Below are 115,343 nucleotides of genomic sequence, written 5' to 3' on the forward strand. Positions count from 1 at the left end.
ATAGGAATGGAGAAAAATGATTTTCGTTTTTAAATATTTTCTACATTCGCCCACATTTATGAAACATTGAACGCCTATCATAGCTTGGAGGATTGGTTATCCTGGATGGATGACATCTCCAATAAGGATTATGTGATTATCGACCATTTTTTGCAGGACGAATTGTATGCCGAGATCAAATGTTTTTTTCTTGGTAAGCTCCCCAATTTCAAGGAAGCGGGTATAGGCGCCCATTCCGATAATCAAATCGATACCAGAATACGTGGAGATTTTACGTACTGGTTGGACAGGGAAAGAGATGCCCAATTGCAAACGTATTGGAATCTATTGGATGAGACCATGCATATCTTTAACAGGTACTGCTATCTCAGCTTGTCGGGTTATGAGTTTCATTTGGCCCATTATCCATCGGGCGGCCATTACGATAAACATTTAGATCAGTTCGAAAACAGGAACAACCGTATGATTTCCATGATCATTTATTTAAATGATGATTGGAAACCTGGCGATGGTGGCGAATTGGAAATTTTTGAAAAAGACGGAACAAGTTTCTTGGTAGAGCCCTTGGCTGCTCGTTGTGTACTATTCAAAAGTGCTGAAGTTCCGCATGCAGTGCTCCAAGCCCATAAAAACCGGTTCAGTTTAACTGGTTGGTTATTGTACCAGCCTAGATCCGTGGGAAAATTATTGGGGTAATCAATCCCTTTTGAACGGAATCTGTTTAATGAGCGCCTCGTTTTGTCCATGTGACGCGCTATACGACATGACCAAGGTGCCTTTGGTGCCATCTGTGGCCTCAATGGTAAATACAGTGGATTGATCGCCTGGATTCGTAATGCCTTCGAAACGGTAGGAATCGATGATTTTTAAATCGTCAGGTTTGTATTCCTTTTTGGAATATAATGCTTTAATGCAATTTTCTATTGCTTCAAAATCTTCTTTGTACCCTTCTTGGGTCAATGTGTTTACCGCCTCGGAAAGCGTGTCGAAACTATGTTTGTCCATGTGTGTAGATTATGTTTTAAACTTTTTATTCTTTTTAGCCATATTGTATTTGCTGATATGGATGAGCTATCAATAAATACAATCTCAAAATTCTTTGGATATGGAGAGCCTTCAACAATATTTGTCATGACCATTTGGTGATTTTCTTTTTGAAGAACGTTTTCCATAAACCTCGATATTTTTCGGGTCTAGTCTTCTATTGTGCCATAAATTATCAAAATTTTTATGTCTTTAGGATGAATGTTATACTACCCTGAACACACATATTAGTTTTGATAAACTACATAATTTTGGTCAATTATACCCGATTTTGAATCATAATTTACCTCCCACTACAGGTAATGTAAATTCAGTTCCATCCAAATCCACTGTGAGCTCTGTACCCGGTTCGGGCCAAAGTGTGAACTCTTTATCGCTTGAAAAAATCATCAAACCAATTTGTTGACCTTTGGGAATGATTTGGTCATCAGGCATCAATTCAAATTCCATTTCGTAAAATTTATTGGGAACCAAAGGCTTACTTTTCGTTAATGAACTATGGTTTTGAGGGTCGGCCCATCCCCGTGTAATAATGTTATCCGTAATTTTGGTATTGAAGCTATCATTCCAAGGTAAGGATACCAACCAGATTGATAAATTGGCAGCGGGTTTGTTGCTGGCCAATTTAATCTTGATTTTGGGCACTCCGGAAATATGTACATCATCCGTTAAAGGTGCTGTAACATAGAGCAATCGATGCTTGGTGGTTTCCGCTTGCGCCAAACTGGAACCAGAAAAAGAGTAATTGTCAACCAAGGTTTCAGTTCCTTGCCTTTTGGGTTTGTTGGTGGCTAGTTGTCCTTTTTCAGGAGCTCCCTTGGTCAAGAACAGTTGTACGTCCTTAGCCTCTGGGTTGGGATAATCCTTGTATGGGGTTGGGTTATCTTTTTTATCATTTTCGCGAACGATCCATGCCTTGGGTTCCTCTTCCACACCATTTTCAATGCCATACAGGTAACGTGTGAACCATCGGTTCATCATGGAAATTGGAGGTGGTCCACCATGCCCATTTTGGTGGTAATAAATCTGTACGGGCAATCCCATTTCTTTAGCTTTCTTATAGATTCGATAGCTATGCTCTGGCATTACGTTCCAATCATTGAATCCATGTGACATCAAAAGCGCTGCTTTCATGGGTTTCATTTCGTTCAAATAGTCCCGTTCGGCCCAAAATTCGTTGTAATCTCCCGTAACACGGTCCTGTCCGTTTTTCATCTCGGTATCGCGTATCACTTTGTTGTTTCTTGCTCTTTTGGACTCATCACCGCTATGGATAAAATCGTATAGCACATCAATATCCTCCCCTAAATAGCCACCGGGAGAACGTACCAATCCATTGGAGCGGTAATAATGATAATACGAAGTATTGGGGGCAATGGGGATAATGGCTTCCAACCCATCAACTCCTGTTGTCGCCGCAGCAAGTGGGATGGTTCCGTTGTAAGAGGTTCCCGTCATGCCCACTTTTCCCGTGGACCAATAGGCCTTTACTTCTTTATCGCCGTCACGTTCAGTATAGCCTTTGGCTCTTCCATTGAGCCAATCTATCACCGCTTTGGGGGCTAGGGATTCATTGTTGCCTCCTACGGTTGGGGCTCCATCGGAAAGCCCGGTGCCCGGGGAAGAGGAGTGGACCACAATATAGCCTCTTGGTACCCATGTCCTTACTTGGGAGTTCGAAATTATGGGACGCTCTCCTATACGTGTTACGTTCGGGTGTTTACGAGGCTCCCCAGACTCACCGAGTTCATGCTTCACATCCCAAAAAATTCCTTTATCCATACCAGCGGTTCCTGCATAGTACGGGCTGGATTCGTAAATAACAGGAAGTTTCAGGTTTTCGGAGTCCGTTTGTTCTGGGCGTGTCACATCCACATGCATACGATCTAGTTTACCGTCACCATCCGAATCAAAAGTCGTTTCTACCCAAAGATCATGGCGTATCCATGTACTTGGGTCAGAAAAAGCTTCTACTACTTGGGCTTCTCCATTTTCAAAAATAGGGGATGCTTTTTTTGCTATTTGGCCTTGGCCAACCAGCATAAAGGCCATTAAAAATACTCCCAGTATCCCAATTTTATTTGATACTCTTTTCATCATACAATCCATATTTTAAAAATATTCCCTGTTATTGTGGAATGTGCTTCTAAGATAATAAATCTTAAATAGGGATTTGAATTTCTGATTCACCTAAACTTTGTTTTTATTATCCAATTAATGGTAGGGAGCGAGGAGCGAGTGGCAAGAAATCTTACTTTATCAAAAACAATGGATTTTAAATCAGCAGTGGTTTATTATCTTTAACAGCTATTTTAATAGAATGCCTTGATTTCAAAAACTACCATAGACCAAGTATATGAAACCGCCCGATTGGAGGAGGTAATCGGCGATTTTGTGCAATTGAAGAAATCCGGTTCCAATTTTAAGGGGCTTAGCCCATTTACCGATGAGCGTACCCCCAGCTTCATGGTTTCGCCCGTTAAGCAAATCTGGAAGGATTTTAGTAGCGGAAAAGGAGGGAATGTGGTGGCTTTTTTAATGGAGCACGAGCACTTTACCTATCCCGAGGCCATTAAGTACTTGGCTAAAAAATACAATATTGAGGTAGAGGAGACCGAGCAGACAGATGAGCAAAAGGAGCAGGCCAATGAGCGGGAAAGCATGTATTTGGTCTCTGAATACGCCCAAAAGTATTTTGCGGAAACGCTATGGAACAGTGAACCCGGCAAAGCCATTGGTCTTACCTATTTTAAGGAACGTGGATTTACCGACGAGACCATAAAACGGTTTGGACTGGGGTATAGTTTGGACGAGTGGGAGGCCTTTACAAAAGAGGCATTGGATAAAGGATATCAGTTGGAGTTTTTGGAGAAAACCGGTCTTACCATTGTTAAGGAGAAAGCTGGTGGAGAAAACCGAACGTTCGATAGATTTAAGGGTAGGGTAATGTTTCCCATACATTCCATGAGTGGGCGGGTACTTGGATTTGGTGGACGAATATTGACCAACGACAAAAAGGCGGCCAAATATTTAAACTCGCCCGAAAGCGAGATTTACCATAAGAGCAAGGTGCTTTATGGTATCTATTATGCCAAGCAGGCCATTGCCAAGGAAGGCAATTGTTTTTTGGTAGAAGGTTATACCGATGTCATCCAAATGTACCAACGGGGAGTGGAAAATGTGGTGTCATCCAGTGGAACGGCATTGACCCCCGAGCAGATTCGTTTGATCAATAGGCTCACCAAAAATATTACGGTCCTGTTCGATGGGGATGCGGCCGGATTGCGTGCATCGCTCCGCGGTATCGACCTCATTTTGGAACAGGGCATGAATGTGAAGGTATGTACCTTTCCCGAAGGTGAAGACCCGGACAGTTTTGCCAAAAACAATACCTACGAGGATGTAGTGCTTTATCTTCAAGAGAATTCCAAAGACTTTATCCAGTTCAAGACCTCTTTGTTGGCAAAAGAGGCAGCTAATGATCCTATAAAAAGAGCTGATACGGTTAGGGATATCGTAAATAGTATCAGTAAGATTCCCGATCGTATCCGTCAGGAAATATATGTTCAGGAATGTGCAAAGATCATGCAGATTTCTGAAGATGTACTCTACAATACCTTGGCTCAGATTGATAAAAAGCATCAGACGGAAGCCTCTAAAAAAGTAAGGAAAGAACAAAAGGCCTTCGAAGTTGTCAAGAACGATGCCGTTGTGGAAAAGGTGGACGTTCAGTATGAGTTGGAACGCAAGATCATTGAAGTTCTTTTGCTATATGGAGACCAAAAACAAGAGTTTGAGGATTTGGTATTAAAGGAAAATGACGAAGGTGAACTGGTGCTTGAACCAGAGATTGTAGAGGCCAAAGTATATGAAAAAGTATATTTGGATCTTCAGGATGATGAAATCGAGCTGACCAACGGGCAATTTAAAACCATTTATTATAAGTTGATCGAAAAACTTAACGAAGATGCTGATTTTTCGGTAAGTACATTTTTATCCGATTTGGACCAAGAAACCGTCTCGCAAGTATCTTCAATTTTGATGGAAGAAGAGCAGTATGTGTTGCATGATTGGGAACGACGGGACATCTATCCAAAAGAGAAGCAGATAGGCGTTGCCCAATTGGTAGGGGAAACCATTCTTACCCTACGTTGCAACTTGATTAAAAACCGAATCGAAAAGCTAAAGGAGAGAACCCAAGACAGCCAGGGCGACAATACGGAAGTTTTGGAAGAGATAATGAATTATCTTCAACTAAATAAATTGTTGAACGCCAAATTGAACCGCGTACTTTCCTAAAAATATAAAACCCCTTTCAATTTAAATTGAAAGGGGTTTCCACAATAGTTGGTTTGGTTGGGTATTCCTAATAGAGTTCCAGGGCTTTTGCCTGTTGTAGCAAGTCCACCAAATTATCCACGTTCAACTTCTTCATCAAGCGGGCTTTGTATGTACTTACTGTTTTTTCGTTCAAGTTTAATCCTTCGGCAACTTCTTTGTTCCTTTTTCCACTGGCCAAAAGTTTGAGTACCTCGACCTCTCTGGAAGAAAGTTTTCTGAAGAATCTTCTAGGTTTTTGGGTGCCTTCGTCAAAAGCAAGGCGTTGCGCCAGTTCGTTTGTGATAAACATATTTCCTTCGCTGACTTTTTTAACTGCGGAAATAATGTATTCCAAATCAGCGGTTTTGGATAAGTAACCAAATGCACCGGCGCGAATGGTGCTGAGCGCGTAAACATCTTCTGACTGTCCACTGTACATTAAAGTTTTAATGTCCGGAAAGTCCACTTTCATTTTTCTAAGGGTAGCAATTCCATTTATTTCTGGAATGTCCATCTCTAAAATAACTACATCGGGGGCTACGGTTTTCAATGTATTAAAAAGCTCCTTGGTAGTTGAAACATCAGCAATAACTTCAATATCTGAACTTGATTCAAGTACCTGTCTAATACCAAGCCTAACAATAGGATGGTTGTCAGCTATCAATACTTTTATCATTTTTTTAGGTTTAATTTAATAAATGGTTAGTGGCTAAATACTTACAACACATAGCGGGCAAGATAAGAATTTAATAATGTAAAATTGTACTTTTTTTCTTAAAACCATAGTTTTTTTGAGGTTTTTTCGTTTTTAACTGGGGTTTTATAGGTGAACGGTTATTTTAACTCGCTGGGAATCTCACAAATAGGTATGGGTACCATCTTATGTTTGTTGGCGATATTGTACTTTTTATAGATAGCAAACACTTCTTTTTCCCTACCTGAAAAATCATTGGCTATTTTACCTTGGTCATCCATTTGCATGGCCCATTCCAGTTCCGGATAAGAAGCCCCGATTTGGTCTTCATCAGTTCGGCTATCGCCCCAAAGCCCATCGGTTGGCGCAGCTTCCATAATATCTTGATTTACACCGAGCGCCCTTCCAAGTTCGTAAACCTCTGTTTTGACCAAGTCGGCAATTGGGCTAAGGTCAACACCGCCATCACCATATTTAGTGTAAAAACCAACACCGAAATCCTCCACCTTGTTTCCTGTACCAGCAACCAAATACCCTTCGAGGGCCGCAAAATAATAGAGAGTGGTCATACGCAACCTGGCCCTTGTATTGGCAAGGGACATAAAACGATCTTCTTCTTTCTCCACTTTTGGGAATGCGTCCACTAGGCTATCAAATACAGGCGTTAGGTTAACGGCCTGTCTGGAGACGTTTGGGAAGTTTTTGATCAACCAATCAATATGTTTGTCCGCACGGGTTACTTGGTTTTCGCCTTGGTGAATAGGCATTTCCAAACATAAAAGGTCCAATCCTGTTTTGGCACAGAGTGTTGAGGTTACTGCGGAATCAATTCCGCCAGAGACTCCAATTACAAAACCTTTACATTTTGCGTTTTCGGCATACTCTTTTAGCCAATCAACAATATGGGTTATAACCTTTTCTGTTTGCATATCTTACTATTTAGATTCAATAAATTACCTTTGTGCCCTGTAAATTTAAACCCTGTACCCTTAAAAATGAAGTGGTTGTTAAAATACTTTGCGATTCCGGTATTTAGAAGTTTTGTTTTGGTGATGATTCTACTTTTTTCATCATGTGGAGAAACGGATAAGACCAAGGAAGAAATCGATAAGGTCGCCATTGATTTACAGATTTCAAGGTTTGATCAAGAATTTGCCAAGGCAACTGCGAACGATATTCCCAAATTAAAGGCCAAGTACCCTTATTTGTTCCCGGAACAGTTCCCGGATAGCGTCTGGGTGGCCAAACTAACGGATACCCTTCAAGTGGAGCTTTCAAATGAGGTAGCCAAAGCTTTTGGCAATTTTGAACAGGAATCCAAGGATTTGGAATCGCTTTTTAAGCATATTGAATATTATTTTCCGGAAACCGAAACACCCCATGTGGTAACACTTACTTCGGATGTTAGATACGATAGTCGGGTTATTTTGGCGGATTCCCTTTTGTTGATCGGTCTCGATAACTATTTGGGGGAGGACCATCATTTTTATGAGGGGATTCAAAGGTATATCGCGGCATCTTTGGACAAAAAGTTTTTAACCTCCGATGTGGTAAGTGCTTTCTCCAAAAAAGTACTTGCTTACCCAAGAAACCGAACCTTGCTTTCTCGAATGGTATATTATGGTAAAGAACTTTACCTAAAAGATAAATTGATACCCTTGGCCACTGATGCCCAAAAAATTGGATATTCCGAAGAGGAAATGGAATGGGCAAAAGCCAATGAAGAACAAATGTGGAAGTATTTTGTAGAGCGCGAACTGATGTATAGTACCGATACGGGGTTGGATAGAAAATTCTTGGATCCAGCACCCTTCACCAAATTTGGATTGGAGCTGGACAATGAATCGCCCCCACGCTTGGGACGATATATGGGGTGGCAAATTGTAAGGGCCTTTATGGAGAAGACGGACACAGACTTAAAGCAAATGTTGAATTTGCCCGCGGATGAAATTTTAAAAAAATCAAATTACAAACCAAAATAATAAATGGCAGTAGAACATACTTCGGAGATAACCTTGACAGTTGGATTGGATGAGAACCGAGTGCCCGAGGAATTGAAATGGTCGGCGCAAGATGGCGGGATTAATGAGGAAGAGGCCAAGGCCATGATGCTGTCCGTGTGGGATAGCAAAAATCAGGAATCCTTAAAAATCGACCTTTGGACCAAAGATATGCCAGTGGACGAAATGAAGGTATTTTTCCATCAAACCTTGGTGACCATGGCCGATACCTTTTTCAAGGCCACCCAAGATGAAAAAATGACGGCTACCATGAAGGATTTCTGTGATTATTTTGCAGAAAAGCTGGAATTGAAAAAATAAGATTAGAGCCTGTTTGGGAATTTGTGATTGGAATTGGTATAGGTCATTTTTGATGCAGTTTGAGGCGTAATTTTTAAGCATAGCCATGGCTACGGTTCAAAATTATAACGAAAAAATGCCCAAAAAGGGGCATACGAAAACAATTGGCAAATTCCTAAACAGGCACTTAATCCAAAGGGTCGTTTGTACGGTCAAATTTTGCCTTATCTGCTCCCTTAAGGTTCAACGCACGTTCAATCTTTTGTTTTGTGGGCCGTTGGAGGAACAGATAGCATATTAGAAATACACCTATAATTAGATAGGTGAGGTTTTGGGAGTTGGCAAAAACAACGATGCAAAAAAGAGCGCCACCCTCCATCAATCCATATTTTATAATGGATGCGGTTTGGAATTTTGCCAACTTATTCTTTAATGTAGCGTTTTCGGGCAAGGACTTTAGGTTTTTCTTGAAGATAAGGTCTCCCAAAAAAATACTGGCTAATGCAACAACGGGTACTATGGCCAAAAATATGTCGCTGGAGTTGGAAAAATTTAACGCTGCGTCCCCAGTTTTAAAATAAAAAAAAGCGCCAAGTACCACAGGGGCAGCTGCAATTCCCATATGTAAAATGGACATGGTTTTTAGAAATCCTCCAGGAGTATAGTTATTGATTGTATTCTTCATGGTAGTAGGTGTTTAGTAATCCTAAAATACCAATATTCCCATAAAAATTTATTTTGATGGATGTTTTTTTATGAAGACCTTAAAATGAAGAGGCTGTCCAAAAAGCAAATTGTCCGTTAATTTGAGCGTCCCGATAGCTTTCGGAAAGAACCTAAAGTGTGTTGATGGTCAATAGGTTTCAATTGTGCCCAACCTGACAAAGTTGAAAATTTATTGTTTTTTGGACAACCTCAATCATTTATGTTGGGTCAAAGTTTTAACGACCAGTTTGAGAAAGGCTCATCGGAACTTCCATGAGCAATACCCTACTGTTGGTATTTGATTTAAAGTCAAAGGAATCTGTTTCCCAAAGACCAAATCCATCCCTTTTTTCAAGTTTTTGCCTATTGATCTCAACTTCGCCCTCCAATACAAAGGCATATACCCCGTTTCCTTCCTTTTTTATTTGATAGGTATCGGTTGCGCCTGCTTGAAAATTTCCCAAATGGAACCAAGCATCTTGATGCACCCAAACACCTTCATCATCAGGGTTAGGGGAAAGCACTTGATAGAAAGCATTCTCTTTCTCAATCTCTCTAATGGAAATTTGGTCGTATCGGGGCTCCACATTTCGTTTGTTCGGGAAAACCCATATCTGTAAAAACTTAACCTCTTGGTCGGCGTTTTTGTTGTACTCACTATGTTGAATGCCAGCACCGGCACTCATCACCTGGACATCACCTTCCTTTATTGTGGTGGTGTTGCCCATGCTGTCCTTGTGTTCCAAATCGCCTTCCAAAGGAATGGAGATAATTTCCATATTATCGTGCGGATGTGTTCCAAAACCTCTGCCTGGGGCTACCTGGTCATCATTAAGAACACGCAAAACCCCAAAGTGCATACGCTCAGGGTCGTTGTAGCCCGCAAAACTAAAAGTATGATGAGAGTTTAGCCAACCATGGTCAGCATGGCCACGAGTTGTTGCTTTGTGCAATACAGATTTCATAGTATCAATCTTTTATTTTAAAATTGCTGTTTTTAGATGTAGGATTAGTCGTAAAACACAACATAATCTTACCGCTGGGTGGATTCTGGAAATGGACTTATAAGCTATTTGTTGCTCTGGAAAAACTCTTGGTTAATGCCATCAATAAATTCCAAAAGTTCTTCCTTGCCCATCCGGTTTGTGGACGAAGTGGTAAAATGTGGAGGAACCTCTTCCCAAGCACACTCCAATAATTTTTGAAGGTAGGTATTGGCCTGTTTTTCAATAACGGAGGGTTTTAGTTTGTCAGCCTTGGTAAAAATAATGGCAAACGGAATCTGATTGGTGCCCAGCCATTCCATGAACTCTAGGTCCACAGGTTGGGGTTCGTGTCGAATATCGACCAAAACAAAACCACAGACCAGCTGTTTTCTTTTTTGAAAATACTCAGTGATGTACTTCTGAAATGTTCTTTTGTCCTTTTTAGAAACCTTGGCGTAGCCGTAACCGGGCAAATCTACCAAAAACCAATTGTTATTGATCTTAAAATGATTGATGAGCTGTGTTTTACCTGGTCGACCCGATGTTTTGGCCAACGCTTTGCGCTCCACCAACATATTGATCAACGAAGACTTCCCTACATTGGACCTGCCGATAAAGGCGTATTCCGGTAAAGGCTCGTTGGGGCATTTGGCAACATTGGAGTTGCTCATTACAAATTCTGCAGAGGTAATTTTCATGCCTAGAAGTTACGCTTTTTCAGCCAAGCTTCCAGAATGTGGTTAAAATCGTTGGGGTGTTCCATCATGGGGGCATGGCCACATTTTTCTATCCAATACAGGTCGGAATCGGGTAACAGTTCATGGAATTCTTTGGCTACATTTGGTGGTGTCACCGTATCATTTTCTCCCCAAATAATACAAGTTGGCGTGTTCATGTGGGGTAGATCTTTGGACATGTTGTGTCGGATGGCACTTTTAGCAATGGCCAATGTCTTTACCAACTTCATTCGATTATTTACTGTGGCAAAAACCTCGTCCACAATTTCCTTGGTGGCCACTTTGGGGTCGTAAAATACGTCCTCGGCCTTCTTTTTAATGAACTCGTAGTCGCCGCGTTTAGGGTATCCATCACCCATGGCACTCTCGTAAAGTCCAGAACTACCTGTAATAACCAGAGCTTTGACCATTTCCGGGAACATTTTGGTGTGCAATAGCCCAATATGTCCACCAAGGGAATTGCCCAGCAAAATTACATCCTTCAATCCTTTGTGCTCAATAAACCCTTCCAAAAATGTAGCAAAGTTCTTTACCGTGGTTTTTAGGAGCGGCATATCGTAAATAGGCAGCTCGGGAATAAGCACCTGATATCCTTTAGGCGGGAAATATTCGGATACGCCCTGGAAGTTGCTCAAACCTCCCATCAAACCGTGCAATATAATCATGGGAGTCCCTTCTCCCTTTTCTATATATCGGTACTTGCCATCCTCGATTAAATGCTCTTCCATCTATAGTTAGTTGGTAGTAAGAGGCGCAAATATAGGAATTTCATATCACAAAGATTTTAGGTTTTAATCAGAACTGCGATAAGTTTTTTAATCGAGCCAATTCTATTCTCGAATGAGTTTGCCGATCCCAAGATTGATTCAGGGTCGAATCAGGAGTTTTTCATCGAAAAGTGGATAATTTATTAACAAAAGTGGTGTTTAGTGGAGAAATGTGGAAATAAAATCTATATATTTGAGTTGTATTAAGTAACCAATTGATTTCTAGTGACCCATATCATAGGACAACATGATTGTAAAGCTGATTCCAAAGGAAGGGTATTGTTACCTATTTCTTTGAAAAATCAGTTGTTGCCTGTTTTAAAGGAAGGGTTTGTTATTAAAAGATCGGTTTTTCAGCAATGTTTGGAATTGTACCCCAAGCAAGAGTTCGATGTCCTCATGCAGAAAGTCATGAAGAAAAGCAAAATCAACCGAAAGTACGATGCTTTCGTGAGAAACTTTGTGGCAGGTATGAAGGAAGTGAGCATTGATGGGGATTCCGGAAGATTGCAGATTCCAAAAAACTTGGTGGAGTTCGCTGGAATTGAGAAAGAAGTGGTTTTGAATGCGGTTTTTGATAAAATCGAGATTTGGAACAAGGATATGTACGAGAAGGTCTTGGCGGAAGGCGAGAAAGATTATGCCGATCTGGCCGAGGAGATTTTTGACGACGATGAGTAGTGCATACCACAATCCGGTGTTGCTGAAGGAGTCAGTGGACGGATTGAACATAAAGGAAAATGGGGTGTATGTGGATGTCACCTTTGGCGGCGGCGGACACTCCAGAGAAATTTTGAAAAGATTGGGTGATGGTGGAAAGTTGTTCGCGTTTGATCAAGATGAGGATGCCCTGCAAAATGCATTGGATGATGATAGGTTTCAATTGATCAACCAAAACTTTCGCTACCTCAAACAATATTTAAAGTTCTATGGAATTCGGAAAGTTGATGGAATCTTGGCGGATTTTGGGGTTTCCTCCCATCAGTTCGATGAGGCTGACCGCGGTTTCTCCATTCGGTTCAATGCAGATTTGGACATGCGAATGGACAGAAGCAATCAATTGACGGCCTTTCAGGTGGTGAACACCTATTCCCAAGAAGATTTAGCGTCGGTACTTTTTCAGTATGGCGAGCTGCGAAATACAAATGCCATGGCCAAGACCATTGTTTTGGCACGGTCTGATGAGCCCATCAAAACAACTGATGATTTGAAAAAGGTTTTGAGTAGGTTTTTGCCAAAAATGAAAGAGAACAAAATCTTGGCTCAAATCTATCAGGCTATCAGGATAGAGGTAAACCAAGAAATAGCCGTGCTCAAAGAATTTTTGGAACAAGTGCCGGAGATGTTGAACAAAGGGGGTAGGTTGAGTTTGATCAGTTACCATTCCTTGGAAGATAGATTGGCAAAGCGCTTTATCCGTGCAGGGAAGTTCGACGGCGAACCGGAGAAGGATTTTTATGGGAACATCAATGTTCCTTTAAAAAAAGTTGGGAAGTTGATTACGCCATCAGCAGAAGAAATAGCCAATAACAATAGAGCAAGAAGTGCAAAGCTCCGCATTGCGGAAAAAATATAAAGAGGAGGTTGAAATGTCATCTTGAGCTGTCACCCTGAGCGCAGACGAAGGGCCAGTCGAAAGATGGAGTGTGGATGGATTCCCGTCTGCACGGGAATGACAAAAGGAACACAAAATGAGAAAAGGATTACTGGACATATTAAAAGGAAGGTTTTTGATAAGCGGTGACGCTCCCAAAAACTGGATGTTTTTATTGTTTGCCTCTTTCTTGGCGGCTTTAATGATTTCCAGCAGCCATAATGCCGATAGAAAAGTATTGGAGATTGCGGAGTTGAACGAGGAAGTGCGAAAACTTAAGAGTGAGTTTTTTGAAGCCCGGTCCAGTGTGCAGCAACTTAAATTGGAATCAACCTTACGGGAGGTGGTGGCTGAAAAAGGATTGGTGCCATCGGAAAACCCTCCAAGAAAAATAAAAGTTAAATCAGCGGAATAGTGGCCATTACCGAAAAAAATATCATGAACAGACTGTACCTCGTTGCTGGGGGGCTACTTGTGTTGGCCATTGCCGTTGTGGTGAAGTTGGTGGATATTCAAATGGTGGAAGGCGAAAAATACAAGGAGTTGGCCTTGAGCCAAACCGAGAAGATGTTTACCATTGAGCCCAATCGTGGCAATCTTTATTCAGAGGATGGTAGTTTATTGGCTGCATCCGTACCTAAATATGAAATCAGGTTTGACGCCCAGACTGTTTCACAAGAAAACTTTCAGGATAATGTGGCCGCCTTGTCGGATTCCTTGGGCGTACTCTTCAATAGGCCATCTTCTTACTACAGACAGTTGTTCCGAAAGGCGAGGGCGAACGGTAATCGTTACAAATTGGTAGCCCGCAATGTAGGGTATCTGGACTATGTACGCATCAAGCAGTTTCCATTGTTCAACCTTGGGCCATACAAGGGTGGATTTATCGAAACCCATCGAGTGGTTCGTGAATACCCATTGGGTAAAATGGCTGCAAGAAGCATTGGTTACGAGCGCGTGGACGAAAACGGATACTATACTAGAGTTGGATTGGATGGTGCTTTTGGAGAATCCTATTTGCGCGGTAAGGAAGGAAAGCGATTAAAGCAAAAAATAGCCAAGGGACAATGGAAGCCTGTTGGTTTGGATAATATTGTTGAGCCCCAAGATGGGTTGGACGTGGTTTCGACCATCGACATCAATATTCAAGATATAGCCCACCATGAATTGTTGAGGCAATTGGAAAAATACAAGGCCGATCATGGATGTGTGGTGGTGATGGAAACCAAAACCGGTGAGATTAAGGCCATTTCCAATCTGGGAAGGACGTCCGAGGGCAAATATTACGAGAAATTAAACTATGCCGTGGGTGAATCCCATGAACCAGGTTCCACTTTTAAATTGATGTCCTTAGTGGCCGCTCTGGAAGATAAAGTGGTCGATACCAGCACTGTGATTGACACCGAAAAAGGGAGATACCGGATTTATGATGGGGTTGTAAAGGATACAAAATGGGGAGGGTACGGAAAGATTACTTTATCCAAAGCTTTTGCGGTATCATCAAACACGGCTTTTGCTAGAATCATCAATAAAAATTACAAGGAGCAACCAGAAAAATTCGTGAACCGTCTCATGAACATGGGACTTCATAAAAAATTGGATTTACCGATTATAGGTGAGGGCGACCCGGTAATCCGTTACCCCGGTGACAAAGGTTGGTCGGGAATTTCCCTAGGTTGGATGTCGCACGGTTACGAAGTGTCGTTGACTCCGATTCAGACCTTGGCTTTCTACAATGCCATTGCCAATGATGGCGAGTATGTAAAACCCCGTTTGATCCAAGAAGTGCGTGAAGGCAACAAGGTGTTGAAGCGATTCGATAAGGAAGTGTTGAACTCTTCCATCTGTTCCAAAGAAACCGTAAAAAAGGCGCAACAATTATTAAAGGATGTAGTTGAGAAAGATTATGGAACTGGACACAGGATGTATTCCAAAAACTTTTCCATGGCAGGAAAGACGGGTACCACACAAAAGAACTATGTGGAAAAGAATCCCGATAAGTTGGCATATATCTCATCATTTGCAGGGTACTTTCCAGCAGACAATCCAAAATATTCGTGCATCGTGGTGATTCATGAACCTGATAAGGAAGAAGGATATTACGGAGCCGATGTTTCCGGTCCGGTATTCAAATCCATGGCACAAAAAATTCATGCTATTTCACCTATGGTGGATGAAGTGGACATCAAAACTATTGAAGATAAGGACTTGGAGAAACAGTACCAACAATACTATGCACAAGTTCAAAAAAAATACAATACCGTGCCCAACGTAAAGGGCATGAGCGGTATGGATGCCGTTTCCCTATTGGAAAATCTGGGAATTGAAGTAGAAGTGCACGGCAATGGAAAAGTGAAGAATCAGTCGGTAAACCAAGGGACCAATATAAAACAGGTCAAGAAAATAGTATTGCAACTTTCATGAAGTTATTGAAGGACATATTATATGGTGTAAGCCTTTCCGCGGTGAGCGGAGATACCAATGTGATGGTGAACAATGTTCATTTCGATTCCAGAAAAGTGGAGATGGACGATGTGTTTGTTGCCGTTCGTGGTACCGTTACCGATGGACACAAATACATTCAAAAGGCCGTAGATTCCGGGGCAAGAGCCATAGTGTGCGAAGAACTTCCTGAGCTGATGGTCAATGGAGTTACCTATTTGCAGGTGGTCAATTGCAACAGCGCTCTGGCTATTATTGCTTCCAATTTTTATGATAACCCATCCAAGAATCTAAAATTGGTCGGGGTCACGGGCACCAATGGTAAGACCACCGTGACCACACTTTTGTACCATCTGTTTAAAAAAGCAGGTTTTAAGGTAGGCTTGATTTCTACCATTAAAGTATTGGTGGATGAGAAAGAATACAAAACAAGCCATACGACTCCCGATGTGCTCACCATCAACGATTATTTGTCCAAGATGAATGCAGCAGGTGTGGAGTTCTGTTTTATGGAAGTGAGTTCCCATGGAATTCATCAAAAAAGGGCAGAAGGTCTTTATTTTGAAGGTGCCATCTTCACCAATTTGTCCCACGACCATCTGGATTACCATAAAACATTTGCGGACTACAGGGACACCAAGAAGAAATTGTTCGATGGTTTGCCAAAAACTGCATTTGCCTTGGTCAATATCGATGATAAAAACGGCTTGGTGATGTTACAGAACACCAAAGCCAAAAAATATACCTATGCCTTAAAATCCTTTGCCAATTACAGGGGGCAGATTTTGGAAAAGCAGTTCAACGGTCAACTATTAAAGGTAGATGATAACGAATTGTGGTCCAAACTCATTGGGGACTTTAATGCGTACAACTTACTTGCCATATATGCCGCGGCCGACATTTTAGGGCTCGAAAAGATGGAGACCCTTAGGTTGATGAGCGAACTGGATAATGTGGATGGCAGGTTCCAATATTACATATCAAAAGGTAAGATAACGGCTATTGTTGATTATGCCCATACTCCGGACGCACTAAAAAATGTATTGATTACAATCAATGCATTGAGGACTGGAAATGAAAACGTCATCACCGTAGTGGGGTGTGGTGGTGACCGTGACAAGTCTAAGCGTCCGGTTATGGGACATATCGCTTCAGAAATGAGCAATCAGGTCATTTTCACATCCGATAATCCCAGGACGGAATCACCTACTGTCATAATTGAAGAAATGGAAGCTGGAGTAGAACCCCAGAACACAAGAAAGGTGCTGTCTATTGAAAACAGGAAGCAGGCCATAAAAACAGCATGTAAACTGGCATTGGCCAACGATATAATCCTAGTGGCGGGAAAAGGCCACGAGACCTATCAGGAAACCAACGGGGTCCGGGTAGATTTCGATGATTTTAAAGAAGTGAAAGAAGCTTTGTCCAGTTTGGGCAAATAAATTGAAATAGAAAATTCAAAGAAAAAGTCTAACGTCTAGATTCTAATATCTAACGTCTAAAATATGTTATACTACTTGTTCGAATTTTTAGAGAAACAATACCAACTGCCGGGCGCGGGACTTTTTCAGTTCCTTACGTTCAGGGCTGCCATGTCCGTATTGTTATCTCTATTGATTGCCATGGTCTACGGAAAGCGAATCATATTGTTCCTTCAGAAAAAGCAGATTGGGGAAAGCATCCGCGACCTTGGTTTGGAAGGACAGAAGCAAAAAGCGGGAACACCTACCATGGGAGGACTTATCATTATAATATCCACCTTATTACCGGTGATTTTGTTCGCTGATATCAAAAATATTTATGTCATCCTGTTGATTGTGACCACAATATGGATGGGTATCATCGGATTTATAGACGACTACATCAAAACCTTTAAAAAAGATAAGCAAGGTTTAAAGGGAAGGTTTAAAGTGATGGGGCAAGTTGGATTGGGTTTGATTGTTGGATTGACACTCTATTTTCACCCAGCGGTCACCATTAAAGAAAAGGATTCGACCACCATAACCGAAAATTTTAAAGTAGAAAGAGTATTTGGCGATGAGACCAAAGCGGTACGTACCAATGTTCCCTTTTTTAAGGACAACGAACTGGATTACGCAGATTTTATCTCATGGATTGGTGACGGGGCCGAAGATTATGCATGGCTCATTTTTATACCTGTGGTGATTTTGATTGTGACCGCAGTTTCCAACGGGGCCAATCTTACAGATGGAATTGATGGTCTTGCAGCTGGGTCGTCGGCCATAATAGTGCTGACTTTGGGAATTTTTGCATGGGTCTCGGGCAATATCCAGTTTTCCGACTATTTGGACATTTTCTATTTGCCGCGTGTGGGTGAGCTGGTTGTTTTTATAGCTGCCTTTGCTGGTGCCCTGGTCGGTTTTTTATGGTACAACACTTACCCGGCCCAAGTATTTATGGGAGATACCGGTAGTTTGACCATTGGTGGTGTTATTGCAGTTATTGCCATTATCGTAAGGAAAGAATTGTTGATTCCCATTCTATGCGGAATCTTCTTTGCGGAATCGCTGTCCGTAATGTTGCAGGTGGGCTATTTTAAGCACACGAAGAAGAAATATGGGGAAGGAAAGCGGATATTTTTGATGGCACCCCTACATCATCACTATCAGAAAAAATCGTATCACGAGAGCAAAATAGTGACCCGTTTTTGGATTATTGGAATTATGCTGGCAATCATCAGTATTGTCACTCTAAAGATTCGATAAATGGGTCGATTGGTGATACTCGGAGGAGGAGAAAGTGGCGTTGGAACCGCCATTTTGGGGGAACAAAAAGGATTTGAAGTCTTTGTTTCGGACAAGGGCGACATAAAAGAAGAATACAAAAAAGTTCTTGAACATTTTGAGATTGAATGGGAGTCTGGCGAGCATACCGAAGCTAAAATTCTGAATGCTGACCTAGTGATGAAGAGTCCTGGGATTCCGGATACGGTTCCATTGGTAAAAAAACTTGTGGAAAAGGGTGTTTCGGTGATTTCGGAAATAGAGTTTGCATCAAAATATACAGATGCCACCCTAATCGGAATCACGGGAAGCAACGGAAAAACAACGACCACGATGTTAACGAACCATCTTTTAAAAGGTGGTGACTTGAACGTCGGAATGGCAGGAAACATTGGTGATAGCTATGCTAAAATGGTGGCAGAGCAAGATTTTGATCACTATGTGTTGGAAATAAGCAGCTTTCAGTTAGATGGTATTGTGGATTTTAAACCACATATCGCTGTGATTACCAACATAACACCAGATCATTTGGATAGATATGATTACAAGTTTGAGAATTATATCGCATCCAAATTCAGAATAGCCATAAATCAAGATGAAAACGATTACCTGATTTATGATGCCGATGATGAAGTAATCGGGGATTGGTTAAAAAAACATCCTGTTCAATCCAAATTAATTCCTTTTTCTGTAAAAAGAAAACTGGAAGAAGGGGCTTGGCTGGAAAACAAAACGATAAAAATAAAATTAGAACATAAAACCTTGGAAATGAGTGAAGATATTTTGGCCTTAAAAGGGCAGCACAACGTAAAGAACACAATGGCAGCTAGTATGGCAGCCATGCTGGTTAAGGTCAGAAAAGAGACAATCCGCCAGAGTATCCAATCTTTTCAGGGGGTACCCCACAGATTGGAAAATGTATTGAAGATCAACCATGTGGAATACATCAACGACTCTAAGGCAACCAACGTAAATGCCACTTTTTATGCTTTGGATGGCATTAAAAAGCCCATTGTTTGGATTGCAGGAGGGGTGGATAAAGGAAATGATTATTCCGAGTTGATGCCATTGGTAAGGGAAAAGGTAAAAGCCATTATTTGCTTGGGAGCGGATAATTCCAAGTTGAAGGATGCTTTCGGAAACGTCATCAACCTTATGGTCGAGACCTATTCCATGGAAGAAGCTGTAAAAGTGGCCTATAAGATTGCCGAGCGGGGAGACGCCGTTTTGTTGTCGCCCGCCTGTGCCAGTTTTGACCTTTTTAAAAGTTATGAGGATAGGGGAGATCAATTTAAAAACGCAATAAAAAATTTGTAAAACGTGTTGGCAATATTCAAAAATCTGAAAGGTGATAAAGCTATTTGGGGCGTAGTGGCCCTCTTGGCCCTTTTCTCATTTTTGCCAGTATACAGTGCCAGTACCAATTTGGTCTACGTGAATGATGATGGGACCACTTTGGGCCATTTGGTAAAACATGCTGTGCTCTTGTTCTTGGGCTTCGGTATTATTTATGCCGTGCACAAGATACCTACACATTATTTTAAAGGGCTGTCCATAATTGCCATGCCCATTGTGATATTGCTGTTGATTTACACACTGACCGTAGAAACACGTATTGGTGGAGTGACCGCAAACCGTTGGATTAAAATTCCTTTGGTTGGGGTAAACTTCCAAACATCAACTTTGGCAGCTGTGGTCTTGATGATTTGGATTGCCAGATATCTCACGAAGATCAAGGATACAAAAATCACGTTCAAGGAAAGTATTTTGCCACTTTGGTTACCTGTTGCCCTTGTAGTTCTGTTGATTTTGCCCGAAAACTTTTCAACTGCCGCCATCATTTGTTTTATGGTGTTGGTGCTGTGTTTTTTGGGGGGATACCCTTTAAAATATTTGTTCGCCATGGTGGCAACAGGAATTGTATTTGCAGGCATGTTTCTGTTTGTGCTCTTCAAGGCCCCCGAGGTGTTGCCGGACAGGGCGGGGACATGGAAATCACGGATAGAAACCTTTATTCACCCAGAGCAAGCGGATAAAGATGATTTGCACCAGTTGACCTTGGCGCAGATCGCCGTTGCCGAAGGTGGAGTGGTAGGCAAGGGAGCAGGAAAGAGTGTGATGAAGAACATGCTGTCCCAAAGTACGTCGGATTTCATTTTTGCCATTATCATAGAAGAATATGGTTTGTTGGGAGGAGGAGCATTGTTGTTTTTCTATCTGTTACTGTTATTTCGGATTGTGGTCGTGGCACACTCGTCCAAAACGGTTTTTTCAAAATTATTGGTGATAGGCGTGGGATTGCCGATCGTGTTCCAAGCTTTCATCAATATGGCGGTAGTGGTACAGTTGTTTCCGGTTACGGGGCAGCCGCTGCCTTTGATCAGTATGGGAGGAACCTCGATTTGGATGACCTGTATGGCTATTGGAATCGTACTGAGTGCGAGCAATAGAAAAGAAAATTTGGAGGAGGAATCCCACGGAATAGATGAAACGAATCCTTTAGAAGTATTAAGTGGACAGATATAGGTTTATACTTTCTGGAGGAGGAACGGGAGGACATATTTATCCTGCCGTGGCCATTGCGAACGAGCTGAAGAAAAGATATCCTGATGCAGAATTTTTGTTCGTTGGAGCCAAAGATAAAATGGAAATGGAAAAAGTGCCGCAAGCTGGATTTGAAATCAAGGGCTTGTGGATAAGTGGAATACAACGGAAACTGACATTGAAAAATCTCATGTTTCCATTTAAACTGATAAGTAGTTTGTTAGAAGCACGCAAAATAGTGAAACATTTTAAGCCTCATGTCGCCATTGGCACAGGAGGTTTTGCGAGCGGACCATTGTTGCGAATGGCCGAAAGCTTGGGCGTTCCCTGTGTGCTGCAAGAACAGAATTCCTTTGCGGGCATCACGAACAAACTATTGGCGGGAAAAGCGGAGAAAATTTGTGTGGCATACGATGGAATGGAACGCTTTTTTCCAAAGGAAAAGATTGTAAAAACCGGAAACCCCATCCGAACCGATTTGGTGGATGTAAAAGAAAACAAGCAAGAAGCGAGCAACTTTTTTGGACTAGATGGAAACAAAAAAACAGTTCTTGTTTTGGGGGGTAGCCTTGGGGCTCGAAGAATCAATCAATTGATTGAAAAAGAGCTCGATTTTTTTGCAGAACAAGGATTGCAAGTCCTTTGGCAATGTGGTAAGCTCTATCACGAAGAGTATAAGAAATACGATTCGGGGTCCGTAAAGGTATTGGCTTTTGTAAACCGAATGGATTTGGCATACGCGGCAGCAGATGTGATTATATCCAGAGCAGGCGCCGGTTCGGTTTCAGAACTCTGTTTGGTGGGCAAGTCGGTGATTTTTATCCCGTCGCCCAACGTGGCAGAAGATCATCAAACCCAAAATGCCAAAGCCTTGGTGGCCAAGGATGCAGCCATTATGTTACGGGAAAACGAGCTGGATACCGAATTTGAAAAAAGCTTTTCGGGTTTAATGGATTCGAAAGAGGCTCAGGATAAACTGGGAGAAAACATTAAAAAAATGGCCATGCCCAAGGCCACGGAACATATTGTGGATGAAATTGAAAAATTGTTGAAGTGAATTTGAAAGATATACATAGCGTTTATTTTATTGGCATAGGAGGCATAGGTATGTCCGCCCTGGCACGCTATTTCAAATTTGTGGGCAAGGAGGTTGCTGGATACGATCGAACCCCGACACCCATTACCGATGGATTGATGGAAAAAGGTATTTCGGTCCATTTTGAAGACAATGTCGATTTGATTTCGGACACTTTCAAACATCCGAACACTTTGGTGGTGTACACGCCAGCCGTACCATCTACGCATTCGGAGTTTCAATTTTACAAAAACCAAGGATTCAATTTAAAAAAACGTTCCGAGGTATTGGGAATCATTACCAAAGATTCATTTTGCTTGGCCGTTGCGGGTACACACGGTAAAACCACCACTACCTGTATTTTGGCACATCTGCTCAAAGAATGTGGGTTGCCGTTGACTGCTTTCCTGGGCGGGATTTCGGAGGACTTCAACAGTAATTTTGTGTTGGACGGCACCGAATATTCGGTAGTAGAGGCTGATGAATTTGATCGCTCATTCCTTCGTTTGACCCCAACTGTGGCTTGTGTAACATCCATGGATGCCGATCACCTGGATATTTACGGAACCAAAGAAGAATTGGAACACTCCTTCAGGGAATTTGTGGGCAAGATCAAGCCCAATGGAAAATTGTTCGTGCGCAAAGGTCTTCCTTTGGAAGGCATCACCTTTGGCATTGAAGATGGCGCTGATTACTGCATAGAAAATATTGAAATTGAACACGGAGCCTACATATTTGACCTAATAACACCATCGGAGGTAATCAAGAACGTAAAGTTCAATAAGCCCGGAAGGCACAATTTACTCAATGGATTAGCTGCTTTTGCGATGGCGGTACAAACTGGCTGTTCGCCAAAACGACTTGCCAAAGCTTTGGGGAGTTTTAAAGGTGTTCAGCGTAGGTTCTCGTACCAGATAAAAGAAAAAGACTTTGTGTTTATCGATGATTACGCCCATCATCCAACAGAGATCAGTGCGGTGCATCAAGCTATACGGGAAATGCATGCAGGAGAGAGGGTGACTGTTATCTTTCAACCACACCTTTTTTCAAGAACAAAGGATTTTGTGGATGATTTTGCAGCGAGTCTTTCAGACTTTGATGAAGTCATCCTGCTGGATATTTACCCGGCACGGGAAGAACCGATTGAGGGAGTCACTTCTCAATGGTTATTGGAAAAAATAGAGAACCCCAATAAAAAGCTGATTTCAAAATCAGCATTGTTGGAAGAGGTAAAGAACTGCAAATCAGGAGTGCTGGTTGCTCTTGGTGCAGGGGATATTGGACTGGAAGTGCCTAAAATTAAAAAAGAATTGAGTTATGCGCATTAATTGGGATTACATAAAATTGGCATTTTTGTCGGTTGGCGTAGTTGCGCTTTACGGTTTTGCCGATCAGAGAAACCAAAAACGAATGGTCAATAATGTCTCGGTTAAATTTATAGGGGACAACAATTTGTATTTGACTGAGGATGCGGTTAATAAATTGTTAATACAAAATTATGGACCCCTCAAGAATAGGCCCAAAGAACAGTTAGTTTTGAATACAATAGAGGAGGTTATACTATCCAACGATATGGTCAAAAACGCCCAGGTCTATCTTACTGTAAATGGGGAGCTTGTATCCAAGATTGTCCAGCGCAAACCAATTGGAAGAATAGAGGGTGTCTCCAAATTTTATTTGGATGATTTGGGTGAGCGTATGCCTTTATCCAAACATCATTCGGCAAGGGTCCCGATAATTACAGGTAAAATTACGGGGAAGACCCTTGAGGATGCCTATGTGATTTTGGACTATATCAACAATGATGATTTCTTGAGAAAGAATGTCATTGGGATTCATATTGAAGACGAAGGAAAATATCAGCTCAAATTCCGCATGGAAAACTTTGTAGTGAATTTGGGCGGAGTAGACAATTTGAACAAAAAGTTCAAAAATTTTATGGCCTTTTATGCAAAGGCGGCCAAGGACAACTCCTTGGAAGATTATGCAACAGTAAGTTTGGAATTCAACAATCAAGTGGTTTGCACCAAAATTTAAATTATGGAACAAGGTAATTATTCAGTTGGGTTGGATATTGGAACTACCAAGATAGTAGCTATCATCGGTAGGGAAAATGAGTATGGAAAGATAGAGGTTTTGGGCACCGGACGATCTAAAAGTTTGGGTGTTCACCGTGGGGTGGTCAACAATATCACACAGACCATTTCGTCCATTCAACAGGCGGTGGAACAAGCCGAGTTGAATTCAGGCCTAAAAATCGGTTCTGTAGTGGTGGGTATTGCGGGTCAGCATATTCGAAGCCTGCACCACAGCGATTACATAACCCGACCCAATTCCGAAGAAGTAATAGATAACGATGACTTGGATAAGCTGTGCAACCAAGTGTACAAATTGGTAATGCTTCCCGGTGAGGAAATTATCCATGTGTTACCGCAAGAGTACAAAGTGGACGGGCAGTCCGAGATCAAGGAACCCGTGGGTATGTACGGCGGTCGATTGGAAGCCAACTTTCATGTAGTGGTAGGGCAAGTGTCATCCATAAAAAATATTGGAAGGTGCATCAAAAGTGCCGGATTGGATTTAGGAAACATCACTTTGGAACCCCTAGCCTCCGCAGATGCAGTTTTAAGTCAAGAAGAAAAAGAAGCCGGTGTTGCTTTGATCGATATAGGTGGTGGTACCACGGATCTTGCCATTTTCAAGGATGGTATCATCCGTCATACCTCCGTTATTCCATTTGGGGGCAATGTGATTACCGAAGATATTAAAGAAGGTTGCTCCATCATCGAGAAACAGGCCGAACTCTTGAAGATAAAGTTTGGTTCCGCTTGGCCGGGAGAGAACAAGGAAAACGAAATTGTCTCAATTCCAGGTTTAAGAGGTCGTGAACCCAAAGAAATCACCTTAAAAAACCTTTCCAAGATTATTCATGCCCGTGTGGTGGAGATTGTGGAGCAGGTTTATGTGGAGATAAAGAACTATGGGCACGAGGAACAGAAGAAAAAATTGATCGCAGGAATTGTCCTTACCGGTGGGGGAAGCCAACTGAAGCATTTAAAGCAGTTGGTGGAATACATTACCGGTATGGATACAAGAATCGGTTACCCCAATGAGCACCTTGCGGGCGATTCCGATGAGGAAGTTGCCAGTCCATTATACGCAACTGCTGTTGGATTGCTGATGAATTCCTTGGAGGCCAAAAAGAAAAACCACGTAGTGGATCAAGAAGAGATGCACGAAGATGAGGTTTTGGTAGGCCAAGAACACGATATGGGAGCCAAAACAAATGTGGCTTCGCATACGGAGAGAAAATCCATTTTTGACAAATGGTCAGAAAAGTTGAAGGACTTTTTGGACAATGCAGAATAATAACCTCATAAGAGAAACACAACTGTCATGAGTAAGAACACTGAATTTGACAATATAGCTTTTGATTTGCCCAAGAACAAAAGCAACGTAATTAAAGTTATAGGAGTAGGCGGCGGCGGAAGCAACGCTATCAATCACATGTTTCAGGCCGGTATCAATGGAGTGGATTTTGTAATCTGCAACACCGATGCGCAGGCTTTGCAGAACAGCTCAGTATCCAACAAAATTCAATTGGGAGTAACCTTAACCGAAGGATTGGGTGCTGGAGCCAACCCCGAGGTTGGAGAGCAGGCAGCTTTGGAAAGCATGGAGGATTTAAAGGGTATGCTGGATAACAATACCAAAATGGCATTTATTACCGCAGGAATGGGTGGAGGAACCGGTACTGGAGCAGCCCCTGTTATTGCTAAGATCGCCAAGGAAATGGATGTTCTTACGGTCGGTATTGTTACCATGCCGTTCCAGTTTGAAGGTGCCATGCGTAACAAACAAGCCCAGATTGGGATTGAGAAACTGCGCGCCAACGTAGATTCATTAATTGTTATCAACAACAACAAACTTAGAGAAGTATACGGTAATCTTGGGTTTAAGGCCGGTTTTTCTAAGGCGGATGAGGTATTGGCCACTGCGGCAAGAGGTATCGCAGAGGTAATTACTCACCACTACACACAAAATATTGACCTTAGGGATGCCAAGACGGTACTTTCCAATAGTGGAACGGCCATTATGGGGTCTGCGGCAGCTTCAGGCTCGGCAAGGGCTACCGAAGCTATTATGAAGGCACTGGATTCACCATTGTTGAACGATAACAAAATTAACGGAGCCAAAAACGTATTGTTGCTCATTGTTTCCGGTTCCCAAGAGATTACCATTGATGAAATCGGAGAAATCAACGATCATATCCAGATTGAGGCCGGTCATGGAGCCAACATCATTATGGGTGTAGGTGAAGATGAAAACCTAGGTGAAGCCATTGCTGTAACGGTGATTGCCACAGGTTTTAATGTGGATCAGCAGGATAACATTGTAAATACGGAGTCCAAAAAGGTATTTTACACCTTGGAAGATGAGCAAACAGCAGAACAAGATTTAACTCCTGAAGCTACATCGGTACAGGAAGTTAAAGTTGAAAAAACACCGGTTTCTGAACCAGAACCAACACCTGAACCAGAACCAGCGGTAGTGAAACATACATTGGAGATGGAGGATGAAAAAGAAGACGCCTCCCAAAAAATGGAGGTCAAGAATCCAGAATTGATCCCAACGACCAACTATATCCGAAATTTCAATGTGTTCTACGAAGAAGTGGTTGCCGAACCTGTAGAGGATGACTTTGTGATCATTGAAGCTAAAAATGTAATCAACAATATTGATGTTGTAGATGCTGAAGAAGTATCTTCAAAGAGTAATGAGGACCAGTTCACCTTAAGCTTTGATATGCCATTGAACACTCAGCCTGAAGAGGAAGAGGATGACAAAGAGCACACGGTAACCTTTAACTTGGATGATGGTGTAGGGGATGTGGAAGTGAACGATTATGTGGAAGTTAAGCCCGTTTTGGAATATAAAAAAGAAGGTGAGACCCGATACGACTTGCAAGAGTACATGGAGTTGGAAAACAAGTTGACGGGGGCCAAATCCAAAGCGGAAACCCATGAGCCAAAACTGGTGGAGAACGAACTGGTTTTTGAGAAGAAGACCATAAAGAAGGCTGAAGGAAAAAGTGAAGGTTCTGGACAAAACGAAGAGACCATCAATAATCTAGACCCAATGAACAGTTCCATCAGCGATATTTTAAAGGATCGTGCCGATGAGCGTAGAAGAAAGTTGAAAAACTTCAACTACAAGTTCCAGAACAATAGGAGCAGTATAGACGATATTGAAAAAGAGCCGGCCTATAAACGTCAGGGAGTGGACCTAAACGATGTTCCAAAAGAGCAAAAGGTATCAAGAACCTCTTTGGGCGAGGATAGCAACGATGATTTGCAGTTGCGTTCCAACAACTCTTTTTTGCACGATAATGTTGATTAGTAGTGTTTAAATTAATGTCCATTTTTAATGGAAAGCATAAACCCGGAAGTAGCGAAACTTACGGGTTTATTTTTTATCTTCGCGAACTAAATCAGAACACATGGGTTTGCAAGAAAAGGTGATGACAGAAATGAAGGCCGCAATGAAGGCAAAAGATACCGTTGCCTTGGAATCATTGCGAGCAGTTAAGTCTGCTATTTTGTTGGCAAAGACCGATAAGGGTGGTGGTGCTGAATTGTCCGAGGAAGACGAAATTAAACTGGTTCAAAAATTGGTGAAGCAACGCAAGGATAGTGCGGCGATTTACCAAGAGCAAGGTCGTGAGGACTTGGCAGAACCAGAACTGGCACAGGTAGCCGTTATCGAAAAGTTTTTACCAGAACAGCTAACCGAAGAGGAAATAGAAAAAGTAGTTGTAATGACCATTGACTCTGTTGGCGCTTCGGGAATGCAAGACATGGGCAAGGTAATGGGAATTGTTTCCAAAGAATTGGCCGGACAGGCCGACGGGAAAACTATTTCTGCCATAGTCAAGGCAAAATTGAGTTCATAAACAATAAATGGCCCAGTAGTTCAACTGGATAGAATATCAGATTTCGGCTCTGAGGGTTGGGGGTTCGAATCCTCCCTGGGTCACAAAGAAGAAAAAGCAGGCTATTTGGCCTGCTTTTTTTGTGAGTCAACGTTCTTACTTCACTTATTGTTTGTCGTAGGTGAGAATTTGCAAACCATCATGAAACACTTCGCTCTTGGTCAAATTCCAGCGGGAGGCCGTGTTGGAATTCCCAAACAATCTGGTGCCTTCAGCCAAAATAATAGGGTTTAGCTTCAATTTTAGTTGGTCAATCAGATTATGGTCCAATAGCCAACCGGCAAATTCGCCACCACCGCACAAATAAATGTCCGTTTTGGAGTTTTCTTTTATTTCTTTTACCCGATCAATAGACATTTTCTCAATATGTACATTATCGGCCAGATTTTCCAATTGCATGGATTCGGAGAAAATATGGTGCTCCATGTTGGGATAGGCAGCTTGCCCAGGTTCTAGACCAAATTTATAACCAAACTCATACGTTTTTCGCCCCATAATAACGGTTTCAAACCTAGAAAGATCGGACTGATACTTTTCAACTCCTTCACCCTGAAGGATGAATTGGCTGATATCGTCATTCTTCCCGGCAATAAAACCATCCAAGGAACTTGCTACATAATAAATAATCTGTTTCATCATCTTTGTTTTATTCGAATGGTTCAAAACAGTCATAGTTTCTCTGACTGATGATTTTACCATCTTCAAATTCATAAAATTGGGCAAAGTAGGCTTTCATTTCGGAACCTGGATCTAGTTTTCCAATGGGTATGGCAAGTATACCGGTCCAAACAGCTTCAATAATCACTGTTGTTCCAAGGGAATGAGTTTTTACAATTTCATATTTTTCACTCTTCAACACATTTTTTCCTGCTTTCCCCGCTTCTTTTAAAGCATCTAGGTTTCTAACAGCCTTGCGTTTTGTCAAAGTGTTGGGAAATTCGATTTGTTCCACATCAGGATGATAAAAAGGAATCAACTCTTCAAAGCTTTCTCGGTTTTCCAGTGTGTGGAGAAATTTTTTAACAGTTTCTTCTAGATTCATTTTTGTAGACATTTTATGTTAGTGATTATTATAGTACTCGCTTAGCTTGCTGAACATGGCGTTGGTTGTGGAATATTACAAACCGCAATGTGTCGCCAAGTCTTAGATTGATCCATTTGGATAGCGAAGTCGGGGTTTTTAATTTGGTGAGGTTTGTGTTGTTGGCTTCGTTCAAATGCTCTAACAATTGTTCTTGTTGGTAGATGAATCTGTCCAAAACCGATTTGTCCAGTGAACTGTTAATGGGATTCATCGATTTAAGGGTTTTCATCTTGTTCAATTTTTCTTTCGGTTTTATGGTGTTGGCAAAGTAATTCCCCAAAAAGCCACTTTTAAATGTTGCTGATTTGGGGTGTTTGGAATTTAGTATGCTCTTTTTGATTTCCGGAATGTAGAAATCACCATACCTGTTCAAGTGCTCAATGCACTCCAAAATGCTCCAGCTATTGTTTGTCTTTCTGCGGTTGAGCTCTTGTTCCGAGAGTGTTTTAAAAGTTTGTACTTCGTTCATGTTGACCTTGGTGATTTTGATAAGGTCGTGAATCAATTCATCTGATTTCATGGTATTTAGTTTTTGTGCAAACTACAGTTGGTTACAATGGCTTTTATTGATTAAGATCAAGATTTTTTCAATCTGGATAGGGTTTCCGGGGTCATTCTTAAATAAGAAGCAATGTGCTTATTGGGTATTTCCTGAAACAGTTGTGGACTTCTCTTTAAGACCCTTTGGTAGCGTTTTGCCGGGGAAGCTGTTAAAATGTCCTTTTCCCTTTCCAATAGTTGTAATATAAGTTGTTCCATAATGGTGTCCCAGATTTGTTTGTTACGCTCATTACAGTTGATCAACCTGAAAAAGTTGGTTTTTGAAATTACTTTCAGCTCAGATTTTCTAATGGCTTGTATGTATACATCGGACGGTTTTTCAGACAGAAAGCTGTCCAGGGGAGCAACAAAGTCCTTTTCGTAGCCAAATCTGATGATATGCTCTTCATAGTCGTCCAGAATAAAGATTTTTATGGCCCCTGCAATAATGTAATAGAGGTTGGTGTCTGTACTTCCGCTTACCTTTAGGTATTCGTTTCTTTTCAGGGAAACTTCTTTTTTCCATAGGTTTTCTTTATCTATTTGATGGTACAGTGTTTGGATAATATCCACGTTGGTCGATTTTTGAGGTTTTATTGTAAAAGTTGGTTTACCTATTTTTATTCTTGGCCATGATTGATTCGTAATCTGCTCTGGTGAGTTTCCATTGGTTCACCATTTGTTCAAAATTTGATGCGCCGGGAACGGTCAGGTATTGTTTTATAAATGTAAAACCGATTTTTTCCACTACTTTGTTTGGTGCTGGGTTAAGGGCGTATGGTTCACAGTACACTTCTTGTAGTTTCAGGTTTTTGAAGTAGAAAGGAAGCGACTTTTTTATGAGTGCTGCCCCAAAACCTTTTTTTCTGTTCATGTAATCCCAAATGTGTAAATGCATAAAAGCTCTTTTTCCGTATTCAATTTGGTTAAGGTTGGAACAACCAATGGATTTATTATCGTAAAGCCAGGTTAAAAAGTAGGCTTTCCGTTTTTCCATGGCCACGCCAATTTGATCGTTCACCAGCTTTTCTATCTGTTCCCTGGTGGGTCTTTTTTTCAAATCTACCCCCAAATCCAACAAATATTGATCGGAAGCATTTAACCAGTATTGAACAAAATCTTCAATGTCCCCTTTGTTCATTTCCCGGACGGATAGTTTCATTTGTTTAGGTTCGAGTTCATGTACAGGGTTTGACACGAATTGCACTAATTGGCTCGAATGTAAAATTCAATAATCGATATCCAAGTTCGAACTTCCGACGTTTCGACTGCCCCTTCGACTGCGCTCAGGGTGACAGCTCAACGTGACACTTTGGACATCGGGCATCAAGCACCAAACACCAAATTCCAAAAATCAAATTCCAAATTCCAACAATTCAATAACCGAATAACCGAATAACTGAGTAACTCCAGACTTCCGACGTTTCGACTGCCCCTTCGACTGCGCTCAGGGTGACAGCTCAACGTGACACTTTGGACATCGGGCATCAAGCACCAGATTCCACGCCCCAAACAACCTAAAACTTGAAATCTGAAACAAGAAACCACTTCCGACTTCTGATATCCAACATCGGACTTCCAACAATTCAATAACTTATTCCAAGCAGGGAGACGGTTTCCTCGTAGGTTTTTGGCATTTTACTGGCCATACCGTTGGCCTGGGCCATGTTAGCGGGTACCAAGACATAACGAACTGCATAGTCCAAGCTTTGTGCCACATTTATGGCAGTACCATGGCCTTGCATGTTGAACCGGAATCCTTCCCATATAACATCATCAGTAGAAAATTTGCCATACCTGAAATAATAGGAACTACCACCTTCAAAAGAACTGGTAAATGGTAGTCCAAGTATTATAGTGTCAGCCGTCTTTAAATACATCATGGCAATGCCGCCATTTTCCACATATTCCATTATACCTTCCACCGGAATATCCATGTAGGCCCATTCCGCAGTTACTTTCTCGGTCCATTCAATGTCGATCCACTCCGAGGCAATTACATTGGCGTTCCCATCTTGTCCATCTTGCCCATCTGCACCATCTTTTCCAGCAGGTCCTTGTAATCCTGTTTCGCCATCTTCTCCCGAGCATCCCAATGCCAAGGATAGACAAATTCCTATTGAGAAAAGGAAGATGTTTTTTAGCAAAGTTTTTTTGGTTTTCATAGTATTTACGGATTTATGTTGCCTTATATAAATAACCCGACAGGTTAAAAAATATGGTATGAGAAAAATACCTGCCGGGTATCTGGTTTAAAAAGTTCAAGTTCAAGTTCAAGAGTCAAGATCTATGCCTACGGTAGGCAGGCAAATCTCAAGCATCAAACTTCTGACATCCGACTTCCAGCTTTGACACGAATTTCACTAATTGCTCGAATCAAATATCAAACATCGAACTTCAAACATCGAACTTCAAACTTCCGACTTCTGACATCGAACATCTGACATCCAAGAACTTAATCCAATCCTAGTAAAGCGGCAGCCTCACCAAAGCTTTCGGGCATTTTATCTGCTATTCCAGTTTCTTCGGCCACGTTGGCGGGTATCAAGACATATCTTAACATATAAGTGTCTGTGTTCTCCATGGTGATTACATCGTTGGCATATGCTCGCACAATGAATCCATTTACAGCATCTGGATCGGTAGAGGTTTCCATCCAGGTTTCCCATGTAAGGGATCCCAGTTGATATGGTAATTGTCCCGTTTGAGTGGAGGAAACATAACTAATTCTTACATAGAATAGAGCTACTCCACCGTTCTCCAAAAAGGCATTGATGTCCACCTCGGGAATGTCTTCGTCTTCAAAGTGCATATCGCCATAAGTTGGAGGGTCGGCGTCTTCTTTATTGTCAAAGGCGAACTGCATCCATTCAGAGACCACCACATTGGCGTTGCCATCTTGGCCATCCGCTCCATCTTGACCAGCGGGCCCTTGTGGCCCTATTTCACCATTGATTCCATCCTTGCCGTCCTCACCAGAACAAGAAACCAATGTAATACTAAGCCCCAAGAAAAGATAAAGGGCCATTTTTGCTAAATTCAAATTTCTAATTTTCATAAAAAAAATATTTAAAGATTAATAATGGGTTATGTGTTTTATGAAAAGGATGGTTTTGGATTTGTAAAAGGTATCCATCACTGCCAACTAATTTTTTAACGGAGGTATGCAGTTTGGAGATTGTTTTTATCGCAACAGCCATCTTTTTGTGGTTCTAAGTATGGGTTGTTATGCTTTTATGACGTCAAAATTAGGATGAGATATTGAGTTATTTTGGGCCAATTGACGAATGCCCAATATGGATTGACGAATCCACTATTTGACAAAACGATAATATTTTTAAGAAAGAAAAATCTTACAGTTATAATTGTTTTATTCCTTTTGATCACTCAAAATTGAAAGGAACAATGCCTGCTTAAGACTAATGCTGTATGTCAACAATAATTTTTAACTGAAAGATTTAAACTGGATGGATACGAATAAAATGATTTTCACTCTTTTTTTAATTGTTGGGACTTTGGTCCAAGCGCAAAAAATAGATTACAATACTAAAAAAGGGTATGCCGTAAATGGATATGATGTGGTTTCTTATTTTGATGGTTTGCCCAAAGAGGGGGATGAAGAATACGTGGTTACGTATGACCACGTAAAATTTAAGTTTGCAAACCTACCCAATAAGAAAAGGTTTGTTGACAATTTCGTAAAGTATTTACCCCAATATGGAGGGTATTGTGCGTACGCGGTTGCCATAAATGCGAAAAAGGTTGATGTAAATCCGGAAACGTATGAAATAAGGGATGGCAAACTTTATCTATTTTACAATCGGGGCAAAAACAACACATTGCAATTTTGGCTGAACGAATCCCCAAAAGACCTTAAATGCAAAGCGGATAAAAACTGGGAGAAAATAAAAAATTGAATATTCTTTCTATCTTATACTCAATTTCATCAATAATCCGAAACCAAATAACTAAACATCATGTTCAAATCTTCCTTGGAAACCTTGGAGCAGTTCAAAAAAGTGCTGTCGGAGTTGCCCAAAGATTGTTATTCCCAGTCTTGTAAAATCCTTTCCAACGCCAGCATAGGTCAACACACAAGGCATATTATTGAACTTTACCTTTGTCTGATCAAAGGTTATGACATAGCCGATGTTTCTTATGATCGTAGAGAGCGCAATCTAAAGATTGAAGAGGATTTGGTGCTTGCCTTGGAACGTTTGACCTTTATCCAAAAGCATTTGGAGAAACCAAATAAGGCAATCAAGGTCAATTACGAACTGGATGGTGAGGAGAATCGACTCGATTCAAATTATTTTAGAGAGGTTATGTACAACTTGGAACACACGATACACCATCAGGCATTGATTAAAGTAGGAATTAAACACTTTTCCAACCAAGACATTCCAGAATCCTTTGGAGTGGCGCCATCTACCATACAATACAGGAAGGCATGTGCACAGTAAGTTTTATTTCTTCAGGTAGCCGATACATTATCACCTCGAACCGTGACGAACATATCTCAAGGCCATTGGCCTTGGAGCCTAGGGAGGAAACCATTGGTTCGGTAAAAATACTTTTCCCTAAAGATGTGAAAGCTGGGGGTACTTGGTTTGGCCTTAACGAGAATGGTTCGGTCGCTGTGCTCCTCAATGGAGGTTTTGTAAATCATGTCCCAACCAGAAAATATGTGCGAAGCCGAGGCTTGGTACTTTTGGATGTGATCGCTTCCGATAATCCCTTTAATTTGCTTCAAGAAATAGAACTGTACCAAATAGAACCTTTTACCTTGGTATTGTTCACTACCAAACTGTTGGAGTTTAGATGGGACGGTCACCAAAAATATTTTAGGCCGTTGGATGGGACAAAAAACCATATTTGGTCCTCGGCCACACTTTATAAAGATGATGTGATCGATTACAGAAGCAACTTGTTTCAGAAGTTTATTGACACAAATTCTAAAATAACCCCTCAAGAGGTGATCGATTTTCATTCCAATAACCATGATGATTTTGAGAACGGATTTATCATCGACAGGGACTCCGGACTAAAAACCTTTAGTGTTACCCAAGCTGTTTTGGACAAAAAGGAAATTGTGATGCGTCATTTGGATTTGATGAACGATAAACTTTTTGAGGTACCATTTTCTCCCACTCAACTTACCATTTAAAGGTTATGGATACCTTTAAATTGATATGGCATAGAATCACCCACTGGGAATATTGGCCCTTTTGGCTGATTTATTATCCTATGTTTCCCGTTTGGTTGTATTATTCCATTAAAGCACGTTCCATCTTCTTTTTTAATGCAGCCAATCCTAGTATGAAAAATGGTGGTATGGCCATGATATCCAAAATGGACATCTATGATATGATTCCTGCCCAATGTATTCCCAAAACGATTTTTATTAATAAAGCCGAAACCCCAGAGTTGGCATTGGAGCACGTGTTGAAAAAAGGTGTGAGCTTTCCATTTATTGCAAAGCCAGACATTGGGATGAAAGCCTTCGGGGTTGAAAAAATCCATAACAAAGATGAATTCGAAAACTATGTCCATTGGAGCCCTTCCCATTTTTTGGTGCAGGAATTTATTCCCTATCAAAAAGAAGTGGGCATATTCTATGTGCGCAAACCTGGGGAAATGCATGGTAAAATTACTGGAGTCGTTTCTAAGGAATTTTTGTCCATTACTGGTGATGGTACAAGTACAATGGTGCAACTTATTAAAAAGAACCCACGAAGCCATCTGCAATTAAAAGTTTTGGAACGAAAATTTGGTGATCAGCTTCAACAGATTTTGAATCAAGGAGATAAATTTGTTTTAGTGCCTTACGGTAGTCATACCCGGGGAGCCAAGTTTATTGACATCAGCCATAAAATCAATGATGGTTTGTTAAAGACCATAGATGGGATATGTTCCCAAATAAAAGGGTTCCACTATGGCAGATTGGATTTACTATACAATACCTACGATGAGCTTTGCGAAGGACAAAACTTTAGCATTATCGAGGTGAATGGTGCGGGAGGGGAGGCTACCCATATTTATGATCCAAAACACTCTTTATTATGGGCTTGGCGAGAGGTCGCCCGCCATTGGGGAATACTATGTGCCATTAGCATTGCAAACAAAAGGGCAGGGCACTCTTATTTAAGTTTTAAGGACGGAAGGGCTATGCTAAAACAAACAGGTGCCTTACAGGCTCAGTTAAAGTTCTAGTGTTTGTTCAAAGAACCTTCTTGATATAACTTACCATGGCATTCGGTTCCGTTGTAGGTGCAAACCGCTTTATAGGTTTCCCTGTTTTGTCAATTAAAAACTTGGTAAAGTTCCATTTGATTTTTCCGCCCAGTAAGCCGCTCAATTGAGACTTAAGATGTTTGAATATAGGATGGGCGTTGCTACCATTAACATCAATCTTTGCAAACATGGGAAAGCTTACACCGTAGTTTGTTTGGCAAAACTCTTGTATATCTTCCGCATTGCCAGGTTCTTGGTTTCCAAACTGGTTGCAGGGGAACCCCAAAACAACCAGTCCTTGATCTTTGTAATTTTTATAAAGCGTTTCCAAACCTTCATACTGAGGGGTTAACCCGCATTTGCTGGCGGTATTCACTACAATAATGGTTTTGCCCTTGTATTTTTCCATAGACTCTGGGGTGCCATCCAAACGTTCTGCTTCAAACTTGTAAAATTCCATAGCTACTTTTTTTGTTTGTTTATAAGGTGTTTCAGTGCTCCTGTGGACCAAAGGGCCCAAAGTATCAAAACAGGCTGAAAAAACAGACGTACAAATCTTTTAAGGTCGGTATCCAGTCCAAAGGCATCAATGCCATTGGTGTATTGGGAAATGTTCCCGGGGAATATCAAAACATAGAAAATGGCCAATATAATGCCGACTTTAACCTTGTATTTTACTAAAAATATCATGACCACTCCCAAAAGAATCTCGACAACGCCAGAGGATACCACTACAAAACCCATAAAAGCGTCACTGCTTGGCAACCATCTAGGAACTTGAGCTTGGAATTCTTCGCGTTGAAAAGTTAGGTGGCCCACACCTGCCATAATCATTAAAAGACCTAAAATAACCCTAAATATATTCTGGGCAGAACTTGTGGTCGTGTTCATCGGAAAGCTTTTTCAGGTTTCCTTAAATATAGTCATATATAAATTGAACAATCGGCAAAGAGTGCTAAAATCTTATCAAAAATCAAGAGTTTTCCGCTGCCAATTCCATTTTGTGTTTAATGGCGTTCATAATAATAGGAGCGTGGACTCGCGAGTTTTCGATAAACCATTTATGGGTTTCCATGCCGCCGCAGATTACTCCTGCCAAGAACAAGCTATCAACATTGGTTTCCATCGTATCGGGGTCGTAGGAGGGCAGTCTTTTGGGGTCGTCGGACAGTTCTATGCCCAACGTTTCCAAGAAAGCAAAATTTGGTCTATACCCGGTTAAGGCGAGTACAAAATCGTTTTCCAAAGTAACTTCGCCTTCTGGCGCATTAATAACGATTTGATGTGGTTTTATTTCCTTGACGGTGGAATTGTAATAAGCTGTAATACTTCCTTCCTCAATTCGGTTGATGATGTCGGGGCGTACCCAATATTTTACACGCGGGCCTACTTCAGGGCCTCTGATCACCAAGGTTACTTCGGCTCCTTTTCGCCAGCATTCCAAAGCGGCATCTATAGCGGAGTTACTCGCACCAACAACCACTAATTTTTGACTGGCATAAAAGTGAGGGTCCTTGTAATAGTGGGAAACTTTGGGCAAATCCTCACCTGGAACATTTATATTGTTGGGGAGGTCGTAAAATCCTGTGGCCACCACTACGTTTTTGGCTTGGTACTCGTTTTTATCGGTTTTTACAGAAAAAACATCTCCTTGCTTTTTGGTGTCGATGACCTTTTCAAAAAGATGGATGTTGAGTTGGTTGGATGTTACAATCCTTCGGTAATACTCCAAGGCCTCGTTGCGTTTGGGTTTTGCTTCTTTGCTGATGAAGGGAATTTCATCAATTTCCAGCTTTTCCGAAGAGGAAAAAAACTGCATGTTCACTGGGTAGTTGAAGAGCGAATTTACAATGGGCCCTTTTTCAATAATGATATAGGAAATGCCTTGTTTTTTTGCTTCCAAACCACAGGCGATCCCAATAGGGCCGCCTCCTATGATGACAACATCAAATTCCTGCATTATGCTATTTCTTCTTTTAATTTTTTAATGGTCTCGGTCGGGTCGCCACTTTTAAAAACAAAACTGCCAGCGACCAAAACGTCCGCACCATGATCGATCAATTTTTTGGCATTACCTGCATTAACGCCCCCATCAATCTCGATCAAGGTATTCGCATTTTTACGATTTATCAATTCTTTGAGGTCGGCCACTTTTTGATAGGTATTCTCGATAAAGGATTGACCTCCAAAACCTGGGTTAACGCTCATTACGATTACAATATCAATATCCTGAATGGTGTCTTCCAATAGGTTTATGGAAGTATGTGGATTGATGGCAACACCTGCCTTCATTCCTTCAGCTTTTATAGCCTGAAGCGTTCTGTGCAAATGTGGACATGCTTCATAGTGCACGGTTAAATGATCAACGCCCAGTTCCCCAAAGGTTTTGATGTACTTATCGGGGTCAACGATCATCAGGTGAGTGTCCAATGGTTTTTTTGCATGTTTGGCAATAGCTTGTATCACGGGCATTCCAAAGGAAATATTGGGTACAAAAACACCATCCATAACGTCCAAATGGAACCAATCGGCATCACTTTGGTTCACCATTTCTATTTCGTGTTGAAGATTGGCAAAGTCGGATGCCAAGAGCGAAGGGGCAATCATTGATTTGTTCATAGTACAAAGTTAGCCAATTACAGCCATCCTTAAACGAAAAAAACTCCGGTAATCAGCCGGAGTTTATTCATCAATCAAAAAACGAACAGTCATGATAAACTGTTATATCTTACTAAATTACAACTTTCCTGCCAAAAATCAAATTTAAGGATAGTTTAACTGTAATTTATGGCGTATTTTTTACACTTTATCCCAAATATGTCTTTAAAATCTTACTTCTGGAAGTGTGCTTTAACCTTCTAATAGCTTTTTCCTTGATTTGACGAACTCTTTCCCTTGTCAGGTCAAAAGTTTCACCAATCTCTTCCAAAGTCATGGAATGTTGCCCGGCCAAACCAAAGTAAAGTCTGATTACGTCAGCTTCACGAGGGGTAAGGGTCTCCAATGCACGCTCAATTTCGGTGCGAAGGGAATCGTGCAAAAGTTCCTTATCAGGGTTAGGGGATTCACCACTGCGCAATACATCGTAAAGGTTGGAGTCCTCACCATCGATCAAAGGTGCGTCCATGGATACATGGCGACCGGAGTTTTTCAAGGATTGCTTCACATCTTCCACGGTCATGTCCAATTCTTTGGCAATTTCCTCTGCGGATGGTGGGCGCTCGTGTGCTTGCTCCAAGAAAGCAAATGTTTTGTTGATCTTGTTGATGGAACCAATCTTGTTCAAGGGCAAACGAACAATACGGGACTGCTCGGCCAATGCCTGAAGAATGGACTGGCGAATCCACCAAACGGCGTAAGAAATAAATTTAAATCCACGGGTTTCATCAAAACGTTGTGCGGCCTTGATAAGTCCCAAGTTTCCTTCATTGATCAAATCCGGAAGTGTCAACCCTTGGTTTTGGTACTGTTTCGCCACAGAAACCACGAACCTAAGGTTGGCTTTGGTTAATTTTTCCAAGGCTATTTGGTCTCCCGCTTTTATTCGCTGTGCCAACTCCACTTCCTCATCGGCGGTAATAAGATCTACCTTGCCAATTTCCTGCAAATACTTGTCCAACGACGCGGTTTCCCTATTGGTAACCTGTTTTGTAATCTTTAACTGTCTCATCTAAAAATCCCTTCAAATTAAATTTGTGAACCGGAGCTCATTAGGTTATACGTTGAAAAAACCAAAAAGTTACATTTTGATTGCATTTTTTTAAAATCTGATTCTTCAATCAATCATATTAATATAAGGTTTTCAGGTCGAGCGTCCCGAAAGCTTTCGGGAAGACCTCATTTTTTAAGACGTTGAGTCTAGAACTTCTCGACTTAAGTTTATCTTGAGCGGAGTCGAAAGACTCGAAGTGACAGTGCATCATGATTGATTACGGATATCCAAAAAAAAGCCCCGAGCAATTGCTCGGGGCTTTTATATTCTAACAAAGAAGTTTTAATCTCTATCTCTTCTTGGTTTTCTATCGCGGTTGCCACCTCTTCGGTCACCACCACCTCTACGATCACCACCTCTATCATTGCGAGGGGGGCGTTCTTGGTATCCTTCAGGTTTTGGCAACAAGGCTTTTCTTGATACCTTTTCCTTTCTGGTTCGTGGATCTAGTCCGAAGTATTTCACATCAAAAACATCGCCCATATTTACCACATCGGACACATTTTCGGTGCGTTCCCATGCCAATTCGGATACGTGGAGCAATACTTCGTTCCCTGGTGCGTCGGTGTATTCCACCACAGCGCCAAAGTCCAGCATTTTGATCACTTTTACCTCATAAACACTTCCCACCTCTGGCTTGAACATCAATGAATCTATCTTAGCCAATACTGCATCGATACCATCTTGATCTGTACCAAGGATTTCCACAATACCTTCTTCGGTATCGGGGTCTTCGTTAATAACAATTGTGGTATTGGTTGTTTTTTGAAGTTCTTGGATTACTTCTCCGCCTTTACCGATAAGTGCACCAATAAATTCACCTGGAATAACTCTGGTAACAATTTTTGGAGCGTAGGATTTAACCTCTTCCCTTGGCTCGGCAATAGTATCGGTAAGTTTGCCCAAAATGTGAATTCTGCCATCTTTGGCTTGCATCAAAGCTTTCACCAATATTTCGTAAGAAAGCCCTTTTACTTTAATGTCCATTTGGCAAGCCGTGATACCATCTGCGGTACCGGTTACCTTAAAGTCCATATCGCCCAAGTGATCTTCGTCGCCCAAGATGTCGGATAGTACGGCATATTTACCAGTTTCCATATCCGTGATCAATCCCATGGCAATACCAGAAACAGGTTTTTTCAACTGAACACCGGCGTCCATCAAGGCCATGGTACCGGAACATACAGTTGCCATGGATGAGGAACCGTTGGATTCCAACACTTCTGAAACTACACGGACCGTATAAGGGCAATCCTCTGGAATCATCCCTTTTAAGGCACGTTGTGCCAAGTTACCGTGTCCTACCTCTCTACGGGATGTACCACGAATTGGTCGTGCTTCACCAGTGGAGAAGGGAGGGAAGTTATAGTGCAGATAGAATGTTTCTTCGCCTTCAAAAGATGGCATGTCTATTTGGTTGGCCTCTCTTGACGTACCCAAAGTAACGGTAGCCAAAGCCTGTGTTTCACCACGGGTAAATAGGGCGGAACCGTGAACGGAGGGCAAATAATCGATTTCGCACCATATTGGTCGAACATCGGTTGTTTTACGTCCGTCCAAACGAAGCCCTTCTTCCAATGTTAGGTTTCTAACAGCCTCTTTTTCGGCTTTGTGGTAGTACTTGGAAATCAAATCACCGATTTCTTCCAATTCTTCTTCAGAAAAAGATGCTTTAATTTCTTCTTTGATAGCGGCAAATGCTTCGCTGCGTTCTTTTTTGGAGGAACCTGCTTTGGCCACTTCATACACCTTATCGTAGGCCATGTCATGTACCTTTTTCTCCAGCTCTTCATCTTCAGCTTCTGACTCGTACTCACGAACCTCTTTTTTGCCGAAAGCTTCTGCCAATTTTATCTGTGCAGCACATTGTACTTTAATGGCTTCGTGGGCAAATTTGATGGCTTCTACCATTTCCTCTTCGGAAATTTCATCCATTTCACCTTCTACCATCATCACAGAATCTGCGGAGGCACCAATCATCATGTCGATGTCGGACTCTTTTAATTGTGCTCTTGTCGGGTTGATGATGAATTCACCGTTCACCCTACCTACACGAACCTCGGATATGGCACATTCGAACGGGAAATCCGATAGTTGAATGGCAGCGGAAGCCGCCAATCCAGCCATGGCGTCGGGCATAACGTCTTCGTCATGCGACATTAACTGAATCATTACCTGTGTTTCGGAGTGGTAATCCTTTGGGAACAAAGGTCTCAATACCCTGTCCACCAAACGCATGGTCAATACTTCACCGTCGCTAGGTCTGGCCTCTCTTTTAAAGAAGCCGCCTGGGTAACGTCCTGCAGCAGCAAATTTTTCGCGATAATCTACGGTAAGTGGCAAAAAGTCCACATCAGAAGCTTTGTAATTGGAGACAACCGTACACAATAGCATACACTTGCCAGATTGGACAACAACAGAGCCGTGGGCCTGCTTTGCCAGTTTTCCGGTCTCGATAGAAATCTCTCTACCGTCACCAAGGTCTATGACCTCTTTGAATGTCTTTGGAATCATAAAATTAATCTTACCTAACCAATATGGCCAGGTTGTTAAACATTGGGTCTACCGCCATCCGGGCGGTCGGGTTGTGTTGTTGTTGTGTGTGCTTGGGAGCACTTGACCAATGAAAAACTATTTGTAGCTTTTTGTGTTTGCCCAGTTTTATGCTGGGACTTTATGTTGTTGAAACACGTTCAACTAAAACAAAGGGGAAGCATAAGCCTCCCCTTTTTGTTTTTATTTTCTGATACCTAATTCTTTAATTAGAATACGGTATTTTTCAATATCTTTTTTCTTTAGGTAATCCAAAAGACTACGTCTTTTACCTACCAATGCCACCAAAGAACGCTCGGTGTTGTAATCTTTGTGGTTCTTTTTAAGGTGTCCTGTTAGGTGGTTGATACGGTGTGTGAACAAAGCAATTTGTCCTTCCGTAGAACCGGTGTTGCTCTCAGAGCCGCCGTGTTTTTTAAAAATCTCGGCCTTTACTTCTTTTGTTAAATACATTCCAATATTATTTAAATGATTTTTATGTATTGATTGTCAGTTCCTTCGACATGCTCAGGAGAAGCAATCAGCGTGCAAAGATATGTGTTTTTTTGAATTTAAAAGACTTATCGATCAAACTTTTAAGGTCGGTATGTAGCAGACTTTCTTTTTGTAAAACAAAGGGGTGGTCTAAAAAGTCAATTTTCGTCAACCTGAACTTGTTTCAGGTTCTCATAATAATTTGTTTATCAGTATGATGAGATTCTGAAATAAACCTGCCTGGCCGGTAGGCAGGTTCAGAATGACGGGTTTCAATTCTTTTTAGACAGCCTCTTTTAATCTCTTACAGGTTGATTGGTAATCAAATCGATATAGAGATTGACTTTTTTCTTCAAATCCCTGCGATGGGTAATGAAATCCAAAAAACCATGTTCTTTCAAAAACTCGGATGTTTGGAAACCATCAGGAAGATCTTTCCCTGTCGTATCCTTTACCACCCTTGGTCCTGCAAATCCGATCAGTGCACCGGGCTCGGCTATGTTGATATCTCCCAGCATAGCATAGGATGCCGTTGTACCGCCTGTTGTGGGGTCTGTACATAGCGAGATGTACGGTATTTTGGCCTCTGCCAATTGCGCCAATTTAGCGGATGTTTTTGCCAATTGCATCAAGGATAAGGCAGCTTCCATCATACGGGCCCCGCCTGATTTTGATATCATTACAAATGGTACTTTTTTCCTTTTGGCCACATCAATGGCGCGCGATATTTTTTCACCTACCACACTTCCCATGGAACCTCCGATAAAGGCAAAGTCCATACAGGCCACAACAATATCCTTTCCTTGAGACTTGCCAACCGCAGTTCTCACCGCGTCTTTTAAACCTGTTTTTTTCTGGGCAGCCTTTAAACGATCCGAATATTTTTTGGTATCCTCAAACTTCAAAGGGTCTTTGGATGTCATTTTTGTATCAAGTTCCCGGAACTTGTTGCCATCAAAAAGAATTTCAAAATATTCTTTGCTCCCTATGCGAACATGATAATCATCTTCCGGGCTTACATAGAAGTTTTTGGCCAAATCCTCGGCCTCAACTATCTTACCGGTAGGGGATTTGTACCAAAGCCCCTTGGGAGTGTCTTTCTTCTCCTCGGTAGCGGTCTGTATTCCTTTTTCCTTTCTTTTAAACCAAGACGACATGCAATCAATATTTAGTTAGACAAAGGCTTACAAGGTGTTTACGTTGTTCAAATCCTCGAAGGCTTTTTTCAAACGAGCCATAAAGGTTTTTTCTCCTTCTCGCAGCCAAACTCGGGGATCATAGAATTTTTTGTTGGGTTGGTCGTCACCATCAGGGTTACCTATCTGTGTTTGTAGATAATCCTTTTTTCCCTGTATGTAATCGCGAACACCTTCCAAGAAAGCGTATTGCAAATCGGTATCAATGTTCATTTTGATAACCCCGTAACCGATGGCTTCCCTGATTTCTTCCAGAGTGGATCCTGAGCCTCCGTGGAATACAAAATCGATGTGATTGTGTTCTACTCCATATTTTTCTGTGATAAACTCTTGGGAGTTCTTAAGAATTTTTGGAGTCAATTTTACGTTACCTGGTTTGTATACCCCATGTACGTTACCAAATGCGGCGGCAATAGTAAATCTTGGGCTTACTTTTGAAAGTTCTTCGTAAGCAAAAGCTACCTCTTCTGGTTGGGTGTACAATTTGGAATCGTCAACATCGGTATTGTCCACACCATCTTCCTCACCTCCTGTGATTCCCAATTCAATCTCCAAGGTCATGTCCATTTTGCTCATGCGCTCCAAGTACCCCTTGCAGATTTCAATGTTTTCCTCAAGTGGTTCTTCGGAAAGATCGATCATGTGCGAACTGAACAATGATTTGCCAGTTTCTTTGTAATGTTTTTCACTGGCATCCAATAGTCCATCGATCCAAGGCAACAATTTTTTGGCACAGTGGTCTGTATGAAGGATTACGGTTGCTCCGTAGGCCTCGGCCAATTGGTGAACGTGTTTAGCACCGGCAACACCACCAAGGATTGCGGCTTTCTGGTCTTCGTTGGATAGTCCTTTACCAGCATTAAATTGTGCTCCTCCGTTGGAGAATTGGATAATTACTGGAGAGTTTAACGTTGCGGCAGTTTCCATTACGGCATTAATACTGTCTGAACCGATTACGTTTACGGCTGGAAGTGCGTATCCGTTCTCTTTTGCGTGGTTGAAAATTGCCTGTACTTCATCGCCGGTTGCAACACCGGGCTTGATATTATGGGACATAGTTATATTGGTTTCGAATTAAATAGGAAACAAAAGTAATAAAATATTTGCTCTAGAAAGGATAATTGATCCCTATGTTGAAGACGGCTTTCTTGAAGTTGTAACCATCGAACCAGCGATCTGATCCAATTTTAGCGGGATTATAGGTCTTGAAGCCTACATCCAAACGGAAAACGAAATAAGTGAAATCGTATCGAAGCCCAAGGCCGGTACCCAAGGCAATATCCCCTAAAGAAGAGAACCCGCTAAATATGGCACCAGGGTTTGTTTCGTTATCGAATACATTCCAAATATTGCCTGCATCCGCAAAAAGGGCACCCTTTACATCACCTGCAATGGGGAACCTATATTCAAGGTTTAGGGCTAGTTTTAGGTTGGCCTCGTTAAAATCGTTGATGTTGTCCGTGCTGCCAGGTCCAAGCTCGTAAGCGTTCCAGGCGCGGTTGTCGTTGGATCCACCTGCAAAGTAGCTGCGAACAAAGGGCACGTTGTCGGAATTGCCATAGGGAATTGCCAAGCCAGAGAAACTCCGGAAAGCGATTACCTGCCCTCCACCTATGCTCCAATGACGTATATAATCGAACTCTGTTTTTACGTATTGGGAGAAAGGAACACTGAACACAAGGTGCTGTCCGTTGGGGTTTTTGTTGAAAGGTATTGCATTGGTGAGCAATGAGAGCATGGCACCGGCACTTTCGAGTTTTATGCGATACTGATAAAAATCAAGGTCGTTAATACCCGATTTACTGTTTTTGGTATGGGTAAAATTACTGGCAAAAATTAGGTTGTCCTCTGTTAACCTTCTTCGTCTTTCCTCAATGCTATTTACTTCTTGTTTGTCTTCTGGGCTTACTGGGATTGAATCGCTCAAAACATCTTTGGCAAATCGGTTTGCTCCATCTGGTATGCTCAGCCTTGGTTCTTCACCTTCTTCCAGAATGGGGTCAAAATAGGAGGAATATTCAGGGTTGTCCTGAAATTGATCAGCGATATCGTCCAGATTGGAAAAAGTATTTCGGTATACATTATAGAAATTGTTCGTGTTTACATTACGTACAAACTCCACATTCAACAGTTCAATATTATTTTTTAGCCGTTCCGTAGGCGACCAATTATAGGACAATATGGAGTTCAGGGACTGTTTGTCCAATCCAATGTTCCGCTGAAAGTTGGTACCTATGGATAATCGGCTTTGGGGGAGCATGTAATATGGGATTATCTTTTCGGTATTAAACGGTAACCAAATCCGTGGAAACGTTACGTTGATGTCTCCCCCAAGCTCGGAAGTGAATGTTTCATCCGATAGGGATGCATCGCTCAACAAACCAATGGACCCCCTTGCCGAAATATTCAAAGTTTCTGCACCTCCAAAGACATTCCGTGTAATCACCGAGGCACTAAAGGCGGTGCCCACTTGTTGAATGTTGGAGTGGGTGACATCAAAATTTAGGTTTAAAGAGTATTTGGGTTTGGCGGCCAAGTATATGTTGGTTTCCAGTTCCGTTTGTGTGGAATCAGGTATAAACTCAATGTTGGGGTACTTAAAAGTGTTCAGGTTGGTAATCTGCCTATAGGTCCTAATTCTATCCAAATCTCGGTAAACACTATCTTTTTCAAAGAAAATGGCATCGGCCAGTGCTTTGGGGCGGTAGCGGAGCTTGCCACTGTAATAGATGTTGTAATTTTCGTGTTGAATACGCTGTAAAGTATCCATGCCCCCGTTTACATCGTAATCTGCGTAAATGTTGATCTGTTTGTGGCGAGCCACCTTGTATGGCATGTTGGTATCCGTACTATCATTTGAGCTCCTAAATTTTTTAATGTTCAATTGTACATCCATGAGCTGGTCGTCCGCAGCAAGGGTGGTATCCCGTAGAATACTGTAGTTGATGGAGCTTTCCTGGAAATTATATACCCCCGAATTTCTGAACAAGCTTGTTAATCGCTCACGCTCCATGGTAAATTTGTCCAAATCAAATTGTTCACCTTGTCTAACAAAACTTTGCCTAATTGCATTCTGGTATATGGAATCCAACTCTGGTGAGGTAATGTTTTTTTGTATGGTATCCACAATGTAAGGCTTATTCAGGGTGATGCTATATTCAATACTTGCCTTTCTCTTTTTTTTGCTATCCACTATTTGATATTCTCCCGTGTTGTTAAAATACCCTTTGCTATTGTAGTAGGATTCCAATTTTTTGAGAGATTTATTGGTCGCCGAAGTATCGATAATAACAGGGGGTTCGCCAATTCTTTTCAAAAATTCACTATATCCTTTTACCAGAAATGATTCGCTTAACCTGTTTACCTGTTTCACGGAAAGTAAATTGTTCAGTCGTTTTTCCCTTTTTTCTTTTCTGTGCAGCCAATCCTGGAATGAAGAATCTGGGTTTTCCTTGGCAAGGTTATAAAGATTTAATTTTAAAGGGTAACCAAGAACGCTACTATTCGGTTTTTGTGCAATAAGCCCCTTTATTTCACTGTTGGTAACTTTTTCCTCATCGACCAAAATGGTGTTTTTGGTGAGCAATAATTCATCCTCTCCAACCTTTTTTAAGGTATTGCAACCCAAAATGCTAAGCAAAAGCAACAATAATCCTATTTTTGCCCAGTTGCACGTTACACCAAAAGAACCATTCATAGAAGCCAAAAATACACGATTTAGATGGTTACAAAAAACCAAATTAAACTAGTTGTTAGCCTAAAGCAAAAAAAGTACCGATCTCAACATCGACTCTTTGTTGTTGAAGGAGAAAAGGTAGTAACGGAATTGCTGGAAGCAGGAATGGGGCCTTTTAAAGTTTTTGCTGATGATGCTATATTGATGGGGAAATTCAAAGATGCTGAAGTGGTCTCCTCCAAAGTTTTGAAGCAAATGAGCAGCCTGACCCACCCAAATGGTGTGTTGGGCGTTTTTTATATGACCGAATCCCAAAAAGACATTGTTGATGATTGGGTCGTGGTGCTGGATGCCGTTAGGGACCCAGGTAATTTAGGAACCATTATCCGGCTTTGTGATTGGTTTGGGGTAACACAACTGGTATGCTCACAAGATACGGTGGATTGTTACAACCCTAAAGTATTGCAGGCCACCATGGGTTCCATTGCTCGGGTGAACATTGTTTATGTTGATTTGGAAGATTATTTGCGAAAAACAAATCTTCCTGTTTATGGTGCTTACATGGATGGTGAAACCATTTACAAATCTGATTTGGCGGAAAAAGGAGTTTTAGTGATGGGCAACGAAGCCAATGGCATTTCTGACGAAGTGAGTCAATTCATCACCAAAAGAATTTCCATTCCCCAATTTGGTGCGGCCACAGCTGAAAGTTTGAACGTAGCCACGGCAACCGCCATTTTTTTGAATGAAATACGAAGGTAATTTTTTGGAACTTGAACTTGATGTCAGAAGTCAGAAGTCAGAAGTCAGAAGTCAGAAGTCAGAAGTCAGAAGTCAGAAGTCAGAAGTCAGAAGTCAGAAGTCAGAAGTCAGAAGTCAGAAGTCGGGAGTCGGGAGTCCGATGCTCGATGTCGGGAGTTTGATGCTTGAACTTGACTTGAACTTATTGCGTACTGCCATTCCGTTACTGGTTATTTAGTTGTTCCGTTATTGAATTTTGAATCAGGAGTTGGAAGTCAGAAGTCCGAAATCGAGTGCTGTCTTTTGGAATTTGAGGCTTGATTTTTGGAATTTGATTCTTACTATTCAAACGTAAAATTGATGAAGATGCCCCGGGTGCGCATTGTGTTGATGTTCCCAGTCCAAGGACTGTTGGGATCCTCATCCGGAACCAATTCGTCCGTAAGGGCAAAAACACCGCGAATAGATGGTGTAAACTTAAAGTACTCGGTGTAAAAATCAATTCCAAAACCCAATTCATACCCATACACATTTTGCTTCATTCGGAATTGTCCACTACTGTTATCATCTAGGCTATCCTCATTGCTCCCTAAATTGATGGAAGCATACACTCCGCCGACAATAAATGGTTTCCAGTTTCCAATTCTTCGGGTGCTGGCCTTGATCAGTAAAGGGAATCTTATGTAGGTTGAACGCACTTCGCGTAGCGCATCAACCTGGGAGGTAAAGCCTGGGAAACCAAGGGTTCTGGAAGTGTAGAGCAGGCCGGGTTCAAAACGGGCATCCAAAAACTCATTGATCCTAAGTTCTCCAATCAATCCTACATTAAAACCAAAACTTTTGTCCACCAATATATCTTTACCAATATCATCCTTGTATTCAAATTGAAAGTCGTATTGGTTAAACCCCAGATAATACCCCCAGTTCAAAAATTTCTTATCCTCGTTCTGAAGATTTAAAATGGGATCGCCTCCAAATTGGGCAGTGGTGTTTGTTACTACTAGAAGTCCAAAAAGGATAAGGAGATTTTTCATTAATCTATTTTGAAGCGACATAAATGGATGCTACACCCATGGTCTGTGGTTTGTTCTCTACACCTATAAACCCAATTTTCTTCAAAATATTGTTGAAAGCCTCGCCATGGGGGAAAACAGAAGCCGATTCACTTAAATATTTGTAGGCCGACCTGTCCTTGGAAAAAAGTTTGCCTATAGTGGGCAAAACATACTTTGTATATATTTTATATCCTTGTTTAAAAGGGGTTTTGGTAGGAACGGAAGTTTCGAGAACTACAAAATGCCCCTTTGGTTTTAGTACACGATAAATTTCTTCCAGTCCTTTTTCCAAATCTTCAAAATTTCTTACCCCAAAGGCCACGGTGATCGCGTCAAAGGAATTGTCCTCAAAAGGAAGGTTTTCGCTGTCTCCCACCACCATTTCAATGGTATCCTGTAATTTTTTGTTGGATACTTTGGTTTTGCCCACTTCCAACATGCCGGGAGATAGGTCCAGACCAACGATTTTTTTGGCCCCGGTCTTTGCCATGGCAATGGCAAGATCGCCCGTACCGGTGGCGATGTCCAAAATGGAATTGGGCGATTTGTCCTTTAAAAAAGCTACGATGCGCTTACGCCATTTAACATCGGTTCCAAAGGAAATAACACGGTTAAGGCCGTCGTAATTTCCAGATATATTATCGAACATTTGCCTTACCTGGTCCTTTTTGCCAAGCTCGGATTCTTTATAGGGCGTCACCTTTTTTGACATCGCTTAAATTTGCTGGCAAATATACAACTTAGCTTAAGGGAGGAAGACAAAATTATTTATGTAATTTTGCCCTCCAAAGGGATTTATTTTCCGTATTTGGTTAAAAGTATGGAGTTTACGTATAGCATACCATTCCTAGTATTGTTTGCAACGTGCAAACTGAGGTTATTTAAGAACACATCCTATTCTAATCAATGAGAATCATTATTGCAGGTGCTGGTGAAGTTGGATTTCATTTGGCCAAATTATTGTCCTACGAAGCACAGGAAATCACTTTGATTGATACCGATAAGGAAAGACTGTCCTATGCCGATAACCATTTGGATATCCGAGTACTTCGGGGCGATGCCACATCTATCCAAGTATTGCAGGATGCGCAAGTCGATGGCTCCGATCTAGTAATCGCGGTAACAGCATCGGAAACTACCAACTTGACCCTTTGTGTACTTGCAAAGCAATTGGGTTGCAAACGTACCATGGCCAGAATTTCCAATACGGAATTCATGGACAATCGAGATATTATCAAGTTTGAGCAATTGGGAATTGATGAATTGATTTCCCCGGAGCGCTTGGCGGCCACGGAAATTCAGTTAATGCTCAACCAATCCGCCTTTAACGATACCTATCAATTTGAAGAAGGTCTGCTCACCATGTTCGGAGTAATCCTGCCCAAAACCGCACCATTTGTAGGGAAGATGGTAAAAGAGGCAGCCCGAATTTTTCCAGAACTCAATTTTATGCCCATCGCATTACAGCGAAAAGGAACCCAATTTACTTTGATTCCAAGGGGTGATACCGTTTTTAAAGAAGGCGATCAGGTGTATTTTATTACTTCGGATAAAGGAGTGGAAGAGTTGTACAAGCTTTCTGGGATGCAAAAACAGGAAATCAAGAATGTAATGATTCTTGGTGGGAGCAAGGTTGGTTATAAAACAGCAAGGGATCTCTGCAACAAAAAATTCAATGTAAAACTGATCGAAAAGAACAAGGAAAAAGCATTTGATATTGCGGATGAGCTACCGCATGCCCTTGTAATAAACGGAGATGGGCGTAATGTAGAGCTTTTGGAGGAAGAAAACCTGGAATCCATGGACGCCTTTATTGCCGTTACGGGGAATTCCGAGACCAATATAATGTCCTGTTTGGTAGCCAAGAGCAAAAAAATCAAGAAAACCATTGCCTTGGTGGAGAACATGGACTATTTTCAATTGTCCCACTCCATTGGGGTGGATACCCTGATCAATAAGAAGCTCCTTGCCGCCAACAGCATCTTTAGGTATATTCGAAAAGGGGAGGTACTCGCCTTGACCCGTTTGAACAATTTAAATGCCGAAATTTTAGAGTTTGAAGTAAAGGCTACATCTTTGGTGAATGGTGAGTTGATCAGGGAGCTTAATTTCCCTAGAGAGGCAAGCATTGGTGGTGTTATCCGAAACGGAGAGGGAATTATTGCGTTGGGTGATTTTAGGATTGCCCAAGGAGATAAGGTAGTGGTCTGCTGCTTGCCCAAAGCCATACCAAGGATAGAAAAGCTGTTCCTATAATGAAGCTCAATACACGAATCATTATCCATATCTTGGGGCTGTTGTTGCTTTGCAATGGTTCTTTTATGCTTTTAGCGGCAATTGCCAGTGGCATATATAAAGATGGTGCCACCATGGAAATTATGTTGGCAGCCATTGTGACCATGCTTTTTGGTATGATGGCCATGTTCTACACCCGGGGCCATAAAAAGGAAGTCAAAAAGAGGGAAGGGTACATTGTGGTTACCTTCGGATGGATCGTAATGTCCATTTCAGGGATGTTGCCCTATCTTTTTTCCGGAGCAATACCTTCCATTACCGATGCTTTTTTTGAAACCATGTCGGGCTACACCACAACGGGAGCATCAATTTTAGATAATATTGAAGCCCTTCCCAAAGGAATTTTGCTATGGAGAAGTCTTACCCATTGGATCGGGGGAATGGGGATTATTGTACTTGCCATTGCCATTTTACCGCTTTTGGGTATTGGGGGCATGCAATTGTTCGCTGCAGAAGCGCCTGGGCCTGGCGGGGATAAACTTCACCCAAGGATTACCGATACGGCTAAGAGACTTTGGTTGATTTATTTTGGATATACAGTCCTGGAAACTTTGCTGCTAAAGTTTGCTGGAATGTCCTTTTTCGATGCCATCAACCACGCATTGGCCACAATGTCAACAGGAGGGTTTTCTACCAAAAATGCGAGCTTGGCCTTTTGGAACGATCAACCTTTGATTCAATACATTGTTATTCTTTTCATGTTTTTGGCAGGGAGTAATTTTGTACTCAGCTATTTTGCATTGACAGGAAAGGTGCAACGCATCCTAAGGGATGAAGAGTTCAAGTACTACCTTGGTTTTGTGGTGATTTTTACCATTGTGGTTGCCTTGGGTATTTATTTTAGGGCAGATGTGCCTGTATCTGATTTTCACCCTATGGTACTGGGAGAAGTGGAAAGCACCATTAGGCATGGTTTGTTTCAGGTAGTTGCCGTGATTACCACAACAGGTTTTGTTTCTGCGGATTTCACCTCTTGGACCCCATTTTTGACCGTTTTCTTTTTTGGTTTGATGTTCCTCGGAGGTTCTGCGGGTTCAACTGCAGGGGGAATCAAGGTAATGCGCCACTTGTTGATCATTAAAAATGGTATTTTGGAATTTAAGCGGACCTTGCACCCAAATGCTATCATACCTGTTCGGTACAATCAGAAAACGGTTACAGAGCATATTGTTTACAATGTGATAGCTTTTTTTGTACTGTATATGCTGCTCTTTATTATAGGTTCGTTGGTGTTAGGCCTCTTGGGCTTGGACTTTGTATCGGCCGTTGGAGGTTCTGCTTCTTCGCTGGGCAATGTAGGCCCCGCTTTGGGTAGTTTAAACCCGGTCAGCAATTATAACAGCCTTCCTGCGGCTGGTAAATGGTGGTGTAGTTTTTTGATGCTTTTGGGCCGATTGGAGCTGTTCACTGTTCTGATCTTGCTTACCCCATATTTCTGGAAAAAGACCTAATAAAAAACCCCTTGGAGTTTACTCCAAGAGGTTTTTATTGATTTATCGTGAGATGCTGAAACAGGTTCAGCATAGCATCTTAATATATTTTTAAAGCACGGCCTTAATTCGGGCAATGGCTTCTTTCAATTCTTTTTCTGATGCTGCGTAGGATATACGAATGCAATTGGGGTTTCCGAAAGCTTCACCGGTAACCGTGGCCACATTGGCGTGCTCCAACAAATACAGTGAAAAATCTGAAGCATTGTTAATGGTAACACCGTTCAAGGTTTTTCCAAAGAAATCAGAAATATCGGGGAACACATAAAATGCACCCTCGGGCACGTTGAGGTTAAACCCTTCTATTTCTCCCAAAAGCCCAAGTACAAGATCCCTTCTTTCATGGAACTTATCGATCATAAACTGGATTTTGCTCACGGGAGCCTCCAATGCGGTGATTACGGCACGCTGAGCAATGGCATTTGCTCCGCTGGTCACCTGTCCTTGCAATTTGGTGCAACCTTTGGCAATCCATTCCGGTGCACCGATATAACCGATACGCCATCCCGTCATGGCAAATGCCTTGGATACCCCATTCACGGTAACGGTTCTGTCATACATACCATCAATACCGGCGATACTTGTGTGTCCGCCATCGGTAAAATTGATATGTTCGTAGATTTCATCCGATACTACATAAATATCGGGATGTTTTTTTAGTACCTCTGCCAAACCTTCCAACTCTTCTTTGCTGTACACGGAACCGCTAGGGTTACATGGTGAGCTAAACCAAATCATACGGGTTTTTGGGGTTATGGCAGCCTCCAATTGTGCTGGAGTCATTTTAAAATCGGTATCAATCTGTGTGGTGACCTCTACCGGAACACCCTCGGCCAATTTTACGATGTCGCTGTAACTTACCCAATACGGAGCGGGAAGAATTACTTCATCACCAGGGTTAAGAACCACCATGGCCACATTAAAGAGCGATTGCTTCGCTCCCGTGGATACCACAATTTGGTTCAAACCATAGTCAAGGTTGTTATCTCTTTTGAATTTATTTGAAATCGCGGCTTTTAGCTCTGCATACCCATCAACAGGGGTGTAGCTGCTATAATTCTCGTCGATGGCCTGCTTTGCGGCATCTTTTATAAAATCAGGGATGTTGAAGTCGGGTTCCCCCAAGCTCAAACCTATAATATCCTTTCCTTCATTTCGTAATTCCCGCGCTTTGGCAGCCATGGCCAAAGTTGCTGACGTGGACATGTTCTTGATCCTGTCAGATAAATGGTTGCTCATTGATACTTCGTTTTTACTGATATTGAAGCGTTGGTTTTTTACCTAGCTCCTTTAAGTGTTTGAAGTGCGAAATTATAGCTTTTCTGGTAGTTTTATATTCGTGATAAGGCAAATTGAACTCCTGAGCAGTCTGTTTCACAATTTTGGAAATATTTGTGTAATGTATATGGCTGATGTTAGGGAAGATATGATGTTCCACCTGATGGTTCAATCCCCCGGTAAACCAGTTTACGATTCTGTTTTTAGTACCAAAATTCACAGTGGTGAACAATTGGTGAATGGCCCAAGTGTTCTTCATGTTTCCTTCCTCATCTGGCAAGGGGGTTTCTGCATGGTCCACAATGTGTGCCAATTGGAAAACCACACTCAGGATCACTCCTGCAACGTAGTGCATAATAAAGAACCCAAGCAATACTTGCCACCAGGCAATGTCAACAAAAATCAACGGGAGAACAATCCAAATGGTTATATAGATTACTTTTGTTATAACCAATGTACTCCAGTTAATTACGGGATTAGGTAGCTTTCCGTAGCTCAATTTCCTCTTCATATAACGGTACATCTGCTGGAAATCCGTGGTTATTGCCCAATTAAAGGTCAATAGGCCATATAGTAAAATGGAATAGTAATGTTGAAATTTATGATGCTTTCTCCACTCGGCATGTTTGGAGAACCTTAAGATTCTTCCAGCTTCCATGTCCTCGTCATGTTCGTGTATGTTTGTGTACGTATGGTGCAGTACATTGTGCTGAACTTGCCAGTTGTAAACATTACCGGCCAAAATGTAAATACTGCTTCCCATGAGTTTGTTTACCCATTTTTTATTGGAGTAAGCACCGTGATTTCCATCGTGCATTACGTTCATTCCAACGCCGGCCATTCCAACACCCATAGTGATGGAAAGTAGAAGATAGCCCCAGAAAGGCAGGTTTAAGGTTAATATTAAAAAGTAGGGGGTCAAAAAAATGGCAAACATCACAATGGTTTTCAAGTGAAGTTTCCAGTTTCCGGTTTTCTTGAGGTTATTTTCTTTGAAGTATTCATTAACTCTCTTGTTCAGCGTTCTGAAAAATTGTGCTGAATCTCTTCTTGAAAACCGGATGGTATTCTTATCCATAAAAAAAATTTTTACAAAGGTAACTAAAATGCTTCTTTAGAGTCACAACGTTTTGTTAGAACGGTGTTAAGGTCTATAAAAGTATTAATTTTGACAAAAATAACGTTTGGAACATGAAAGCGGAACTCATCTTTAAATATTTTACGACACTCAACGACGAGCAAAAGCAACAGTTCATAAAGTTGGAGGCGTTGTACCAAGACTGGAACCAGAAAATCAATGTGGTTTCCAGAAAGGATATAGATGAGCTCTATTTGCGCCATGTTCTTCATTCTGTAGGTATAGCAAAGGTTCAAGTGTTTAACGAAGGAGCCCAAATCTTGGATGTGGGAACGGGCGGAGGCTTTCCGGGCATTCCCTTGGCCATCTTATTTCCAAACGTAAAATTTACCCTTGTTGATGCAATCGGTAAAAAAATAAAAGTTGTTAATGAGGTGGTGGAAGGACTCGGATTGAAGAATGTTGAAACCCATCACTCCCGTGTGGAGGAAATTCCCGGACAATATGATTTTATTGTAAGCAGGGCAGTGGCTGCGATGCCAACATTTGTGCACTGGACCAAGGGAAAAATTAAGAAGGATTCAGCACACCAGCGAAAAAATGGCATACTTTACCTTAAAGGCGGAGACCTTACGGAAGAGTTGAAGGGTTACGGGACCGTTCAAGTATTTGATTTAAACGAGTATTTCGAAGAGGATTTCTTTGAGACCAAAAAAGTAGTGTACTTGCCCCAGAAGTTTAAGCCAGTATAGCTTTAATAGTTTTACTTGGTGCTTAATACTAAATCCCAAAAGCGGATGTCCTTTTTTAGAGGGTCAAATATTTCCTCGTCTCGAATCATGTTTTTTTTGGAGCCATCAAGTTCAATGGCTTTGGTTATGCTTGAAAGTGATTCTTCATACTCTTTTTTGCCCATGTGCACGAGTGCTTTTAAGTACCACAAATAATAATATGTATTGTTTAACCTTATGGCAATGTTCAGTTGCTCGGTCATTTGAACAGTTTCTCCTTTTGTATAAAATAGCCAGCTTTTTAACCCCGTTAAGATTGCTTTTTGCTCTTTGGAGCTTACTTTTTTTAAGGCAAGGTCCAATTCGTGATGTGCCTCTTCAATTTTATTGTCAAAGCACAGACTTATGCATTGCCATTGGGTAACCTCCAACCATCGGGGAGTATTGAGTTCAAGGGCTTTTTTAAAGGCTTCTGCGGATTTACCATATTTTTTTAAATGATAAAAATTGCTGCCAAGTTTAATCCAATGTGCTGCAGATGTGGGTTCATTTTCAATTTTTTCTTCACTGGATTTTACAGCAGCCTTGAATTTTTCTTTCATGTAGGAGCTATTGTTGTAATTGGTGTTATATTCTAAATTGACTTTGTTGCTTTCAAAATACAATAGGCTTAGTTGCTCTTCAATGGTTTTAAGAGTTGTTTTCAAGGTCTTGGGTTTTTCTTTGGCGAGCATTCGAAGTGTTTTAAGAGCGTCGATTTTCTTTGCCCTGATTTTTGCATGTTTTGAAAGAATGCCCAATAACCGTATAAACGATGCTTCTGCCAACGGAATATTGTTTTCTGCCATATATATTTTTCCCAAATAGTAGTGGGCTTCCGGCAGTGCCTTGTTGATATTTAATGCAGTCTGGAACTGTTCTTTGCTTAGAGGGAGGTTTGATTTGTAAAAAAGGATTTCCCCATAAGAAATAAGTGCCTCCACGTTCTCTGGATTGTATTGGAGGGATTTGATTAGCCTTGTTATCGAACTTTGGTACGCATCTTTGTCGGTTTTTAGAAGTTCAATCTTTAAGTTGTCTTCTCTTCCATAGGTGTGGAATTCACTGGAAATCATTTTTTTTAATTCAATGTTGTTTGGGTTTTTCCGAACTATTTCTTCATAAGTTTTAAGTTTTGATTCCAAAAAATCATCATTGCACCAGTAGCGTCTGTAGTTTGCCCTGCCATTTTGTACCTGAAAGTGGTCTACCCAATTTTCGTACATCTCATTGGTCAATATTTCTATGTCTTCTACATAATTTCCTAACCAATAAATAGTTTGGGACAGATACTTCATGTCGCCAAACCATTTTTCAGCTGTATAATTGATTTCAATATAGGTACAGTCTTTATCAAGGTTTCGCGATTGGTGAAAATTACTCCTGCTATTAAGAATTCTTACGACTCTACCCATTGGGGGCGAGAGCAGCCGTAGTCTTTTTATGATGACTTGGCTATACTCAGGTTTAATTTTCATTAAAATACTGTGCCGGTCATGGTTTGATTTGAAAAAAACATCATTCCTTACTTCCTTTGTTTTTATGTACAAGAGTTTGGTGCACTGTAGTTCCTCTTCAAAACAATTCTGAAAGTAGGTTTTGGGGTCAAAATCATTGTCAAATATATTGGTTTCGTTCGGTGTTGAATATCTATTGGCGGCGTGAATAGGTCTGCTATCCATATAGCTGAGGTATACATCGGCAGTGCCCTGTTCGTTCTTGGCAAACCCCATAGCTATTTTTAAATACTGAAGTTCAGTGCAAGCAAAGGTCTCCAAACTATTTAAAATCCGTTTGGCCTTATGTATTTCGTTTTGCTCTAACAGTACAATAAGGTAAATGTGGTAATGAAGATAGGTTTCGGTGAGTTCTTTGGTATTTTGGGTAGGATAGAAATAGAAATAATCATCCAATGTGCTGATTACCTTTGTAGGGTTGTCCTTTTCCAAGTGAAAAATGGCAAGCTGCAAAGAAATATATGTGTCCAATAAACGATTGCTTGAGGATACGGCGAATGCTTTGGTGTATGCCCCAAGTGCAATTTTATATTCATCAATAGCTGCGTAGAGCTCTGCTTCTACACAATAAATCCATGCATCTTTTAGGCTTTCAATAGTTGCTAAACAATCTTTTAATGCTGTTTTGTAATTGGACGCCTTGGAATATTTGAAGATGTATTCAAAACAATGTTGAATGGTATCGTTCCCAGAGTCTTTGTTGGACCTATCTAAATTGTTTTTCATTATTGCTACAACTGTTGAGTTTGTGCAATAGGAGTCTATTAAGATAAATAGGAGGTTGTTCCTGATGCTGGATTATATTCCAAAGATAAGAGAATAAGGTGAAATTAGGATGTAAGGTGTTATGTTAATGAATCTTAGCTAAAAGTGCTAATTCATTAGTTCGTAAAGAGGAGGTCGATAATGAAATTTGTTTTCACAAGAATTGAAATCAAATACTGTACATCCTTTTATATACCAATCTGCATTTGCGGGCATAATCCTTGGCATATTGCCATAATTGCTCATACTTTTTAATCGCCAATTTCACCCATGCATTGATTCTAACTGTCATAACTAACTGATTTAGTATTATAAAATTAAATAGATTACATTTAATTTACAATTAGTTAACGTTAATTTTACATTTAAATTGTAGGTTGACTTCCCTTGAGGCTTTCTATCGAGGTAAATTTATTTTTGGTATGTTGATTTCTAGGTGTTTACTTATACAGGTCGTTTGTGTCAGCTTCGGCAATATCTACAAAAAGTTGTCCCATTTTTGCGCAAATTAGGTTAAAGAACACCTCACCTTTTTCCTTGGTGGCTTTGTTGGGGTCGCCTACACCGGTATCCTCGCTTATTTTGGACCAAGGACGTTCTGTCCATGCCCATCCTTCGGAAAAGGCCTTGATCTTGTTTTTGAATTCTTTTCCATCGCCCCATTCTTCTTTGGGCAATACCAATTCTGGCGTTAGATGGAGAATAAGGCTGGTTTCCATTTCACCGGCGTGATCGCCGGAGTTATCAAAAACCCCTGATTCATTTCCAAGGTTAAACCAATTGGTAACGCAAAGGAACATGTCGGGGAAAAGTAACCCTAGTTCCCTGATAATGGCCTTCCAATTGTTGCCGCCATGACTATTTAGGATCATAAATTTTTTTATACCCTGACGATTCAAAACTGTGAGAATATCTTTTAAAATCGCAAATTGTGTACTGGGGTTTAAGTTCATGTCCAGGTAAATGTCGGATTGCCCGGTGTTCACCCCAAAGGGAATGGTAGGCAATACAATTATCTTGCTCCCTTGTTCCCAAGCAATCTTGGCCGATTCTTCGGCAATGCACGAGCCTTCGATCACATCGGTTGCATAGGGGAGGTGGTAGTTGTGCGCTTCGGTGGCGCCCCAAGGCAATATGGCAAGGTCAATAGATTCGTCTTTTAGATGTTTCCAGTTGGTTTCAGCCAAAATATAAGGTCTGGGCATGAGTGTTATAAGTTAGGTTAAACAAAAAAGCCGTCATTTTGTAATGACGGCCTTTAAAATAGGTGTTTTTTGTTTTATCCCAAAAATGGATATCTATAATCCTCGGGGGTAACAAAAGTTTCCTTGATCAATCTGGGGGAAACCCATCGTAGAAGGTTCTGCATAGATCCTGCCTTGTCGTTGGTCCCCGATGCCCTTGCACCGCCAAAAGGCTGTTGTCCCACAACGGCTCCGGTGGGCTTGTCGTTGATGTAGAAGTTCCCTGCGGAATTCTGCAAGGCCTTCGTGGCCTCGTCAATAGAGTAGCGGTCCCCGGACAGTACAGCTCCAGTGAGGCCATACTCCGATGTACCGTCCACTAACTTCAAAGCCTCGCTCCAATCCTTATCCTCATAAACGTATACGGTGACCACTGGACCAAAGAGTTCGGTATACATGGTCTCGTACTGTGGGTTGGTGGTCAATATTACCGTGGGCTCTATAAAATACCCTACGGATTTATCGTAATTACCTCCTGCGATGATTTCGGCATCGTCATCGGCTTTGGCTTGATCAATGTACTTGGCCAACTTGTCGAAAGAGCCTTCGTGGATCACGGCATTGATAAAATTGCCCATGTCCTCTGGGGAGCCCGGCTTGTTGAAGGATGCAATGTCCTTTTTTACCAGTTCCAAAATCTCATTGGCAGTGGATTTGGGCAGATACACCCGTGAAGCGGCACTACATTTTTGCCCTTGGAACTCAAAGGCGCCCCTGCTGATGGCCGTGGCCACCTGTTGGGGCTTGGCCGTTGGGTGGGCGAGGATAAAATCTTTTCCGCCCGTTTCGCCAACAATCCTGGGGTATGTTTTGTACTTGTGGATATTGTTTCCGATCTGTTTCCAAAGATTTTTGAATACATCGGTAGATCCCGTAAAGTGGATCCCCGTAAAGTCCGGGCTGTCCAACACCGTGTCGGAGATCATGACCGGATCTCCGTAAACTACATTGATTACCCCATCGGGCAGTCCAGCTTCCTTGAGCACATCAACAATCACTTTTGCGGAATAAATTTGGCTGTCACTCGGTTTCCATACCACCACGTTGCCCATCATAGCGGCACTGGTGGGAAGATTCCCTGCAATTGCCGTGAAGTTGAACGGGGTTATGGCGTATACAAATCCTTCCAAGGGACGGTATTCCACGCGATTCCATACTCCTTCGGAAGATTCCGGTTGTTCGCTGTATATCTGGGACATATATTCTACGTTGAAGCGAAGGAAGTCCACGATCTCGCAGGCAGAATCAATCTCGGCCTGATAAATATTTTTGGACTGGGCCAACATGGTGGCAGCGTTCATTTTTTGACGGTAAGGTCCAGCAATCAGTTCGGCGGCCTTTAAAAAAATGGCGCAACGCTGTTCCCAGGTCAAATTGGCCCAAGCATTCCTAGCCTCCAAACAATTGGAGATGGCCTTTTCCACGTGTGCTTTCTCGGCAAGGTGATATTGTCCAATTACATGTTTATGGTCGTGGGGAGGGGACAGGGGCCTGGTGTTGCCCGTCTTTATCTCCTCGCTTCCAATGTAGAGCGGAACCTCCACTTTACCGTTATAAAATGCTTTATATTGTTTCAGTACTTCTTCTCGTTCGGGAGAACCCGGAGCATAGCTCAAAACAGGCTCGTTGTATGCAGTTGGAACTTGAAAAAATCCTTTTCCCATAGAAATGTTTTTTAGAGTTGTACAATTCTATCAAAGGTAATGAAACAGGGACCGAAAATAAAATGATGCCAATTAGTTTATGGCGAAGGGAGCTGCAAACTTAAACGTGGGAATCTCGACCTCGAACTCTTCTGCATTGGTAAAGTTAACCATACGATAATGGCCACGCATGGCCCCTACGGGTGATGCCAAGAGGCAACCTGAGCTGTATGTATGCGATTTGCCCGGTTTTATAACAGGTTTTCTGCCAATTACACCTTCTCCGTCAATGGTCTCCATGTCCTTGAGGGCGTCAAATACATCCCAGTGTCTGGCAGTGAGCTGAACGGTGTCCTTGCTTAGGTTCTCTATGGTTATGGTGTAGCCAAACGCATAGTGTACCTTATAGTTTTTAAAGAAGGTTCCTTCGAAAGAAGTGCGTACCGATATTTTAATTCCTTTTGTTACCTGTGTAAACATAACTATCAATAGGTTAAACCGCTTCCCGCAAACGTTACTATGATCGTAAAAAAGGCCAGGATCATAAATACCGTGTTCAGAAAGATGTATTTCACAATGGTTTTAAATCTTCCTTGTCCGTAAAATTTTCGCATGGCCTTATAAAGGTAAAAGGCAAAAATCAACAGAAAGATTCCTGAGCTGTTTATATTGAATATGGTATCCAATGTGAGGCTAAGGATGAGCAAGATAAACAAGAGGGACTGATTGTGGAAACTAAAAATAAGATGATCGGTGTAGGTATAATTTTTTCTGATGTAAACCAACCAAATGAAGACCGTAAACACCGGCATAAAGAAAAATATAACGAAAGGAAGTTTGGATATGGTACTATTTACCCAACTCCCCGGTTCTTTTATTGCCCTTAAAATACTGTTTGCGGAGTTGAACGCCATTTTATTGGACCATGTGTTTTCGATATCATATTTAAGAGCGGCCTGATCATAGGAGGTCAAAGTGTCCCTTTTGATGGTTTTGGTGAAAAAATCAATTTTTTTAAAGAAAGCATTTAAATTGGATTTGCTCTTCAGTCCATTGAAATACGCTTTGGGGTTAGAGAGCATTATGGAGTCCCTTTTAGTAATTTCATTATTAATCAACGTACCGAGCCCGGAAAGGGTGTCCAATTGTTTTAATTGATTCCTTGTCTCGGGATCTTCGCCTGCCAACGAGTCCAGTTGGGCCAGTGCCTGGGTCTTTTGCCTTTCCAGTTTGGTGCTGTCCACACCTAAATTGCCCGAATCCGTGTTAAAGACCAGGGGTGTGCCACCTATGTCTCCGTTGAATTTGCTTACATCTCTGTCCCAACTGGAAAACTGGTTATTATAGGTGAACATCAAAAAATAGAGAAAGGCCAAACTCAACAAAAACCGGAATGGGTTGGTGTAAGTTATCCTTTTGCCATTTACGTAGTCCTTTGTAATTCTTCCGGGTCTAAGTAAAAGGGCCGAGAGTGATTTTATTAGCTTGGAATCGTAATTGATCAGGCCCGAGAAGAACTCGTCAATAAAGTCTTTGAGGGTTAACTTCTTGGTACTGTTGGCCTGTGAGCAATTAGGGCAGTACTTATCACTGATGTCCAATGAATGCCCGCAGTTAAGGCATTTAACACCCCTAAACTTTAGTTCGTAGCGACCTTTGGTGATCAAACCATCTTTTTTCCCCATACCTTTTTTAAGGATTTAGGGCTAAAGATAATTAATTACTGATATTCCTGGAGTTGACGGAGCCTATACCTATTATACTATCGTACATGTCCCCAAAATCTCTATAATAAACCAAGATCAGGTAGTTGTTCTCCGTAAAGTGGAAGTTGCCACTCACTAAATTGGGTTCAATAGTGCCATCTTCCCTTTGTACAACATACTTATAATTGTAAAAGCCCTGTTTCATCATCAAAGTGGCTTCAAACTTCCCGGTTGATTCGTTGAACGTCATTCTGTTCTCATCGCCCAGCGCATAATTGTTGAACTTTCCAATCACATAAACATTGTCAAGCCCTATTTGGTTGGTATAGGGTAGGCTAAAGTGGACCTTGGAATATTCGGCCTCTCTGGAAACATCTTCTCCTTGAAGCGTCCTAACCACAAAATCGCCATTAATATCCGGAAAGTAGGTGTATTCTTTGTCGTACCTGTATTGGTTGGTGAACAAATAATGGTGGTACACCTCCCTCATTTCAATATTGGATATGGCAAAGCTGGGGGAACGAAGGTCTTTGGTGTCGAAGTTTAGGTATTCGTTGCCGCCAAAAAAGCTGGTCTCCTCGTTGTATTTGTAAACCAGCTCCGTACCAATGGTAAATTGAGGTTTAATGTTGTATAGTGCCGTGGGCCAATGATGGTTTTGTATGATGGCTACTTTTACCTCCTTTTTTGGGTTGACCACGTTAAAAGAAGCTGTGTTGATATTAAACTGTACCACCTGCTTTGTATTGATGAAGTTAAAATCCCGAGACCTTTTTACAGCGCCTGCAACGGAAACCACATCTCGGTATACCACAAACCTTCTAGAGAATTGAAGATCGCCATAACTGTTGTAGATTTCCAGAACAAAATTGCCGCTCACTGTTAATTTAACATTGTTATTGGGGATGGTGAGCCGGTAATTGGAATAGGGCTGTAGGGTAGTGTAGCTGTTTTCGTAGTCAATAATTCGTTGGTTGTCCGCCCCGGATAGGTATTGTGACTTTAGTAATTGGGAAGGGGTCCAATCGTAATCGCAATGGACAATCTTATAATAATAATCCTGTTCGTTGGCGGTGAGGTCATCAAACTCCAAAGTTATTGATTCCCCGAGCTGTATCACAGGAAATTGATCCTCGGTAGGACCTTTAAAAACCACCGATTTTATGTTTTCCGGTGGATTTACTTCTTCCATAACTTGTCCAAAAGCCGGAGTGGCCATCAAACCTAATAGAGACAGTATGAAGATAAAACGCATCAAGGGCATAATTTTAGGGTAAAGGTAAACAAAAAGTATGCCTGGGGAATTAAGCTCGGTATAATCCCAATTTTATGGTTAATTATTATGAAAACAATCCTTTTAGTGCTAAATTTGCGTCCGATTTTGATAACAAAAGGTCTACAACAATATGTCTAAAGACATCCGGATTAGAAAGGGGTTGAATATCAACCTCGTCGGGGCGGCAGAGCAGACTATTTCCAAAGCTGTTACCAGTAACGTATACGCCCTAAACCTAGATGATTTCCACGGAATCACTCCAAAAATGTTGATAAAACAAGGGGAAGATATAAAAGCGGGCGAACCCCTCTTTTATAACAAGAACGACGAAGACATGCACTTTGTTTCCCCGGTAAGCGGAGAGCTTGTGGAAATTGTTAGGGGGGCAAGAAGAAGAATCTTAACATTAAAGATTCTTGCTGACAAAGAACAAAATTATGTTATAAATAAGGTGCCGGATTTGGATACGGCAGATGGTGAGGCCATTAAATCCTACCTTTTACAGTGTGGAGGATGGCCGTTCATAAAACAAAGACCTTACGATGTAATTGCCGACCCAAGTGCAACGCCGAAAGCGATATTTGTTTCGGCATACGCTACGGCGCCATTGGCAGCTGACCCAGACTTTGTCCTAAAGGATAAAGAACAGGAGATTCAAGCAGCGATAATGGGCCTTAGCAAGCTTACTCCGGGTAAAATCCATGTATCTATCGGAAAATCGAGCAGGTCTCCCTTCAATGATATTAAGGGAATAGAGTTGCACAAGGTTTCCGGTCCCCATCCGGCAGGCTTGGTAGGTACGCAAATCAATAAGATTGACCCCGTGAACAAAGGTGAGGTGGTCTGGACGTTGTCTCCACAGGACCTTGTTATGTTGGGTGAACTGTTGTTGACGGGTAAGTTCAATGCGGAGCGCATTGTGGCATTGGCTGGATCTGTTGTGAAGGAGCCAAAATATTACAAGACTAAAATCGGAGCTGAAATTTCTACTTTTTTATACGCAAGTGGTGTAAAGGAAGATAGGTTTAGGTTGATAAACGGGGATGTGCTTACAGGCTCTAAAACCAACACCGAAGGATATCTTGGTTTTTACAATAATACGGTTACTGCCATTCCAGAAGGGGACGATTACGAATTTTTTGGGTGGAACAAACCAGTGTTCAATAAAATTTCGTCTACAAGGGCATTGACCTTTTCTTGGCTTCAGCCCAACAAAAAATACGATTTGGACACCAATACCAATGGAGAGCACAGGGCTTTTGTTGTAACAGGTAGGTACGAGGAGGTTTTTCCTCTGGACATATACCCACTTCAGCTTTTGAAGGCCTGTATGGTAAAAGATTTGGATGAAATGGAGCAATTGGGACTTTACGAAGTGGCTCCCGAGGATTTCTCCTTGACAGAATTCATATGCATATCAAAACAACCGCACCAACAAATAATCAGGGAAGGATTGGATTTGTTGCAAAAAGAACTTGGATAATATGGGCATGAAAGAAAAATTACATCAGTTAAAACTTAAGTATCAGGGTAAAAAAATGGCCCCTGCCTTTAATGCACTGCATACTTTTCTTTATACACCGAACGAAACAACCCACTCTGGGTCGCATGTTCGTGCTGCGGATGATTTAAAACGTACCATGAATACAGTGATCATGGCCTTGGTGCCTTGTTTGCTTTTTGGTATGTTCAACGCAGGTTACCAACATTACGCTGCAATCAATGGTTTTCCTGAGAGCTTCTCTCTTTTTGACCATTTCTTGACATGGGATAACTTTTTGGTAGGGGTTACCACTATATTACCTTTGGTAATTGTGTCTTATGGCGTTGGTTTGGCCATTGAATTTTTGTTCGCTGTAATCAAGGGCCATGAAGTGGAAGAAGGATATTTGGTAACGGGTATGTTGGTTCCATTGATTGTACCTGTTGATACTCCACTTTGGATGTTGACCATCGCCGTAGCCTTTGGTGTTGTTATCGGTAAAGAGGTTTTTGGTGGTACCGGAATGAATATATTGAACCCTGCACTGACCATACGTGCATTTTTGTTCTTCGCCTATCCAACTTGGATGAGTGGAGATAAAGTATGGGTTCACGAAGCTGTGGAAAGAGCTGGAACTGCAGATGCTATTTCAGGAGAAACCATCCTTGGCTCATTGGCCCAAGGTTCGGACTATAGTTATTCACTGGCCGATATGTTCTACGGATTTATCCCCGGCTCCGTTGGGGAAACATCGACCTTGTTGATCATATTGGGTGGTCTTTTCTTGGTTTTCTCAAAAATAGCCTCATGGCGCATCATGTTGAGTGCTGTGTTGGGCTCTTTGGCCATGGGACTTATATTCAATGGCATTGTAGATGCCGGTTGGTTACCGGAATACAGTAAATTCTATACCTTGATGAGTTTCCCTTACTGGCAACATTTATTGGTAGGAGGATTGGCCTTTGGTATTGTATTTATGGCCACGGACCCTGTTACGGGCGCTCAGACCAATAAGGGAAAATGGTACTACGGATTCTTTATCGGGTTCCTGTCCGTAATGATCCGGGTGTTCAATCCAGGATATCCAGAAGGTGTATTCTTGGCCATCCTGTTGATGAACGTATTCGCACCTACCATTGACCACTACGTGGTAAGAGGCAACATTAAAAAGAGATTGAAACGATTTAAGACAGCAACCATATATCCAAAAGCATCGGATGAGGTTGATTCATTAAAAACGGAAACAGCTTAATTATGGCAATCAATACAGAAAAAAATAGCTACACTGTAATCTTTGCAGTCTTAATGGTTATTATTGTGGGATCGCTACTGGCTTTTGTTGCATCTGGCCTTAAACCAAGGATTGATGAGAACGAACGCTTCGAAAAGCAACAAAACATCCTATATGCCATGGGGGTTAATCAAAATGAGGGCGATGGAGATGTTTCCTTTGTACCAACGACTACAGTTGAAGAGCAATTTTCCAAATTCATAACTTCCCAGTTGGTATTGGAAGGTTCCGAAGCAGTGGAAAAAGAAGATGCTTATCTGATCGATGTACAGAAGGAAATAGCAAAAGCCAAGAATGGAGGGAACGCAGAACTTCCTTTGCTAATCGGTGAAAAGGACGGAGAAAAATTCTATATCATCCCCATGTACGGTAAAGGACTTTGGGACGCGATTTGGGGATATATTTCCTTGGATGAAAATATGGAAATAAAAGGAGTCTTTTTTGATCATAAGGGAGAAACCCCTGGACTCGGTTCCAATATTAACCAACGTTTTTTTATGGACGACTTCAAGGGAGAATCCGTTATGGACGGCAATACCTATGCAGGTGTTAATGTAGCAAAAGGAAACAACGATCCTTTGAACAACGATAAAGAAGATAACGCAGTAGATGCTTTGGCCGGTGCTACCATTACGGGTAATGGGGTAACTGCAATGATCAAAGAGAGCCTGAAGCTTTACAAACCTTATTTACAAACTATTAGATCCAATTAATATGGCGCTACTATCAAAAAAAGATGCAAATCTGATAAAAGACCCGTTAGCGGATAACAACCCTATCACCATTCAGGTGTTGGGTATCTGTTCCGCCTTGGCAATTACTGCGGAGCTAAAAGCTTCGGTGGTAATGGCAATATCCGTATTGTTTGTAATGGGAGTCGGTAATGTGGTAATTTCGCTCATACGAAATATAATTCCTTCCAAAATAAGGATTATTGTGCAGTTGGTCGTGGTTGCCGCCTTGGTGATTATTGTCGACCAAGTTTTAAAAGCTTTTGCCTACAATCTTAGTAAAACCTTATCAGTATTTATTGGCCTCATCATTACCAACTGTATCATCATGGGACGTTTTGAGGCATTTGCCCTAGGAAACGGCCCCCGTAGAGCATTTCTTGATGGAATAGGGAACGCTCTAGGATATGGAGTAATTCTTGTGATAGTAGGTTTCTTTAGGGAACTACTGGGATCGGGAACCCTGTTCGGTATAAAAGTATTGGGGGACCCCATCGCAAAAACTGGATTGTACTCCATCGGATACGAAAACAATGGATTTATGATCATACCACCCGCGGCATTGATTGTTGTGGGAATCATTATTTGGGTGCAACGCTCCAGAAATAGAGCATTAATTGAAGAAGCATAAACTGAGGAAGCATGTTAGAGCATTTAGAACTATTTTTTAGATCAATCTTCGTAGACAATATGGTGTTTGCGGTCTTTTTGGGAATGTGTTCCTACTTGGCCGTATCCAAAAAGGTTTCTACAGCTGTAGGCTTGGGGGCTGCCGTAATATTCGTATTGGGTGTTACCGTGCCTTTAAACTGGTTGTTGGATAAATATTTGCTGCAAGATGGAGCCTTGGTTTGGTTAGGCCCGGAATACGCCGATTACGACCTTAGTTTCCTATCCTTTATTCTATTTATTGCAACCATTGCCACAATGGTGCAGTTGGTGGAGATCGTGGTAGAGAAGTTTTCGCCATCCCTATACAATTCCTTGGGTATTTTCTTGCCTTTGATTGCGGTAAACTGTGCCATCTTGGGTGGTTCCTTGTTTATGCAGACAAGGGATATACCAAATATTGGGTTGGCCTTGAATTATGGAGTAAGTTCAGGAATTGGATGGTTCCTTGCCATTTTGACCATTGCAGCCATTCGCGAAAAAATTAGATATTCCAACGTACCCGCGCCACTGCGAGGTTTGGGAATCACTTTTATTATCACAGGTTTAATGGGAATTGGGTTCCAAAGTTTTGGAGGTATGCTCACAGGAGACAACGAACCACCAGAGGAAACCCAAAGCACAACCGTTGAAGCCCAAGAAACCCAAGAAGAAAAAGAAATTAAAAAAGAGATTGAGGATAAGGAAGAAGCAGTCTCTTATAACGAAGCCATAAACAAATAGAAGATGATATTAGCCGCAAGTACCGGGGGTACTATTCTAATTACCGTAGTAGCATTTCTTGTTTTGTTGTTAGTCTTAGTGGCACTTTTGCTGTTCACTAAGGAGAAACTATCCCCATCCGGTCCTGTAACGATTACCATTAATGGTGAAAAAGAGTTGGAAGTAGGCTCGGGAGGTTCCCTGTTGTCCACCTTGGGTAACCAAAAAATATTCTTGCCATCCGCTTGTGGTGGAGGTGGCACCTGTATTCAGTGCGAATGCCACGTGCTTTCAGGTGGAGGTGAAGCATTGCCTACCGAAACACCTCACTTTTCCAAAAAAGAGTTAAGCGAGGGTGCTCGTTTGGCTTGTCAGGTTAAGGTAAAGCAGGATATGGAAATTACCATTCCCGAAGAGGTGTTTGGTATCAAAAAATGGAATGCAAAAGTGGTGCGTAACTATAACGTGGCCTCTTTCATCAAGGAGTTTGTTGTTGAGATTCCAGAGGAAATGAATTACAAAGCAGGCGGATACATCCAGATTGAAATTCCACCGTGTGAAGTAAAATATTCCGATATCGATATTACAGCTCACCCAGAAGAGCACGAAACTCCTGACAAATTTCAAGCGGAGTGGGATAAGTTCAATCTGTGGCCATTGGTCATGAAAAATCCCGAAACCGAGGAAAGAGCATATTCCATGGCTTCTTACCCCGCAGAAGGAAAGGAAATTATGTTGAATGTTCGTATTGCGACCCCACCATGGGATCGTTCCAAAAACGGATGGATGGACGTAAATCCTGGTATTGCCTCTTCTTACATTTTTAGTTTGAAAAAAGGCGACCCCGTGACCATTTCAGGTCCATTTGGTGAGTTCTTCATCAATGAATCCGATGCCGAAATGCTATACGTAGGAGGTGGTGCCGGAATGGCTCCAATGCGTTCGCACTTGTACCACTTGTTCAGAACTTTGAAAACCGATAGAAAAGTGACCTATTGGTATGGAGGACGTTCTAAAAGAGAGTTGTTCTACATTGACCATTTCAAACAATTGGAAAAAGAATTTCCTAACTTTAAGTTTTACATGGCACTTTCAGAACCGTTGGAAGAGGATAATTGGAAGGTGAAGAAAGACATCAATGATGAAGAAGGAGATGGTTTTGTTGGGTTTATCCACAACTGCGTTATCGATAACTATTTGAACCATCATGAAACGCCAGAGGATATAGAACTATATTTCTGTGGCCCACCATTGATGAACAAAGCCGTTCAGAAAATGGGAGAGGATTTTGGTATCCCAGATGAGAATATCAGGTTCGACGACTTTGGAGGATAGAACCAGAAATTGATTATCACCTCGAGCATTGTCGAGAGGTATAAATAAAACCAAACCGATGCTCATGCATCGGTTTTTTTGTTACCTATGGGAAGAGAATTAACAGAACAGGAACTGCACAACTTGGCCATGAATATTGTGGGACATGAGCTTGAGGCCGATGGTTTTGAGTTTATGGCCATCAACAGTAAGCTTAAAAAAAATCCGCAGTATGTATGCCTAAAGGAAAAAGTGCTGCATTTTATAGTGGTTAGGAATGTGGAATTTCCACTAAATCCACGGGAATACGATGAAGAATTGATGCAGACCGTAAAGAACCATGCCGAAAAGTTTGAGGCTAGAACCTATTTTGCCGGAGTGGGGCTTTCCAATGCAGCGGATAGAACGGAGCCTCTGTATTTGGATGAAGAGTATATCGTGGATTATCAAGGTTTAATCGAAATATAAATGAAGCGTAAAGTACCCTTAAAGCATTTTGATACTATTATGGTAACAAACCGTCTGTTCGAGTTTTTTCAGAAGGAAAAAGTATCGAGAACAAGGGTTGTGTTTAAGAAAATTCTTTTCTCGATACAATTTTTTGGCCTACGGTTCAAAAAACCACTCGAAATGACGAATTTTTCATCAAAATGCACAACTGCGTATAAAGTATTGTTCTTGGGTTTGACCGTACTTTTTTTGAACTGTACACCAAAAAAAGAACAAGTTAAAAACCAAACTTGGGGCAATGCCTTGGGTACAACTTACTCCATCATTTACATTGCCGATGAGGAATTGGACTATCAACAGGAGATTGATTCCGTTTTTCAAGTGCTGAACCAATCCATGTCCACCTATATTCCCTCATCCGATATTTCCAAGATCAATGCGGGGGACTCCACTATTGTTGTGGATGATATGTTCAAAGAGGTATTTGATGTTTCAAGTAAGGTTCACAAAGCTTCAAACGGCTATTTTGACCCTACTGTGGGTGTTTTGGCCAACGCATGGGGATTTGGTCCGGGTGAGCAGTTAGAGCTCGATAGCCTCCGTGTGGATAGTTTATTGCGTTATGTAGGATGGGAAAAGGTGCAATTGAACGCAGATAATACCATTACAAAGGCCCATCCGTCCATCCGCTTTGATTTTAATGCCGTTGCCAAAGGGTATGCCATAGACCGATTGGGAGCCATGCTGGATGGAAAAGGCATTAAAAATTACTTGGTGGAAGTTGGTGGAGAGGTCCTCGCCAAGGGAACCAATATGGATTCGGGCAAACAATGGTCTGTTGGTATAGATGATCCACAGGCGGAAACGGGTCGTCAGTTAAAACAGATAGTTTCCTTGAAAGATGTAGCGATGGCCTCATCTGGTAATTACCGAAAGTTTAGGGTGGATCCTGAAACAGGGGAAAAGTATGTGCATACCATAAACCCAAAAACAGGATACACCAAAAATTCCAATGTTCTGGCCACAAGTGTTGTGGCAAAAACCTGTGCTGTTGCCGATGCGTTTGCCACAACCTTTATGGCGATGGATTTGGAAGATTCCAAAAAAGTGCTTGAAAACCATGAGGAATTGGAAGCCTACATCATCTATTTGAATGAAAATGGGGAGGCAAAGGAATTTTTTACACCGGGTTTTGAGGCTTTGATAAGCCAGTAGTAGCAGTTGATTGAGCAAAAGCCGTCAATTCGATCCAGCCTTGACTGAATAACCTGAGTTCGATTGTTGATGAAAAGCAAATCAGAGTTTTAACTCCAAAGTGTCAGGTCGAGCGCAGTCGAGACCTATTTAACAGTTCGAAAAAAACTCGAACTGACATTTTGAGTCACAACATGGATAGGAGGTGATGCTATTTATTTGGAAACAAAAGGAATAATTTCACCTTTCGCCAATCTGTACTTTTCAACCGTTTCCTTTGGAATTTTTTTGGTGTAATCCACCTCTTCAACCACAAATCCAATACTGCGAAGCTTGTCAAAATAATCCCGTCCGTATATCCGGACATGATCGTACTGCCCAAAAATGCGTGCTCTTTCTTTTTTATCGGTAATGGAATCATCCTCAAAAGTTTTTTCCCGATTTAAGTCCTGTGGAATTTGAAATATGCCCCATCCTCCAGGTTTCATGATGCGATAGAGTTCTTGCATGGCCTTGGTGTGATCGGGAATATGTTCCAAAACGTGGTTGCATAAAATCACGTCGAAGGTATTGTCATCAAAAGGTAAGTTGCAGATATCAGCCTTTACATCAGCCAAAGGTGAATTGAGGTCCGTTGTAGTGTATTCCAAATTGTCCAGTTTTTTGAAGCGTTTGTAAAAGGCTTGTTCCGGGGCAAAGTGGAGCAACTTTAGTGGTTTGGTGAAAAAATCCGTTTCGTTTTTCAGGTACAGCCACAGTAATCGATGTCTTTCCAACGATAGGGTAGAAGGGGAAAGTACATTTTCCCTCGGGTTCTCGTAACCATAAGGCAAAAATTTCCTGAATGATTTGCCGTCAATCGGGTCGGTATATGTGCTTCCCTTTAGGGAAAAGGCAATCAATGGGCGTACCCAGTAACTTAATCGGATAAGTAAAGGTCTGGGAATTAGATTAAGGAAGTATTTAAATATTTTTGACACGGATAAAATGATTAATGCCTGTTGTAAACCTAGACTGGCTATTAAGTCAAACAATATGTCAGTTCGAGTTTTTTCCTTCAGGAAAAAGTATCGAGAACTGTGGATTGAGTGCCGCTTTTCCAATTCTCGATAAAATTTTTGTACGTTTCACTCCCAAAAATCACTCGAATTGACGAATTTACATCAGAACTTATTTAAAGTACCAACTTCTTGTTTCGGAACTCATCTTCTTCGTCGCTGGTAATCCCCAAGGCATCATAAATATATTGATAGGTGGACAGTAGTTCAGGTTTGCCGTCCACTAGGGCCACATCGTGCTCAAAGTGTGCACTTGGCTTGCCATCGGCAGTAAGTATCGTCCAACCATCCTTTAATTGTTTTATGCGTTTTGTACCCATATTGATCATGGGTTCTATAGCGACAACCATACCATTGACAAACTTTTTGCCACGACCTCTTTTGCCGTAGTTGGGCATTTGTGGGTCTTCATGGAGTTCACGTCCCAAACCATGTCCTACCAATTCACGTACCACACCATACCCATGGTCTTCACAGTATTTTTGAATGGCATAACCCACATCACCAACGCGGTTACCCAGTTTAAACTCCCTTATGCCTATGTAAAGCGACTCTTTGGTGACCTTGAGCAGTTTTTTGGTTTCTTCGGCAACTTCGCCCACTTCAAATGTATAGGCATGGTCTCCGTGGAAACCATTTTTAACGGCTCCACAATCCACAGAAACAATGTCGCCCTCCTTTAAGGGTTCATTGCCTGGTATGCCATGCACCACTTGGGCATTTGGACTCCAGTTTAAGGTATTTGGAAAATCGTACATGCCCAAAAAGCCAGGTACGGCTCCCTCTTCCCGAATAAATTCTTCGGCCATTTTATCCAATTTTAATGGACTGGCCCCAGGCTTTATTTCCTTGGCCAAGAGGCCTAAAGTTTTGGATACTACCAAAGCGCTCTCACGCATCAACTCAATTTCTTCAGCTGTTTTTATTTGAATCATAGCCGCAAAGATAAAGAACTCATCTTGAGTTATTGTAATTTACTGCAAAACCATCTTTTGCACTTAATTTTTGTCTTTTTTTCACCCCGTAGCCCTGCTATGCTGCTCAAAAAACCCTTCATTTGAGCACAAAATCTTGCTTTTTCGTCTTAATGAAACAACCCAAGACGAGTTCAAATTGATTCTAGGAATTTTAAGGAATGTTTGTCTACACCAATGGTTTTTGGGTCATTAATTCGGGTTGCGGAACTCCCAATAATTTAAGAATGGTAGGAGCGATATCGCCCAAAACGCCACTTTTTACCTCTTTCACATCCTTGTCCACCAAAATAAGTGGAACTGGGTTTGTGGTGTGTGCTGTGTTGGGGCTACCATCTGGGTTTATCATGGTGTCACAGTTTCCATGGTCCGCAATTACTATGGTAGAGTAACCGTTTTCCAATCCAGCGGTTATCACATCTTTGGCACATTGGTCAACGGTTTCACAGGCTTTTATGGCGGCCTCCATTACTCCGGTGTGCCCAACCATATCGGGGTTGGCAAAATTGAGGCATACAAAGTCCGCTTCTCCTTTTTTTAATTCTGGAATAATGGCATCGCGAATGTCGTAAGCGCTCATTTCGGGTTGAAGGTCGTAGGTGGCCACTTTTGGGGAAGGACAAAGAATGCGTTCTTCACCCTCAAAAGGTTCTTCGCGACCTCCGTTAAAGAAAAAGGTAACGTGTGGGTATTTTTCGGTTTCAGCTATCCTGATTTGCTTCTTACCATTTTTGGCAAGGGTCTCGCCCAAGGTATCTTTTAAGTTTTCTTTATTGAATATGATTTTGATTCCCTTGAATGAATCATCATAATTCGTCATGGTAACGTAGTACAAATCCATTTTGTGCATGTTCTGCTCATGGAAATCCTGTTGACTTAAAGCTTGGGTCAACTCACGGCCACGGTCTGTTCTAAAATTGAAGAAAACAATAACATCCCCATCTTGGATTTTAGCGACGGGCTCATTGTCAGCATCGGTTAAGACCAAAGGTTTGATGAATTCATCGGTAACACCGCCATCATAACTTTTTTGCATGGCTTCACCAATATGCTGTGTTTTTTCTCCTGCTGCATTTACGACTACATCATAGGCCATTTTTACACGCTCCCATCTTTTGTCACGGTCCATGGCGTAATACCTACCAATAACTGTGGCCAATTTGGTCTTTTTGTCGGAGCAGTAATTGTCAAGGTCCACCAAAAAGCCTTTGCCGCTTTTTGGGTCAACATCCCGACCATCGGTAAAAGCGTGTACAAAAGAGTTTTCCACACCGCTATCGTCGGCAGCTTTGATCAAGGCCTTTAGGTGGTCGATGTGGCTATGCACCCCACCATCGCTCACCAAGCCTAAAAAATGGACGGGTTTATGGTTTGCCTTGGCATATTCAAAGGCTTCTTGAAGTACTTTTTCGTTTTTTAAGGTGTCTTCTTTTACGGCTTTATTGATTTTGGCCAGATCCTGGTACACAATTCTTCCTGCACCAAGGTTCATGTGTCCTACCTCACTGTTTCCCATCTGTCCCTCAGGTAGCCCAACGTTCATTCCGTCGGTGTGTAAATCTGCATCGGGGTATTTAGTGTATAGTGAATCAATAAATGGAGTGTTGGCCTTTTCAATTGCCGAAACTTTTGGATCTGGAGATTTTCCCCAACCATCCAAAATCATGAGAATAACCTTTTTGTTCATAGTGAAAAATTGTACTACAAAAATAAAGTGATCTGGTTGGATGCCCTAGTTTTTTGTTAAAATTCTAATTATGAACTTGTTAATAATTTTACAGCAAAACTGAAAGATTGTTAAAGTTTCGTTATTTAACTGTTAATCGTGTAACATCTCCTGTTTGTAGAAGTCTATTTTTATGAGAAGTAAATTCATTAATCAAAAACAACTCATCATGAAAAAAACAATCTTTTCAGTGGCCTCACTATGTCTGTTGGCCCTAAGCGGTATTTCTGCCAACGAGCTGAAAACCATCGACACAGAATCAACAATCGAAATGGTGTTACCGGATGACCTTAGTACTTTTTGCAAAGCGGTAATGCAGGGCGATGTTGATACCGTGAAAAAGTTAATTGAACTAGGAGAGGATGTCAACCAAAAATCTTTGGGCAAAGCACCTATCCATTACGCGGCCCGTTACAATAAGGTCGAAGTATTGCAAGTACTTATTGATAATGGCGCAGACCTTAAAAAACGTTGCGACGGGGGTATGACAGCCATAAAATATGCCAAATTGTCCAACGCCACCGAAGCACAGGCTGTGTTGGAAGCTGCTATGAAAAAATAGAAAAGGAGTTTATTCGTCCAATGAAAAAGGGCACATCCATTGGATGGGCCCTTTGTTCATTTCATATATTAGTGTTCTTGCAAAAGAGTGTGTCTCTCGCGACTTAAAATTCAAACCCGGTAAAAGCTCGGTACAAAAATGCATATAGGGCCATAACCAGCATGACCGCGCAAAATATAGAATACCCTTTTAAAAAGAGCACTACAAAGCTAGGTTTGCAATCGTCAAATGCCTCTAAATAGAGGTCTTTAAAATGTAATAGTGTTCCCATGTGTTCTCTCTTTTTACATCATAACAAAAAGATTAAGAGAAACTTAGTAGGATTTGGGCTGTGTACCCAAAGGTACAGAAATTATACCAATCTCCTTTTTTTATCGATAAACCACCAATTCTATCGACCTGAATATTTTTGGATGGCTTCCTTTATCTTTTCAATACGGTTTTCGGGGTCGGGGTGGGTACTTTGGAACTCGGGAACCCTGTTGGGCCCTGCCGCTGCTCTCAACACTTTCATGACCTCTATCATCTCATTGGGGTCGTACCCGGAGTCTATCATAAATAGCACGCCGAGTTCATCACTCTCCAATTCGTCGCCCCTACCATTGGTTAAAAGGGTGTTTTGGCCAATGCCTGCAACCAAACCGCCCATATCGCCACCGACCGAGGCTCCCGTGGCCAAGGTTTGCCAAAAGTTGCTTTCGGCAATACGTTCGGCAGAATGTCTTCCGATCACATGGCCAATCTCATGGCCCAATACCCCTGCTAATTGCGCTTCGTTGAGTTGGGAGAACAGGGCATAAGTGATAAAAATCTGTCCCCCGGGCAGTGCAAACGCATTGATAGTGCGGTCGTCTGCCAAAAGATGAAATTCGTATTGATAAGGGGTTTCCTTGGCTACACTATTTTGTACCAGTTTGTTGCCCACTGCATCCACCAAAGCCTGCATACGCTCGTCCGGATAGAGACCACCATGTTGTTGAGCCATTTCCGGGGCAGTTTGCAGCCCAATGGCAATCTCCTGTTCCGTGGTCATGTTTATGTTCTGGGTTCTGCCGGTATACGGATTTTCTTCTTGGTTGCTGCACCTACGGACAAAAGCAAAAGCAACAATGGCCAAACCGATCAGGATGCGTATCCTCCAACTTCCTCTTCCGATTCTCATGGGCTAGTGTACTGGTAAGTTGAAGACACAAAAAAACCGTTATAGCAGTACAGGGTTTATGTCCAAGATATTGTCCTGAACATAGGTTCTTATAAAACCAGCGGTAAAATGTTCTTTGCCCAGAAATCTTTCTTGTTGCATCAACTTTAAAATGTTGAGCTTTCGATAGGCCGTTAGCATGGGAATGGATATGGGTGCATAACTGTAATGCCAGGGCTCGTACTTAAACCCTCTTCTTCTTGGGTTGTTGGTGTACACGAGATAAAACCCATATTTTGTCGAGTTTTCGTCCAGCCAAAGTTTGAGTCCCTCGTAAGGACCGCCCGCTTCAAATTTCTCGGAAACAAGTACATCGCCCGATACTTTGGGGTACCCATCAATAATATCGATGTCGGTGCCCCAATGGTGCCTGCTCGTTCCTGGTATGGTGGAATATTCAATAATCTTGTCAATAGCCTCCAAAGGCGCCATTCCATCTTCGGTATAATTTACATATTTACGTTCCCAAATGCGTTCTTGATGGTAAAAATCCCTGAAACTAGATACCATTTTAATGTCAAAACCATCAGAATAGGCTGCTTTTTTCATTTCTAAAAAGGACTTGTATGCCTCTTCCTTTAGATTGATGCCCTCGCCAAAGAGTTCAATATCCGCTTTGCCCATGAGCTCGGCCGTGGAGTAATCCGGACCATAAAAATTGGGTAAAATGGGAGGGATGGTGCAGGCCAGCCCTGATGCTGAAGCAGTTTTAATAAAAGCCCTTCTTTTCATTGATGTAATTTTTATTGATGCTACCCAGGTTGCTATTATTTTGAAAACCTGCCACTCCGAACTGTCAGATTGAGCGCAGTCGAAATCAAAGTGAGGAATCCCATGGGAATCAAAAAGATTCTTCATTTCTCTGCGATACATTTAGAATGGCAACCCTTAGTCACACCACTTTTTTCAGATTTTGCCCCAAGTTAAGAAGTATTTTTAATTGAAAAAGGTTTCCCCGATTGCGTTATTGTGGATTCCGTTAAAATTGTCATTCTTGGGAAAATGAAAATCTGATTAACATTCATAGCGCATTTTGAACGTTAATGGCAAAAGAAGCGTCAGTTCGATTTTCACTTTTGAAAAAGTATCGAAGATAAGATCTTTGCCATGGAAATCCTGATTCTCGATAAAATTTTTCTTCGTTTCACTTCAAAAATCGAATTGACGGATTTCAATCAAAATACACCACGGGTTGAATAACAGTATTTTGGTTTTTGGGAAAGGTGATTGCTATCGGTCCAAGAAAAGGAAACCGGAATATTCCAGTTCCAGATCGTCCAAGGTAACCAAGTAAAAATAAACACCTTCGGGCAGACCGGAAGCTTGGTTGGTGATCAAGGTTCCCGTGTTGGCAAGGCCATAAAACTCGTTGGTGTAGTTGATTTTCTCAAAAACCTTTTGTCCGTATCGGTTAAAGATGCGTAAACTGTTGTTCGGTGACTCTTCCATGCCATCAATCACCAAAAAATCGTTGGTGCCATCGCCATTTGGACTCAAAAAGTAATTGCCCAAGGTGGGATTTTCCACGGCAAAAGTATCCGTGGGCAGGGGAATGGTACCAAAGGTAATGGCCGCATAATTGCTGGGCACAAAGGTTTCGGAAGTAACAAATCCCTGCGTAAGGTCGCCACTAATGGCAGCGTTGCCGATGATCACCCATTGGTTGGACGATTTGCTCCATCCCACCACAATAATGGATTCCAAAGTTGCATTGGGGATGGCGCCCAAAGCGCTCCTAGTGTTCCACGAAATGGTTACTTGTGCGGGCACATCACTTTGTAGAATCCAAAATTCGCGATCGGTAACAGTTCCTATGTCCTGTACTTTTACTTCAGTGTCAAAACTTTCCAAAATAGAGGAGGGAGCGGACGGGTCCTCAAAAAAATAGGCGCATACGGCCAAAGGTGTGGCACTTTGTGAGTTTAATGTTAAAGGTCTGAGTTGCTCCGAGTCACCCACAGGGAACGAAAATACATCGCGGTTGTTAATGGCGGCAAAGCCCGTTACTTTGGATGCATCGCTTTCTCCTGTAAAAAAACCTTGGTCCATAAAACTGAGGTTCACCGCAGGTATGTTGGTCGGGGTCAGGAAATTGCCATCAATAAAATTGATGTTGTTTCGAACCATGACGGGATTTTGCAAAAACACATTGCTGTCCATCATAATCTCCGTGTCCCAAAGGGTTGGGGGAATGCTTCCCGACACAATAATGGCGCGGTTGCCATAAAAACCGACCAGTCCATTGGTTTGGTCAAAGTTGGCATCGTTGATTAAATCGGTGTGCAGCCCAATGTTGGCATTGTTGTGCACGCTAAAGTTGCCACTGTTGTACAACCCGCTTTGGGCCACCCCAAAGCTGACCGATAGGAGAAATGTTATGTGGAGGAGGGGTTTCACTAATTATTTATTTGTTGCCAGTTGGTTCCATCGCTCTGAAGTTGGGTTACTCCTGCCCCAAATATGGTTTCTGGTTCACCCAAACTATTCAAGAATGAAGGCCCTGTGCCTGTTGAAACGTTAAAATCAGGGGAATTAGCATTTGCAGCAGTATCAGGGTTTTTTATTATATAAATCCTACCGGTAACGCTACCCGCAGCTGGAAGCGTAATAGTTAAATCTGCTTCCACTATAATTGTTTGAATATTTACTGATGTCAAATCAATATCACTATTAAAATTGTCAATCCCAGTAGCAAAAGACCCTCCTGTTTGAAGGGTTGATGTTGGTGTCGCGGCAGTTCCTATTCCAACACTTCCGTTGGTAAAACTTAAGGTTCCGCCAGTTCCAACATCATAAGTTCTGTCGGTGTCAAACTGTGATAAATTATTCAAAGCTAAATCTGTATTGACTCCTCCTGCTGTAATATCCGCCAGTGGAATCTCCACTGTATTGCCATCGCTGTCGGTAAGGATGAGGTCGGTTCCGTCCTCAGTTAGGCTGAAGTTTGTGGTGTTTGTGTCCGCGTCCTGTATGTCCGCCAGCGGAATCTCCACTGTATTGCCGTCGCTGTCGGTCAGGATAAGGTCGGTTCCGTCCTCAGTTAGGCTGAAGTTTGTGGTATTTGTGTCCGCGTCCTGTATGTCCGCCAGCGGAATCTCCACCGTATTGCCGTCGCTGTCGGTCAGGATAAGGTCGGTTCCGTCCTCGGTGAGGCTGATGCTTGTTGTGTTGTCGTCCCCGTCATCAATGTCAGCCGGAATCCCGGTTAAGGAAGTCCAGTCTGGCGCGATGTTCGCGTTGTCAACTTCCAAAGAACCATCAGCAGCTTGTGCTAATCCTGTTCCAGCAACATTTGCGTTTATTTTTTCATTGGTCACCGCATTATCCGCAATATCATCCGTAGCAATGGCGCTATTTAGTATTTTTTCGGTCGTCACCGCATCATCTGCCAATTCAGCGGTATCAATTCCTCCATCTGCAACATCTAAGGTATATGGGTCGGCTTGGGTTCCGCCCCCATCTCTAACTAAAGAACCGTTCAGGGTAGCGTTTGTAATCTCATTCCCCACAATACTGTCCAGTTGGGTGTTGAGTATTTCTGTACTGTTTGTAATGGTCCATTCATTGCCTTTCCAAACAAAAAGATCATTCTCATTGGTACCTGGTTCCAATTTATTGGTAACCACAGATCCATCAGCTAATTTATCACTTGTGACAGATTTATTTTGGAGCTTGGAGTCGCCATTTATAGTGGTGTTCACGATATTAGCTCCCCTGATCAGTCCTACCTCATAATTGTAATTGATACTGCCATCTGGATTCTCGGTTTCGGAGATGACAACAGTGCTATCTTTGGATTGTGCCGGATTGATCGTACTAAAGTAATCAGCTCGGGTACTCACGCTAAAAGAGTTGTCCAGCGCTTCGCAGATGTTGATCCACTCCGCACCGTTGTAATAATGCAAACAATCTTGATCGGTATTGTACACCACGGCGCCGGGCAAGGGGTTGATTACGCTCATTTGGGCGTCGGTTACCCGGGTAATCACCAAAACGCGGGTGGGACTTTCCAGTTCGAGTACCGAAGCTGGATGCAGGTTCTGTGGGTTATTACCGATTTTTACCTGCGCCTTTAGCGAATTGATCAGTAGTAGGCCTATGATCAAGGAGACAATTGAAGTTTTCACAGTGTTTGTTATTTGAGGATTTTCCAAACGTAAAAGGCAAAACTAAACTTATGTTTTAATTTTTTTGATAAATACCGTCAAAACACGGAATTCACGGGTGAATGGAATCCCCTTTGGTATATTTGTACCATACGCAACGATACAGAATTAACAAAAGTTTAGAACCGCTTAATTTTTTATATCATCTTCATAAGTTTTCTTTAACTTGTAATAAACACGTAGAAATGAAAAATGCTTTTTTGATATTGTTCTCTTTGCTTGTGTCCGGCTGGTCCATGGCACAGGATTCGCGCCAAATGCTTAGGGGCAAGGTGCTTTACAGGAGCTCCAATGTGCCCAACGAGAACGTTATCAACTCTACCAGCGGCCAAGCCACCATTACCGACGATAACGGAGAGTTTATGATAGCGGTAAAGGAGGGCGACCAGTTGGTGTTTACGGCGGTAAACTATCAATTGGAGGTAGTTGCCATTACCTCCGAAATATTGGCAAACAACCGTTTGGTGGTCGAGGTGACCGAAAAGGTACAAGAACTGGACGAAGTTGTGGTGACCCCAGAGAACCAAGAAAGGTTCCTTCAGGTAAAAAATGAGGATTTTAAAGAATTCAATTATGAGGTTGATCGAGGGACCGAGGTGGAGAATATCGCGAACTCCCAAATTACCCGTGGTATGAAGCATGGTATCAACTTTGTAAATATCTTCAAGGCGTTGTTTAAGCCACAGGAGGTCAACGGACAGCAAAGGGCACCGCTTAAAGTGAGTGAAGTGCTCCGACATGTGTACGATGACGAATTTTTTGTAGTGGACCTAAAGTTGCCACAGAACAAAATAGATGCTTTTCTCTTGTATTGTGACGATAAAATACCTTCCCAGACGCTGCTCCGAAAAGAAAATGAATTTCAGTTGATCGATTTTCTGGTGACCCAAAGCAAGGACTTTTTGGCAACTTTGGAAGAGGAATGAAACGATTCTTTCTTGTATTGGTTTGTTTTACTGCTCATTGGGGCTTTTCCCAAGAAGCAGATAGCAAAGTGCTGCAAGGAAGAGTTACCAGTACCGATAAGGATGTAGTTGGCGTTGTGGTGCAAAACATTACCACAAAAGACGCTGTTATCACCGATATTGATGGGAATTTTGCCATTAGGGTACAGTTAAACGATACACTGGTGTTTTCCGCCGTTCATTTTTTGAAGAAATCCCTACCCGTTACCGAAGCGCTGTACCAATCCAATTTTGTAGAGGTTCCCATGCAGGAATTCGTAAACCAGTTAAAGGAAGTAGTGGTCACCCCGTATAATTTAACGGGAGATCTTACCCGCGATGTAGATCGGGTAACACTGGAAAAAGACGTGAGTGCCGAGGCCTTGAACTTGCCCAATGCCCATAGGCCTGTGCCAACGCAGAGCGAGCGGAAACTGCAACAGGCTACAGCAGGAAAGTTTAATATGGGGATGATATTGAGTCCTCCTTTAGATCCCATTATCAATGCCATAACGGGGCGTACCAAAATGTTAAAGAACAGGGTAAAAGTAGATAAGACCTACGCCCAAACGCAGCGGGTACAAGGTTTTTACGCGGATTCCCTTTTTTTGACCACGCTTAAAATCCCCATGGATAAAATTGATGATTTCATGTATTTCTGCGAAGTGGACGAAGCTTTTCAGGCAGCGGTGGAATCTCAGGATAAATTAAGGATATGGGATGTAATGATAGAAAAAAGCCGGGCTTACCGTGAAAACAACGATTTGGATTGATTTTTTGGGAGTTGGATGTCGGATGTTGGATGTCCGAAGCACGGTGTCAGATGTTGGTTTGCAGTAGGCAGTAAACAGTAGATAGTAACTCCTGTCTTTGATTTTTGGAATTTTGGGACTTGGTTTTTGGAATTTGATGCTTGAGCATGAACTAGGGTTTGTCCGATGTCAGTTCGCAGTATGCAGTCAGCAGTAACCTTAGCCTTTGCTGTATGGTCTTGAACTTGACACTTCTAGGGTTTGTCCGAAGTCCGAAGCACGATGTCAGATGTTGGTTTGCAGTAGGCAGTAGGCAGTAACTCAATAACCCAATAACTGAATAACAAAATAACCGAAGAACGCAGTCAAAATGTCTTAAAATTAGTTTGGCAGGTAAATTGCAGAAAGTTTCATAAAACTGTAACATTGTCGCACAATTAAAGTCTAATAACACATGATGAAACTGAAAAAAGCAAGAATGATGGTATTACCTTTGGTACTATTGTTGTTCTTGTCTTTCTCATCCGCCCATAAATTCTACGTTAGCGTTACCAACATGGCATACTCAGAGGAGGATAGCGCTTTCCAGATCACCAGTCGGGTTTTTATAGATGACCTCGATAAACTTCTTAAAGAACGCTACGGCATCGAGGCCAAACTAGCTACCCCGAACGAATCCAAAATAGCCGAGGAATATATAGAGAAATATTTCAGGTCAAAATTTGTAGTGGAGTTTGATGGAGAGCCCGTCCCCTATAATTTTTTGGGAAAAAGGTACGATACCGATGTGGTCATCTGCTATTTGGAAATTACCAATGTTGATTTATCCAAAGTAAAAACCATGTCCGTGCAGAACGAGGTGCTTACGGATTTGTTTGATGAGCAGCAGAACGTAGTCCACATAAAATGGAACGGAAACAAAAAAAGTTTTGTGCTCATCAGGGAGAAGAACAAAGGAATGTTAAACTTATGACATATTCTTAACAATTGGTTAAAATATGTTATTTTTCACCGTTATAAAATTAGATAGAAAATGAACAGATTCAAGTATTGCTTAGCTTCCGTGTTGTTCCTTTTTGGAGCCGTGGTCATGGCACAAGAAGAGGGAGACGTTAAAGAAGAACGGGAGCCCGGTCATTACAACCAAAGTAAATTTAAACAATTGTACGAGGAATTTTCCTCTCCAAACACATACCGATCCGCTTCTGGTGCGCCCGGTCCCGATTATTATCAGCAACAGGCGGATTATGTAATGGACATTCACCTAGATGATAAAAATGCAAAGATCAGCGGTGAGGAAACCATTACGTACCATAACAATTCCCCGGACGATTTGGAATTTCTTTGGGTACAATTAGATCAAAATGTACGTGCCAAAGATTCAAAATCACCCTTACGTGATGGTAACGGTGTGAACATTGCCTACACGGCGGATAACTTCGCACAAACCTACATCAGCGAGCCATTCGATGGTGGCTTTAATATTGAGTCGGTTACCGATGATAGCGGAAAACCGTTGTCCTATACCATCAACCAGACCATGATGCGTGTCAATATTCCACAAGCACTTAAAAGTGGGGAAAAGATTTCTTTCTCCATAAAGTGGTGGTACAATATTCCCGACCATACCGTAAACAGGGCACGCTCAGGATACGAGTATTTTCCAAAAGATGGAAACCGCGCGTATGTCATTGCACAATTCTTTCCAAGAATGGCTGTGTACAGCGATGTGGAAGGATGGCAAAACCATCAGTTCTGGGGTAGTGGAGAGTTCGCATTGCCATTTGGCAACTACGATGTGAGCATTACCGTTCCTGCAGACCACATTTTGGATGCTACTGGTGAGTTGCAAAACCGTGACGATGTATTCTCAAAAGAAATGATGAAGCGTTACAAACAGGCCAAAAAGTCTTATGACAAACCTGTGATTATTGTAACCCAAGAAGAAGCGGAGGCTGCCGAAAAAGACTTCTCCACCGATACCAAAACTTGGAAGTTTAAGGCGACCAATGTTAGGGATTACGCTTTTGCATCATCCAGAAAGTTTATCTGGGACATGCAAGCCGTTAAAATCGGAAGCAAAGATGTAATGGCCGTATCGCTTTACCCAAAAGAAGGCAACCCACTTTGGGAAGAACAATCTACCAAAGCGGTTGCACAAACCTTAAAAACATACTCAAAACACACATTTGATTACCCATATCACAAGGCAATCTCCGTGCATGCGAAGAACCAAGGTATGGAATATCCAATGATCTGCTGGAACTACGGACGTCCAAACGAGGATGGAACGTATTCCGATAGGGTTAAATACGGAATGATCAGTGTGATTATCCACGAAGTTGGTCACAACTTCTTCCCAATGATCGTAAACTCCGATGAGCGTCAGTGGGGATGGATGGATGAAGGTTTGGACACCTTTATGCAATATCTGGCAGAGCAAGAGTTTGGAAAGAACAACCCAGAAGTTATCGCTCCGAACGAAAAGTACCCATCAAGAAGAGGGGAAGCAGCTAAAATAGTTCCTTACATGGCTGGTGATCAAAGTTATATTTCGCCCATCATGTCAAACCCGGAAAACGTGTATCAATTGGGTCCAAATGCCTATGGTAAACCAGCAACAGCCCTAAACATTCTTAGGGAAACTGTAATGGGTGAGGAATTGTTCGATCATGCATTCAAAACCTACGCACAACGTTGGATGTTCAAGCATCCGACCCCAGAGGATTTCTTCCGTACCATGGAAGACGCTTCAGCAGTGGATTTGGATTGGTATTGGAGAGGATGGTTCTACACCACTGACTATGTTGACATAGGCGTAAAGGGCGTTAAAAAATACTACGTGTCCAACAAGCCCACCAAGGAAATGGAAAAATACATGGCCGACAGGAACCTTACCGAGGCCGACCTTCCACCATTGGTATACTTGGCCGAAGAGGACAGTGAGGATTTTTCTCCAGAGCTAAAAGGAAAATCTCCGACCGAGACTTCCCAGAACCTTAAGGAATTTATGATGGACAACATGAACGAGGCCGAAAGAGCCCAGGTTAAAGAGCCAAAGTATTTTTATGAGATCACTTTTGATAAGCCAGGAGGTATTCCTATGCCATTGATCGTAGAGTATACTTACGCAGATGGTACCACGGAAAACGTTACATATCCTCCAGAAATTTGGAGAAAGAACGATGCCGAGGTAAAAAGAGTGATGGCTACCGAGAAAGAATTGGTGGGAATCGTAGTAGATCCAAAATTGGAAACTGCGGATATTGATACGACCAATAACGCTTGGCCCAAGAAAGAAGAAAAATCAGACTTTGATAAGTTCAAGGAAAATATCAAAGGAGATAAGTAAAAGAAAAACTATGTTAAGAGCCTCGTTATTTAACGGGGCTTTTTTTATTTTGAAACCAAGTTCTGATTATATTTGTGGCATGCAATTTCTATTCATTAGCGGAGCTGAGATTTTTTTCATCCTATTCATCGTGGTGATGGTATTTGGAGCAGATAAGATTCCTGGTATAGCCAAGGGGCTCGGCAAAGGAATGCGTCAACTCAAGGACGCCACGGACGATATTAAGCGCGAAATCCAAAAGACCACGGATGTGGACACGGACTTCACCAAAAATATCCGTAAGGAAATCGATGATGTAAAAAAGAACGTGAACGAAGTTTCCGGCTCCATCAAACGAGACCTCAACAAGAAATAGGTTCCTATGTTGGAAAAATTGCTCAAATGGGATAGGGACACCTTTGTTTATCTCAATGGTCTGGGCATAGAAGATTACGACCTGTTTTGGGCCACCGTGACCAATTTTTCCACTTGGATACCTCTTTTTATTCTGTTCTTGATATTGTTTTTCCTCAAATTTCCCAAAAAGGAAGCACTTTACATGTTCCTTACTGTTTTGGGCTTGGCTATTTTTATTACCCTGATTACACATATTACAAAGATTTCGGTAGCAAGGCTAAGACCCAACAATACTGAAGAAATCAACACCCTGATCCGTATTCTTAAGAGCCCAACGGACTATAGTTTTTTCTCGGGCCATGCCTCGAGTTCGTTTTCCATAACCACCTTAATATTTCTGTTTCTGAGAAAAAAAGTAAAATGGTCGGTATTGTTTTTTATTTGGCCCGTGGTGTTTACGTTGAGCCGTGTCTATGTGGGAGTACATTATCCTTTTGATATTTTGGTGGGTATGGTGGTAGGTTTACTGTCCGGATGGCTCTTTTATTGGCTGTACCAACGTTTTATAGCACCCTACTCAATGTCAGTCCATCCCTAATTGGAAGTAAAACGCTTTCCACTCTCGGGTCATTTTTTAATTTTTGATTGTATTCCAACAGTGCGGCAGTGGCCTTGTCCGATTTCTGTATTGGCTCGACCACTTTTCCGGACCACAGTACATTATCCGATAGTATTACACTGCCCGGATTTGTTTTTTGAATCACCGCCTCAAAATAAGCATCGTAGTTCACCTTTTGGGCATCAATAAAAACAAGGTCAAAAGTCTGATTCAAGCTGGGAACAATTTCCAAAGCATCACCTACATGTTGTTTGACTTGAAATCCAAATCCACTTTTATCAAAATACTTTCGCTGCATTTGATGGAGCTCTTCGTTTACCTCAATGGTATGCAATTCCCCCTCTTTTTGAAGCCCTTCGGCCAAACATAATGCCGAATATCCCGTATAGGTGCCTATCTCCAAGATATATTTGGGATTAATAATTTTGGACAACATACTCAAAACCCGACCCTGAAAATGCCCCGTGATCATTCTAGGTTGAATCACTTTTAAATGGGTTTCACGGGTAAGTTCCTGCAATAATTCAGGTTCGTCCTCCGAACTGTTGGTAATGTAACTCTCCAAAATAGGTGATAGGAAGTGCATGAGATATTTTTCGCAAAAATATAGAAAAGAACTACATTGGAATATCTATTATTTGATTGTCTGGATTTTATCATAAACAAAACTTTCGTCAACCTGAACTTGTTTCAGGTTCTCATTAGGCTTCTGATTATTAGTGTAATGAGATTCCGAAATAAATTCGGAATGACATGCAAAAGGAAATTATTACAGATAATGGATATTCAATCTATTAAAAACAAAAGCATTCCATGGCGTTACCAAAGGTAAACATACGTACAGCAACATTGGATGACCTTCCCTTGCTGCTGAATTTTGAACAAGAAATCATAAAGGCCGAACGTCCGTTCGATGTCACCATCAAAAACGGTCCCATTAGTTATTACGATATTGGTGAGATGGTTCAAGACCCCAAAGCCCATGTGATTGTTGCTGAGGTTGATGGTAAAATTGTGGCTTCGGGCTATGCCATTCCCAAAAAGGCAAGACATTATTTGAACCATAAATTTTATGCCTATCTGGGTTTTATGTATACCGATGAAGATTTTAGAGGACAAGGAATCAATGCCCTGATTGTGGAAGAACTCAAGAACTGGTCGAACAATCAAGGTTTTAAAGAAATCAGATTGACGGTCTACAATGAAAACCAACCAGCCATTAAAGCGTATGAAAAAGTAGGGTTTAAAAAGCACATCATCGAAATGCGATTGGAGTAAAAATCTTTTGTATATCCGTAATTGTACCAGTGGCCATGAAGGTTTGAGCCGATGCTTTGTTTTTGTCCTCTTGAGCGCAGTCGAAAGGCAGACAAAAACATCTCGACTGCGCTCGATATGACATTTGGATTGACCACTGGTACAATTGAGTATAATCGAAATTGAATGTCCGCAATGTGTCATAATATTACCAACGTCACCCTGAACTTGATTCAGGGTCACATAAAGATGCTCATGTTCAGCAGGATGAGATGTTGAAACAAGTTCAACATGACGCCAAAAACATCATTATGACATTAAACGGACAATCAGAATCGAAAAAATCTTTATCTTGAGTTACTTGCACAAATCGTATTTTTGAAGCAAACCAAAATAAGAATGACGTTCCAAAATACGCTTGAATTTGCCAAAAAACTTGATGCAGCAGATTCCCTTGCCACATACAGAAATGAATTTCACTATCCACAAGTAAACGGGAAGGATGTAATCTACTTCACAGGAAATTCCCTTGGCCTTCAACCCAAACGGACGCAAAAATTTGTGGACGAGGTAATGAAAGATTGGCGAGAACTGGCCGTGGAGGGGCATTTTTATGCAGATAAACCTTGGTGGGATTATCACGAAAGACTTGCTGAAGGTTTAGGCAAAGTGGTCGGCGCCATGCCCAAAGAAATTTCGGTGATGAATACCCTAACGGTGAACCTTCATTTGTTGATGGTATCTTTTTACCGCCCTACCGATAAACGCTTCAAAATTATATGCGAGGAAAAAGCATTTCCATCCGATCAATATATGTTGCAAAGTCAGGTGCGCTATCATGGATTGGACCCCAAAGATGCCATTGTTGAAGTAAAAAAGAGGGACGGGGAACATGCGTGGCGCACGGAAGATATCATTAAAAAAATAAATGAAACGGGCGACGAATTGGCTTTGGTGTTGATGGGTGGGGTGAACTACTACAATGGGCAGGTGTTGGATATGAAAGCCATCACCAAAGCAGGAAAAGACGAAGGTGCCTTTGTAGGCTGGGATTTGGCACACGGCGTAGGAAATATAAAATTGAACCTGCACGATTGGGACGCCGATTTCGCTGCGTGGTGCAGTTACAAATACATGAACAGCGGCCCCGGGAACGCATCTGGCATCTTTATCCATGAAAGACATTTGGGAATGGAAGATATCCCCCGTTTTGAAGGCTGGTGGGGCACCAAAAAAGAGACCCGTTTTTTAATGGAACCCGAATTTGCCCCCATTGAAACGGCCGATGCTTGGCAGTTGAGCAATCCGCCCATACTGTCAATTGCGCCCTATTTGGCATCCTTGGAGATATTTGACGAGGTTGGGATGGACGCCCTTATTGAAAAGCAAAAGACCATTGTGGCCTTTTTGGAATTTGTCCTTCAGGAGATTGACAAGGAAGTGGACAGCACTTTCGAAATAATTACCCCAGAAGCCAGAGGATGTCAACTTTCCGTGTTTTTACACGGTGAGGGAAAATCCATCTTTGACTATTTAATGAAAAACGGTGTCATTACCGATTGGAGGGAGCCCAACGTTATCCGATTGGCCCCTGCGCCCCTATATTGTTCGTATGAGGATATGTTTCGCTTTGGACAGATCTTGAAAGCAGGTATACAGGGTAAATAACCAATAACCAATAAAATTAACCAACCAAACACTACCAGATTATGAAATCCCTATGGCTTATTTTATCCAAACCGAGATATTTTGGGGTAGCATGGGTGTTTACCAGTATCAATATTTGGTTTGGTACTTGGGCCATTTATATTCCCACAGTAAAAGATAAGCTGGATATAGATAAGGCCGATTTGGGTATTGCTCTATTTTGTTTGTCCCTTGGAGTGTTTACCATTTTTCCTGTGGCCTCCAAAATCATTAATAAACTAGGGGTGGGCAAGGCCTCGTGGTATGGGGTAATATTTGCTTCGGTGACTGCCATGTTGCCACTTATGGCGTCCAATTATTATTTGTTGATGTTGGCGCTGTATCTTTTTGGAGCCAGCAACGGTTTTATCGATATTGCCATAAACACCTTGGTCACAGAGATTGAAAAGGAGGACAAACAAAACTTTATGTCCGCTGCCCATGGCTTTTTTAGCTTGGGTGGTATTTTGGTCGGATTGGGCAGTTTCCTGATTCCAGTGATTGGAAACCCTACGCTGCATATGGGGATTACGGTGGTTTTGGTGTTTGGTATCAATCTTTATTTGAAAAAGCATTACATCCATGTGGTGGCCGCACCTGTGGAAAAGGAACCTTTTAGCCTAAAACTATTCAAACCCTTATTGTTATTGGGCATTATCGGATTTGTCTCCTTTGGAAGCGAGGGTGCCATTATTGATTGGAGCGCGCTTTACCTCAAGGAAATGACCACAGCCCCTGAACTGCTCATTGGGGCGGGGTTCTTGGCGTTTTCCACCACGATGACGTTAGGACGGTTTCTGGGTGATGGCATCAGTGCCAAAATAGGGCCCATTAAAATAGTGGGGCTGGGTGCTTTTATCGCTGCCATTGGTTTTGTTTTGGTGCTAACACAAAACACTACCTGGTCCATTATTGGATTTGCATTTAACGGGCTTGGTTTTTCGGTCATCGTGCCTGAGTTATTTCGAATAGGTGGCAATGTAAAGGGAGTGGATTCTTCCCAAGGGGTGGCTTTTATCGCAGGGTCGGGGTATATCGGTTTTTTGCTGGGCCCTGTAATTCTTGGATTTATCGCAGAAAGTGCTTCCTTAAACTATAGTTTTATATTGCTACTGTTCTTGGCCCTTATGGTTTTGGGGATTACGTTTTTCTTGGGTAGGAGGGGGAGGTGAGGTGTTTTTGATGATTGTTTTTGTAGTGGTATCGAATATGATTTCGATGCAGGATTTAAGCTGAGAATTTTTAATTTTCCATCTCGTTTTTTCTCATGGGCATTGCATCGATGGTATTAAAAAGATGTTCTTTTGTCAAGATTTTGGTTTGTTGAATTTTTATTCCTCCGTCCAGTCCAATTAAAATTATTTCAAAATTTTCTTTAGCATCTAAAATATTTTCGGCTAGTTTTCCTGAGACCTTTCCAGAAGAATTCAACGAACTGTTTGTATAATTTGTTAATGTAAAATCGTTATTGACTATTTTATAAAGTATCAATTTTCTATCAATTAGTTCCTCAGTGGAATTTGTAAACTCCTTTACTTGTTCTTTATATTTTTTTGATTGGACATCCAATGTTTTAACGATTAGAATTCTATTCGTCCATTTATGTTTTTCTAAATCTTGTCCATAAGTGTTCATAAATGAAAAGCTGGTTAGTATTAGGATAACTTTGATTAGTAAGGAGTTATTCATTATAATCTTTTATAGTATCGTAATTGCTGCCAACTTGTTTAAAACCAAGAATTCTACACCGCTATACCACCTAAATTAGGATGCTATTTATATAAGGAATAGCCTTTAGTTATGTAGGGGGAATCTTGAAAATATCTTTTTTTGAGCTTTACCAACCCAAAAATTAATCAGAATTCTATTTCTTACTCACCGATAGCCCGGTAAAATAAAGGCTGGTGCCGCCTTCGGGACGGTTGTGTTGTTTGGCCAGTTGTAAGCCTTCCATGTTCACATAATCTTCCCAAGTGGAAACCAAGTTAGGTTCTTCTTGATTGGATTTGCGATAGGCCCACTCGCGAATAATGTAATCATCCTTGAAATAGAAGTCGTACGCATCACCAGGGGTATAGCCACCTTCGTTGGCATACACAATGGTCAATTTTTGCATGGGCTCTTCACTAATGGGGGCGGTTACTTCAGGGGTGTGTTCAAAAGTATAGTTGTTGGCATCCCACATCAAATTAAAGGGGGCCATCAACCAATATCTGTCATTTATAAAACCACTATTTGTTTTTAGAGCAATGCTGTCCATGTTTGCACGGTCATACATTAAGGTATCTGCCCCGGAAATGGAGGTAACCGTGTTGGTTTTGGTTTCCCAATGCCAGCTGCGCTCAAAATGCATGGAATCCCTATCTACGTTAAAGGTAAAAGTGATTTTCTCAACATCCTTCCAGTTTTCAAAACCGTGAGCCTCCGCGATTAGTTCGGGAACGGTTTTTTTGGTTTCGGCAGTTGCTTCGGATTTTTTGGAATCTGTTTTGCAGGAGAAAATCAATAAAAAGGCGAACAGTCCAACGATGTAATAGGTCTTCATATCTGGTTTTTAATCAAATATACTAGGAAAATCTTTTAATTTGCGCCCCATTTTAAAAAGCCTGACCAAATAAACCTGTTTCTGGAGTGACCTTTTTTAAAAAGCTGTTTCTAATACTTATAAGTAACCCCGACAAAGCGTTTTTGGAAAAGGAAGACTTTTACGTACATCTTTCTGATGAGGAATTAGTGAAACAGATTGTGGCGGACAATGACCCTATGCTATTTGGGAAATTGTACGACCGCTATGCGAAAATGGTCTATAACAAATGTTACGGATTTGCAAAATCTGCGGATGAGGCGGAGGATTTGACACAGGATGTGTTCCTCCAACTCTTTATCAAACTTCGAACCTTTAAAGGGAAATCGAAGTTCTCTACCTGGCTGTATTCTTTTACCTATAATTTTTGTGTGAACTATGTAAATCGGAACAAACAACGAAAAATACGGGACAAATCCGTACAAGTTGAAGTTTCCGAACATAAACTTACCGAAGAAGTGCCTGATGAGAGTTTATATGAAATGAAAGCGGATAAACTCAAAAAGTGCTTGAAGCTTATCTCGGTTGAAGATAAATCCATTTTGTTATTGAAATATCAAGACGGCGCCAGTGTAAAAGAACTGGTGACCTTAATGGAAATAGGGGAGAGCGCTGTGAAGATGAGGCTTAAAAGAGCCAAAGAAAGACTATTGGAAATCTATAATACCCTCGAATAGATGGCAAAGAAACACAAAAACCCATTTAAAGAGCTGGAGGCCTCCCTGCACGAGGCTCCGCCCGAAATGAAGCAAAAAGTGATGAACGACATTGCTGCGGCAAAGTTGATCATGGACATGGCTTCATTGTTCTCAATCAATTTGGGGGATGCTTTGCGCAAACTATTCAAAACCTTGGGTGATAACAACTAACAGAACACTATAAACAAACAACAACTATGGAGACTATTAATGATTGGAAAAATGTGACCCTTGACTCGTTATCGGGCATGGGCAAAGAGATAGCATTGGCTTTTCCTAAAATTTTGGGTGCAATTGTTATTTTATTTTTAGGTTGGATCGTTATTAAGATTGTAATGTTCCTATTCCGAAAAATCCTCAAAATAGCCAAAATAGAGGTGCTGAACGAGAAAATAAACGGAATGGACGTAACGGGCAAAGGCGACCTTAAAATAGACCTTACCAAAATAATATTGGGGTTTGTACGGTGGTTTTTAATCTTGGTCTTTCTTATTGTGGCGGCCGATATTTTGGATTGGAAGATCATATCCCAAGAAATAGGTAATCTTTTACATTATTTACCTCGATTCTTTAGTGCACTTGCACTTCTAATGTTAGGATTCTACATTGGTAACTTTGTAAAGAAAACCATTAAGCGACTTTTTGACTCCCTAGAATTTGGTGGTTCCAATCTGGTAAGTAACCTGTTTTTTTATGTGATTGTAATATTTATGTCGATTACAGCATTGAACCAAGCTGGGGTAGATACAACCATAATCACCAACAACATAACGTTGATCTTGGGGTCTTTTCTTTTGGCATTTGCCTTGGGCGTTGGATTGGGTTCCAGAGAAATTGTTGCAGACCTACTTAGGTCTTTTTACACACGAAAAACCTATATGGTCGGTGATAAAATAGTTATTGGTGATGATGAAGGAACCATTAAGGCCATAGATAATAACAGTCTTACTTTGGAAACCCAAAAAAGTAAATTTGTGATTCCGATCAAAGATGTAGTGTCACAAAAAGTGGAGATAAAATCATAATCCAAGTATTGTGATGAACAAGTGCGGAAACTTCCTTGGAATTTGATTATTTTTGAAGTCTTACAACACCTAAAAAATGAGTTCAAAAAAAGGAAAAGTTCAAGAGTTGATCCAAGAAAAACTGTTAGAGGACCGCAAAGTGTTCTTATGGGGCCAAGTAGATGATGATTCTGCGAAGCACGTAATAGATAGATTACTCTATTTGGATATGCTGAACAATAAAGAAATTCAATTGATCATCAATAGCCCGGGAGGGTACGTTACCTCTGGTTTTGCCATTTATGATACCATTAAACAGATAAAAAGCCCGGTATCCACGGTTTGTTCCGGTTTGGCTGCCTCTATGGGATCTATACTTTTATCGGTAGGGAAAAAAGGAAGGAGATTTATTCAGCCACATGCCCGTGTCATGATCCACCAACCTAGCGGCGGAGCAAGAGGACAAGCCTCCAATATTGAAATCCAGGCCAAGGAAATCATTAAAACGAAAGAACTTGGCGCCCAAATTTTATCAGAAAACTGCGGGCAACCTTTTGAAAAGGTCATGAAAGATTTTGATCGCGATTATTGGATGGGTGCAGAAGAATCTGTGGAATACGGTATTGTGGATGAAATACTAAAATAGGATAATCAATTCCATAAAAGTGAAAAGTCCTTCGCAATTGTTTGTGAAGGACTTTTTATATATAGGCGCCGAAGCGGAATATTTTATATATATACGGTAACATTTGGAGTCAAGGTTTACACGCTTATGTTAAAAATTCTTAACAGTCCAAACTATATCTTCACAGAAAAGTGCAAAACCTGTGTAGTAAGGAGATTTGGAAAGAAAATGCGTGAACATAAAAAATTAAAATTCCGTATTTTAGCCGCTTAATCAGAATTCGCCCATTGGGCATCTATGGCACAGACTCCAAAAAATATAGCCATCATCGGTTCCGGATTGGTGGGTTCCCTTTTAGCAATTTATTTACGAAGAATTGGGCATACGGTTACCGTATTCGATAGAAGACCAGATATAAGGACCATCAAGTTCTCTGGACGTTCCATTAACCTTGCGATGAGCAATAGGGGATGGCGCTCTTTGGATGAAGTGGGCATAGGGAAAAAAATTAAGGAAATAGCAATTCCACTCGATAAACGTGCGATGCATGTGAACGGTAAACCTGTTTATTTTCAGAAATATGGGAAAGATGGGGAGGCCATTTGGTCTATTTCACGGGGAATTCTCAACAAACGGATGATTGATTTGGCTGAAGGCGAGGGTGCCTCGTTCCGATTTAATGAAAAAGTTTGGGATGTTGATTTGCCCGAAGCTAAAATCTATACGGGGGAAACCGAAAAAAGCAAATGGAAAACGTATGATTTTGACCTGATTTTTGGTTGTGATGGAGCATTTTCAAGGGTACGCCACAAAATGCAGCGCCAAAGTAGGTTTAACTATTCCCAGAACTTTATTGATGTAGGCTACAAAGAGCTTACCATACCTGCCAATGAGGATGGCACCCATAAGTTGGATAATAACTCGTTCCATATTTGGCCAAGAGGTGAGTTTATGCTTATCGCCATGCCCAATATTGATGGTAGTTTTACCTGTACCTTGTTTTTGCCTTTTGAGGGAGAAGTTTCTTTTAAAAGTATCGAGACCGAAGATCAGGCCCGTGAGTTTTTCAAAAAATACTTTCCCAATGTTCGTAAAGAAATTGAGGATTTGACCAAAGATTTTTTCAATAACCCGACCAGTGCCATGGTCACCATGAAATGCTATCCTTGGACGTATTGGAACAAAGTGGCCTTGGTAGGCGATTCTGCCCATGCCATTGTACCATTTTACGGACAGGGCATGAATGCCGGTTTTGAGGATATTTACGTGCTCAATCAGTTAATGGAGAAGTATGGAGATGATTGGGAGACCATCTTTTCCGAATATGAACAAGAGCGTAAGCCCAATGCCGATGCAATTGCCGAACTGAGTTACAGAAACTTTGTGGAAATGAGCAGCAAAACAGCCGACGCAAAGTTCTTGCTGCAAAAAAAGATTGAAAAACATTTTACCACCAAGCATCCGGAAAAGTGGGTACCGGTGTATAGCCGTGTTACTTTTTCTGATAGGCCTTATGCCGAGGCATTGGCCATAGGGGATAGGCAAGAAGCCATCATGCAAGAAGTGATGCAGCTTCCCAATATTGAAGAAAAGTGGGATTCCAAGGAAGTGGAAGATAAAATCTTAGAATTCTTAACAGACAATAAAGCACCCTAATTTGTCATTTTGAACATAGCGAAAAATCTCTCTTTTTTTATTGATGCCGTGTCGAGCGCAGTCGGGACATTTTTTTACAGTAGCAGTTTGACACAAATTGCACGGATTTCTTCGAAAATAATTGGTTGAGATAAAGTATGGTACTTCGACTCCGCTCAGTATCCATTTGGAACATGAATTTTTAGAAGATGTCAATACAGAACGCCCGATTCTTATGAACACTAATTGTCATTTTGAACGAAGTGAAAAATCTCTTTCGTTTTTTATTGATTATCATGTCGAGTGTAGTCGAGACATTTTTTTACAGGAGTAGTTTGACACGAATTGCACGGATTTCTTCGAAAATAATGGGTTGAGATAAAGTATGGTCTTCGACTACGCCCAACATCCATCAGGTATTATCTCTTATAGATTTCTCAATCGCTTCGCTTATTTCGAAATGATAGAGAAGAGCAATAAAAAAGCTGTCTAAAAAAGTATTGAAATACGTCATTCTGAACCTGCCTACCGGACAGGTAGGTTTATTTCAGAACTCCATCATATTGATATACAAACCATTATGAGAACCTGAAACAAGTTCAGGTTGACGAAAATCGACGTTTTAGACAGCCCCCTTTAATTTCTTAACCAATGGTGAAAATTAGATTTTGGAAAAAAGTTTTTCCATTCTATCCTGTTCTTCTTCGGCCAATAAAGGGTCTACCAAAATTCTACCGCTGTGCTCATCGGTAATGATTTTTTTACGGCTTGCAATCTCTACCTGAACCTGAGGTGGAATTGTAAAGAAAGAACCACCGGAAGCTCCACGTTCTACGGGAACCACGGCCAAACCATTTTTTACGTTGTGGCGTATTCTTTTGTAGGCCTTGATCAAACGCTCTTCGATTTTGTCTTGGTACTCTTCAGATTTTTTCAAAAGGGCCTTTTCTTCTTTCTCAGTTTCTGCAAGAATAGCGTCCAGTTCACCTTTTTTGTGCTTTAGGTGACCCTCACGCTCGGAAAGTTTCTCCTTGGTTGTGGAAATCACCTCTTTTTTCTGCTCAATTTGTGCTTTAAACTCCTTAATGTTCTTTTCGGCCAATTGAATCTCCAGCTCTTGGAATTCCACTTCCTTGCTCAACGAATTGAACTCGCGGCTATTCCTTACGTTTTTCTGTTGTTCGCTGTATTTTTTAATAAGCGCTTTTGACTCATCGATGAGATTCTTTTTGGCAGTAATCTCAAAGTTGATAGTCTCAACATCCGTTTTCAATTTGTCCATTCGGGTTTTAAGACCAAGAACTTCGTCTTCCAAGTCCTCTACTTCCAAAGGCAGTTCGCCTCTAACATTGCGGATTTCATCCACTCTGGAATCAATAAGCTGTAGGTCGTACAGTGCTCTCAACTTTTCTTCCACAGTGCTTTCTTTCTTGTTCGCCATATATTTTATAAATACTTGATGGGATTCGTTATATTCTCCGATAAAGAGACTGCAAAATTAGGAATTTTTTTCGTAAGATAATCAACCAATAAATCTTTTGTAAACTGCTCAGTTTCAAAGTGCCCGATATCGGCAATTACCAGTTGGTTTTCGGCTTGGTAAAATTCGTGGTATTTAATGTCGGCGGTCACAAAAATATCAGCCCCCGATTTCTTGGCGGCACCTATTGCAAATGCCCCGCTACCTCCTAGAACAGCAACCTTGTTTACCTTGTTTCCCAGTAGTTTGGAATGCCTTACAACGGAAGCATTCATTCTATTTTTTACAAATAGTAAAAACTCTTTTTCATCCATTTCAACATCGAGAGTGCCTATCATTCCCATTCCCAAATCTTGATTGCTATTTTCCAGGGTAAGCACTTCGTAGGCCACTTCTTCGTAGGGGTGGGCATCAAAAAGTGCTTTTAGAATGCTTTTTTCCTTCTCAAAAGAATAGATAACGTTGATTTGTGTCTCTTTTTCAAAATGTACTTCGCCAATTTTTCCAACAGCGGGGTTGGCGCCGTTTCCAGCCTTAAAACTTCCAGTGCCTTCCAAACTATAACTGCAATTGCTGTACTTCCCAATTTCCCCGGCACCCGCCGTAAATAGGGCCAATTTTATATTATCAGCATCTGCCGAGGGAGCGTAAGTGGTCAATTTTTTGATGCTTTTAGTTCTTGGAATTAGGATTTCCGGATTTTTTAGTCCCAAAACTTCGCATATTTTGGCATTGACGCCCATTTTGCTGTTGTCCAATGCCGTATGCATGCTGTATATCGCAATATTGTGGGCAATGGCTTTGATTACAACGCGTTCAACATAGTTGCTTCCGGTTAGCCGCTTTAGCCCTTTGAAAATTATCGGGTGAAAGCTTACGATTAGGTTACATTTTTTCTCAATGGCCTCTTCCACCACATTTTCTAGCGTATCCAAGGTTACGAGAACACCTTTGACTTTCATGTTTGGGTTTCCAACCAATAAACCCACGTTGTCAAACTCCTCGGCATGGGCCAATGGAGCCAATTCTTCAAGCACTTTTGCTATGTCGTTAACGGTCATTTTAAAAATGTTAAGTGGGCTAAAGATAAAATATTATATTTTCGTTCAATGCTTCAGTTGCTTCGGAAAATAGCGTTCCCGATTTCTTTGGTCTACGCCTTGGTGGTTTATGTGCGAAACTTTTTGTTTGATGTGGGTGTTTTTTCATCCAAATCGTACAAAACACCTACCATTTGTGTGGGCAACCTGAGTGTTGGGGGAACGGGGAAAACCCCGATGACTGAATATTTGCTCAGCATATTGACCAACCGGAAGACTGCTGTTTTGAGCCGTGGATACAAGCGGAAATCAAAAGGATTCTACTTGGCAGGTACTGAAAGTACCGTTTTGGAATTGGGTGATGAACCCTATCAGATTCATCGAAAATTTCCCCAAGTTGCCGTTGCTGTTGATACCGATAGGCGTAATGGTATCCAAAAACTGGAAAGTGTGTTTGGTCCAGAAGTTATTGTTTTGGATGATGCTTTTCAACATAGAAGGGTGATACCGACTTTTTCGATTTTGCTTACCACATATCATAATTTATATGTGGATGACTGGTATTTGCCCACGGGAAGCCTTCGCGATACCAAAAAAGAGGCCAAACGTGCGGATTTGATCATTGTTACCAAATGCCCGGATACACTGCAAGATGTGGAAAGGAAAAAGGTAATTGATAAGCTCAAGCCTAAACCCAATCAAAACGTATTGTTCGCAATGTTAAAGTACAATGATTTTATAACTGATGGGGGACTGCAAAAAGTCCAATTATCAGAATTGAAGGGAAAACCATTGGCTTTGGTAACCGGCATTGCGTCGCCAGAACCTTTGGTACAATTTTTAAAGTCTGTTGGAATTGCGTTTGAACATTTTGAATTTGGGGACCATCACCACTTTACAGATAAGGAGATTGAACAATTTAAAGGGTACCAGATGGTGCTGACCACAGAAAAAGACTTCGTCCGTTTGGAGGGAAGGTTGCGAAATCTGTACTTTTTGCAAATATCCCATAGTTTTTCCCGTGAAGATGAAGCGGTTTTGAAGAGCTCGCTACAGGCATTGTTTTAAGAGCATGTTTAAAAAGAATTCAATTGGTTAAAAAACTGTCCTTTTGCACCCACTTTTCACCTTTTTTTCCTTTCGTAGCACTGCTATGCAACTCAAAAAAGGCTTCAATTGGGCACAAAATGACTAATTTTCACTGCAATCAATCCTTTTAAACATGCTCTAAACCGAACCTTCCATTTTGCTTCTAAAGATGTTTTCTCCAATTTTTTGATAGAAAACTTCTGGTTTAAATGGTTTGGTAACCACATCGTTACAGCCTGCTTCGTAGAAACTCTCCAGACTGTCATCCAAAGAAATGGCGGTCAATGCAATGATGGGGATATTTTTGTCAAACTTTCGTATTTGTCGTGTGGCTTCCTCGCCGCTTATGCCCGGCATGTGGATATCCATTAAAATGGCATCGTAGGTATTTTTTTTGGCGAGGTCAATGGCCTCGTTACCATTATTGGCAATGTCGCAACTGATCTCTTTTTTGGTGAGCATTTTTTTGGTGATTACCTGGTTGATCTTATTGTCTTCCACAACTAGCACGTGCAATCCTTTGAATTGGAAATCCTCGGGATTGAGTTCAAAAGAGATTTCTTCACCTTCTTTGGTTTCGTAATTTAGATCCATTTCAAAATAGAAGGAGCTTCCGTGGCCTAACTCACTTTCAAGGTGAATGGAGCTTCCAAACAATCCCAAAAGACTTTTAACAATGGTAAGCCCAAGCCCTGTGCCCCCATACTCCCTATTGATTTGTATGGAACCTTGTTCAAAGCTTTCAAAAATATTTTTTTGTTGCTCTTCCGAAATCCCGATTCCATTGTCCCTTACTTCAAAGTATAGCTTTACCTGATCTTCATCTTTTTTCAACATTTTGGCCAAGACCTCTACTTTGCCATTTTTGGTGAACTTAAGGGCATTGCCAACAAGGTTCATAAAAATTTGGGATAGCTTTATGGGGTCTCCCAACAATTTTTTGGGGATGGTAGGATCGTAATCCAGGATCAGTTTTGTCTTTTTCTCGTGAGCATTTTGTTGGAGCGACTCCACAACATCATCCAGTACTTTGTGCAACTTGAATTCTATATTGAGAGGTTCCAGTTTTTCTGCATCAATTTTATTTATCTGAAGAATATCGTTGATAAAATTTAGCAGGTATTCCCCTGAGAATTTTAATGATTTTAAATGTTCCTTTTGATGTTCCGAGGGGTTCTCTTCCAATAATAGATGGGTGAGTCCCGTAACGGCATACAAGGGTGTCCTGAGCTCGTGGGTTACGGTTGATAAGAAATTTGTTTTGGCCTGCATGGCAGAAACCGCTGCATCCCTTGCCAACTCCAGTTCCTTGTTTTTGGTGTAAAGAAGATCGTTTGTTTTAAGCTTGATTTGATTGTTTCTGAACAATGAAACTGCCAAAAGGGAGATAATGGTCAAAAAGGCAGATGTTAATATGGCGGTTATTTCCGAGCGGTTTTTGGATTCGCTGAGCTCCTCATTTTTTGCTTGGAGTTTGTTGAGTTCGTTCATTTGGTGGTCGAACCGGATTTTGTCCGCGGCATTGGCATCTAACTTGGCCTTTTCCACATTGAATATGGAATCTTTTATTTGGGCCAAACCTTTGGCATATACGAGGGATTCATCGTAATTGCCACTGGCTTCGTAAATGCCGGACAATTGTTCGTAGGCAATTTTTATCTCTTTGGAAAAACCATGCTTTTCCGCTAGTTCCAAAGCAGCTTTGGAGTGGATGATCCCGTCTTCAAAATCATCCAGGGTCACGCTTATTTTTGCCAATTGTAAGTTGGCCCTTGTGGCCAAGTAGGCACGCTCTTTATCATCGGAGTTAACGATTAGGGCATGTAGGTTTTTAACAGCGTCATCGTACTTCTCAATATTGGTGTAGATACTGGCCTCAAGTAAAAGTATATTATTGGTAAGATTCCTGTTATTACTAAGTTTTCTGGATTCCTCCAGTTGTTTCAATGCTTGAAAGTTATTGCCTTCACCATACCGCAATGCGGCATCTAAATACAAGTGGAATGCTTCGCCGTAGGAGTATGAGGTATCCCTTAAAAGAATACTGGCCCTGTCCCAGTAGAAAATAGCTGTTTCTCGGTCTTCTTCCTCTAAAAACAACCGTGCATATTGGTGATAAGTGTCCAGCAAAAGTTTGGAGTCTTCATTTCGCTCTGCAATATTTGCAGCCTCATTCAAAGTTTCTAAAGCTTTGTCCACTTTGTTTTCGTGGCGATATTGCATAAACTCATTAAAAATGGCCTTAACGTCAGAGGTGGAATTACCATCACTTTGGGCAAAAGTAAACTGGATGCATAACACTATGCACAATAGAAGCAGCGATTTTTTGCCTATCTTTTTGTTTACAAGGTTGAAGATCAAACGTAATTTTTCTTTATGAGCAAATCTATTAAATCAATAATTCTGGAGCAATATCCAGTTTCGTTATCGTACCACCCAATGATTTTCACCATTTTGCCAATTACGGAGGTCATCAAAGAATCAAACGTACAAGAGTAAGAACTATTGTTTATATCGATGGAAACAATAGGGTCTTCGGTATAATTGAGTATGCCTTTCAGGCTATTTTCCGCTTGCTTCCTAAAGGTAGCATTTATTTCCTCAATAGAAGTTTCTTGGAGCACATTGAAGGTAATATCCGTAAGTGAACCATTGGGAACGGGAACGCGTATGCCACATCCGCCTATCACATCCGATAATTCAGGAAAAATACTGGTCAGTGCTTTTGCAGCACCCGTGGTGGTAGGGATAATGGATTGCCCGGCCGCCCTGGACCTACGAAGGTCGCGGTGGGGGGCATCGTGCAAGCTCTGGTCCGAAGTATAGGAATGTATAGTAGTGATGTAGGCCTGTTCTATACCGCACAATTCATTGATCACCTTGATCATTGGGGCAGCATTGTTGGTTGTACAGGATGCATTGGAAATAATTTGGTCTTCGCTGTTGATGATATCCTCATTAACGCCCAAAACCACCATTTTAATGGATTCATCCAATGGAGGAACGGAAAGAATCACTTTTTTGGCCCCATTTTTTATATGGAATTCCAATTCTTCCTTTGTTTTAAACTTTCCAGTGGATTCTACGACAATATCAACCTTGTGCGATTTCCAGTCTATTTCCTTGGGGTGATCGTGATTGAGAACGGGGATTTCCCTGCCATCAATAAGAATTAGATTGTCTTTGTGTGATACTTCTGTATTCAATACCCCATGAATGCTGTCATATTTCAGCAAATGGGCCAAGGTTTCGGCATTGGCCAAATCGTTAATGGCCACTACCTTAATGTTCGGATGATTCAGTAAAAGTCTAAAAAGGGTTCTACCGATACGGCCAAAACCATTAATACCAATAGAGATGTTTTTCATGATGATGGGGAGGGGAGCTAGTGTATGTGTTTGTGTGCTTTGTACGATGAGCGAACCAAGGCTCCGCTTTCCACATGCCTAAAGCCCATTTCCAACCCTATTTCCTCATATTTTTTAAACTGTTCGGGCAAAATAAATTGCTTTACGGGCAGGTGTTTTTTAGAAGGTTGCAGGTATTGGCCAATGGTAATTACATCCACATCTACTTTTCTAAGATCTTCCATGGTGGCAAAGACCTCGTTTTCTTCTTCGCCCAAACCTAGCATAATACCGGATTTGGTTCTGTTTGCCCCATTTTTCTTTAGATAGTCCAATACCTCAAGGCTACGTTCGTATTTGGCCTGAATCCTAACTTCTCGGGTCAGACGTTTCACGGTTTCCATGTTATGGGAAATCACTTCGGGGGCCACTTTCAACATTCTGTCCAAATGGGTGGAAATTCCCTGAAAATCCGGAATAAGGGTTTCCATGGTGGTCTCGGGGTTCATCCGTCTAACGGCTTTTACCGTCTCTGCCCAAATAATGGATCCCATGTCCTTAAGGTCATCGCGGTCCACAGAGGTGAGCACAGCATGTTTGATGTTCATGATTTTTATGGAACGGGCCACTTTTTCGGGTTCTGCCCAGTCCACCGTTTCGGGTCGGCCAGTTTTTACGCCGCAAAATCCACAGGAACGGGTACAAATGTTACCCAAAATCATAAATGTAGCGGTACCTTCTCCCCAGCATTCGCCCATGTTGGGGCAGCTTCCGGAGGTACAAATGGTATGTAGGTCGTACTTATCTACAAGCCCTCTGAGCTGGGTGTATTTTTTGCCCGTAGGAAGCTTAACCCTTAGCCATTTAGGCTTTCCTTTGGGTGGAAGAACGTTTTCTGCAACGCTTGTGCTCATACATAATAAATTTGATGTACAAAGATACGAAACTGGGAAGGAAACTTTGTGCCTTGAAGCAGGTCACTTTTTTTTGATGATCTCTGCCAAAAGTTTTTTGGCCCGGAGCAATTTCACCTTTACATTGTTCACGGGTTCGTTGAGTTCTTTGGCAATATCGGCATAGCTCATTTCTTGAAAATAGCGCAGGTTGATGACTTTTTGGTAATGCGGTTTTAATTTTTTGATGTCCTGTAGGAGATGGGCAAGGTTTTGCTCCGTGATCAAACGGTCCTCGACCGTGGGGGTTTCGTCCAAGACTTTTTTAACCTCGTCCCCTCGGGAATCCATTTCGTTCATGAGGCTCCGCTTGCGTTTTCGGAGAAGGTCCACATGAAGGTTTTTGGAAATGGTGATGAGCCAGGTCTTAAATTCATAAGTTTCATCGTAGGTGTCAATTTTATCAAAGGCCCTCGAAAATGTTCTTATGGTTATGTCTTCTGCGTCATTTTCATTTTTGGTGCGAAGTATCTGAAAACCGTAAACATCGTTCCAAAAAGTGTCCAAGAGTGTACTAAAGGCAATTTGGTTTCCTTCTTTTGCCTTTTGTATAATCTCCTTGATGGAATCGTCGGTTTTTTCCAAAAAATGAATCTTACCTGAAAATGTTAAGAATTATTGGGTGTTGGTAACCGTATCTCTTTTACAATCTTGTTCCTCTGGAAGTTTGCCACAAAATCCGCAAGCTTCGCCATCCTTGTTCAAAAAAGGACTTTGACTGGCGCATGTTCCAGCAAACTCACCGTTCTTTTTCCCCCAGATTTTAATAGCAATACCTGCGAATGCAAGTGCTAATAAACCAATGGTGACTAATACTAATTTCATATTCCAACTTTTGTACAAAGGTACAAAAATACCTCGCTAAAGGTCGGGGTGTTTAAGGTTTCTTTAAAGTTGAACTTTAATATTTGATGTTGGCCACGATATTGTCGACCGATGGGGTGTTGTTGCCACCTTTTGGTTCAATGGTGATGTAACTTACTGCATTATCGGCATAAGGAAGCGCAAGAAGTTTATCTTTTTCATCAAAGTTTTTGATTACACCTAAATTCACCAACTCTCCGTTCACCTCGGCCCACATCTGGAAGCATTTGTCCTCGGGAAGTTCTGGAACATTGCTTACGTTGATATAAGAAAGTTTTTTAACGGGATTAATATATGCGATGGCCTTGAGTTCCTTGGCTTCGCGCTCACCTTTTACTGTATACTTTTTGGTCGAGGGGTTGTTCAGTACAATGAATTGGTTTCTCATGTCCGCCAATTGGTCTTTCATGTTATCCTCCAAATACTTGATTTGGTTGGTGACCATGGTATTTTTTTCTTGAAGCGTTTGGTTCTCGTTCCAAAAGAATAGGGAGGAACCGGCAAAAATCATTATGGCGATACTGGCCGCTACGGCATAACGCATGTACTTTTTGCTTACCATCGTCTCCTTTTTTGCGCTGGCCAATATGATTTCTTTTAGACCTTCTGGGGTCTTTTTGGCATACATGTTGGCAAAGGTCTCTAGGTTTTTTTGGAGCATATCGTAGGTTTCCCTTATTTCGGGATACATGGCAATATACCTTTCGGCCTTTTGGGATTCTTCTTTAGTGGTATCTCCCAAAAGGTACTTTTCCAAGATGTCGGATTCTAAAAATATTTTAACTTTTTCCTTCATGATAATAGATTTAATAAAAAAAGCAAAGACATGGTTGTGCCGTAAATTTTTCCAAGTTCCCTAAGCCCGATTTTTAATCGGGACTTTATGGTTCCCAAGGGAATATCCAATTCATCACTTGCCTCCTGCTGCGTCATTCCCTCAAAAAACAGGGCTTCAAGAACAACCCTGTACTTATCTTCAATCTTGTCCAAGTTTTCTTGGATGTCCAGATGTTCAGGGTTAATAGCCTTCACTCCAACATTATATACGTCTGAAACGTCGATTTGGATTTCCTTGTCCGATTTATTATTGACGCTCCGTAACTTATCTATGGCTGTATTTCGCACAATTCGAAATAGCCAGGTAAAAAGTTTGGCTTTGGAGGCATCGTAACTATCAGCTTTTTTCCAGATTTTGATAAAACTTTCCTGGAGCACATCTTGGGCCAAATCTTCATCTTTTACCACTTTAAAAGCAACACCGAAAAGTGTATCACCATAATTTTCGTAGAGTAGGGAAATAGCCTTATCGTCTTTTTCCGCAAGGAGTGAAACAATATGTCTCTCGATCAATGTGCTCATTAATGATGCTTTTGGTAAAATTTTTTATGGGACCAAAATCTAAAATAGGATTTATCTCGTATATAAAACAAAGCTAAGACAGAAAAAGCATTTTGTCTTTGTTCATTTTGAATAGAAATAAGGGGTGTCACAACCCTGACAACATTCATAAATTTGGTTAGTTTGGTTTGGTATAACCCTCGTTATTGACTTCAATGCGAGGGTTATTTTATTATGTTCACCTCTGGCTGAATTTTTATTTTAAAGGTTTTTTGTACTTCTTCTTGAATTTTTTTGGCCAAATGAAGTATTTCCTTGCCCGTAGCGTTGCCGTGGTTCACCAAGACCAAGGCTTGTTTATCGTGTACTGCTGCATCACCAAACCGTTTTCCCTTAAACCCGCATTGCTCAATGAGCCAACCAGCTGGAATTTTATATTGATTGTCATCCATCTCATAAAAAGGCGCATTGGGATTCTTTTTAATGAATTTATCAAATGCTTTTTTAGGAATAATAGGATTCTTAAAAAAACTGCCGCTATTTCCAATTTCTTTGGGGTCGGGCAATTTGCTTCTTCTGATTGCGATCACGGCATCGGAAACATCTTTTATGGATGGGTGAACAATTCCCTTGTTTTTCAGTTCATTCTCAATGGAGCCATACCCCGTGTGCAGTACATGATCTTTCTTGGTCAGTCTTAAAACTACCGAAGTAATAATGAATTTATCCTTTGCTTTGTTTTTAAAGATGGAATCCCGGTAACCAAATTCACATGCTTCTTTGTCAAAGCCTTCCAATTCCCCAGTTTTTACATCCATGGCGGCACAGCTCACAAAAACATCCTTGAGCTCCACGCCGTAGGCACCAATATTTTGGATGGGCGCAGTACCCACGTTCCCTGGAATCAACGAAAGGTTTTCAAGTCCGCCGTAACCCTGTTCCAGGCTCCACATCACCAATTCATGCCAATTTTCACCGGCCATTACCTTCACCTCCACACTGTTTTTGCCTTCCTCGACAACGGTAATACCCTTGAGGTTAATGTGCATCACAAGGGCATCAATATCCTTGGTGAGCAGCATATTGCTCCCTCCGCTGATTATGAACTTTTTTGGGTAAGCCTTGAGTTCAAGCGCTTTTTGAAGTTGGACCAGCCCGGTAATCTCAACAAAAAACCGTGCTTTTACGTCAATACCAAAGGTATTGTAGCTTTTTAAGGATATGTTTTCCTGAATATTCACTAGGCGTTGTACTCTGTTAAGGCCTTGCCCAATATTTGGACGGCCTTTACAAGTTGCTCTTTTTCGAGCACATAGGCAATTCTTATCTGATTTTTTCCCAAACCTGGCGTGGCATAAAAGCCTGCTGCTGGAGCCACCATCACGGTATTGCCATTGAGTTCATAACTTTCGAGCAACCATTGTGCAAAGTGATCGGCATCTTCTATAGGTAGTTCTGCCACGCAGTAAAAGGCGCCTTGTGGGGTAGCTACTTTTACGCCTTCCAGTTTGTTGAGCTCTGTGATGAGCAGGTTTCTTCGAGAAACATATTCCTCGATTACATCATCAAAATATTCTTGTGGGGTTTCCAATGCCGCTTCACTTGCAATTTGGGCAAAAGTTGGTGGAGAAAGTCTTGCTTGGGCAAATTTCATTGCAGTTGCTATTACCTCGGTGTTTTTGGAAATCAAACAACCGATCCGTGCCCCGCACATACTGTAACGCTTGGAAACGGAGTCTACAACAATGGCGTGTTGTTCCAGCCCATCAACCTGAAGAATAGAGTAATGCTCCCTTCCATCGTAGGTGAATTCGCGGTACACTTCATCTGCCACCAAAAAAAGGTTGTGTTTTTTGACCAAATCGGCCAATTGTTCTATTTCTTCTTTGCTATAAAGGTATCCCGTGGGATTCCCAGGGTTACAAATAAGGATAGCCTTTGTTTTTGGAGTAATGAGCTCTTCAAACTTGGAAATGGGAGGGAGGGCAAAATTATTTTCAATGGATGAAGCAATAGGTTGTACTTTAACCCCCGCAGCAGTGGCAAAACCGTTATAGTTGGCATAAAATGGCTCAGGTATAATGATTTCATCATCGTTGTCCATAATGGACCCCATGGTAAAAGATAATGCTTCGGACCCTCCTGTGGTTACAATAATATCTTCGGCATCAACAAAAATGTCCCGTTTGGCATAATAAGCAGCAATTTTTTGACGGTATTCTTCGGAACCCTGGGTCATGCTGTATTCAAGTACCTCAATAGTATGGTTTCGTACAGCATCCAAAGCCACCTTTGGTGTTTTGATATCGGGTTGTCCAATGTTGAGGTGGATTACATGGGTTCCCCGTTTTTTTGCAGCCTCTGCGTAGGGTACCAATTTACGGATGGGCGATGCGGGCATTTGTGTCCCTTTCTTCGAGATACTAGGCATGTGCTAAAGTTTTGGCAAAAATGAGAAAACCAACTATCGAAAACAACAACTTTAAGGAATAATTCCTTGCTTATTGAAATGTTAAATTAAGATGAGGTTTGAAGCCAAATGTGTATATTTAATAAGTATGACTAGTTGAAATTAAGCATGTTGAGGAAAAACATCATCTTTTTTGCACTTCTTTTTTTTGCACCCTTGTTTATTTGGTCGCAAGGATATCGATTGCCCGATGGTGAAAAATTCCAAAAGATAAAGTTTGAGCTGATCAACAACCTTATTATAATTCCAGTAGAAATCAACGGTACCGAGCTTACCTTTATTTTGGATTCGGGGGTCAGTAAGCCTATACTTTTTAATCTTTCCGAGTCGGATTCCATACCTATCAACAATGTTTCCGAGGTCACCATTCGCGGCCTTGGCGGCGGAGAGCCGATGAAGGCCTTAAGTTCCAAAAACAATGCCTTTAAACTCGGTGGGGCGAGAAATTACTCCCAAGACCTTTATGTGGTTTTGGATCGGGGAATCAATTTTTCTACCACTCTTGGTATTCCTGTGCACGGAATTATGGGGTACGACCTTTTTAGGGATTTTATTGTTGAAGTGAATTATAGCTCAAAAAAAATAAAACTGCATAATCCAGAACTTTATAAGTATCGGAACAAAAGAAAAACACAGACCATCCCTCTTATCGTGGAGAAACGAAAAGCCTATGTAGAAGGTACTGTTTTAATGAAGGATACCGCCAATGTTCCCGTGAAATTGTTGGTGGATACCGGAAGTAGTGATGCCTTGTGGCTGTTTCCGGCACCGGAAAAAGGCTTGGAAATCCCAGAGAAGAATTATGAGGACCACTTGGGTAGGGGGTTAAGCGGTGATATTTTTGGAAAGCGAAGTAAAATCAATGGGGTTCGGATAGGCGATTTTGAACTTGAAGAAGCCAAGGTAGCATTTCCTTACCTTGAATCTTTTCAGGGATTGGAAAGTATGGGCGACCGAAATGGCAGCTTGGGGGGCGAAGTGCTTAAACGTTTTAATATGGTGTTCGATTATGCCCGAGGTCTGGTTACCTTAAAAAAGAATGGCAACTTCAAAGACTCCTTCCAATACAATTTAGCTGGAATAGATTTACAGCACAACGGTTTGCGTTATATCGCAGAGAGTATTGCCGATGTCAATGGAATAGTAAAAGAGGACAAAGCGGACACTTTTGGCAATGTTCAAATTTTATTGGAAAACAAGACCCGTTTAAGTCTTGTTCCTGAAATAGTGGTATCCGGTATTCGTGCAGGAAGTCCCGCAGCAGAGGCGGGTTTGCGCGAAGGGGATGTGATTTTAGCGGTAAACGGAAAAAGAGTTCATAAGTACAAGCTACAGGAAATCCTTAAAATGATTAACGAAAGAGAAGGAAAGCGGATAAAAGTATTGATCGAACGATACAATAGGGATTTGCTGTTCACTTTTGTCCTTAAGAAGATGTTTGATGACGACTAATAAGAAACGAAAAGCCCCAAAACCAATTGGTTTTGGGGCTTTAAATTATAATTTTCTTTTTGCTTATTTCGCTCCCGGATTTTTAACGGTACCCTTAATTTTCAAAACTTTTGTTGGAGTATCCGCATTGGAGGTCACAGTAATGGCCTTTCTAATGGGGCCAACCCTGTTGGTGTCATATTTCACTTCAATTTTACCAACTTTTCCAGGCATAATGGGCTCTTCGGGCTTTTTAGGGATAGTACATCCGCAGCTAGATCTAACATTGCTGATCACCAAAGGAACATCGCCAGTGTTGGTAAATTCAAAAACACGAACACCATCGCTACCTCTTTCGATTTCTCCGTAATCAATGGTCTCGCTTTTAAATTCGATTTTAGCAGTCTCCTGAGCATAAATCCCTAAGGATAAAAGCCCTACAAACAGCATGAGTACAGTTTTTTTCATCATTTTTGGTTTTTGGGTGAACTTCAAATGTAGATGTTTTGATACCTGCATCCAAAATTCTTTTGTTATAGAATAACGTTACTTATTTTTGTTTCGTATTTCTGGATTGGCTCTCATCCGAAGAATAGCGTAAAAATTAACATTTAGCTTTCCCTTCAAAAATCCAATCACAGTCCAATTAAACAAAAACTGTACCGAAAAATGGAAATTCCATCAAAATATGACCCCAAAAGGGTTGAAGAACACTGGTATGCTTACTGGTCGGAGCACAATTATTTTAGCTCCAAACCAGACGAAAGGGAGCCGTATACCATAGTAATACCCCCGCCAAACGTTACTGGTGTGCTTCACATGGGCCACATGCTCAATAATACCATTCAAGATGTTCTTATCCGAAGGGCACGACTCTTAGGTAAAAATGCCTGTTGGGTACCGGGAATGGACCATGCCTCTATCGCTACCGAGGCCAAGGTGGTTGCCAAACTTAAAGCTGATGGTATTGACAAATCAAAATTGTCCCGCGATGAATTTCTAAAACATGCATGGGATTGGACCAACGAGTACGGAGGGGTAATCCTTCAACAATTAAAAAAATTGGGCTGCTCCTGCGATTGGGGCCGAACCAAGTTTACTATGGATGACGATATGTCAGCCTCGGTAATCAAGGTTTTTGTTGATTTATATAATAAAGGCTTGATTTACAGGGGGTATCGAATGGTGAATTGGGATCCTGAAGCGAAGACCACGCTTTCTGATGAGGAGGTAATCTATGAAGAACGACAAGGTAACCTGTATTATTTATCCTATGCCATTGAAGGTTCGGACGAAAAAGTGATCATTGCCACGACCCGTCCAGAGACTATTTTGGGCGATACCGCTATTTGTATCAATCCAAACGATGAAAGATACCGTCATCTTAAAGGTAAAAAGGCCATTGTACCTATTTGTGATAGGGTGATTCCCATTATTGAAGATGAATATGTGGACGTTGAATTTGGTACGGGATGCTTAAAAGTAACTCCTGCACATGACGAGAACGATAAAAATCTTGGGGAAAAGCATAATCTAGATGTAGTTGATATTTTTAATGAGGATGCCACCCTGAATTCTTTTGGCCTTCACTACGAAGGCAAGGACCGTTTTGTGGTGCGTAAAGAAATTTCCAAGGAATTGGAAGAAAAAGGGTATCTGGTGAAAACCGAACAGCATACCAACAAAGTGGGTACATCCGAAAGGACCAAAGCCGTAATCGAGCCAAGACTTTCGGACCAATGGTTCCTGAAAATGGAAAACATGGCCAAACCTGCTCTTGAAGGCGTTTTGAAGACCAAGGACGTAAAATTGTACCCCTCCAAGTTTGAAAACACCTATCGCCATTGGATGGAGAACATCCGGGATTGGAACATTTCCCGTCAATTATGGTGGGGACAGCAAATTCCTGCTTATTATTATGGGGATGGAAAAGAGGATTTTGTGGTTGCAGAAACCCCCGAAGAAGCACTTAAACTGGCACAGGAAAAAACTTCGGACCTCGGACTTCGGACTTCGGACTTAACACAAGATCCTGACGTATTGGATACTTGGTTTTCTTCGTGGTTGTGGCCCATAAGTGTTTTCGGTGGAATTTTAGAGCCAGATAACAAAGAGGTAAATTATTACTACCCAACCAGCGATTTAGTTACGGGACCCGATATTTTGTTCTTCTGGGTAGCCCGTATGATCATGGCCGGATATGAATATCGGGGGGAAAGACCTTTTGAAAATGTATATCTCACAGGTTTGGTTCGTGACAAACAGCGCCGAAAAATGTCAAAATCCTTGGGTAACTCACCCGATGCCCTAAAATTGATTGAAGATTTTGGCGCTGACGGTGTTCGTGTAGGACTTTTATTGAGTTCTGCAGCAGGAAACGATTTGTTGTTCGACGAAGCCCTTTGCCAGCAAGGAGCCAACTTTGCCAATAAAATTTGGAACGCGTTCCGATTGGTAAGGGGATGGGAAGTCGCGAATATTCCGCAGCCCGAAGCCGCACAAAAGGGAGTTGAGTGGTACAAGGCAAAGTTCAATCAAACTTTGGTGGAAATTGAAGACCATTTTTCCAAATACCGTATTTCCGATGCCTTGATGGCTACCTACAAATTGGTGTGGGACGATTTTTGCTCTTGGTTGCTGGAAATTGTAAAGCCAGAGTATCAAAAACCAATCGATAAAGCAACCTACAACGAAGTGCTTGGTCTTTTCGAAGAAAACTTGAAATTGTTACACCCATTTATGCCTTTCTTAACGGAAGAAGTTTGGCAGCACATTGACGAGCGTACTCCTGAAGATGCATTGATCGTGGCCCAATGGCCAAAAGCGAAAGAAGTGAATTCAGCCCTAATTGCCGAGTTTGAATTTGCTTCCGAGGTAATTTCAGGGGTTAGAACCATCAGAAAAGAGAAAAACATTCCTCAAAAAGATGCTTTAGAACTCTTTATGTTGAATGGTGAGAAAGTAGGCAATCAGATGGATGCCATCATTCTTAAACTAGGAAATCTGTCAAAAATGGAGGCAGTGGATGCCAGTTTGGAAGGAGCTTTGACTTTTAGGGTAAAGAGTAACGAGTATTTTATTCCAATAAGTGGCGCCATTGATGTTGAAGCGGAAATTGCCAAGATTACGGAGGAGCTCAATTATACCAAAGGATTTTTAAAATCTGTGGAAAAGAAGTTGAGCAATGAGCGTTTTGTGAACAACGCCCCTGAAAAAGTGGTGGCCATGGAACGCAAAAAAGCTGCCGATGCCGAAGCCAAAATTGAGACTTTGGAAAAGAGTTTGGCCAGTTTAAAATAACCTTTGGTTATAAATTGATATGATTTTGAAAAGGGAAGCCAGCTTCCCTTTTCTCATTATTTTTCTTACTTTGGAAAAGATTAGAACCAACAACACAATTACCAATGAAAAACCTCAATAGAAGAAGTTTTATCCAAAAAACCTCATTGACCGCGGCGGCAATTTCCATAGCCCCAACTTATTTAAAAGCCAATTCGGATAGACCACTTTCATCAACATACATGGGTGGATTTGCCGCACCTAAACTGGAAAAGGTGCGTGCAGCATTTATCGGAGTAGGAGCACGGGGAGGAACCCACGCCAAGTTTTTTGCTGCTCTGGAAGGCACCGAAGTCGTCGCCATCTGTGATTTATACGAGGATTTGGTAAAAGAAAAGACCCAGTGGGTAAAAGAGGCCAGTGGGCCAGACCGACATCAGAATATGGCCCAATACTGGGGTGATGAGGACAAGTGGCGTACCATGCTCAAAGAAGTAAAGCCCGATGTGGTGTTTATTGCCACGAACTGGGTAAATCACGCACCTATGGCCATTGGAGCCATGGAAAATGGAGCACACGCATTCGTTGAGGTTCCAATCGCTACCACCATTCAAGATATGTGGGATATTGTGGATGCCAGTGAACGTACTCAAAAACATTGCATGATGCTGGAAAATGTTAATTACAGCCGTGATGAGTTGATGTTCCTCAATATGTGCAGGCAAGGTGTGGTTGGTGAAATTTTGCACGGCGAAGCAGCCTACATTC

Annotated in this window: 112 protein-coding genes and 1 tRNA gene (1 of these 113 running past the window's edge); 54 read left to right on the forward strand and 59 right to left on the reverse strand. The window is 41.5% G+C overall.

Features of this window, described 5'->3' with window-relative positions:
- Positions 1 to 66: 66 nt before the first annotated feature.
- Positions 67 to 696 carry a 2OG-Fe(II) oxygenase gene (locus tag MURRU_RS09840; protein WP_041801448.1) on the forward strand — a complete coding sequence of 210 codons (630 nt, stop codon included), beginning with the start codon at positions 67 to 69 and terminating at the stop codon, positions 694 to 696.
- Here MURRU_RS09840 and MURRU_RS09845 read toward each other — a convergent pair whose 3' ends face one another.
- Both MURRU_RS09845 and MURRU_RS09850 read right to left on the reverse strand, forming a co-directional pair.
- Positions 697 to 1,005, reverse strand: a complete 309-nt coding sequence (locus MURRU_RS09845; protein ID WP_014033316.1) for a hypothetical protein — start codon at positions 1,003 to 1,005, stop codon at positions 697 to 699.
- Between the two features lie 315 nt (positions 1,006 to 1,320).
- Positions 1,321 to 3,144: a Xaa-Pro dipeptidyl-peptidase gene (locus tag MURRU_RS09850; RefSeq protein ID WP_014033317.1), complete on the reverse strand. Its 1,824-nt coding sequence runs from the start codon at positions 3,142 to 3,144 to the stop codon at positions 1,321 to 1,323.
- A 225-nt stretch (positions 3,145 to 3,369) separates the two neighbouring features.
- Between MURRU_RS09850 and dnaG the strand changes: the two genes are divergently transcribed.
- On the forward strand, positions 3,370 to 5,343 hold the full coding sequence (gene dnaG, locus MURRU_RS09855; protein WP_014033318.1) for a DNA primase: 1,974 nt from the start codon (positions 3,370 to 3,372) through the stop codon (positions 5,341 to 5,343).
- A 67-nt stretch (positions 5,344 to 5,410) separates the two neighbouring features.
- On the opposite strand, the gene MURRU_RS09860 is transcribed toward dnaG, so the two are convergent.
- The gene (locus MURRU_RS09860; protein WP_014033319.1) at positions 5,411 to 6,040 is read right to left on the reverse strand and encodes a response regulator; all 630 of its coding nucleotides are present in this window, start codon (positions 6,038 to 6,040) and stop codon (positions 5,411 to 5,413) included.
- A 158-nt stretch (positions 6,041 to 6,198) separates the two neighbouring features.
- Positions 6,199 to 6,987, reverse strand: coding sequence for an NAD(+) synthase (gene nadE / locus MURRU_RS09865; RefSeq protein ID WP_014033320.1), 789 nt, complete (start codon positions 6,985 to 6,987; stop codon positions 6,199 to 6,201).
- Positions 6,988 to 7,053: 66 nt separating this feature from the next.
- Between nadE and gldB the strand changes: the two genes are divergently transcribed.
- Together gldB and gldC are read left to right on the forward strand one after the other, a co-directional pair.
- Positions 7,054 to 8,040 carry a gliding motility lipoprotein GldB gene (gene gldB / locus MURRU_RS09870; RefSeq protein ID WP_049789099.1) on the forward strand — a complete coding sequence of 329 codons (987 nt, stop codon included), beginning with the start codon at positions 7,054 to 7,056 and terminating at the stop codon, positions 8,038 to 8,040.
- Between the two features lie 3 nt (positions 8,041 to 8,043).
- Positions 8,044 to 8,379 carry a gliding motility protein GldC gene (gene gldC / locus MURRU_RS09875; protein WP_014033322.1) on the forward strand — a complete coding sequence of 112 codons (336 nt, stop codon included), beginning with the start codon at positions 8,044 to 8,046 and terminating at the stop codon, positions 8,377 to 8,379.
- Positions 8,380 to 8,545: 166 nt separating this feature from the next.
- Here the strand turns inward: gldC and MURRU_RS09880 are convergent, their stop codons facing one another.
- From MURRU_RS09880 to MURRU_RS09895, 4 genes are all read right to left on the reverse strand, one after another.
- Complete coding sequence (locus MURRU_RS09880) at positions 8,546 to 9,043, reverse strand: hypothetical protein (RefSeq protein WP_014033323.1); 498 nt, start codon at positions 9,041 to 9,043, stop codon at positions 8,546 to 8,548.
- Between the two features lie 256 nt (positions 9,044 to 9,299).
- On the reverse strand, positions 9,300 to 10,028 hold the full coding sequence (locus MURRU_RS09885) for a pirin family protein (protein ID WP_014033324.1): 729 nt from the start codon (positions 10,026 to 10,028) through the stop codon (positions 9,300 to 9,302).
- Positions 10,029 to 10,132: 104 nt separating this feature from the next.
- Positions 10,133 to 10,747, reverse strand: a complete 615-nt coding sequence (gene yihA, locus MURRU_RS09890; protein ID WP_014033325.1) for a ribosome biogenesis GTP-binding protein YihA/YsxC — start codon at positions 10,745 to 10,747, stop codon at positions 10,133 to 10,135.
- Between the two features lie 2 nt (positions 10,748 to 10,749).
- On the reverse strand, positions 10,750 to 11,514 hold the full coding sequence (locus MURRU_RS09895; RefSeq protein WP_014033326.1) for an alpha/beta fold hydrolase: 765 nt from the start codon (positions 11,512 to 11,514) through the stop codon (positions 10,750 to 10,752).
- A 264-nt stretch (positions 11,515 to 11,778) separates the two neighbouring features.
- Here MURRU_RS09895 and mraZ point away from each other — a divergent pair, with 264 nt between their 5' ends.
- The 15 genes from mraZ (at position 11,779) to MURRU_RS09970 (ending at position 27,988) form a co-directional block, all read left to right on the forward strand.
- Complete coding sequence (gene mraZ / locus MURRU_RS09900; RefSeq protein ID WP_014033327.1) at positions 11,779 to 12,234, forward strand: division/cell wall cluster transcriptional repressor MraZ; 456 nt, start codon at positions 11,779 to 11,781, stop codon at positions 12,232 to 12,234.
- Positions 12,227 to 13,129: a 16S rRNA (cytosine(1402)-N(4))-methyltransferase RsmH gene (gene rsmH / locus MURRU_RS09905; RefSeq protein ID WP_014033328.1), complete on the forward strand. Its 903-nt coding sequence runs from the start codon at positions 12,227 to 12,229 to the stop codon at positions 13,127 to 13,129. The genes mraZ and rsmH overlap by 8 nt, the downstream gene beginning before the upstream one ends.
- Positions 13,130 to 13,244: 115 nt before the next feature.
- Complete coding sequence (locus tag MURRU_RS09910; RefSeq protein ID WP_014033329.1) at positions 13,245 to 13,562, forward strand: FtsL-like putative cell division protein; 318 nt, start codon at positions 13,245 to 13,247, stop codon at positions 13,560 to 13,562.
- Positions 13,562 to 15,571, forward strand: a complete 2,010-nt coding sequence (locus tag MURRU_RS09915) for a penicillin-binding protein (RefSeq protein ID WP_014033330.1) — start codon at positions 13,562 to 13,564, stop codon at positions 15,569 to 15,571. Before MURRU_RS09910 ends, MURRU_RS09915 begins: the two co-directional genes overlap by 1 nt.
- Positions 15,568 to 17,031, forward strand: a complete 1,464-nt coding sequence (locus MURRU_RS09920) for a UDP-N-acetylmuramoyl-L-alanyl-D-glutamate--2,6-diaminopimelate ligase (RefSeq protein WP_014033331.1) — start codon at positions 15,568 to 15,570, stop codon at positions 17,029 to 17,031. Before MURRU_RS09915 ends, MURRU_RS09920 begins: the two co-directional genes overlap by 4 nt.
- Positions 17,032 to 17,094: 63 nt before the next feature.
- Entirely contained in the window at positions 17,095 to 18,315 is a 1,221-nt protein-coding gene (gene mraY / locus MURRU_RS09925) for a phospho-N-acetylmuramoyl-pentapeptide-transferase (protein ID WP_014033332.1), read from the forward strand.
- Positions 18,316 to 19,650 carry a UDP-N-acetylmuramoyl-L-alanine--D-glutamate ligase gene (gene murD / locus MURRU_RS09930; protein WP_014033333.1) on the forward strand — a complete coding sequence of 445 codons (1,335 nt, stop codon included), beginning with the start codon at positions 18,316 to 18,318 and terminating at the stop codon, positions 19,648 to 19,650. It abuts the gene before it with no gap.
- Between the two features lie 3 nt (positions 19,651 to 19,653).
- A complete protein-coding gene (locus MURRU_RS09935) occupies positions 19,654 to 20,859 on the forward strand; it encodes an FtsW/RodA/SpoVE family cell cycle protein (RefSeq protein WP_014033334.1) in 1,206 nt (401 codons plus the stop codon).
- Positions 20,846 to 21,934 (forward strand): undecaprenyldiphospho-muramoylpentapeptide beta-N-acetylglucosaminyltransferase, encoded by a 1,089-nt coding sequence (murG, locus tag MURRU_RS09940; protein WP_014033335.1) that lies wholly within the window; start codon positions 20,846 to 20,848, stop codon positions 21,932 to 21,934. The genes MURRU_RS09935 and murG overlap by 14 nt, the downstream gene beginning before the upstream one ends.
- Complete coding sequence (gene murC / locus MURRU_RS09945) at positions 21,931 to 23,280, forward strand: UDP-N-acetylmuramate--L-alanine ligase (protein ID WP_014033336.1); 1,350 nt, start codon at positions 21,931 to 21,933, stop codon at positions 23,278 to 23,280. Before murG ends, murC begins: the two co-directional genes overlap by 4 nt.
- Entirely contained in the window at positions 23,270 to 23,989 is a 720-nt protein-coding gene (locus tag MURRU_RS09950) for a cell division protein FtsQ/DivIB (protein WP_014033337.1), read from the forward strand. Before murC ends, MURRU_RS09950 begins: the two co-directional genes overlap by 11 nt.
- A gap of 3 nt (positions 23,990 to 23,992) precedes the next feature.
- A complete protein-coding gene (gene ftsA, locus MURRU_RS09955; protein ID WP_014033338.1) occupies positions 23,993 to 25,321 on the forward strand; it encodes a cell division protein FtsA in 1,329 nt (442 codons plus the stop codon).
- 27 nt (positions 25,322 to 25,348) lie between these two features.
- Entirely contained in the window at positions 25,349 to 27,352 is a 2,004-nt protein-coding gene (ftsZ, locus tag MURRU_RS09960) for a cell division protein FtsZ (RefSeq protein WP_014033339.1), read from the forward strand.
- Positions 27,353 to 27,452: 100 nt separating this feature from the next.
- Positions 27,453 to 27,905: a GatB/YqeY domain-containing protein gene (locus MURRU_RS09965; RefSeq protein WP_014033340.1), complete on the forward strand. Its 453-nt coding sequence runs from the start codon at positions 27,453 to 27,455 to the stop codon at positions 27,903 to 27,905.
- Positions 27,906 to 27,914: 9 nt separating this feature from the next.
- Positions 27,915 to 27,988 (forward strand) — tRNA-Arg (locus MURRU_RS09970).
- A gap of 61 nt (positions 27,989 to 28,049) precedes the next feature.
- Here the strand turns inward: MURRU_RS09970 and MURRU_RS09975 are convergent.
- The 7 genes from MURRU_RS09975 to MURRU_RS10005 all read right to left on the reverse strand — a co-directional run bounded on the left by MURRU_RS09975 (position 28,050) and on the right by MURRU_RS10005 (position 32,626).
- A complete protein-coding gene (locus tag MURRU_RS09975; RefSeq protein WP_041801928.1) occupies positions 28,050 to 28,580 on the reverse strand; it encodes a dihydrofolate reductase family protein in 531 nt (176 codons plus the stop codon).
- A gap of 10 nt (positions 28,581 to 28,590) precedes the next feature.
- Complete coding sequence (locus MURRU_RS09980) at positions 28,591 to 28,986, reverse strand: nuclear transport factor 2 family protein (RefSeq protein ID WP_014033342.1); 396 nt, start codon at positions 28,984 to 28,986, stop codon at positions 28,591 to 28,593.
- Between the two features lie 28 nt (positions 28,987 to 29,014).
- Positions 29,015 to 29,548, reverse strand: coding sequence for a DinB family protein (locus MURRU_RS09985; RefSeq protein ID WP_014033343.1), 534 nt, complete (start codon positions 29,546 to 29,548; stop codon positions 29,015 to 29,017).
- A gap of 56 nt (positions 29,549 to 29,604) precedes the next feature.
- Complete coding sequence (locus MURRU_RS09990; protein WP_014033344.1) at positions 29,605 to 30,141, reverse strand: Crp/Fnr family transcriptional regulator; 537 nt, start codon at positions 30,139 to 30,141, stop codon at positions 29,605 to 29,607.
- Between the two features lie 37 nt (positions 30,142 to 30,178).
- Entirely contained in the window at positions 30,179 to 30,730 is a 552-nt protein-coding gene (locus MURRU_RS09995) for a GNAT family N-acetyltransferase (RefSeq protein ID WP_014033345.1), read from the reverse strand.
- A 424-nt stretch (positions 30,731 to 31,154) separates the two neighbouring features.
- Positions 31,155 to 31,733 carry a collagen-like protein gene (locus tag MURRU_RS10000; RefSeq protein ID WP_014033346.1) on the reverse strand — a complete coding sequence of 193 codons (579 nt, stop codon included), beginning with the start codon at positions 31,731 to 31,733 and terminating at the stop codon, positions 31,155 to 31,157.
- A gap of 290 nt (positions 31,734 to 32,023) precedes the next feature.
- Positions 32,024 to 32,626, reverse strand: coding sequence for a collagen-like protein (locus MURRU_RS10005; protein ID WP_014033347.1), 603 nt, complete (start codon positions 32,624 to 32,626; stop codon positions 32,024 to 32,026).
- 409 nt (positions 32,627 to 33,035) lie between these two features.
- Between MURRU_RS10005 and MURRU_RS10010 the strand changes: the two genes are divergently transcribed.
- The 4 genes from MURRU_RS10010 to MURRU_RS10025 are packed head-to-tail and all read left to right on the forward strand — an operon-like array spanning position 33,036 to position 35,781.
- Complete coding sequence (locus tag MURRU_RS10010; RefSeq protein WP_014033348.1) at positions 33,036 to 33,485, forward strand: YHS domain-containing (seleno)protein; 450 nt, start codon at positions 33,036 to 33,038, stop codon at positions 33,483 to 33,485.
- Between the two features lie 60 nt (positions 33,486 to 33,545).
- Positions 33,546 to 34,031: a hypothetical protein gene (locus MURRU_RS10015; protein WP_014033349.1), complete on the forward strand. Its 486-nt coding sequence runs from the start codon at positions 33,546 to 33,548 to the stop codon at positions 34,029 to 34,031.
- On the forward strand, positions 34,019 to 34,735 hold the full coding sequence (locus MURRU_RS10020) for an NRDE family protein (RefSeq protein WP_014033350.1): 717 nt from the start codon (positions 34,019 to 34,021) through the stop codon (positions 34,733 to 34,735). The genes MURRU_RS10015 and MURRU_RS10020 overlap by 13 nt, the downstream gene beginning before the upstream one ends.
- A gap of 5 nt (positions 34,736 to 34,740) precedes the next feature.
- A complete protein-coding gene (locus MURRU_RS10025) occupies positions 34,741 to 35,781 on the forward strand; it encodes an ATP-grasp domain-containing protein (protein ID WP_014033351.1) in 1,041 nt (346 codons plus the stop codon).
- A 7-nt stretch (positions 35,782 to 35,788) separates the two neighbouring features.
- On the opposite strand, the gene MURRU_RS10030 is transcribed toward MURRU_RS10025, so the two are convergent.
- The 10 genes from MURRU_RS10030 to tamL all read right to left on the reverse strand — a co-directional run bounded on the left by MURRU_RS10030 (position 35,789) and on the right by tamL (position 47,434).
- Complete coding sequence (locus tag MURRU_RS10030; protein ID WP_014033352.1) at positions 35,789 to 36,262, reverse strand: glutathione peroxidase; 474 nt, start codon at positions 36,260 to 36,262, stop codon at positions 35,789 to 35,791.
- A gap of 2 nt (positions 36,263 to 36,264) precedes the next feature.
- Positions 36,265 to 36,693, reverse strand: a complete 429-nt coding sequence (locus tag MURRU_RS10035) for a DoxX family protein (RefSeq protein ID WP_014033353.1) — start codon at positions 36,691 to 36,693, stop codon at positions 36,265 to 36,267.
- A gap of 82 nt (positions 36,694 to 36,775) precedes the next feature.
- Positions 36,776 to 37,762, reverse strand: a complete 987-nt coding sequence (locus MURRU_RS10040) for a YpdA family putative bacillithiol disulfide reductase (RefSeq protein WP_014033354.1) — start codon at positions 37,760 to 37,762, stop codon at positions 36,776 to 36,778.
- Entirely contained in the window at positions 37,762 to 38,421 is a 660-nt protein-coding gene (rpe, locus tag MURRU_RS10045) for a ribulose-phosphate 3-epimerase (RefSeq protein ID WP_014033355.1), read from the reverse strand. The genes MURRU_RS10040 and rpe overlap by 1 nt, the downstream gene beginning before the upstream one ends.
- A gap of 187 nt (positions 38,422 to 38,608) precedes the next feature.
- A complete protein-coding gene (locus tag MURRU_RS10050; RefSeq protein WP_014033356.1) occupies positions 38,609 to 39,472 on the reverse strand; it encodes a sigma-70 family RNA polymerase sigma factor in 864 nt (287 codons plus the stop codon).
- A gap of 324 nt (positions 39,473 to 39,796) precedes the next feature.
- Positions 39,797 to 42,028, reverse strand: coding sequence for a polyribonucleotide nucleotidyltransferase (locus MURRU_RS10055; RefSeq protein WP_014033357.1), 2,232 nt, complete (start codon positions 42,026 to 42,028; stop codon positions 39,797 to 39,799).
- A 222-nt stretch (positions 42,029 to 42,250) separates the two neighbouring features.
- Positions 42,251 to 42,520: a 30S ribosomal protein S15 gene (rpsO, locus tag MURRU_RS10060; RefSeq protein WP_014033358.1), complete on the reverse strand. Its 270-nt coding sequence runs from the start codon at positions 42,518 to 42,520 to the stop codon at positions 42,251 to 42,253.
- A gap of 317 nt (positions 42,521 to 42,837) precedes the next feature.
- Positions 42,838 to 43,698, reverse strand: coding sequence for an acetyl-CoA carboxylase, carboxyltransferase subunit beta (accD, locus tag MURRU_RS10065; protein ID WP_014033359.1), 861 nt, complete (start codon positions 43,696 to 43,698; stop codon positions 42,838 to 42,840).
- A gap of 27 nt (positions 43,699 to 43,725) precedes the next feature.
- Positions 43,726 to 44,793 (reverse strand): class II fructose-bisphosphate aldolase, encoded by a 1,068-nt coding sequence (fbaA, locus tag MURRU_RS10070; RefSeq protein WP_014033360.1) that lies wholly within the window; start codon positions 44,791 to 44,793, stop codon positions 43,726 to 43,728.
- A 52-nt stretch (positions 44,794 to 44,845) separates the two neighbouring features.
- A complete protein-coding gene (gene tamL, locus MURRU_RS10075; protein WP_014033361.1) occupies positions 44,846 to 47,434 on the reverse strand; it encodes a translocation and assembly module lipoprotein TamL in 2,589 nt (862 codons plus the stop codon).
- A gap of 24 nt (positions 47,435 to 47,458) precedes the next feature.
- Between tamL and MURRU_RS10080 the strand changes: the two genes are divergently transcribed.
- A complete protein-coding gene (locus MURRU_RS10080; RefSeq protein ID WP_014033362.1) occupies positions 47,459 to 48,175 on the forward strand; it encodes a TrmH family RNA methyltransferase in 717 nt (238 codons plus the stop codon).
- 320 nt (positions 48,176 to 48,495) lie between these two features.
- Here the strand turns inward: MURRU_RS10080 and porT are convergent, their stop codons facing one another.
- The gene (gene porT / locus MURRU_RS10090; RefSeq protein ID WP_014033363.1) at positions 48,496 to 49,188 is read right to left on the reverse strand and encodes a type IX secretion/gliding motility protein PorT/SprT; all 693 of its coding nucleotides are present in this window, start codon (positions 49,186 to 49,188) and stop codon (positions 48,496 to 48,498) included.
- 4 nt (positions 49,189 to 49,192) lie between these two features.
- Entirely contained in the window at positions 49,193 to 49,921 is a 729-nt protein-coding gene (ubiE, locus tag MURRU_RS10095) for a bifunctional demethylmenaquinone methyltransferase/2-methoxy-6-polyprenyl-1,4-benzoquinol methylase UbiE (RefSeq protein ID WP_014033364.1), read from the reverse strand.
- Between the two features lie 194 nt (positions 49,922 to 50,115).
- On the opposite strand from ubiE, the gene trkA reads away from it, so the two are divergent.
- Positions 50,116 to 51,465 carry a Trk system potassium transporter TrkA gene (trkA, locus tag MURRU_RS10100; protein ID WP_014033365.1) on the forward strand — a complete coding sequence of 450 codons (1,350 nt, stop codon included), beginning with the start codon at positions 50,116 to 50,118 and terminating at the stop codon, positions 51,463 to 51,465.
- Positions 51,465 to 52,955 (forward strand): TrkH family potassium uptake protein, encoded by a 1,491-nt coding sequence (locus MURRU_RS10105; protein ID WP_014033366.1) that lies wholly within the window; start codon positions 51,465 to 51,467, stop codon positions 52,953 to 52,955. Before trkA ends, MURRU_RS10105 begins: the two co-directional genes overlap by 1 nt.
- Before the next feature lie 90 nt (positions 52,956 to 53,045).
- Here MURRU_RS10105 and MURRU_RS10110 read toward each other — a convergent pair whose 3' ends face one another.
- Entirely contained in the window at positions 53,046 to 54,233 is a 1,188-nt protein-coding gene (locus MURRU_RS10110; RefSeq protein WP_014033367.1) for a pyridoxal phosphate-dependent aminotransferase, read from the reverse strand.
- Positions 54,234 to 54,246: 13 nt separating this feature from the next.
- Positions 54,247 to 55,350, reverse strand: coding sequence for a fatty acid desaturase family protein (locus tag MURRU_RS10115; RefSeq protein WP_014033368.1), 1,104 nt, complete (start codon positions 55,348 to 55,350; stop codon positions 54,247 to 54,249).
- A gap of 113 nt (positions 55,351 to 55,463) precedes the next feature.
- On the opposite strand from MURRU_RS10115, the gene rsmG reads away from it, so the two are divergent.
- The gene (gene rsmG, locus MURRU_RS10120; RefSeq protein WP_014033369.1) at positions 55,464 to 56,102 is read left to right on the forward strand and encodes a 16S rRNA (guanine(527)-N(7))-methyltransferase RsmG; all 639 of its coding nucleotides are present in this window, start codon (positions 55,464 to 55,466) and stop codon (positions 56,100 to 56,102) included.
- Between the two features lie 11 nt (positions 56,103 to 56,113).
- On the opposite strand, the gene MURRU_RS10125 is transcribed toward rsmG, so the two are convergent.
- The 7 genes from MURRU_RS10125 to MURRU_RS10150 all read right to left on the reverse strand — a co-directional run bounded on the left by MURRU_RS10125 (position 56,114) and on the right by MURRU_RS10150 (position 64,250).
- Complete coding sequence (locus MURRU_RS10125) at positions 56,114 to 58,363, reverse strand: TPR end-of-group domain-containing protein (protein ID WP_014033370.1); 2,250 nt, start codon at positions 58,361 to 58,363, stop codon at positions 56,114 to 56,116.
- A 208-nt stretch (positions 58,364 to 58,571) separates the two neighbouring features.
- Positions 58,572 to 58,694 carry a hypothetical protein gene (locus MURRU_RS18150; protein ID WP_014033371.1) on the reverse strand — a complete coding sequence of 41 codons (123 nt, stop codon included), beginning with the start codon at positions 58,692 to 58,694 and terminating at the stop codon, positions 58,572 to 58,574.
- Between the two features lie 148 nt (positions 58,695 to 58,842).
- Entirely contained in the window at positions 58,843 to 59,607 is a 765-nt protein-coding gene (locus MURRU_RS10130; RefSeq protein ID WP_014033372.1) for a creatininase family protein, read from the reverse strand.
- 74 nt (positions 59,608 to 59,681) lie between these two features.
- Positions 59,682 to 61,310 carry an L-glutamate gamma-semialdehyde dehydrogenase gene (pruA, locus tag MURRU_RS10135; protein ID WP_014033373.1) on the reverse strand — a complete coding sequence of 543 codons (1,629 nt, stop codon included), beginning with the start codon at positions 61,308 to 61,310 and terminating at the stop codon, positions 59,682 to 59,684.
- A gap of 72 nt (positions 61,311 to 61,382) precedes the next feature.
- Entirely contained in the window at positions 61,383 to 61,769 is a 387-nt protein-coding gene (apaG, locus tag MURRU_RS10140) for a Co2+/Mg2+ efflux protein ApaG (RefSeq protein ID WP_014033374.1), read from the reverse strand.
- A 5-nt stretch (positions 61,770 to 61,774) separates the two neighbouring features.
- Entirely contained in the window at positions 61,775 to 62,974 is a 1,200-nt protein-coding gene (locus MURRU_RS10145) for a DUF3667 domain-containing protein (RefSeq protein WP_014033375.1), read from the reverse strand.
- A gap of 31 nt (positions 62,975 to 63,005) precedes the next feature.
- On the reverse strand, positions 63,006 to 64,250 hold the full coding sequence (locus MURRU_RS10150) for a type IX secretion system plug protein (RefSeq protein WP_014033376.1): 1,245 nt from the start codon (positions 64,248 to 64,250) through the stop codon (positions 63,006 to 63,008).
- 151 nt (positions 64,251 to 64,401) lie between these two features.
- Here MURRU_RS10150 and MURRU_RS10155 point away from each other — a divergent pair, with 151 nt between their 5' ends.
- The 8 genes from MURRU_RS10155 (at position 64,402) to MURRU_RS10190 (ending at position 72,126) form a co-directional block, all read left to right on the forward strand.
- Entirely contained in the window at positions 64,402 to 65,754 is a 1,353-nt protein-coding gene (locus tag MURRU_RS10155; protein WP_014033377.1) for a Na(+)-translocating NADH-quinone reductase subunit A, read from the forward strand.
- A 1-nt stretch (position 65,755) separates the two neighbouring features.
- On the forward strand, positions 65,756 to 67,006 hold the full coding sequence (locus tag MURRU_RS10160; RefSeq protein WP_041801455.1) for an NADH:ubiquinone reductase (Na(+)-transporting) subunit B: 1,251 nt from the start codon (positions 65,756 to 65,758) through the stop codon (positions 67,004 to 67,006).
- Between the two features lie 2 nt (positions 67,007 to 67,008).
- Entirely contained in the window at positions 67,009 to 67,758 is a 750-nt protein-coding gene (locus tag MURRU_RS10165) for a Na(+)-translocating NADH-quinone reductase subunit C (protein ID WP_014033379.1), read from the forward strand.
- 1 nt (position 67,759) lies between these two features.
- Positions 67,760 to 68,407, forward strand: coding sequence for an NADH:ubiquinone reductase (Na(+)-transporting) subunit D (locus tag MURRU_RS10170; RefSeq protein ID WP_014033380.1), 648 nt, complete (start codon positions 67,760 to 67,762; stop codon positions 68,405 to 68,407).
- Between the two features lie 11 nt (positions 68,408 to 68,418).
- Positions 68,419 to 69,168 carry an NADH:ubiquinone reductase (Na(+)-transporting) subunit E gene (gene nqrE, locus MURRU_RS10175; RefSeq protein ID WP_014033381.1) on the forward strand — a complete coding sequence of 250 codons (750 nt, stop codon included), beginning with the start codon at positions 68,419 to 68,421 and terminating at the stop codon, positions 69,166 to 69,168.
- Positions 69,169 to 69,171: 3 nt separating this feature from the next.
- Complete coding sequence (gene nqrF, locus MURRU_RS10180; RefSeq protein ID WP_014033382.1) at positions 69,172 to 70,482, forward strand: NADH:ubiquinone reductase (Na(+)-transporting) subunit F; 1,311 nt, start codon at positions 69,172 to 69,174, stop codon at positions 70,480 to 70,482.
- Between the two features lie 87 nt (positions 70,483 to 70,569).
- Positions 70,570 to 70,929, forward strand: a complete 360-nt coding sequence (locus MURRU_RS10185) for a hypothetical protein (RefSeq protein ID WP_014033383.1) — start codon at positions 70,570 to 70,572, stop codon at positions 70,927 to 70,929.
- Positions 70,930 to 72,126 (forward strand): FAD:protein FMN transferase, encoded by a 1,197-nt coding sequence (locus MURRU_RS10190; protein WP_014033384.1) that lies wholly within the window; start codon positions 70,930 to 70,932, stop codon positions 72,124 to 72,126.
- A 194-nt stretch (positions 72,127 to 72,320) separates the two neighbouring features.
- Here the strand turns inward: MURRU_RS10190 and MURRU_RS10195 are convergent, their stop codons facing one another.
- The 3 genes from MURRU_RS10195 to gpmI all read right to left on the reverse strand — a co-directional run bounded on the left by MURRU_RS10195 (position 72,321) and on the right by gpmI (position 75,824).
- Positions 72,321 to 73,085 (reverse strand): class I SAM-dependent methyltransferase, encoded by a 765-nt coding sequence (locus MURRU_RS10195; RefSeq protein ID WP_041801934.1) that lies wholly within the window; start codon positions 73,083 to 73,085, stop codon positions 72,321 to 72,323.
- Positions 73,086 to 73,279: 194 nt separating this feature from the next.
- Complete coding sequence (map, locus tag MURRU_RS10200; protein ID WP_014033386.1) at positions 73,280 to 74,098, reverse strand: type I methionyl aminopeptidase; 819 nt, start codon at positions 74,096 to 74,098, stop codon at positions 73,280 to 73,282.
- A 208-nt stretch (positions 74,099 to 74,306) separates the two neighbouring features.
- The gene (gpmI, locus tag MURRU_RS10205) at positions 74,307 to 75,824 is read right to left on the reverse strand and encodes a 2,3-bisphosphoglycerate-independent phosphoglycerate mutase (protein WP_014033387.1); all 1,518 of its coding nucleotides are present in this window, start codon (positions 75,822 to 75,824) and stop codon (positions 74,307 to 74,309) included.
- A gap of 208 nt (positions 75,825 to 76,032) precedes the next feature.
- Between gpmI and MURRU_RS10210 the strand changes: the two genes are divergently transcribed.
- Positions 76,033 to 76,425 carry an ankyrin repeat domain-containing protein gene (locus MURRU_RS10210; RefSeq protein ID WP_014033388.1) on the forward strand — a complete coding sequence of 131 codons (393 nt, stop codon included), beginning with the start codon at positions 76,033 to 76,035 and terminating at the stop codon, positions 76,423 to 76,425.
- 103 nt (positions 76,426 to 76,528) lie between these two features.
- On the opposite strand, the gene MURRU_RS17950 is transcribed toward MURRU_RS10210, so the two are convergent.
- The 5 genes from MURRU_RS17950 to MURRU_RS10230 all read right to left on the reverse strand — a co-directional run bounded on the left by MURRU_RS17950 (position 76,529) and on the right by MURRU_RS10230 (position 81,753).
- Entirely contained in the window at positions 76,529 to 76,696 is a 168-nt protein-coding gene (locus tag MURRU_RS17950; protein WP_014033389.1) for a DUF6747 family protein, read from the reverse strand.
- Positions 76,697 to 76,816: 120 nt separating this feature from the next.
- On the reverse strand, positions 76,817 to 77,587 hold the full coding sequence (locus MURRU_RS10215) for a M48 family metalloprotease (protein WP_014033390.1): 771 nt from the start codon (positions 77,585 to 77,587) through the stop codon (positions 76,817 to 76,819).
- Positions 77,588 to 77,626: 39 nt separating this feature from the next.
- Positions 77,627 to 78,358: a M15 family metallopeptidase gene (locus MURRU_RS10220; protein WP_014033391.1), complete on the reverse strand. Its 732-nt coding sequence runs from the start codon at positions 78,356 to 78,358 to the stop codon at positions 77,627 to 77,629.
- A 498-nt stretch (positions 78,359 to 78,856) separates the two neighbouring features.
- A complete protein-coding gene (locus tag MURRU_RS10225; protein WP_014033392.1) occupies positions 78,857 to 80,023 on the reverse strand; it encodes a gliding motility-associated C-terminal domain-containing protein in 1,167 nt (388 codons plus the stop codon).
- Positions 80,023 to 81,753 (reverse strand): autotransporter outer membrane beta-barrel domain-containing protein, encoded by a 1,731-nt coding sequence (locus MURRU_RS10230; RefSeq protein WP_014033393.1) that lies wholly within the window; start codon positions 81,751 to 81,753, stop codon positions 80,023 to 80,025. The genes MURRU_RS10225 and MURRU_RS10230 overlap by 1 nt, the downstream gene beginning before the upstream one ends.
- A 224-nt stretch (positions 81,754 to 81,977) precedes the next feature.
- On the opposite strand from MURRU_RS10230, the gene MURRU_RS10235 reads away from it, so the two are divergent.
- From MURRU_RS10235 to MURRU_RS10260, 6 genes are all read left to right on the forward strand, one after another.
- Positions 81,978 to 82,718 carry a carboxypeptidase-like regulatory domain-containing protein gene (locus tag MURRU_RS10235; RefSeq protein ID WP_014033394.1) on the forward strand — a complete coding sequence of 247 codons (741 nt, stop codon included), beginning with the start codon at positions 81,978 to 81,980 and terminating at the stop codon, positions 82,716 to 82,718.
- A complete protein-coding gene (locus MURRU_RS10240) occupies positions 82,715 to 83,509 on the forward strand; it encodes a carboxypeptidase-like regulatory domain-containing protein (RefSeq protein WP_014033395.1) in 795 nt (264 codons plus the stop codon). Before MURRU_RS10235 ends, MURRU_RS10240 begins: the two co-directional genes overlap by 4 nt.
- A gap of 433 nt (positions 83,510 to 83,942) precedes the next feature.
- Positions 83,943 to 84,461: a DUF6702 family protein gene (locus MURRU_RS10245; RefSeq protein WP_014033396.1), complete on the forward strand. Its 519-nt coding sequence runs from the start codon at positions 83,943 to 83,945 to the stop codon at positions 84,459 to 84,461.
- A gap of 60 nt (positions 84,462 to 84,521) precedes the next feature.
- Positions 84,522 to 86,840: a M1 family metallopeptidase gene (locus tag MURRU_RS10250; RefSeq protein ID WP_014033397.1), complete on the forward strand. Its 2,319-nt coding sequence runs from the start codon at positions 84,522 to 84,524 to the stop codon at positions 86,838 to 86,840.
- A gap of 79 nt (positions 86,841 to 86,919) precedes the next feature.
- A complete protein-coding gene (locus MURRU_RS10255; protein ID WP_041801460.1) occupies positions 86,920 to 87,195 on the forward strand; it encodes a Sec-independent protein translocase subunit TatA/TatB in 276 nt (91 codons plus the stop codon).
- 6 nt (positions 87,196 to 87,201) lie between these two features.
- Positions 87,202 to 87,774: a phosphatase PAP2 family protein gene (locus tag MURRU_RS10260; RefSeq protein WP_014033399.1), complete on the forward strand. Its 573-nt coding sequence runs from the start codon at positions 87,202 to 87,204 to the stop codon at positions 87,772 to 87,774.
- Here the strand turns inward: MURRU_RS10260 and MURRU_RS10265 are convergent.
- Positions 87,740 to 88,381: an O-methyltransferase gene (locus tag MURRU_RS10265; protein WP_014033400.1), complete on the reverse strand. Its 642-nt coding sequence runs from the start codon at positions 88,379 to 88,381 to the stop codon at positions 87,740 to 87,742. The two genes, MURRU_RS10260 and MURRU_RS10265, sit on opposite strands and share 35 nt — an antisense overlap.
- Positions 88,382 to 88,608: 227 nt before the next feature.
- Here MURRU_RS10265 and MURRU_RS10270 point away from each other — a divergent pair, with 227 nt between their 5' ends.
- The 3 genes from MURRU_RS10270 (at position 88,609) to MURRU_RS10280 (ending at position 91,910) form a co-directional block, all read left to right on the forward strand.
- Positions 88,609 to 89,073: a GNAT family N-acetyltransferase gene (locus tag MURRU_RS10270; RefSeq protein ID WP_014033401.1), complete on the forward strand. Its 465-nt coding sequence runs from the start codon at positions 88,609 to 88,611 to the stop codon at positions 89,071 to 89,073.
- A 378-nt stretch (positions 89,074 to 89,451) separates the two neighbouring features.
- Positions 89,452 to 90,720, forward strand: coding sequence for a kynureninase (gene kynU, locus MURRU_RS10275; RefSeq protein ID WP_014033402.1), 1,269 nt, complete (start codon positions 89,452 to 89,454; stop codon positions 90,718 to 90,720).
- 41 nt (positions 90,721 to 90,761) lie between these two features.
- Positions 90,762 to 91,910, forward strand: a complete 1,149-nt coding sequence (locus tag MURRU_RS10280) for an MFS transporter (RefSeq protein WP_014033403.1) — start codon at positions 90,762 to 90,764, stop codon at positions 91,908 to 91,910.
- Positions 91,911 to 91,980: 70 nt separating this feature from the next.
- On the opposite strand, the gene MURRU_RS10285 is transcribed toward MURRU_RS10280, so the two are convergent.
- Both MURRU_RS10285 and MURRU_RS10290 read right to left on the reverse strand, forming a co-directional pair.
- Complete coding sequence (locus MURRU_RS10285; protein ID WP_245545031.1) at positions 91,981 to 92,373, reverse strand: DUF4174 domain-containing protein; 393 nt, start codon at positions 92,371 to 92,373, stop codon at positions 91,981 to 91,983.
- A gap of 229 nt (positions 92,374 to 92,602) precedes the next feature.
- A complete protein-coding gene (locus tag MURRU_RS10290) occupies positions 92,603 to 93,283 on the reverse strand; it encodes a hypothetical protein (RefSeq protein ID WP_014033405.1) in 681 nt (226 codons plus the stop codon).
- Positions 93,284 to 93,369: 86 nt separating this feature from the next.
- Here MURRU_RS10290 and MURRU_RS10295 point away from each other — a divergent pair, with 86 nt between their 5' ends.
- From MURRU_RS10295 to MURRU_RS10315, 5 genes are all read left to right on the forward strand, one after another.
- On the forward strand, positions 93,370 to 93,999 hold the full coding sequence (locus MURRU_RS10295) for an RNA polymerase sigma factor (protein ID WP_014033406.1): 630 nt from the start codon (positions 93,370 to 93,372) through the stop codon (positions 93,997 to 93,999).
- Positions 94,000 to 94,191, forward strand: coding sequence for a hypothetical protein (locus MURRU_RS10300; protein ID WP_014033407.1), 192 nt, complete (start codon positions 94,000 to 94,002; stop codon positions 94,189 to 94,191).
- A 26-nt stretch (positions 94,192 to 94,217) separates the two neighbouring features.
- Positions 94,218 to 95,045, forward strand: a complete 828-nt coding sequence (locus tag MURRU_RS10305) for a mechanosensitive ion channel family protein (protein WP_014033408.1) — start codon at positions 94,218 to 94,220, stop codon at positions 95,043 to 95,045.
- A gap of 76 nt (positions 95,046 to 95,121) precedes the next feature.
- Positions 95,122 to 95,670, forward strand: a complete 549-nt coding sequence (locus MURRU_RS10310; RefSeq protein WP_014033409.1) for a ClpP family protease — start codon at positions 95,122 to 95,124, stop codon at positions 95,668 to 95,670.
- 276 nt (positions 95,671 to 95,946) lie between these two features.
- On the forward strand, positions 95,947 to 97,305 hold the full coding sequence (locus MURRU_RS10315) for an FAD-dependent oxidoreductase (protein ID WP_014033410.1): 1,359 nt from the start codon (positions 95,947 to 95,949) through the stop codon (positions 97,303 to 97,305).
- Between the two features lie 640 nt (positions 97,306 to 97,945).
- Here MURRU_RS10315 and MURRU_RS10320 read toward each other — a convergent pair.
- Positions 97,946 to 98,725: a zinc ribbon domain-containing protein gene (locus MURRU_RS10320; protein WP_014033411.1), complete on the reverse strand. Its 780-nt coding sequence runs from the start codon at positions 98,723 to 98,725 to the stop codon at positions 97,946 to 97,948.
- A 5-nt stretch (positions 98,726 to 98,730) separates the two neighbouring features.
- Positions 98,731 to 99,825 carry a Nif3-like dinuclear metal center hexameric protein gene (locus tag MURRU_RS10325; RefSeq protein ID WP_014033412.1) on the reverse strand — a complete coding sequence of 365 codons (1,095 nt, stop codon included), beginning with the start codon at positions 99,823 to 99,825 and terminating at the stop codon, positions 98,731 to 98,733.
- A 48-nt stretch (positions 99,826 to 99,873) separates the two neighbouring features.
- Here MURRU_RS10325 and lpxK point away from each other — a divergent pair, with 48 nt between their 5' ends.
- Positions 99,874 to 100,872 (forward strand): tetraacyldisaccharide 4'-kinase, encoded by a 999-nt coding sequence (gene lpxK, locus MURRU_RS10330; protein ID WP_014033413.1) that lies wholly within the window; start codon positions 99,874 to 99,876, stop codon positions 100,870 to 100,872.
- A 159-nt stretch (positions 100,873 to 101,031) separates the two neighbouring features.
- Here the strand turns inward: lpxK and MURRU_RS10335 are convergent, their stop codons facing one another.
- From MURRU_RS10335 to MURRU_RS10375, 9 genes are all read right to left on the reverse strand, one after another.
- Positions 101,032 to 103,212: a response regulator gene (locus MURRU_RS10335; RefSeq protein WP_041801939.1), complete on the reverse strand. Its 2,181-nt coding sequence runs from the start codon at positions 103,210 to 103,212 to the stop codon at positions 101,032 to 101,034.
- Between the two features lie 38 nt (positions 103,213 to 103,250).
- Complete coding sequence (gene gap, locus MURRU_RS10340; protein WP_014033415.1) at positions 103,251 to 104,261, reverse strand: type I glyceraldehyde-3-phosphate dehydrogenase; 1,011 nt, start codon at positions 104,259 to 104,261, stop codon at positions 103,251 to 103,253.
- 17 nt (positions 104,262 to 104,278) lie between these two features.
- Entirely contained in the window at positions 104,279 to 105,154 is an 876-nt protein-coding gene (gene lipA, locus MURRU_RS10345; protein WP_014033416.1) for a lipoyl synthase, read from the reverse strand.
- 63 nt (positions 105,155 to 105,217) lie between these two features.
- Positions 105,218 to 105,778, reverse strand: coding sequence for an RNA polymerase sigma factor (locus MURRU_RS10350; protein WP_014033417.1), 561 nt, complete (start codon positions 105,776 to 105,778; stop codon positions 105,218 to 105,220).
- A 30-nt stretch (positions 105,779 to 105,808) separates the two neighbouring features.
- A complete protein-coding gene (locus MURRU_RS10355; protein WP_014033418.1) occupies positions 105,809 to 106,018 on the reverse strand; it encodes a hypothetical protein in 210 nt (69 codons plus the stop codon).
- Positions 106,019 to 106,094: 76 nt separating this feature from the next.
- Positions 106,095 to 106,853 carry an anti-sigma factor gene (locus MURRU_RS10360; RefSeq protein WP_014033419.1) on the reverse strand — a complete coding sequence of 253 codons (759 nt, stop codon included), beginning with the start codon at positions 106,851 to 106,853 and terminating at the stop codon, positions 106,095 to 106,097.
- The gene (locus MURRU_RS10365) at positions 106,850 to 107,416 is read right to left on the reverse strand and encodes an RNA polymerase sigma factor (protein WP_014033420.1); all 567 of its coding nucleotides are present in this window, start codon (positions 107,414 to 107,416) and stop codon (positions 106,850 to 106,852) included. The genes MURRU_RS10360 and MURRU_RS10365 overlap by 4 nt, the downstream gene beginning before the upstream one ends.
- 203 nt (positions 107,417 to 107,619) lie before the next feature.
- Positions 107,620 to 108,636 (reverse strand): UDP-N-acetylmuramate dehydrogenase, encoded by a 1,017-nt coding sequence (gene murB, locus MURRU_RS10370; protein ID WP_014033421.1) that lies wholly within the window; start codon positions 108,634 to 108,636, stop codon positions 107,620 to 107,622.
- Complete coding sequence (locus MURRU_RS10375) at positions 108,636 to 109,826, reverse strand: pyridoxal phosphate-dependent aminotransferase (protein WP_014033422.1); 1,191 nt, start codon at positions 109,824 to 109,826, stop codon at positions 108,636 to 108,638. Before MURRU_RS10375 ends, murB begins: the two co-directional genes overlap by 1 nt.
- 147 nt (positions 109,827 to 109,973) lie before the next feature.
- Here MURRU_RS10375 and MURRU_RS10380 point away from each other — a divergent pair, with 147 nt between their 5' ends.
- Positions 109,974 to 111,317: an aspartyl protease family protein gene (locus MURRU_RS10380; RefSeq protein ID WP_014033423.1), complete on the forward strand. Its 1,344-nt coding sequence runs from the start codon at positions 109,974 to 109,976 to the stop codon at positions 111,315 to 111,317.
- A 63-nt stretch (positions 111,318 to 111,380) separates the two neighbouring features.
- On the opposite strand, the gene MURRU_RS10385 is transcribed toward MURRU_RS10380, so the two are convergent.
- Positions 111,381 to 111,767, reverse strand: a complete 387-nt coding sequence (locus MURRU_RS10385; RefSeq protein ID WP_014033424.1) for a DUF1573 domain-containing protein — start codon at positions 111,765 to 111,767, stop codon at positions 111,381 to 111,383.
- A 198-nt stretch (positions 111,768 to 111,965) separates the two neighbouring features.
- On the opposite strand from MURRU_RS10385, the gene MURRU_RS10390 reads away from it, so the two are divergent.
- Positions 111,966 to 114,596 carry a valine--tRNA ligase gene (locus tag MURRU_RS10390; RefSeq protein WP_014033425.1) on the forward strand — a complete coding sequence of 877 codons (2,631 nt, stop codon included), beginning with the start codon at positions 111,966 to 111,968 and terminating at the stop codon, positions 114,594 to 114,596.
- A gap of 104 nt (positions 114,597 to 114,700) precedes the next feature.
- A protein-coding gene (locus MURRU_RS10395; protein WP_014033427.1) for a Gfo/Idh/MocA family protein crosses the window boundary here: on the forward strand, positions 114,701 to 115,343 show its beginning. The gene runs 746 nt beyond the window's last position; 643 of the gene's 1,389 nt are visible here — the first part of the coding sequence; the start codon lies at positions 114,701 to 114,703; its stop codon lies beyond the right edge, outside the window.

The sequence above is a fragment of the Allomuricauda ruestringensis DSM 13258 genome (assembly GCF_000224085.1).
GTDB classification, from domain to species: domain Bacteria; phylum Bacteroidota; class Bacteroidia; order Flavobacteriales; family Flavobacteriaceae; genus Flagellimonas; species Flagellimonas ruestringensis.

Bases quoted from the DNA above. Each gene is read 5' to 3' on its own strand.
- MURRU_RS09845 (WP_014033316.1), bottom strand. From the start codon at position 1,005: ATGGACAAACATAGTTTCGACACGCTTTCCGAGGCGGTAAACACATTG.
- MURRU_RS09850 (WP_014033317.1), bottom strand. From the start codon at position 3,144: ATGATGAAAAGAGTATCAAATAAAATTGGGATACTGGGAGTATTTTTA.
- MURRU_RS09860 (WP_014033319.1), bottom strand. From the start codon at position 6,040: ATGATAAAAGTATTGATAGCTGACAACCATCCTATTGTTAGGCTTGGT.
- nadE (WP_014033320.1), bottom strand. From the start codon at position 6,987: ATGCAAACAGAAAAGGTTATAACCCATATTGTTGATTGGCTAAAAGAG.
- gldB (WP_049789099.1), top strand. From the start codon at position 7,054: ATGAAGTGGTTGTTAAAATACTTTGCGATTCCGGTATTTAGAAGTTTT.
- gldC (WP_014033322.1), top strand. From the start codon at position 8,044: ATGGCAGTAGAACATACTTCGGAGATAACCTTGACAGTTGGATTGGAT.
- MURRU_RS09880 (WP_014033323.1), bottom strand. From the start codon at position 9,043: ATGAAGAATACAATCAATAACTATACTCCTGGAGGATTTCTAAAAACC.
- MURRU_RS09885 (WP_014033324.1), bottom strand. From the start codon at position 10,028: ATGAAATCTGTATTGCACAAAGCAACAACTCGTGGCCATGCTGACCAT.
- yihA (WP_014033325.1), bottom strand. From the start codon at position 10,747: ATGAAAATTACCTCTGCAGAATTTGTAATGAGCAACTCCAATGTTGCC.
- MURRU_RS09895 (WP_014033326.1), bottom strand. From the start codon at position 11,514: ATGGAAGAGCATTTAATCGAGGATGGCAAGTACCGATATATAGAAAAG.
- rsmH (WP_014033328.1), top strand. From the start codon at position 12,227: ATGAGTAGTGCATACCACAATCCGGTGTTGCTGAAGGAGTCAGTGGAC.
- MURRU_RS09910 (WP_014033329.1), top strand. From the start codon at position 13,245: ATGAGAAAAGGATTACTGGACATATTAAAAGGAAGGTTTTTGATAAGC.
- MURRU_RS09920 (WP_014033331.1), top strand. From the start codon at position 15,568: ATGAAGTTATTGAAGGACATATTATATGGTGTAAGCCTTTCCGCGGTG.
- mraY (WP_014033332.1), top strand. From the start codon at position 17,095: ATGTTATACTACTTGTTCGAATTTTTAGAGAAACAATACCAACTGCCG.
- murD (WP_014033333.1), top strand. From the start codon at position 18,316: ATGGGTCGATTGGTGATACTCGGAGGAGGAGAAAGTGGCGTTGGAACC.
- MURRU_RS09950 (WP_014033337.1), top strand. From the start codon at position 23,270: ATGCGCATTAATTGGGATTACATAAAATTGGCATTTTTGTCGGTTGGC.
- ftsA (WP_014033338.1), top strand. From the start codon at position 23,993: ATGGAACAAGGTAATTATTCAGTTGGGTTGGATATTGGAACTACCAAG.
- ftsZ (WP_014033339.1), top strand. From the start codon at position 25,349: ATGAGTAAGAACACTGAATTTGACAATATAGCTTTTGATTTGCCCAAG.
- MURRU_RS09965 (WP_014033340.1), top strand. From the start codon at position 27,453: ATGGGTTTGCAAGAAAAGGTGATGACAGAAATGAAGGCCGCAATGAAG.
- MURRU_RS09975 (WP_041801928.1), bottom strand. From the start codon at position 28,580: ATGAAACAGATTATTTATTATGTAGCAAGTTCCTTGGATGGTTTTATT.
- MURRU_RS09980 (WP_014033342.1), bottom strand. From the start codon at position 28,986: ATGAATCTAGAAGAAACTGTTAAAAAATTTCTCCACACACTGGAAAAC.
- MURRU_RS09985 (WP_014033343.1), bottom strand. From the start codon at position 29,548: ATGAAATCAGATGAATTGATTCACGACCTTATCAAAATCACCAAGGTC.
- MURRU_RS09995 (WP_014033345.1), bottom strand. From the start codon at position 30,730: ATGAAACTATCCGTCCGGGAAATGAACAAAGGGGACATTGAAGATTTT.
- MURRU_RS10000 (WP_014033346.1), bottom strand. From the start codon at position 31,733: ATGAAAACCAAAAAAACTTTGCTAAAAAACATCTTCCTTTTCTCAATA.
- MURRU_RS10005 (WP_014033347.1), bottom strand. From the start codon at position 32,626: ATGAAAATTAGAAATTTGAATTTAGCAAAAATGGCCCTTTATCTTTTC.
- MURRU_RS10010 (WP_014033348.1), top strand. From the start codon at position 33,036: ATGGATACGAATAAAATGATTTTCACTCTTTTTTTAATTGTTGGGACT.
- MURRU_RS10015 (WP_014033349.1), top strand. From the start codon at position 33,546: ATGTTCAAATCTTCCTTGGAAACCTTGGAGCAGTTCAAAAAAGTGCTG.
- MURRU_RS10020 (WP_014033350.1), top strand. From the start codon at position 34,019: ATGTGCACAGTAAGTTTTATTTCTTCAGGTAGCCGATACATTATCACC.
- MURRU_RS10025 (WP_014033351.1), top strand. From the start codon at position 34,741: ATGGATACCTTTAAATTGATATGGCATAGAATCACCCACTGGGAATAT.
- MURRU_RS10030 (WP_014033352.1), bottom strand. From the start codon at position 36,262: ATGGAATTTTACAAGTTTGAAGCAGAACGTTTGGATGGCACCCCAGAG.
- MURRU_RS10035 (WP_014033353.1), bottom strand. From the start codon at position 36,693: ATGAACACGACCACAAGTTCTGCCCAGAATATATTTAGGGTTATTTTA.
- MURRU_RS10040 (WP_014033354.1), bottom strand. From the start codon at position 37,762: ATGCAGGAATTTGATGTTGTCATCATAGGAGGCGGCCCTATTGGGATC.
- rpe (WP_014033355.1), bottom strand. From the start codon at position 38,421: ATGAACAAATCAATGATTGCCCCTTCGCTCTTGGCATCCGACTTTGCC.
- MURRU_RS10050 (WP_014033356.1), bottom strand. From the start codon at position 39,472: ATGAGACAGTTAAAGATTACAAAACAGGTTACCAATAGGGAAACCGCG.
- MURRU_RS10055 (WP_014033357.1), bottom strand. From the start codon at position 42,028: ATGATTCCAAAGACATTCAAAGAGGTCATAGACCTTGGTGACGGTAGA.
- rpsO (WP_014033358.1), bottom strand. From the start codon at position 42,520: ATGTATTTAACAAAAGAAGTAAAGGCCGAGATTTTTAAAAAACACGGC.
- accD (WP_014033359.1), bottom strand. From the start codon at position 43,698: ATGTCGTCTTGGTTTAAAAGAAAGGAAAAAGGAATACAGACCGCTACC.
- fbaA (WP_014033360.1), bottom strand. From the start codon at position 44,793: ATGTCCCATAATATCAAGCCCGGTGTTGCAACCGGCGATGAAGTACAG.
- tamL (WP_014033361.1), bottom strand. From the start codon at position 47,434: ATGAATGGTTCTTTTGGTGTAACGTGCAACTGGGCAAAAATAGGATTA.
- MURRU_RS10080 (WP_014033362.1), top strand. From the start codon at position 47,459: ATGGTTACAAAAAACCAAATTAAACTAGTTGTTAGCCTAAAGCAAAAA.
- porT (WP_014033363.1), bottom strand. From the start codon at position 49,188: ATGAAAAATCTCCTTATCCTTTTTGGACTTCTAGTAGTAACAAACACC.
- ubiE (WP_014033364.1), bottom strand. From the start codon at position 49,921: ATGTCAAAAAAGGTGACGCCCTATAAAGAATCCGAGCTTGGCAAAAAG.
- trkA (WP_014033365.1), top strand. From the start codon at position 50,116: ATGAGAATCATTATTGCAGGTGCTGGTGAAGTTGGATTTCATTTGGCC.
- MURRU_RS10105 (WP_014033366.1), top strand. From the start codon at position 51,465: ATGAAGCTCAATACACGAATCATTATCCATATCTTGGGGCTGTTGTTG.
- MURRU_RS10110 (WP_014033367.1), bottom strand. From the start codon at position 54,233: ATGAGCAACCATTTATCTGACAGGATCAAGAACATGTCCACGTCAGCA.
- MURRU_RS10115 (WP_014033368.1), bottom strand. From the start codon at position 55,350: ATGGATAAGAATACCATCCGGTTTTCAAGAAGAGATTCAGCACAATTT.
- rsmG (WP_014033369.1), top strand. From the start codon at position 55,464: ATGAAAGCGGAACTCATCTTTAAATATTTTACGACACTCAACGACGAG.
- MURRU_RS10125 (WP_014033370.1), bottom strand. From the start codon at position 58,363: ATGAAAAACAATTTAGATAGGTCCAACAAAGACTCTGGGAACGATACC.
- MURRU_RS18150 (WP_014033371.1), bottom strand. From the start codon at position 58,694: ATGACAGTTAGAATCAATGCATGGGTGAAATTGGCGATTAAAAAGTAT.
- MURRU_RS10130 (WP_014033372.1), bottom strand. From the start codon at position 59,607: ATGCCCAGACCTTATATTTTGGCTGAAACCAACTGGAAACATCTAAAA.
- pruA (WP_014033373.1), bottom strand. From the start codon at position 61,310: ATGGGAAAAGGATTTTTTCAAGTTCCAACTGCATACAACGAGCCTGTT.
- apaG (WP_014033374.1), bottom strand. From the start codon at position 61,769: ATGTTTACACAGGTAACAAAAGGAATTAAAATATCGGTACGCACTTCT.
- MURRU_RS10145 (WP_014033375.1), bottom strand. From the start codon at position 62,974: ATGGGGAAAAAAGATGGTTTGATCACCAAAGGTCGCTACGAACTAAAG.
- MURRU_RS10150 (WP_014033376.1), bottom strand. From the start codon at position 64,250: ATGCGTTTTATCTTCATACTGTCTCTATTAGGTTTGATGGCCACTCCG.
- MURRU_RS10155 (WP_014033377.1), top strand. From the start codon at position 64,402: ATGTCTAAAGACATCCGGATTAGAAAGGGGTTGAATATCAACCTCGTC.
- MURRU_RS10160 (WP_041801455.1), top strand. From the start codon at position 65,756: ATGGGCATGAAAGAAAAATTACATCAGTTAAAACTTAAGTATCAGGGT.
- MURRU_RS10165 (WP_014033379.1), top strand. From the start codon at position 67,009: ATGGCAATCAATACAGAAAAAAATAGCTACACTGTAATCTTTGCAGTC.
- MURRU_RS10170 (WP_014033380.1), top strand. From the start codon at position 67,760: ATGGCGCTACTATCAAAAAAAGATGCAAATCTGATAAAAGACCCGTTA.
- nqrE (WP_014033381.1), top strand. From the start codon at position 68,419: ATGTTAGAGCATTTAGAACTATTTTTTAGATCAATCTTCGTAGACAAT.
- nqrF (WP_014033382.1), top strand. From the start codon at position 69,172: ATGATATTAGCCGCAAGTACCGGGGGTACTATTCTAATTACCGTAGTA.
- MURRU_RS10185 (WP_014033383.1), top strand. From the start codon at position 70,570: ATGGGAAGAGAATTAACAGAACAGGAACTGCACAACTTGGCCATGAAT.
- MURRU_RS10190 (WP_014033384.1), top strand. From the start codon at position 70,930: ATGAAGCGTAAAGTACCCTTAAAGCATTTTGATACTATTATGGTAACA.
- map (WP_014033386.1), bottom strand. From the start codon at position 74,098: ATGATTCAAATAAAAACAGCTGAAGAAATTGAGTTGATGCGTGAGAGC.
- gpmI (WP_014033387.1), bottom strand. From the start codon at position 75,824: ATGAACAAAAAGGTTATTCTCATGATTTTGGATGGTTGGGGAAAATCT.
- MURRU_RS10210 (WP_014033388.1), top strand. From the start codon at position 76,033: ATGAAAAAAACAATCTTTTCAGTGGCCTCACTATGTCTGTTGGCCCTA.
- MURRU_RS17950 (WP_014033389.1), bottom strand. From the start codon at position 76,696: ATGGGAACACTATTACATTTTAAAGACCTCTATTTAGAGGCATTTGAC.
- MURRU_RS10215 (WP_014033390.1), bottom strand. From the start codon at position 77,587: ATGAGAATCGGAAGAGGAAGTTGGAGGATACGCATCCTGATCGGTTTG.
- MURRU_RS10220 (WP_014033391.1), bottom strand. From the start codon at position 78,358: ATGAAAAGAAGGGCTTTTATTAAAACTGCTTCAGCATCAGGGCTGGCC.
- MURRU_RS10235 (WP_014033394.1), top strand. From the start codon at position 81,978: ATGAAAAATGCTTTTTTGATATTGTTCTCTTTGCTTGTGTCCGGCTGG.
- MURRU_RS10240 (WP_014033395.1), top strand. From the start codon at position 82,715: ATGAAACGATTCTTTCTTGTATTGGTTTGTTTTACTGCTCATTGGGGC.
- MURRU_RS10245 (WP_014033396.1), top strand. From the start codon at position 83,943: ATGATGAAACTGAAAAAAGCAAGAATGATGGTATTACCTTTGGTACTA.
- MURRU_RS10250 (WP_014033397.1), top strand. From the start codon at position 84,522: ATGAACAGATTCAAGTATTGCTTAGCTTCCGTGTTGTTCCTTTTTGGA.
- MURRU_RS10255 (WP_041801460.1), top strand. From the start codon at position 86,920: ATGCAATTTCTATTCATTAGCGGAGCTGAGATTTTTTTCATCCTATTC.
- MURRU_RS10260 (WP_014033399.1), top strand. From the start codon at position 87,202: ATGTTGGAAAAATTGCTCAAATGGGATAGGGACACCTTTGTTTATCTC.
- MURRU_RS10265 (WP_014033400.1), bottom strand. From the start codon at position 88,381: ATGCACTTCCTATCACCTATTTTGGAGAGTTACATTACCAACAGTTCG.
- MURRU_RS10270 (WP_014033401.1), top strand. From the start codon at position 88,609: ATGGCGTTACCAAAGGTAAACATACGTACAGCAACATTGGATGACCTT.
- kynU (WP_014033402.1), top strand. From the start codon at position 89,452: ATGACGTTCCAAAATACGCTTGAATTTGCCAAAAAACTTGATGCAGCA.
- MURRU_RS10280 (WP_014033403.1), top strand. From the start codon at position 90,762: ATGAAATCCCTATGGCTTATTTTATCCAAACCGAGATATTTTGGGGTA.
- MURRU_RS10285 (WP_245545031.1), bottom strand. From the start codon at position 92,373: ATGAACACTTATGGACAAGATTTAGAAAAACATAAATGGACGAATAGA.
- MURRU_RS10290 (WP_014033405.1), bottom strand. From the start codon at position 93,283: ATGAAGACCTATTACATCGTTGGACTGTTCGCCTTTTTATTGATTTTC.
- MURRU_RS10300 (WP_014033407.1), top strand. From the start codon at position 94,000: ATGGCAAAGAAACACAAAAACCCATTTAAAGAGCTGGAGGCCTCCCTG.
- MURRU_RS10305 (WP_014033408.1), top strand. From the start codon at position 94,218: ATGGAGACTATTAATGATTGGAAAAATGTGACCCTTGACTCGTTATCG.
- MURRU_RS10310 (WP_014033409.1), top strand. From the start codon at position 95,122: ATGAGTTCAAAAAAAGGAAAAGTTCAAGAGTTGATCCAAGAAAAACTG.
- MURRU_RS10315 (WP_014033410.1), top strand. From the start codon at position 95,947: ATGGCACAGACTCCAAAAAATATAGCCATCATCGGTTCCGGATTGGTG.
- MURRU_RS10320 (WP_014033411.1), bottom strand. From the start codon at position 98,725: ATGGCGAACAAGAAAGAAAGCACTGTGGAAGAAAAGTTGAGAGCACTG.
- MURRU_RS10325 (WP_014033412.1), bottom strand. From the start codon at position 99,825: ATGACCGTTAACGACATAGCAAAAGTGCTTGAAGAATTGGCTCCATTG.
- lpxK (WP_014033413.1), top strand. From the start codon at position 99,874: ATGCTTCAGTTGCTTCGGAAAATAGCGTTCCCGATTTCTTTGGTCTAC.
- gap (WP_014033415.1), bottom strand. From the start codon at position 104,261: ATGAAAAACATCTCTATTGGTATTAATGGTTTTGGCCGTATCGGTAGA.
- lipA (WP_014033416.1), bottom strand. From the start codon at position 105,154: ATGAGCACAAGCGTTGCAGAAAACGTTCTTCCACCCAAAGGAAAGCCT.
- MURRU_RS10355 (WP_014033418.1), bottom strand. From the start codon at position 106,018: ATGAAATTAGTATTAGTCACCATTGGTTTATTAGCACTTGCATTCGCA.
- MURRU_RS10360 (WP_014033419.1), bottom strand. From the start codon at position 106,853: ATGAAGGAAAAAGTTAAAATATTTTTAGAATCCGACATCTTGGAAAAG.
- MURRU_RS10365 (WP_014033420.1), bottom strand. From the start codon at position 107,416: ATGAGCACATTGATCGAGAGACATATTGTTTCACTCCTTGCGGAAAAA.
- MURRU_RS10375 (WP_014033422.1), bottom strand. From the start codon at position 109,826: ATGCCTAGTATCTCGAAGAAAGGGACACAAATGCCCGCATCGCCCATC.
- MURRU_RS10380 (WP_014033423.1), top strand. From the start codon at position 109,974: ATGTTGAGGAAAAACATCATCTTTTTTGCACTTCTTTTTTTTGCACCC.
- MURRU_RS10385 (WP_014033424.1), bottom strand. From the start codon at position 111,767: ATGATGAAAAAAACTGTACTCATGCTGTTTGTAGGGCTTTTATCCTTA.
- MURRU_RS10390 (WP_014033425.1), top strand. From the start codon at position 111,966: ATGGAAATTCCATCAAAATATGACCCCAAAAGGGTTGAAGAACACTGG.